This window comes from Pseudoxanthomonas yeongjuensis (assembly GCF_010093345.1).
Classification (GTDB): Bacteria; Pseudomonadota; Gammaproteobacteria; order Xanthomonadales; family Xanthomonadaceae; genus Pseudoxanthomonas_A; species Pseudoxanthomonas_A yeongjuensis.
In genome coordinates, this window is sequence record NZ_PDWT01000002.1 from 1 (window position 1) to 114,486 (window position 114,486).

The 114,486-nt window shown below is 66.0% G+C and carries 101 protein-coding genes and 3 pseudogenes (1 of these 104 only partly in view); 58 read left to right on the forward strand and 46 right to left on the reverse strand.

Annotation, left to right across the window (positions count from 1 at the left end):
- The first annotated feature begins 287 nt into the window (after positions 1-287).
- Complete coding sequence (locus CSC74_RS07120; protein WP_162313761.1) at positions 288-1,454, forward strand: class I SAM-dependent rRNA methyltransferase; 1,167 nt, start codon at positions 288-290, stop codon at positions 1,452-1,454.
- Between the two features lie 186 nt (positions 1,455-1,640).
- On the opposite strand, the gene CSC74_RS07125 is transcribed toward CSC74_RS07120, so the two are convergent.
- The 10 genes from CSC74_RS07125 to CSC74_RS07170 form a co-directional block, all read right to left on the reverse strand.
- A complete protein-coding gene (locus tag CSC74_RS07125) occupies positions 1,641-2,114 on the reverse strand; it encodes an REP-associated tyrosine transposase (protein ID WP_162313762.1) in 474 nt (157 codons plus the stop codon).
- A gap of 212 nt (positions 2,115-2,326) precedes the next feature.
- The gene (locus tag CSC74_RS07130; protein ID WP_162313763.1) at positions 2,327-2,680 is read right to left on the reverse strand and encodes a DUF488 domain-containing protein; all 354 of its coding nucleotides are present in this window, start codon (positions 2,678-2,680) and stop codon (positions 2,327-2,329) included.
- A gap of 108 nt (positions 2,681-2,788) precedes the next feature.
- Positions 2,789-4,210 (reverse strand): amino acid permease, encoded by a 1,422-nt coding sequence (locus tag CSC74_RS07135; protein ID WP_162313764.1) that lies wholly within the window; start codon positions 4,208-4,210, stop codon positions 2,789-2,791.
- 116 nt (positions 4,211-4,326) lie between these two features.
- Positions 4,327-4,770, reverse strand: coding sequence for a hypothetical protein (locus CSC74_RS07140; RefSeq protein ID WP_162313765.1), 444 nt, complete (start codon positions 4,768-4,770; stop codon positions 4,327-4,329).
- A gap of 63 nt (positions 4,771-4,833) precedes the next feature.
- Complete coding sequence (locus CSC74_RS07145) at positions 4,834-5,229, reverse strand: YciI family protein (protein ID WP_162313766.1); 396 nt, start codon at positions 5,227-5,229, stop codon at positions 4,834-4,836.
- Positions 5,230-5,342: 113 nt separating this feature from the next.
- A complete protein-coding gene (locus tag CSC74_RS07150) occupies positions 5,343-6,308 on the reverse strand; it encodes a DUF2268 domain-containing putative Zn-dependent protease (protein WP_162313767.1) in 966 nt (321 codons plus the stop codon).
- 120 nt (positions 6,309-6,428) lie between these two features.
- Entirely contained in the window at positions 6,429-6,575 is a 147-nt protein-coding gene (locus CSC74_RS07155) for a hypothetical protein (protein ID WP_162313768.1), read from the reverse strand.
- Between the two features lie 109 nt (positions 6,576-6,684).
- Entirely contained in the window at positions 6,685-7,122 is a 438-nt protein-coding gene (locus tag CSC74_RS07160; protein WP_162313769.1) for a hypothetical protein, read from the reverse strand.
- A gap of 191 nt (positions 7,123-7,313) precedes the next feature.
- A complete protein-coding gene (locus tag CSC74_RS07165) occupies positions 7,314-7,694 on the reverse strand; it encodes a VOC family protein (RefSeq protein WP_162313770.1) in 381 nt (126 codons plus the stop codon).
- Between the two features lie 159 nt (positions 7,695-7,853).
- Positions 7,854-8,828, reverse strand: coding sequence for a S41 family peptidase (locus CSC74_RS07170; RefSeq protein ID WP_162313771.1), 975 nt, complete (start codon positions 8,826-8,828; stop codon positions 7,854-7,856).
- Positions 8,829-9,071: 243 nt separating this feature from the next.
- On the opposite strand from CSC74_RS07170, the gene CSC74_RS07175 reads away from it, so the two are divergent.
- Positions 9,072-10,418, forward strand: coding sequence for a DNA recombination protein RmuC (locus CSC74_RS07175; protein ID WP_162313772.1), 1,347 nt, complete (start codon positions 9,072-9,074; stop codon positions 10,416-10,418).
- A gap of 205 nt (positions 10,419-10,623) precedes the next feature.
- Here the strand turns inward: CSC74_RS07175 and CSC74_RS07180 are convergent, their stop codons facing one another.
- From CSC74_RS07180 to CSC74_RS07200, 6 genes and pseudogenes are all read right to left on the reverse strand, one after another.
- Positions 10,624-11,649, reverse strand: a complete 1,026-nt coding sequence (locus CSC74_RS07180; RefSeq protein ID WP_162313773.1) for an MlaA family lipoprotein — start codon at positions 11,647-11,649, stop codon at positions 10,624-10,626.
- A 16-nt stretch (positions 11,650-11,665) separates the two neighbouring features.
- Positions 11,666-11,980: an STAS domain-containing protein gene (locus CSC74_RS07185; protein WP_162313774.1), complete on the reverse strand. Its 315-nt coding sequence runs from the start codon at positions 11,978-11,980 to the stop codon at positions 11,666-11,668.
- Positions 11,967-12,590: an MlaC/ttg2D family ABC transporter substrate-binding protein gene (locus tag CSC74_RS17435; protein WP_211369607.1), complete on the reverse strand. Its 624-nt coding sequence runs from the start codon at positions 12,588-12,590 to the stop codon at positions 11,967-11,969. Before CSC74_RS17435 ends, CSC74_RS07185 begins: the two co-directional genes overlap by 14 nt.
- 3 nt (positions 12,591-12,593) lie before the next feature.
- Positions 12,594-13,031 (reverse strand): annotated as a pseudogene (gene mlaD, locus CSC74_RS17525) (outer membrane lipid asymmetry maintenance protein MlaD); the annotation flags it as partial.
- A gap of 3 nt (positions 13,032-13,034) precedes the next feature.
- A complete protein-coding gene (locus tag CSC74_RS07195; RefSeq protein ID WP_162313776.1) occupies positions 13,035-13,787 on the reverse strand; it encodes an MlaE family lipid ABC transporter permease subunit in 753 nt (250 codons plus the stop codon).
- Positions 13,787-14,575 (reverse strand): ABC transporter ATP-binding protein, encoded by a 789-nt coding sequence (locus CSC74_RS07200; protein WP_162313777.1) that lies wholly within the window; start codon positions 14,573-14,575, stop codon positions 13,787-13,789. The genes CSC74_RS07195 and CSC74_RS07200 overlap by 1 nt, the downstream gene beginning before the upstream one ends.
- A gap of 176 nt (positions 14,576-14,751) precedes the next feature.
- On the opposite strand from CSC74_RS07200, the gene recC reads away from it, so the two are divergent.
- The 7 genes from recC to CSC74_RS07235 all read left to right on the forward strand — a co-directional run bounded on the left by recC (position 14,752) and on the right by CSC74_RS07235 (position 27,276).
- A complete protein-coding gene (recC, locus tag CSC74_RS07205) occupies positions 14,752-18,144 on the forward strand; it encodes an exodeoxyribonuclease V subunit gamma (RefSeq protein WP_162313778.1) in 3,393 nt (1,130 codons plus the stop codon).
- Positions 18,141-21,761: an exodeoxyribonuclease V subunit beta gene (recB, locus tag CSC74_RS07210; RefSeq protein ID WP_162313779.1), complete on the forward strand. Its 3,621-nt coding sequence runs from the start codon at positions 18,141-18,143 to the stop codon at positions 21,759-21,761. Before recC ends, recB begins: the two co-directional genes overlap by 4 nt.
- A complete protein-coding gene (gene recD, locus CSC74_RS07215) occupies positions 21,758-23,575 on the forward strand; it encodes an exodeoxyribonuclease V subunit alpha (RefSeq protein WP_162313780.1) in 1,818 nt (605 codons plus the stop codon). The genes recB and recD overlap by 4 nt, the downstream gene beginning before the upstream one ends.
- Positions 23,576-23,630: 55 nt before the next feature.
- A complete protein-coding gene (gene folE, locus CSC74_RS07220; RefSeq protein WP_162313781.1) occupies positions 23,631-24,224 on the forward strand; it encodes a GTP cyclohydrolase I FolE in 594 nt (197 codons plus the stop codon).
- A 70-nt stretch (positions 24,225-24,294) separates the two neighbouring features.
- A complete protein-coding gene (locus CSC74_RS07225; protein ID WP_162313782.1) occupies positions 24,295-24,651 on the forward strand; it encodes an endonuclease domain-containing protein in 357 nt (118 codons plus the stop codon).
- A gap of 521 nt (positions 24,652-25,172) precedes the next feature.
- A complete protein-coding gene (locus CSC74_RS07230) occupies positions 25,173-26,447 on the forward strand; it encodes a TCR/Tet family MFS transporter (RefSeq protein WP_425501439.1) in 1,275 nt (424 codons plus the stop codon).
- Complete coding sequence (locus CSC74_RS07235) at positions 26,440-27,276, forward strand: D-hexose-6-phosphate mutarotase (protein WP_246193037.1); 837 nt, start codon at positions 26,440-26,442, stop codon at positions 27,274-27,276. The genes CSC74_RS07230 and CSC74_RS07235 overlap by 8 nt, the downstream gene beginning before the upstream one ends.
- A gap of 125 nt (positions 27,277-27,401) precedes the next feature.
- On the opposite strand, the gene CSC74_RS07240 is transcribed toward CSC74_RS07235, so the two are convergent.
- The 8 genes from CSC74_RS07240 to CSC74_RS07275 all read right to left on the reverse strand — a co-directional run bounded on the left by CSC74_RS07240 (position 27,402) and on the right by CSC74_RS07275 (position 39,168).
- Positions 27,402-27,851 carry a PepSY domain-containing protein gene (locus tag CSC74_RS07240; protein WP_162313784.1) on the reverse strand — a complete coding sequence of 150 codons (450 nt, stop codon included), beginning with the start codon at positions 27,849-27,851 and terminating at the stop codon, positions 27,402-27,404.
- A gap of 229 nt (positions 27,852-28,080) precedes the next feature.
- Positions 28,081-29,262 carry a benzoate/H(+) symporter BenE family transporter gene (locus CSC74_RS07245; protein ID WP_162313785.1) on the reverse strand — a complete coding sequence of 394 codons (1,182 nt, stop codon included), beginning with the start codon at positions 29,260-29,262 and terminating at the stop codon, positions 28,081-28,083.
- 146 nt (positions 29,263-29,408) lie between these two features.
- A complete protein-coding gene (locus tag CSC74_RS07250; RefSeq protein ID WP_162313786.1) occupies positions 29,409-30,761 on the reverse strand; it encodes an Hsp70 family protein in 1,353 nt (450 codons plus the stop codon).
- 135 nt (positions 30,762-30,896) lie between these two features.
- Entirely contained in the window at positions 30,897-32,342 is a 1,446-nt protein-coding gene (locus CSC74_RS07255; RefSeq protein WP_162313787.1) for an FAD-dependent oxidoreductase, read from the reverse strand.
- A gap of 124 nt (positions 32,343-32,466) precedes the next feature.
- Positions 32,467-36,939, reverse strand: coding sequence for a glutamate synthase large subunit (gltB, locus tag CSC74_RS07260; RefSeq protein WP_162313788.1), 4,473 nt, complete (start codon positions 36,937-36,939; stop codon positions 32,467-32,469).
- Between the two features lie 249 nt (positions 36,940-37,188).
- Positions 37,189-37,887 carry a DUF4386 domain-containing protein gene (locus CSC74_RS07265; protein WP_162313789.1) on the reverse strand — a complete coding sequence of 233 codons (699 nt, stop codon included), beginning with the start codon at positions 37,885-37,887 and terminating at the stop codon, positions 37,189-37,191.
- Positions 37,888-38,332: 445 nt separating this feature from the next.
- On the reverse strand, positions 38,333-38,800 hold the full coding sequence (locus CSC74_RS07270) for a LuxR family transcriptional regulator (protein ID WP_162314248.1): 468 nt from the start codon (positions 38,798-38,800) through the stop codon (positions 38,333-38,335).
- 152 nt (positions 38,801-38,952) lie between these two features.
- Complete coding sequence (locus CSC74_RS07275) at positions 38,953-39,168, reverse strand: DUF4287 domain-containing protein (protein ID WP_162313790.1); 216 nt, start codon at positions 39,166-39,168, stop codon at positions 38,953-38,955.
- Between the two features lie 80 nt (positions 39,169-39,248).
- Here CSC74_RS07275 and CSC74_RS07280 point away from each other — a divergent pair, with 80 nt between their 5' ends.
- Positions 39,249-39,563, forward strand: coding sequence for a hypothetical protein (locus CSC74_RS07280; protein WP_162313791.1), 315 nt, complete (start codon positions 39,249-39,251; stop codon positions 39,561-39,563).
- 13 nt (positions 39,564-39,576) lie between these two features.
- Here the strand turns inward: CSC74_RS07280 and CSC74_RS07285 are convergent, their stop codons facing one another.
- From CSC74_RS07285 to CSC74_RS07295, 3 genes are read right to left on the reverse strand one after another with little or no spacing between them, the layout of a single operon-like run.
- Entirely contained in the window at positions 39,577-39,969 is a 393-nt protein-coding gene (locus tag CSC74_RS07285) for an MmcQ/YjbR family DNA-binding protein (RefSeq protein WP_162313792.1), read from the reverse strand.
- Between the two features lie 19 nt (positions 39,970-39,988).
- On the reverse strand, positions 39,989-40,315 hold the full coding sequence (locus tag CSC74_RS07290; RefSeq protein ID WP_162313793.1) for an I78 family peptidase inhibitor: 327 nt from the start codon (positions 40,313-40,315) through the stop codon (positions 39,989-39,991).
- Between the two features lie 54 nt (positions 40,316-40,369).
- A complete protein-coding gene (locus CSC74_RS07295; RefSeq protein ID WP_162313794.1) occupies positions 40,370-40,729 on the reverse strand; it encodes an I78 family peptidase inhibitor in 360 nt (119 codons plus the stop codon).
- 89 nt (positions 40,730-40,818) lie between these two features.
- Here CSC74_RS07295 and CSC74_RS07300 point away from each other — a divergent pair, with 89 nt between their 5' ends.
- From CSC74_RS07300 to CSC74_RS07315, 4 genes are all read left to right on the forward strand, one after another.
- Positions 40,819-41,940, forward strand: a complete 1,122-nt coding sequence (locus CSC74_RS07300; protein WP_162313795.1) for a DNA topoisomerase IB — start codon at positions 40,819-40,821, stop codon at positions 41,938-41,940.
- 75 nt (positions 41,941-42,015) lie between these two features.
- Positions 42,016-42,249, forward strand: coding sequence for a hypothetical protein (locus CSC74_RS07305; RefSeq protein ID WP_162313796.1), 234 nt, complete (start codon positions 42,016-42,018; stop codon positions 42,247-42,249).
- Positions 42,250-42,588: 339 nt separating this feature from the next.
- Positions 42,589-43,248 carry a hypothetical protein gene (locus tag CSC74_RS07310; RefSeq protein ID WP_162313797.1) on the forward strand — a complete coding sequence of 220 codons (660 nt, stop codon included), beginning with the start codon at positions 42,589-42,591 and terminating at the stop codon, positions 43,246-43,248.
- A complete protein-coding gene (locus tag CSC74_RS07315) occupies positions 43,245-44,597 on the forward strand; it encodes an XVIPCD domain-containing protein (RefSeq protein WP_162313798.1) in 1,353 nt (450 codons plus the stop codon). Before CSC74_RS07310 ends, CSC74_RS07315 begins: the two co-directional genes overlap by 4 nt.
- A gap of 51 nt (positions 44,598-44,648) precedes the next feature.
- On the opposite strand, the gene CSC74_RS07320 is transcribed toward CSC74_RS07315, so the two are convergent.
- The 3 genes and pseudogenes from CSC74_RS07320 to CSC74_RS07330 form a co-directional block, all read right to left on the reverse strand.
- On the reverse strand, positions 44,649-45,701 hold the full coding sequence (locus CSC74_RS07320; RefSeq protein ID WP_246193114.1) for a ribonuclease H-like domain-containing protein: 1,053 nt from the start codon (positions 45,699-45,701) through the stop codon (positions 44,649-44,651).
- A 144-nt stretch (positions 45,702-45,845) separates the two neighbouring features.
- Positions 45,846-48,266, reverse strand: a pseudogene (locus CSC74_RS07325) (DEAD/DEAH box helicase); the annotation flags it as partial.
- 392 nt (positions 48,267-48,658) lie between these two features.
- Positions 48,659-49,732, reverse strand: a complete 1,074-nt coding sequence (locus CSC74_RS07330) for an NAD(P)-dependent alcohol dehydrogenase (protein ID WP_162313800.1) — start codon at positions 49,730-49,732, stop codon at positions 48,659-48,661.
- A gap of 449 nt (positions 49,733-50,181) precedes the next feature.
- On the opposite strand from CSC74_RS07330, the gene CSC74_RS07335 reads away from it, so the two are divergent.
- From CSC74_RS07335 to CSC74_RS07360, 6 genes are all read left to right on the forward strand, one after another.
- A complete protein-coding gene (locus tag CSC74_RS07335) occupies positions 50,182-51,846 on the forward strand; it encodes an NAD(P)/FAD-dependent oxidoreductase (protein WP_162313801.1) in 1,665 nt (554 codons plus the stop codon).
- Between the two features lie 297 nt (positions 51,847-52,143).
- The gene (locus CSC74_RS07340; protein ID WP_162313802.1) at positions 52,144-52,992 is read left to right on the forward strand and encodes an NYN domain-containing protein; all 849 of its coding nucleotides are present in this window, start codon (positions 52,144-52,146) and stop codon (positions 52,990-52,992) included.
- An 11-nt stretch (positions 52,993-53,003) separates the two neighbouring features.
- Entirely contained in the window at positions 53,004-53,642 is a 639-nt protein-coding gene (locus tag CSC74_RS07345; protein WP_162313803.1) for a DUF938 domain-containing protein, read from the forward strand.
- A gap of 190 nt (positions 53,643-53,832) precedes the next feature.
- Complete coding sequence (locus CSC74_RS07350; RefSeq protein ID WP_162313804.1) at positions 53,833-55,737, forward strand: M61 family metallopeptidase; 1,905 nt, start codon at positions 53,833-53,835, stop codon at positions 55,735-55,737.
- 173 nt (positions 55,738-55,910) lie between these two features.
- On the forward strand, positions 55,911-57,131 hold the full coding sequence (locus CSC74_RS07355; protein WP_162313805.1) for a lytic murein transglycosylase: 1,221 nt from the start codon (positions 55,911-55,913) through the stop codon (positions 57,129-57,131).
- Between the two features lie 170 nt (positions 57,132-57,301).
- A complete protein-coding gene (locus CSC74_RS07360; protein WP_162313806.1) occupies positions 57,302-58,981 on the forward strand; it encodes a serine hydrolase in 1,680 nt (559 codons plus the stop codon).
- Positions 58,982-59,154: 173 nt separating this feature from the next.
- Here the strand turns inward: CSC74_RS07360 and CSC74_RS07365 are convergent, their stop codons facing one another.
- Positions 59,155-62,859 carry an indolepyruvate ferredoxin oxidoreductase family protein gene (locus CSC74_RS07365; RefSeq protein ID WP_162313807.1) on the reverse strand — a complete coding sequence of 1,235 codons (3,705 nt, stop codon included), beginning with the start codon at positions 62,857-62,859 and terminating at the stop codon, positions 59,155-59,157.
- Between the two features lie 165 nt (positions 62,860-63,024).
- On the opposite strand from CSC74_RS07365, the gene CSC74_RS07370 reads away from it, so the two are divergent.
- The 4 genes from CSC74_RS07370 to CSC74_RS07385 all read left to right on the forward strand — a co-directional run bounded on the left by CSC74_RS07370 (position 63,025) and on the right by CSC74_RS07385 (position 67,421).
- Positions 63,025-63,654, forward strand: coding sequence for a tetratricopeptide repeat protein (locus CSC74_RS07370; protein ID WP_211369579.1), 630 nt, complete (start codon positions 63,025-63,027; stop codon positions 63,652-63,654).
- A 75-nt stretch (positions 63,655-63,729) separates the two neighbouring features.
- Entirely contained in the window at positions 63,730-64,431 is a 702-nt protein-coding gene (locus CSC74_RS07375; protein WP_162313809.1) for a 2OG-Fe(II) oxygenase, read from the forward strand.
- A 59-nt stretch (positions 64,432-64,490) separates the two neighbouring features.
- Complete coding sequence (gene ggt, locus CSC74_RS07380) at positions 64,491-66,206, forward strand: gamma-glutamyltransferase (protein ID WP_162313810.1); 1,716 nt, start codon at positions 64,491-64,493, stop codon at positions 66,204-66,206.
- A gap of 30 nt (positions 66,207-66,236) precedes the next feature.
- Positions 66,237-67,421 (forward strand): hypothetical protein, encoded by a 1,185-nt coding sequence (locus CSC74_RS07385; RefSeq protein WP_162313811.1) that lies wholly within the window; start codon positions 66,237-66,239, stop codon positions 67,419-67,421.
- A 117-nt stretch (positions 67,422-67,538) separates the two neighbouring features.
- Here the strand turns inward: CSC74_RS07385 and CSC74_RS07390 are convergent, their stop codons facing one another.
- Positions 67,539-69,026: an AAA family ATPase gene (locus tag CSC74_RS07390; protein WP_162313812.1), complete on the reverse strand. Its 1,488-nt coding sequence runs from the start codon at positions 69,024-69,026 to the stop codon at positions 67,539-67,541.
- A 257-nt stretch (positions 69,027-69,283) separates the two neighbouring features.
- Between CSC74_RS07390 and CSC74_RS07395 the strand changes: the two genes are divergently transcribed.
- From CSC74_RS07395 to CSC74_RS07435, 9 genes are all read left to right on the forward strand, one after another.
- On the forward strand, positions 69,284-69,916 hold the full coding sequence (locus CSC74_RS07395) for a ParA family protein (RefSeq protein ID WP_162313813.1): 633 nt from the start codon (positions 69,284-69,286) through the stop codon (positions 69,914-69,916).
- Between the two features lie 34 nt (positions 69,917-69,950).
- Positions 69,951-70,427, forward strand: a complete 477-nt coding sequence (locus tag CSC74_RS07400) for a SixA phosphatase family protein (RefSeq protein WP_162313814.1) — start codon at positions 69,951-69,953, stop codon at positions 70,425-70,427.
- A gap of 8 nt (positions 70,428-70,435) precedes the next feature.
- Entirely contained in the window at positions 70,436-71,008 is a 573-nt protein-coding gene (locus CSC74_RS07405) for a YceI family protein (RefSeq protein ID WP_162313815.1), read from the forward strand.
- Positions 71,005-72,975, forward strand: coding sequence for a phospholipase D family protein (locus CSC74_RS07410; protein ID WP_162313816.1), 1,971 nt, complete (start codon positions 71,005-71,007; stop codon positions 72,973-72,975). The genes CSC74_RS07405 and CSC74_RS07410 overlap by 4 nt, the downstream gene beginning before the upstream one ends.
- Before the next feature lie 219 nt (positions 72,976-73,194).
- Positions 73,195-73,617 (forward strand): hotdog fold thioesterase, encoded by a 423-nt coding sequence (locus CSC74_RS07415; RefSeq protein WP_162313817.1) that lies wholly within the window; start codon positions 73,195-73,197, stop codon positions 73,615-73,617.
- Between the two features lie 107 nt (positions 73,618-73,724).
- Complete coding sequence (locus CSC74_RS07420) at positions 73,725-74,525, forward strand: lysophospholipid acyltransferase family protein (RefSeq protein ID WP_162313818.1); 801 nt, start codon at positions 73,725-73,727, stop codon at positions 74,523-74,525.
- Positions 74,526-74,571: 46 nt separating this feature from the next.
- Entirely contained in the window at positions 74,572-75,561 is a 990-nt protein-coding gene (locus CSC74_RS07425; protein WP_162313819.1) for a YheT family hydrolase, read from the forward strand.
- A gap of 67 nt (positions 75,562-75,628) precedes the next feature.
- The gene (locus CSC74_RS07430) at positions 75,629-77,689 is read left to right on the forward strand and encodes a tetratricopeptide repeat protein (RefSeq protein ID WP_162313820.1); all 2,061 of its coding nucleotides are present in this window, start codon (positions 75,629-75,631) and stop codon (positions 77,687-77,689) included.
- Between the two features lie 39 nt (positions 77,690-77,728).
- Positions 77,729-78,358 carry a YbhB/YbcL family Raf kinase inhibitor-like protein gene (locus CSC74_RS07435; protein ID WP_162313821.1) on the forward strand — a complete coding sequence of 210 codons (630 nt, stop codon included), beginning with the start codon at positions 77,729-77,731 and terminating at the stop codon, positions 78,356-78,358.
- A gap of 69 nt (positions 78,359-78,427) precedes the next feature.
- On the opposite strand, the gene CSC74_RS07440 is transcribed toward CSC74_RS07435, so the two are convergent.
- Both CSC74_RS07440 and CSC74_RS07445 read right to left on the reverse strand, forming a co-directional pair.
- Complete coding sequence (locus CSC74_RS07440; RefSeq protein WP_162313822.1) at positions 78,428-79,228, reverse strand: META and DUF4377 domain-containing protein; 801 nt, start codon at positions 79,226-79,228, stop codon at positions 78,428-78,430.
- Positions 79,229-79,336: 108 nt separating this feature from the next.
- Entirely contained in the window at positions 79,337-80,170 is an 834-nt protein-coding gene (locus CSC74_RS07445; protein WP_162313823.1) for an undecaprenyl-diphosphate phosphatase, read from the reverse strand.
- A 380-nt stretch (positions 80,171-80,550) separates the two neighbouring features.
- On the opposite strand from CSC74_RS07445, the gene glnA reads away from it, so the two are divergent.
- The 6 genes from glnA to CSC74_RS07475 all read left to right on the forward strand — a co-directional run bounded on the left by glnA (position 80,551) and on the right by CSC74_RS07475 (position 87,319).
- The gene (gene glnA, locus CSC74_RS07450; RefSeq protein ID WP_162313824.1) at positions 80,551-81,960 is read left to right on the forward strand and encodes a type I glutamate--ammonia ligase; all 1,410 of its coding nucleotides are present in this window, start codon (positions 80,551-80,553) and stop codon (positions 81,958-81,960) included.
- 188 nt (positions 81,961-82,148) lie between these two features.
- Positions 82,149-82,487: a P-II family nitrogen regulator gene (locus CSC74_RS07455; RefSeq protein WP_162313825.1), complete on the forward strand. Its 339-nt coding sequence runs from the start codon at positions 82,149-82,151 to the stop codon at positions 82,485-82,487.
- 19 nt (positions 82,488-82,506) lie between these two features.
- Complete coding sequence (locus CSC74_RS07460) at positions 82,507-83,982, forward strand: ammonium transporter (protein WP_162313826.1); 1,476 nt, start codon at positions 82,507-82,509, stop codon at positions 83,980-83,982.
- Between the two features lie 37 nt (positions 83,983-84,019).
- Positions 84,020-85,102 carry a two-component system sensor histidine kinase NtrB gene (locus tag CSC74_RS07465; protein ID WP_162313827.1) on the forward strand — a complete coding sequence of 361 codons (1,083 nt, stop codon included), beginning with the start codon at positions 84,020-84,022 and terminating at the stop codon, positions 85,100-85,102.
- Complete coding sequence (ntrC, locus tag CSC74_RS07470; RefSeq protein ID WP_162313828.1) at positions 85,092-86,543, forward strand: nitrogen regulation protein NR(I); 1,452 nt, start codon at positions 85,092-85,094, stop codon at positions 86,541-86,543. The genes CSC74_RS07465 and ntrC overlap by 11 nt, the downstream gene beginning before the upstream one ends.
- 221 nt (positions 86,544-86,764) lie before the next feature.
- Complete coding sequence (locus CSC74_RS07475; protein WP_162313829.1) at positions 86,765-87,319, forward strand: superoxide dismutase family protein; 555 nt, start codon at positions 86,765-86,767, stop codon at positions 87,317-87,319.
- A gap of 112 nt (positions 87,320-87,431) precedes the next feature.
- On the opposite strand, the gene CSC74_RS07480 is transcribed toward CSC74_RS07475, so the two are convergent.
- On the reverse strand, positions 87,432-88,364 hold the full coding sequence (locus CSC74_RS07480; RefSeq protein ID WP_425501440.1) for a hypothetical protein: 933 nt from the start codon (positions 88,362-88,364) through the stop codon (positions 87,432-87,434).
- Positions 88,365-88,472: 108 nt separating this feature from the next.
- Here CSC74_RS07480 and CSC74_RS07485 point away from each other — a divergent pair, with 108 nt between their 5' ends.
- Positions 88,473-89,753, forward strand: a complete 1,281-nt coding sequence (locus CSC74_RS07485; protein WP_162313830.1) for an acetyl-CoA C-acetyltransferase — start codon at positions 88,473-88,475, stop codon at positions 89,751-89,753.
- Between the two features lie 105 nt (positions 89,754-89,858).
- A complete protein-coding gene (locus CSC74_RS07490; RefSeq protein WP_162313831.1) occupies positions 89,859-90,557 on the forward strand; it encodes a hypothetical protein in 699 nt (232 codons plus the stop codon).
- Between the two features lie 57 nt (positions 90,558-90,614).
- Here the strand turns inward: CSC74_RS07490 and CSC74_RS07495 are convergent, their stop codons facing one another.
- Genes CSC74_RS07495 through CSC74_RS07510 form a run of 4 tightly spaced genes read right to left on the reverse strand, consistent with a single transcriptional unit; the run spans position 90,615 to position 94,285 of the window.
- A complete protein-coding gene (locus CSC74_RS07495; protein WP_162314251.1) occupies positions 90,615-91,109 on the reverse strand; it encodes a GNAT family N-acetyltransferase in 495 nt (164 codons plus the stop codon).
- Between the two features lie 43 nt (positions 91,110-91,152).
- Positions 91,153-92,415, reverse strand: coding sequence for a heme biosynthesis HemY N-terminal domain-containing protein (locus CSC74_RS07500; RefSeq protein ID WP_162313832.1), 1,263 nt, complete (start codon positions 92,413-92,415; stop codon positions 91,153-91,155).
- Between the two features lie 10 nt (positions 92,416-92,425).
- On the reverse strand, positions 92,426-93,484 hold the full coding sequence (locus CSC74_RS07505; protein WP_162313833.1) for a uroporphyrinogen-III C-methyltransferase: 1,059 nt from the start codon (positions 93,482-93,484) through the stop codon (positions 92,426-92,428).
- 42 nt (positions 93,485-93,526) lie between these two features.
- On the reverse strand, positions 93,527-94,285 hold the full coding sequence (locus CSC74_RS07510; RefSeq protein WP_162313834.1) for a uroporphyrinogen-III synthase: 759 nt from the start codon (positions 94,283-94,285) through the stop codon (positions 93,527-93,529).
- A gap of 73 nt (positions 94,286-94,358) precedes the next feature.
- Between CSC74_RS07510 and CSC74_RS07515 the strand changes: the two genes are divergently transcribed.
- The 5 genes from CSC74_RS07515 to CSC74_RS07535 all read left to right on the forward strand — a co-directional run bounded on the left by CSC74_RS07515 (position 94,359) and on the right by CSC74_RS07535 (position 97,666).
- Positions 94,359-94,799 (forward strand): YiiD C-terminal domain-containing protein, encoded by a 441-nt coding sequence (locus CSC74_RS07515; RefSeq protein WP_246193044.1) that lies wholly within the window; start codon positions 94,359-94,361, stop codon positions 94,797-94,799.
- 34 nt (positions 94,800-94,833) lie between these two features.
- Positions 94,834-95,265, forward strand: a complete 432-nt coding sequence (locus CSC74_RS07520; protein ID WP_162313836.1) for a hypothetical protein — start codon at positions 94,834-94,836, stop codon at positions 95,263-95,265.
- 197 nt (positions 95,266-95,462) lie between these two features.
- Positions 95,463-95,897, forward strand: a complete 435-nt coding sequence (locus CSC74_RS07525) for a rhodanese-like domain-containing protein (RefSeq protein WP_162313837.1) — start codon at positions 95,463-95,465, stop codon at positions 95,895-95,897.
- Between the two features lie 106 nt (positions 95,898-96,003).
- Positions 96,004-96,519 carry a protein-export chaperone SecB gene (gene secB, locus CSC74_RS07530; RefSeq protein WP_162313838.1) on the forward strand — a complete coding sequence of 172 codons (516 nt, stop codon included), beginning with the start codon at positions 96,004-96,006 and terminating at the stop codon, positions 96,517-96,519.
- Positions 96,520-96,640: 121 nt separating this feature from the next.
- Complete coding sequence (locus tag CSC74_RS07535; RefSeq protein ID WP_162313839.1) at positions 96,641-97,666, forward strand: NAD(P)H-dependent glycerol-3-phosphate dehydrogenase; 1,026 nt, start codon at positions 96,641-96,643, stop codon at positions 97,664-97,666.
- Positions 97,667-97,915: 249 nt separating this feature from the next.
- Here the strand turns inward: CSC74_RS07535 and CSC74_RS07540 are convergent, their stop codons facing one another.
- The 4 genes from CSC74_RS07540 to CSC74_RS07555 all read right to left on the reverse strand — a co-directional run bounded on the left by CSC74_RS07540 (position 97,916) and on the right by CSC74_RS07555 (position 100,791).
- The gene (locus CSC74_RS07540) at positions 97,916-98,512 is read right to left on the reverse strand and encodes an outer membrane beta-barrel protein (protein ID WP_162313840.1); all 597 of its coding nucleotides are present in this window, start codon (positions 98,510-98,512) and stop codon (positions 97,916-97,918) included.
- A gap of 204 nt (positions 98,513-98,716) precedes the next feature.
- Positions 98,717-99,214, reverse strand: a complete 498-nt coding sequence (locus CSC74_RS07545) for a tRNA (cytidine(34)-2'-O)-methyltransferase (RefSeq protein WP_162313841.1) — start codon at positions 99,212-99,214, stop codon at positions 98,717-98,719.
- Between the two features lie 108 nt (positions 99,215-99,322).
- Positions 99,323-99,700, reverse strand: coding sequence for a hypothetical protein (locus CSC74_RS07550; protein ID WP_162313842.1), 378 nt, complete (start codon positions 99,698-99,700; stop codon positions 99,323-99,325).
- 386 nt (positions 99,701-100,086) lie between these two features.
- The gene (locus tag CSC74_RS07555) at positions 100,087-100,791 is read right to left on the reverse strand and encodes an SDR family oxidoreductase (RefSeq protein ID WP_162313843.1); all 705 of its coding nucleotides are present in this window, start codon (positions 100,789-100,791) and stop codon (positions 100,087-100,089) included.
- Positions 100,792-100,931: 140 nt separating this feature from the next.
- Between CSC74_RS07555 and CSC74_RS07560 the strand changes: the two genes are divergently transcribed.
- The 4 genes from CSC74_RS07560 (at position 100,932) to CSC74_RS07575 (ending at position 106,498) form a co-directional block, all read left to right on the forward strand.
- Entirely contained in the window at positions 100,932-103,799 is a 2,868-nt protein-coding gene (locus CSC74_RS07560) for a M16 family metallopeptidase (RefSeq protein ID WP_162313844.1), read from the forward strand.
- A 168-nt stretch (positions 103,800-103,967) separates the two neighbouring features.
- On the forward strand, positions 103,968-104,288 hold the full coding sequence (locus CSC74_RS07565) for a DUF4156 domain-containing protein (protein WP_162313845.1): 321 nt from the start codon (positions 103,968-103,970) through the stop codon (positions 104,286-104,288).
- 237 nt (positions 104,289-104,525) lie between these two features.
- On the forward strand, positions 104,526-105,542 hold the full coding sequence (locus CSC74_RS07570) for a 3-oxoacyl-ACP synthase III (RefSeq protein ID WP_162313846.1): 1,017 nt from the start codon (positions 104,526-104,528) through the stop codon (positions 105,540-105,542).
- A 65-nt stretch (positions 105,543-105,607) separates the two neighbouring features.
- Positions 105,608-106,498, forward strand: coding sequence for an alpha/beta fold hydrolase (locus tag CSC74_RS07575; RefSeq protein WP_162313847.1), 891 nt, complete (start codon positions 105,608-105,610; stop codon positions 106,496-106,498).
- A 117-nt stretch (positions 106,499-106,615) separates the two neighbouring features.
- On the opposite strand, the gene CSC74_RS07580 is transcribed toward CSC74_RS07575, so the two are convergent.
- Positions 106,616-107,005, reverse strand: coding sequence for a YkgJ family cysteine cluster protein (locus CSC74_RS07580; RefSeq protein WP_162314252.1), 390 nt, complete (start codon positions 107,003-107,005; stop codon positions 106,616-106,618).
- 88 nt (positions 107,006-107,093) lie between these two features.
- On the opposite strand from CSC74_RS07580, the gene oleC reads away from it, so the two are divergent.
- From oleC to CSC74_RS07620, 8 genes and pseudogenes are all read left to right on the forward strand, one after another.
- Positions 107,094-108,734 (forward strand): olefin beta-lactone synthetase, encoded by a 1,641-nt coding sequence (gene oleC, locus CSC74_RS07585; RefSeq protein WP_162313848.1) that lies wholly within the window; start codon positions 107,094-107,096, stop codon positions 108,732-108,734.
- A 137-nt stretch (positions 108,735-108,871) separates the two neighbouring features.
- Positions 108,872-109,075, forward strand: a complete 204-nt coding sequence (locus CSC74_RS07590; RefSeq protein WP_162313849.1) for a hypothetical protein — start codon at positions 108,872-108,874, stop codon at positions 109,073-109,075.
- The gene (gene oleD, locus CSC74_RS07595) at positions 109,072-110,079 is read left to right on the forward strand and encodes a 2-alkyl-3-oxoalkanoate reductase (RefSeq protein ID WP_162313850.1); all 1,008 of its coding nucleotides are present in this window, start codon (positions 109,072-109,074) and stop codon (positions 110,077-110,079) included. The genes CSC74_RS07590 and oleD overlap by 4 nt, the downstream gene beginning before the upstream one ends.
- Positions 110,080-110,145: 66 nt before the next feature.
- A complete protein-coding gene (locus tag CSC74_RS07600; protein ID WP_162313851.1) occupies positions 110,146-110,301 on the forward strand; it encodes a DUF1328 domain-containing protein in 156 nt (51 codons plus the stop codon).
- A gap of 78 nt (positions 110,302-110,379) precedes the next feature.
- Entirely contained in the window at positions 110,380-111,057 is a 678-nt protein-coding gene (locus CSC74_RS07605) for a ubiquinone biosynthesis accessory factor UbiJ (RefSeq protein ID WP_162313852.1), read from the forward strand.
- Entirely contained in the window at positions 111,054-112,712 is a 1,659-nt protein-coding gene (gene ubiB / locus CSC74_RS07610; RefSeq protein WP_162313853.1) for a ubiquinone biosynthesis regulatory protein kinase UbiB, read from the forward strand. The genes CSC74_RS07605 and ubiB overlap by 4 nt, the downstream gene beginning before the upstream one ends.
- Positions 112,697-113,188 carry a hypothetical protein gene (locus CSC74_RS07615; RefSeq protein WP_162313854.1) on the forward strand — a complete coding sequence of 164 codons (492 nt, stop codon included), beginning with the start codon at positions 112,697-112,699 and terminating at the stop codon, positions 113,186-113,188. Before ubiB ends, CSC74_RS07615 begins: the two co-directional genes overlap by 16 nt.
- Before the next feature lie 51 nt (positions 113,189-113,239).
- Positions 113,240-113,923, forward strand: a pseudogene (locus CSC74_RS07620) (pseudouridine synthase); the annotation flags it as partial.
- Here the strand turns inward: CSC74_RS07620 and CSC74_RS07625 are convergent.
- Together CSC74_RS07625 and CSC74_RS07630 are read right to left on the reverse strand one after the other, a co-directional pair.
- Entirely contained in the window at positions 113,916-114,305 is a 390-nt protein-coding gene (locus CSC74_RS07625) for an MAPEG family protein (protein ID WP_162313856.1), read from the reverse strand. The pseudogene CSC74_RS07620 and the gene CSC74_RS07625 sit on opposite strands and share 8 nt — an antisense overlap.
- Before the next feature lie 162 nt (positions 114,306-114,467).
- Positions 114,468-114,486, reverse strand: partial view of a M28 family metallopeptidase gene (locus CSC74_RS07630; RefSeq protein ID WP_162313857.1) — the 3' portion only. It continues 1,676 nt past the right edge of the window; the window shows 19 of its 1,695 coding nt (coding positions 1,677-1,695); its start codon lies off the right edge, out of view; the stop codon is at positions 114,468-114,470.

Here is a 114,486-nt window from a genome sequence, read left to right on the forward strand (position 1 = left end):
GGGTGGGGCCGGGATGGTGAATCCCGGGGGCGTGCAGGGCCGCAGGCAGAACCACCTCTCCCCTTGTGGGAGAGGTCGACGCGCTTGCGCGGCGGGAGAGGGGAGGCGGAGCGAGATTTCTCCCGGTAGCGTCGTACGATCCAGGCTCGGGAAACTGATCGAGCGGCAAGCAAGATCAAAAGCCGCACCCTCTCCCGGTCTTCGACTGAAACATTCGAGGGCAGGCTCTTCGGCCACCCTCTCCCATAAAGGGGGAGGGTGAGCGGGGCGCCGCGTAGAATAGGCACATGAACAACGATCTCCCCGCCGTCCATCTCAAGAACGCCTGGCGCTCCAGCCATCCCTGGATCTTCCAGAAACTGGTCGCCAAGCCCGAGCAGAAACCCAAGCCCGGGACCATCGTCGAGGTCATCGGCGTGGACGGCGAGTGGATCGGCCGCGGCTTCTACAACGGCCACTCGCGGATCGCCGTGCGCATCCTGGAAACGGACCCGGACGTGCCGGTCGACGCGGGCTGGTTCTCGCGCAAGATCGCCGAAGCGGTGTCGCTGCGCCGCGACGTACTCAAGCTCGACGACGTCTCCAACGCCTGGCGCGTGGTCCATGCCGAAGGCGATGGCCTGTCCGGCCTGGTCGTGGACCGTTACGACGACCTGCTGGTGGTCGAATTCTTCAGCGCCGGCATGTTCCGCCATCGCGAGTGGATCTACGAGGCCTTGAAGGAACAGTTCCCGGGCGCGCGCTTCTACAGCTTCGCCGAGGAACACGTGCAGAAGCAGGAGAGTTTCGACTTCCGTGGCACCGAGCCGCCGGCGCCGGCGATCATCACCGAGAACGGCGTGCGCTTCCGCGCCGACCCGGCCGGCGCGCACAAGACAGGCTTCTTCGCCGACCAGCGCGAGAACCGCGAATGGCTGTCGCACCAGGCCGCCGGCAAGCGCGTGCTCGACCTGTGCTGCAACACCGGCGGCTTCGGCGTGTACGCCAAGGTTCGCGGCGCTGAGGAAGTGGTCGGCGTGGATATCGACGAAGACGTGATTTCGATTGCCAAAGGCAACGCCAAGCTCAACGACGTGAAGCTGAAATTCGTGCAGGCAGATATCTTCCCGTGGCTGCGCGATGCCGGCAATGCGAAAGACCTGTACGACGTGGTGATCCTGGATCCGGCCAAGATGACCCGCGACCGCGAGCAGGTGATCGCCGCGCTGAAGAAATACCTCGACATGAACAAACTGGCGCTGGGCGTGGTGAAACCGGGCGGCCTGTTCGCCACGTTCTCCTGCACCGGCCTGGTCAGCGAACAGGAATTCCTCGACATGCTGCGCCGCGCCGCCTACTTCTCCGGCCGCACCCTCCAGATCCTGAAAGTCTCCGGCGCCGGCGCCGACCATCCGTTCATGGCCCACGTGCAGGAGTCGCGTTACCTCAAGGCGGTGTTCTGCCGGGTGTTCTGACGTAGGAGCGGCCATGGCCGCGACCGGCCTTCAATGTCGCGTGGATCACATCGTAGGAGCGGCCATGGCCGCGACCAGACCCCCAACGTCGCATGGATCACGCCGAAAGAGCGACGCGCCACGGATTGGATCGATGGCGCACGGGTCCATCGGCCGCCTGTGTTCCGGTCGCGGCCATGGCCGCTCCTACAGCCAGACGGCATCCCAGTAGGGATAGTCGCCGATACGTTCCACTAATCCGCTACGCAGCGGGTTGGCGATGATGTATCGCGCCACAACCTGCATGTCTTCATCGCTGCGCAGTGCGCGATCATAGAATCCCCTTTGCCACACCGCGCCATGGCGACCGAGGGCCGCATTGACCTGGCAGGCGCTGGCGCCCTTCAGCCTGGACACCAGCGTTTCCAGCCCCTCGGCTTCTCCGAGTTGAAGCAACCAGTGCGCATGATCAGGCATGAGCACCCAGGCGAACAACGCCGCGTCGCCCAGTGTCGCCGGGTTGACGAAACAGGCACAGGCCGCTCGCGCGGCCGCCGGATTGGCGAAGACTGGGGCCCGAGCCACGGTCCTGGTGGTCAGGTGGTAAATCTGTTTCGGCAGGGAAACCCGGCCGCGACGTAGCGCGGCATGCCCCCTGCGAAGGGTCGCGTCCTTTTCCATGCGTGCATGTTGCGATCCCGATTTAGATCAAGCCATCGGCATGCCACGCCCCGTCGCGTAGGAAAACTCCGTAGGAGCGGCCATGGCCGCGACCCGAACCCCAACGTCGCGTGGACCGCACCGCAAGGGTGGCGCGCAATGAATGTTGGATATCTGACGCAGAGATCCGCCCCGCCGGGACGTCCGTGTTCCGGTCGCGGCCATGGCCGCTCCTACGACAGCAAATAGTCGCGCAACGCCACCGCCTGGTTCCGTTCCTCGTCGCGCGCGCCGTAGACCAGGGTGACGCGCCCCTGCTTCAGCCACTTGCGCAGTTCGGCGACCGCCTCGGGGTTGGCATCCAGCTCATGCGCGTAGCGCTTGCGGAATTCCTCCCAGCGTTCCGGCACATGGCCGAACCATTGACGCAATTCCGTGCTGGGCGCGATGTCCTTCAGCCACGCCTGTATCGCGATCTTCTGCTTGCTGACGCCGCGCGGCCATACCCGGTCCACCAGCAGGCGGATGCCGTCGTCGTCGGAAGCCGGCGCATAAGCGCGCTTGAGGCGGATATCGTGGCGACTCATCGACGCACTCCGTATGAACGAGTACGGTTACCAGTGTAGCGCCGAAGACGCTACGCGGCCGCCGACGTCCGGCGCGGCCGCGAACGATGGCACGGGATTACTGTGGAATCACGCGTCCTGCGCGCGCGCCAGCAGACTGCTGCGGCGTCCGTAGGCCAGGTAGGCGACGATGCCGATCGCGTTCCACAGCAGGAACCACAGCTGCGTCGTGCGCGGCAGGCTCCAGAACAGGTACAGGCAGCCGAAGATCGCGATCGGCGCGACCACCCACGCCAGCGGCGTGCGGAACACCCGCCTGCGCGACGGTTCGCGCTTGCGCAGCACCAGCAGGCACACCGACACGGCGATGAACGCGGCCAGGGTGCCGGCGTTGGCCAGCGCCGCGATCTCGTCCAGTCGCGCCACGCCGGCCAGCGCGGCGACCAGGATCGCGGTGAACAGCGTGGTCGCGATCGGCGTGCCGGTGCGCTTGCTCACCTTCGACAAACCGCGCGGCAGCAGCCCGTCGCGCGACATCACGAAGAAGATCCGGCTCTGTCCGTACAGGAACGCCAGCAGCACGGTCGGCAGGGCAACCACCGCGGCGATCGCGATGATCGTGGCCGCGTTGCCCTGGTTCAGTTCGCGCAGGATCAGCGCCAGCGGTTCGGGGCTGTTGCCGAACACGGTGTAGCTCAGCGCGCCCACCGCGGCCAACGCGACGATCATGTAGATCAGGGTGCAACCGACCATCGAGCCGACGATGCCGATGGAAAGATCCCGTTCCGGGTTCTTGGTTTCCTCGGCCGCGGTCGAGATCGCATCGAAGCCGTAGAAGGCGAAGAAGATGATCGCCGCCGCCGCCATCACCCCGCGTTCGACCCCATCGGTGCCCATCGATTTGACGAAGCCGAACGGCATGAACGGATCCAGCCGCGCGGCATCGAAATGCGGCAGCGCGATGGCCACGAAGATTCCCAGTGCGATCACCTTGACCACGACCAGCACCGCGTTCAAGGTGGCGCTTTCGCGCGTTCCCGCCATCAGCATGCCGGCGACCACGAACACGATGCCCACCGCCGGCAGGTTGATGAACCCGCCCGCATGCGGTCCCGCGGTCGCCCACAACGGCAGGTCCACGCCCAGGCCCTTGAGGAAGCCGACCGCGTAGCCGGACCAGCCGACCGCGACCGTGCTCACCACCAGCGAATATTCCAGGATCAGGCTCCAGCCCACCACCCAGGCCAGGATCTCGCCCAGCACGATATAGCTGTAGGTATAGGCGCTGCCGGCGGCCGGCATCATCGTGGCCATCTCCGCGTAGGCCAGCGCCGCGCAGGCGCAGACGATGCCCGCGACCGCGAACGACAGCAGCACCGCCGGCCCGGCCAGGTTGGCGCCGACCCCGATCAGGGTGTAGATGCCGGTGCCGACGATGGCGCCGATGCCCAGCGCGATCAGGTGCGGCCAGCTCAGGGTGGGCACCAGCCGCCGCCCCTCTTCGTGCACGGTGACCTGGTCGATCGATTTGCGCCTGAGCCAGGTTTGCATGCGTGCTCCCGAAGATGCGATTGGAAAGGTGGGACATAGTGGCGCATCGCCCGCGGCGACGCGATGTGCAGTGCGGCGATCAGGTCATGCGAGGCGGATATGGCCCGGGCGAGCGGTCAAACCGCGGTGGACCGCTCGAAGAGGGCGCCCACGCTCGGCTTGCCCAGGGTCAGGAACGTGGCCACGCCGAGCGCCGTGCCGAAGGGAATCGACAGGCAGGAAATGCCGGCGACCACCTGGCAGAAGGTCCGCGACCGGCGTTGCCTGAGGTACTTGCCGGTGAGGAACTTGGCGATCGCCAGTCCCGCCCCGAACAGGAAGAACAGTCCACCGAAGATGCCGAACAGCCAGCCCGCCACCTGCGGCGGCATGCCTTCCGCATGCTGGCCGGCCTTCACCGCCGAAGAGAACACCGCGCCCATCATCACGCCCATGAACAGGTACATCAGCCCGAACAGGGAAAAGAACGCGCTGACGCCGGCGGAAATGAAATAACCGATGGAAAGCAGGCGCAGGTGTTCCGCATCGAGGATCGATTGCTTCGGGTCGGAATCGGTCACGGCGGCCGCTCCTTGGGAATGGTCGGGAGGGTATAGGGATTCCGCACGCCGCACCCTGTGCGGTCAACGTTCGCCCGGGGTTTCGTTGGTCACCGCGTAGGCGCTGCCCTTCTGCGGATCTATCGGCCGGATTTCATAGAACAGGCCAAACCGCATGCAAGGATTCTGCGCGGCGAGTTGCGCCGCTTCTTCCAGGCTGTGCGCCAGGATGAACCAGTAGCCGCCCACGACTTCCTTGGATTCGCCGAAAGGCCCGTCGGTCAACACGCCTTTCCTGGAAACCGTCGCCCCCGGTGTGTCCAGCCGCTGCCCGGTCTTCATTTTCCCTTCCGTGATCAGTTGTTCCAGCCAGGCGTAGAACTCGTCGATCGCGACCTGGATGTCTTCGGGCGCGGCATCCCTGTCCCATTGGCCGCGGGAGAGGACGAGGAATTCGGAAGGGGGATTCTGTTCGGTCATGGGCAGCTTCCAGTGCATGGCATGGAGCGCATGGTAATGCGCATCACATGGGGCGGCCCACATCACCAGGAGATCGTCGGCCGGAGCGACGGCCCCCGGATGCGTTGTCCGCCTTATTCGAGCCCGATTCCCGGGTACCAGCCGCTTTTTGCCAGGAAGGTCCTGGCATCGTCCATCTCCAGTATCTCGCGCAGGGCCTGGCGCTTGTCCGGCGCATTGCGGTAGTAGGCCTTGGCGATCCGGTAGCCCACCCAGTAGCCGAGGTCGCCAGGGGTTTGCGGGGTGGCGTTGTAGGCCCAGTCGGACAGGTCGGTCCTGTCGAGGTCGGCGGCGAAGCGGGTCTCGATCTCCCGCTCGTGCCCGACCGCGGCGGCCGCATTGCGGGAATAGGCGGCCCGGCCGGCGGTGAGCTCGCCGACGAACTCGGCGATGCCTTCGAGCAGCGAGATCTCGAGCACCGTGGGCTTTTCCTTTTCGCTGAGCGCATGCGCCCGGACCTGCTGGACGTGGGCGTACTCGTGGGCGAGTACGCAGACGATGCGATCCTCGACGTCCGGATCGAGCCAGTCGATCGCGCACAGCGCCTCGAGCCCGACCTGGATGCCGGTGTCGGGCGCGCCTATCGCCACCGGCTTGCCGCGGCCGATGGCGATGGTGACGGGTGGGAAGCGCGCTAGCGGGTACAGGCGTCCCAGTGTGCGCAGCGCGGTCTCCAGGCGTTGCTGCGCTCGCGGGAGGACGGCAAGGCAACGCTTGGCGTCGGCGTACAGCGACGGATTCGCGGCCAAGGCGTCGGCGATCCGCTGGCCGGAGATGTTGCGCAGCCTGGCGAACAGGTGCAGTCCTTCCGAACCCTGGTCGAGGTATTCGTGCTGGAGCTGTTCCGCGCTGGGGTGTCCGTTCGCGTTGTCGTAGATGCGGTAGAAAAGATCGACATCGCCGGTCTGGACGACGGCCTCGGCCGTAGCGGCGCTGGCGCTATCCGCCGCAGGAGCGTGCTGCGCCGGCACAGAGGTTGCCGCAAACGCAAGCGCGCAGGCTACGGCGCCAATCCCCATCTTCCTGATGCTTGTCTTCATGACGGTTCCATTGGTTGATGCACGACATACCGCGGCCGGGCAGGGCGGGTTCGTAACCGCGGGGAATGCGGCCTGCCGATGGACATCGCCAGCGCCCCGCGCCCGAATGTGCCGCGGGATCTAGTCGTGGGCCGGATCCACGGCGGGGGCCTGCGCGGCTTCCGCCTTGTCCTCGTGCGCCAGACGCTTGCCGAATTCATAGCCGGAGCGCGCAAGGACGCAAAGAACCGCCACTGCCGCGAGTCCGATCAGGATTTTCTTGAGCATGGTCGCAGCGCCTCGCCGGTGCCGTGGGAAAGCACGGCTTCGTGCGGCCAATCTATTGGAGGAGCGGGGCGGATTGATGTGCTCAAAGTAACGCCGCGCGGATAAGGCATCAGGGGCCGGGGTCCGCGGCACTCCACTCCTGGACGGGCACGTCGGTGCGTTCCACGACGAGTTCTTCCATGATCTGCTGTTCCATCGCCAGTCGCTGCGTATTCCTGCCCGCTTGTTCCCTTGCCTTGGAAATCCGTTCCATGGCGCTGCCCGCATCGCGCCAGGCGATGGTGACCCGCAGGTCCCATTGCTCGTTGCCGGCGTTGAACTGCGGCCTGGACAGGCGCATCCAGAGCACATCGCCTTCCTTCATCCTGGCTTGCAGCAGTGGAACCCCGTTCTTCTCGAACAGGTCCACGAACTGCAGCTCCTTGCCGGGCTTGATCCAGTAAGTCCGCTCGATGATGAATGGAGCGCGCACCACCGGACCCTGTTGCGCGATCGCGCCCGGGGGCAGCAATGCAAGAGAAAGCACGAGGGCGGTAATGAAGCGCATGCGATGTCGTCTCCTGGGTATCCGACGCCGAGTTTAGCCGAGCCGGGAAGCGGCCCAGGCTTGAATGAAGGGTCGGGCGCCGTTCCGTGCCGGCACGGCAGTCTCATCCAACCTGGACGTTTCCATATCCATCGCCTCACCGCCTGCGCAGTAGACCGTAGGGGTTCGCAGGCTCACCCCAACCCGTTCATTCAGTCCCATTGCGTGGCGTTCTTCGGAAATCCAGGGCGCTGCACCCGCACCACGCAGAATCGCTGCCCGGTGGGGGCCTGCATCACCACCCAGCGTTCCAGGCGATCGACCACTTGCGCGCCGAGTGCTTCCAGGCGCGCCACCTCGGCGGGAATGTCGTCGGTTTCGATGTCGATGTGAACCCGGCTCTCATGCTCGACGCGCTGGATCTGGACGATGGGCTCGTCGGGAGGCGTGGCCAGCATCCGGTAATTGCCGCGGGTCCCAGGATGGTCGGGATCTATCCCGCGACCCAGCGCGTCGGCCCAGAACCGGGCGGCCTGGTCGACATCCGATACGCGGCAATCGATCAAAAGAGCGCAAAGACGGGAGGAATGCATGGCAGCCTCTTTGGGTCTGCAGGTGGGGAGAGTATGCGCTGTGGCGGATAACGCCTGAATCAAGTTCGTGGGTTGGAGGGAACGAAGCGAACCCCGACATCGTCACTTGAATTGATCCGAATGCTGGGGTTCGCAGGCTCACCCCAACCTATACGCTCGTCACTTCCGCGTAAGCGATGCTTCCGCCAACTCAAGCGCCTTGTCGAGCGCCTGCTCCGCAGGAACCTCCACATCCGGCTTGACGCCGGTCCCTTGCCAGTTGGTTCCGGTAATCGGGTTGACCGACCTGGACTCCGGAAGATCGACAGCGAAGTGGGAATGGATACGACGATATTCAAATGGATTCGCGCCACCGCCTGTAGTTTCGCCGACAATCACGGCGCGCTTGAGTGCCTGAAGGTCGTAGGCCACCGACTCCGCCGCCGAAAAGGTCTTGTGCGAGGTCAGAATGTAGACGGGTTTGGTTGGGCCGAAACGACGACCCGGCACCCATGCCGGCGAAGTCGCATAAGCGTGCGTATCGGTTGGTCGATTGTAGCTGCCGCTAAGAGGGCTTCCGCCTTCGAGTAGATAGCCGGTCAACAGGTTGGCTGTTTCCGCCCCTCCGCCATTCTGGCGCAGGTCGATGATGAGCGCATCGCCTTGCGCGACAACCGTCATCGCCGCTGCGAACACATCGCCAGCCATCGATGGAGGCGGAAAAACGCGCAAGTCGAGAAGCATCACGTTGCCCGGCAAGCGCTCGATCTTTTCCACTCCGTGGTTGATCTGCGGCCCATACCATCGTTCCATCTCCGCCGCTGAAAAAGCCGCATCGCCATCCTGCTGCGGGATCGTTTTTTCGCTGTAGCTGAGGCCCAGGTGTCCATCCTTGGATATCGAACGCAGGAATGCCGTCGCCTCCCTGGCAAAGGAATCTCCATTACGCGGTTCTTTCCAGCGATCTCCGGACAGGCGAAGCGCTTTGGCTATCTCATGCGCCTTATCTTCATCCACGTAGCGCGACTCGATGATGTCGGCCGCAGCGTTGATCACTTCGAGCTGCGCGGCTCGATCGAACACCTCTGCAGTTGCCGCGGTAGCTGGGAGCAATAGGAGAATCAACAGGATCGAGATGATTGGATGTTTGATCATGGTCAGCTCTCTTTTTTTCCGCCGAAGCAGCGGGCCAGCAATCCTTGCTTGCCGCCTCACGCCGGTCTGGTCAAGGCCCGACCGCGAAGCGGGGGTCGGGTCGGGTGATTGCCAGGTGGTCGGGTATCCCGACAACCTAGCAAGGAACAAGCTTCGAAAGCGAGGCGTGGCCCAGTATCCGGGGTTGTGCACGGTGGAATGCCCAGGATCAACCCCTGAGACCGAGCCCGTTACACTGTCCTCATGGATACGAATTCTCTCCTCATGATTCTGGCTGGCCTGGTCTTCGCGGCCATCGTTTTGTTGATCGCCCTGCTTTTGCGCCGCCCCGAACAGCGCATGGAGCTGGCCCTGCGCGAGGAGCAGCGCAATGGCCGTGGAGAACTGCGCGATCAGCTCGACAGCCTGTCCAGACAGCAGGAAACCCGCATCGAGGGCTTCGGCCGCAATCTCGCCGACCTGTCCACCCGCACCGACCAGCGCCTGGACCTGCTGCGCGAGGCGTTGGGCGAGGACGCGCGCAAGGGCCGGCTGGAAACCAGCGAGTCGCAGCAGCGCTTCGCCGAAATGCTCAGCCAGCGCCTGGGCGAACTCACCCAGCGCAACGAACAGCGCATCGGCGAGATGCGCGCCACCCTGGAATCGCGGCTCAAGGAACTGCAGGCCGACAACGCCGCCAAGCTCGAACTGATGCGCGCCACCGTCGACGAGAAACTCCACGCCACGCTGGAAACGCGTCTGACCGAAAGCTTCGGCAACGTCACCGCGATGCTGGCGCAGGTGCACCAGGGCCTGGGCGACATGAACAAGCTAGCCGCCGACGTCGGCGGCCTGCAGCGCGTGCTCAACAACGTCAAGTCGCGCGGCGTGTTCGGCGAAGTGCAGCTCGCTGGCTTGCTCGAACAGGTATTCGCGCCCGACCAGTATTCCGCCAACGTCGCCACCGTGCCGGGCAGCAATGAGCGCGTCGAATTCGCCGTGCGTTTTCCCGGCTCTTCCGCCGACTCGGTGGTGTGGCTGCCGATCGACGCCAAGTTCCCGCGCGAGGATTACGAACGCCTGCTCGACGCCCAGGAACGCGCCGACGTCGAAGCCGCGCGCGCCTCCGGCGAAGCGCTGGAGCGCCGCGTGCGCCTGGAGGCCACGCGCATCCGCGACAAGTACGTGTCGCCACCGCACACCACCGAATTCGCGATCCTGTTCCTGCCCACCGAAGGCCTCTACGCCGAAGTGCTGCGCCGCCCCGGCCTGGTCGATGCCCTGCAGCGCGACCAGCGCATCGCCGTGGCCGGTCCGACCACGCTGCTGGCGCTGATGACCAGTTTCCACATGGGCTTCCGCACCCTGGCCATCGAGAAGCGTTCCAGCGAAGTGTGGAAGACCCTGGGCGCGGTCAAGACAGAGTTCTCCAAGTTCGGCGACGTGCTCGATTCGGTGAAGAGCAAGCTCGATCAGGCCAGCACCCAGATCGAGAAGACCGGCGTGCGCACGCGGGCGATCGAGCGCAGGTTGCGTGACGTGGAGTCGTTGCCGAGCGAGGGCGAGCAGGGATTGCTGGGTGAGGCGGGTGGGGGCGACGAGGCGGAGTAATCACCTCTCCCCTTGTGGGAGAGGTCGACGCGCATAGCGCGGCGGGAGAGGGGAAAACGGAGCGGGAATGTTTCCGACCGCACCATACAATCCGGGCTCGGGAAACGGCTCGACCGACAGGCAAGGTCGAAACAAGCAAGATCAAAAGCCGAACCCTCTCCCGGCCTTCGGCCACCCTCTCCCGTAAAGGGAGAGGGAAAAGCGATCAACTGCCCGGCGTCGGCAAAATATCCGGCATCGCGTCCATCGGCACGGTCGGATTTTCTTCCTCTTCCAGCAGGTACTCGGGCAGGCTCTCGTCGCCCGACTTCTTGCGGTCTTCGCTGATCTGGTAGTTGCGGCGCTGCAGCCACGAATCGCGGAACAGGGCGTATTCGTCCACCGCGCCCTCGCGCAGGGCGTCGATCGACAACAGCTGCGCGCGCACGTTGACCAGTTGCAGGCCCTGCAGGCCGAGGCGGACCTTGTCGTTCTCGACCTGGCGGATCGGCGACAGCGGCGCGTCGCCGACCAGGCCGAACACATCGCGGATGGTGCGCGGACCGAACAACGGCAGTTCGACGTAGCGCGAACGTTTCCAGCCCCACACCCCCAGGGTCTGGCCGAAGTCCTCGTTTTTGCGCGGCAGCTTCGCATCGCTGGCCGGATCGAAGATGCCGCCGATGCCCAGGGTCGAATTCAGCAGGAAACGGCCCAGCGACTGGGCCGCCTGCTTGGGCTTGCCCTGCAGCAGGCTGTTGAGCGTGGTGATCGGCTCGCCCAGGTTGCTGAAGAAATTGCTTACGCCCAGGCGCACCGGACGCGGCACCACCTTGACGTAGCCCAGGGCCAATGGCCGGGCGATGGTCCGGTCCACCGCGTTGTTGAAGCGGTGGGTCTTGCGGTTGAGTTTTTCCCACGGGTCGTAGGACACCGGCATCTGCACACCGGGCGGCAGAGTCGGGTCGGCGACCGGGTTGTATTCGTTCTGGCCGTAGATCGCGGCGAAGTCATCTTCCGCGGAAGTCGCGTCGGCCTGCGCATTCGCGATCGGCGGCGCGACTGGCGATGCCTCGTCGGCGACCGGGACCGGGCCGGCTTCCGCCGGCGCGGCGGGCGTGGTTTCGCTGGTGCTTTCGCCGACCACCAGGGTTTCCGCCGGCGGCGCCTGCGCAGCGGTGTGCGGTGTGGACGCGCAGGCGGTGGCCAGCGCGGCGAGGACGGCAACAGTGGCGATGCGTAACAGATTCATCCCGATTCCCTGGGTACTACGTCGTGGGGGCCGCGCCGGGGAAGTCCAGCCCGGGCGTCAATCGATACGCGGCGCGCAGTTCGGACAGGCCGGCGGGCTCGCCTTCGATGCGGGGCGTGATTCCCGCCGCGCGCACGCGGGCGGCGAGTTCGGCCAACAATGCCAGCCCGGCACTGTCCACGGTAGTGACATTGGTCAGGACGATGCGTTGCACACCTGCCAGCGCTTTGCTGGCGATCGTCCATAACGCCGCCGCCGCATCGCGGCCGAGCGCCCCGGAAAACACCAGGGCGTCGCCATCGCGGTGGACCGTGGCCTCAGTTGCCGCCATTGACCTGCATCTTGCCGGCGCGAAGGTCGGCGGCGACCTGGGCGATGGACTTCTGCCGCAGCGGGGCGTCGAACTGGTTCTTGAAGGTCTGCACGTAGGAAATGCCTTCGATCATCACGTCGAACGCCTTCCATTGCCCGCCCACGTTGCGGATCAGGTAGTCGACCGGGATCGGATCGCCGCCGTCGCGCAGCATCTCGCTGGAGACTTTCACGCCGCGGTTGCCGGGCAACGGCGATTCGGACTTGATGCGCACGCGCAGCTTGGTGTTGAAGTCCAGCAGCGAGGTGCCGTAGCGCGAGGTCAGGTTGTCGGCCAGGGCGTCGGCGAACAGCTTCACGTCGGCGTCCGAAGCGCCGCGCCCATGCACGCCCAGGACCAGGCGCGCGGCGTAGCCGCGGTCGAACATGCGGTTGAATTCGCTGGTGATGAACTGCTTGAGCGCCGCCGGATCCTTGCGGAATTCGGCGCGGCGCTGCTCCAGCGTGCTCAGGATGCGGGTGCTGCTGTCCAGCACGACCTTGCTGGCGGAACCCTGCGCGGCGGGCGGGGCGCTGGCGTCGGCGCCGGCGTCGGCACCCTCGGCCGGCTTGCCGCCGCCGCTGAACATGTACTTGCCGACCAGTTGCAGCAGGTCGACCGCGGGCTGGGTAAAGGCGATTTCTTCGCCGGGCTTCAGGGTTTCCGGATCGCCGCCCGGTGAGAGGCCAATGTAGTTCTCGCCCAACAAACCGCTGGTGAAGATGCCGGCCGAGGTATCGGCGGGCAGGTCCTTGTATTCATTGTTGATGTCGAGGGTGACGATGGAATCGAACTTCACCGGGTCCAGCTTGATCCCGGCCACCTGGCCCACGACCACGCCGCCGATCTTCACCGGCGCCTGCGGGCGCAACTGGCCCAGGTTGCTGAAGCGCGCGGTCAGCTCGTAGCTGTCGCTGCCGAAGCCGAATTTCTTGTTGGTGGAAGCCAGCGCCAGCACCAGCAGCGAGGCCAGGGCCAGCAACAGGAAGGCACCGACGGCGAATTCAAGACGGGGTCCGCGGACGGCCATGGGTCAACTCCTGAACAACAAGGCGGAAAGGACGAAATTGAACATCAGCACCAGCAGCGAGGCGTTCACTACCGCGCGGGTGGTGGCGACCGAGGTGCCCTCGATGGTGGGCTCGGCATGGAAGCCGACATAGGCGGCGACCAGGGCGCTGGTGCCGCCGAAGATCGCGGCCTTGAAGAACGCCTGGAGGAAATCGTCGGAGAAATCGACGCTGTCCTTCAGGGTCTGCCAGAAGGTGCCGGCATCGACGCCGATGACATGCACGGCCTCGAAGTAGCCGGCGGTGATGGCCAGGCTGCAGAAGAAACCGGTCAGCAGCGGCACGCTGATCACCGCCGCCCAGAACCGCGGCGCCACCGCCTTGGCGATCGGGTCGATGGCCATCAGTTCCAGCGCCTTGATCTGGTCGGTGGCGCGCATCAGGCCCAGTTCGGCGGCGATGGAGCTGCCGGCGCGGCCGACGAACAGCAGCGCGGTCAGCACCGGCCCCAGTTCCCGGTACAGGCCCAGGCCGAGCAGGGCGCTGACCTGGCTGGTGGCGCCGTAGGTTTCCAGGGCGCGGTAGCCCAGCAGGGTCACCGAGAGGCCGACGAAGGCCCCGCCCGCGGCGACGATTGGTAGCGAACGTCCGCCGATCTTGTAGATTTCCCGCACAAGTTCGGCGAAAAAGTCCTTGGTCGGCTTCGAGGCGCGCAGCACCGACAAGGTGAACAGGCCGGCGCGGCCGAGCGAGCGGGTCGCGGTGACGAAGGGCATCAGGCGGCCTCGGTCCGTGGGGTGGCGTCGAAGGCGATCGGGCCATCGGGTTCGCCGCGCAGGAACTGCCGCACCAGCGGATCGGTGCTGGCTTCAAGCTCGGTCGGGGTACCCGAAAACACGATCCCGCCATTGGCGATGACCACGGCGTGGTCGGCGATCGGCAGGGTCTCGTGCACGTGGTGGGTGACGATGATGCTGGTCAGGCCCAGGCTGTCGTTGAGGCGCTGGATCAGGCTCATGATCACTCCGCTGGCGATCGGGTCCAGTCCGGTCAGTGGCTCGTCGTAGATCATCAGTGGCGGGTCCAGGGCCAGGGCCCGGGCCAGGGCCACGCGCCGGGCCATGCCGCCGGAAAGCTCGCGCGGCCAGGCCTCGCCCGCGGCCAGCAGGCCGACAGCGTTGAGTTTGAAGTCGACGATGCGGCGGACCAGCGCCGCCGGCAATTTCGTATGCGTGCGCAACGGCAGGGCCACGTTCTCGGCCACGCTCAGGTCGGTGAGCAGGCCATTGCCCTGCAACAGCACGCCGATGCCCTTGCGCATCTCCAGCAGGTGGCGGGTGCCACGCGGCACCGGCTTGCCGAACACTTCCACGCTGCCCGCCGCGGGCGGCAGTTCGCCGGTCAGCGCCGCCAGCAGGGTCGACTTGCCGCTGCCCGACGGGCCCAGCACCGCGGTGATGCTGCCGCGCGGTACCGACAGGTCGATGTCGCGCAGGATCGTGCGCCCGCCACGGTCGAGGCGGAGCTTTGCAAGGCGCACGGCGGGCGAGTCGGGGGAGGGCATCGGCAAGGCAAACTCCAAAACACCGTAAAGGATCACCGGCGGTAGCTGAACAATATTGCACTGTCGAGTTTTATTTTAGGGACAATGCGGGACCCGTGCCGGCGAATTCGCCTTGATCGCGAGACGCAGAGGGCGTGGTCGCGGCGAATGCGACGGGTCTGCGGCAAGATGGAGCAATGCCCGCCCCTTCCTCCGACTTCCGCCTGTACCACTCCAATTCGCTGGAAGTGCTGGCCGGCCTGCTGGCCACCGAGCTGCGCGCGCCCGCGCCCGGGCAGTCGCTGCTGGCCCCGGACATCGTGTTGATCCCGCAGGTGGCGATGCGGCGCTGGCTGCAGGCGACGCTGGCGGCCGAACACGGCATCGCCGCCAACCTGGAGTTCCTGACCCCGGGTGAATTCGTCCAGCGTGCGCTGCAGGCCAATGTCCCCGGCGACCACGACGACCTTGATGCGTCCGCCCTGCGCTGGCAGCTGTATGCGGCGCTCACCGTCCCGGCGATCCTGCGCGAACCTGCGATGCAGCCGCTCAAACGTTACCTGGACGGCGACAACGCGCTGAAGCCGTGGTCGCTGGCCGGCGAGTTGGCCTCGGTATTCGAGAAGTACCAGGCCTGGCGCCGCGACTGGCTGCTGGGTTGGGAGGCCGGGCAGGCGCCGCGCGACCCTCAGGCCGTGCTGTGGCGGCACATCGCCGGCGGCCGCGCGCATCGCGCTCGGCGCATCGACGACTACCTTGCCGACTACGCCCACGACGCCCACGACGCCCACGACGCCCACGACGGCGCCGCGCCGCTGCCCGTCGGCCTGCCCTCGCGGCTGTTCGCCTTCGCCACCCTCAACGTGTCGCCGGATGTGCTGCGGGTCATCGCCACCCAGGCGCGGGTCGGCACGCTGCATTTCTACATGCCGACGCCGACGCGTTCGTACTGGGGCGACCTGCAGACACTGGGCGAACGGTTGCGCGCGCAGGCCGACGATCCGTTCGCCATGGTCGATGCGGACAATCCGTTGCTGCAGGCCTGGGGTGCGGCCGGTCGCGACTTCGTCGTCGTGCTCGGCAGCTACGAAGTGGTGCATCCCTCGGGCGAGATCGCCGCCTACGCCGATCCCGAGACGCGTGTCGATGACAAGCCGGACAGCGACAGCCTGTTGCAGCGCCTGCAGCGCGACCTGCTGCATCGGCGTCCGCCACCGGCGATGGCCTGGCGTGAAAAAGTCGACGTGGACGATTCCAGCATCCAGATCCACGCCTGCCATACACGCCTGCGCGAAGTGCAGGTGCTGCACGACCAGTTGCGCGGCCTGCTTGAAGACCCGCGCTTCGATCCGCCGTTGCAGCCGCGCGAGATCGCGGTGCTGGCGCCCGATATCGATCCGTACGCGCCCTATATCGAAGCGGTATTCGGCGGCCTGGCCGGCACGGCCGATTTCATTCCCTATGCGCTGGCCGATACCAGTCCGCTGGCCAGCGAACCGTTGGCGGAAGTCTTCCTGCGCCTGCTTGCGCTGCCGATCTCGCGCTTCGGCCTCAACGAAATCCTCGACCTGCTGGCCTGCGCGCCCATCGCCAATGCCGCGGGACTCGACCCGCCTGCGCTGGAGCGACTGCATGGCTGGCTGTCGGCGGCAGGAGCGCGCTGGGGCATAGATGCGGGCCACCGCGAACGCCACCAGGCACCGCGCGACGACGCCTATACCTGGGCGTTCGCGCTCGACCGCCTGTTGCTGGGCCATGCCAGCGGCGGCGAAGGCGAGATCGCCGGCGTCGCCCCGTGGCCGGAGCTCGAAGGCAGTGGACTGGTGGCGTTGGATGCGCTGATCCGCTTGTTGCGCGTGCTGGCACGCAACGAGCGCGTGCTGGGTGAAGCGATGACGCCCGCGCAGTGGCGCGAACGCCTGCTCGGACTGCTCGAAGCGATTTTGCCGCAACCACCGCAGGCGCTCGCCGACCAGCGCGCGCCGGAACGCCTGCGCAACAGCATCGATGGATTCGCCGAGGCCGCACGCCGCGCCGGTTTCGATCAGCCGGTACCGCCCGAGGTGTTGCGCGCGCATTTCGCCGCCGAGCTGGCCGAAGCCGATACGCGCGCGCCGCTGCTGACCGGCGGGATAAGTTTCGGGCGCATGGTGCCGATGCGGCTGCTGCCGTTCCGCGTGCTCTGCGTGCTGGGCATGAACGACGGCGACTACCCGCGCCGCGATCCTGCCGCCGGCCTCAACCAGCTCACCGCCGAACTGGGAACCAGCAGGCGTCGCCATGGCGACCGTTCGTTGCGCGAAGACGACCGCTATCTTTTCCTGCAATTGTTCAGTGCCGCGTCCGAAGTGTTCTATCTCAGCTATCTTGGCGCCGATCCGCGCGACGGCAGCGCGCGCGAGCCGTCGGTGCTGGTCTCGGAACTGATCGATGTCGTCGCGCGTTATCACGCTGACGTCGCAGCAGCCGGCAGGCAGCTGGTCGTGCATCATCCGCTGCAGCCGTTCGCGGCGGCGGCGTTCGGCGCCGTCGACGGAAAAGAAGAAGGCAGGACCGAGCCGCGTCGCTTCAGCTACCGGCGCGAATGGCATCCCGCAGCCGGGGCATTGCAGGAACAACGCAAGCCACCCGCGCGCTGGTTGGTCGATCCGCTGCCGGCGGGCGAGGCGGTGGAATCGCTGTCGCTGGCCGAGTTGCGCGGCTTCCTGCGCGATCCCGCCGACGCCTTCCTGCGGCAAAGCCTTGCCCTGCGCCTGCCGCAAGTGGGCGACGCCGACGATGACCTCGATCCGCTCGCCGCGCCCGGCAGCGGCCTGGATCGCTGGAAACTGCAGCAGGCCGTGTTCGAGGCCTGCGTATCGGGTGCGGAAGACTATGCTTCGCTGCATCGCCAGCTGCGCGCGCGCGCGCTGTTGCCCTCGGGACCGCTGGGCGAGCGCCAACTCAAATTGCTGCGCGCGCAGGTGCAGCCGTATGCGGACGCGTTCGTGCAATGGCGCGGCGACCGTGCGCCGCAATCGCAGGCCTTCGATCTCGATCTGGGCGGCGTGCGCCTGCATGGCCGCATCGAAGACATTTATGCAACGGGACTGCCGCGGTTCCGCTACGACAAGTTGCATGGACCGTCGCAAATAGCCGATGGCCTGGACTGGCTGGTGATGTCGGCGCTGGGCAAGGAGTCGACCTTGTTCCAGTTCTACGACACCGGCGAAGGTGTCGGCCCGCTCGCACGCGGTCCTGCGGATCCCGAAGCCGCGCGCGCTGCCTTGCGTGCCCTGTTGCGGCTGCGTGCGCAGGGCCTGCGCGAACCATTGCCGTTCGGTCCGCGCGCCGGCTGGCTCTGGTACGACGGCCAGCGTCGCCTTGAAGCCGGCGAGATGCCGCGCGCGAACAGCAAGACGCCTTGGGAGCGTGCCCGCGACCAGTGGCACGCGGAGCGCGGCTGGAGCGAGGGCGACACTCCCAGCGCGCGGTTGGCGCTGCGCGGACGCGACCCGTTCGCGGACGAAGAGCTGGGCGAGGAATTCCGCGCCGTCGCCGGCATCGTGTTCGATGCGGTGGTGCATGGGCGCGAGGGCGAAGGCGCATGAACATCGAGCGCGACCCCACCGCCGATTCCTATCTCGATATCGACCTCGACGGCGTGCGGCTGATCGAGGCCAGTGCCGGTACCGGCAAGACCTTCACTTTGGCCACGCTGGTCACTCGACTGGTGGTCGAACGCGGCCTCGCGCTGGGCCAGATCCTCGCGGTGACCTTCACCGAAGCGGCCACCCAGGAATTGCGCGCGCGCTTGCGCAAGCGCCTGGCTTTGGCCGCCGAGCTCGCGCAGGCGTTGCTCGCCGGCTATGCGCCAGCAGCCAGTGACGATCCCGAAACCGTACTCACCCTGCGCATCCTGCAGCGACAACTGGCGCGGGAAGACGCCGCCAGCCTGCATGCGCGCCTGCGCCGCGCGGAAAACGAGATAGACCTCGCCGCCGTGTTCACCATCCACGGCTTCTGCGCGCGCGTGCTTTCCGAATACGCGCTGCAGACCGGGCAGGCGTTCGATCCACCGGAGATGATCGGCAGCGAGCGCGAACTGCACGAAGAACTCGCCGCAGACCTGTGGCGCGCCCACGGCGCCAACGCACGCGATGCGGAATTGTTGCAGGTGTTGTGGACATCTCCTGATGCGCTAACAAAGGATCTGGGTGTGCTGCTGCGCGCACGGGAGATAATTCCTGTCTTGCCAAAAGACAGTCCTGATCCGAGCGACCAACTCCAGCGCGCAGCCACGGAATTTAGAGCGGCATTCAGGGATCATGGACTTGCATTCTGGGAAAAATTGGAACGTGCGATTGCAAACAAGGTCCTGAATGGGAAGAGCTACCCATCTGATCTTCCAGCGAAACTTTGGTCGTCTGTAAATCATTGGTGCAGCATTGGCGCAGCTACTGATGGGATCGATAACCGACTGACACCAGCAACGCTGACACTAAGAACTAACAAAGGAAAGCAAGAGCAGACGCCTACATCTCCTTTTTGCGTTGCAGCGGAATCCTTACTCAATGTTCAGAAGGTCTACAAGCAATGGCTTGCTGAACAGGCACTGATCCTGCTGTACCGGATCCGCGACGACGCACGCCAGCGCCTAGCGCTACTGAAGCAGACGCGCCGCCTGCAGACCTACGACGACCTGATCGACGATGTCGCCAATGCACTGGAAGGTGCGCAGGGTGCGGCGCTCGCGCGCAACCTGCGCAGCCAGTACGCCATCGCCCTGGTCGACGAATTCCAGGATACCGACGCACGCCAGTGGTCGATCTTCCGTCGCGTGTTCGGCAACGCGGATGACGGAACGAGCGCCGCCGCCGCGCCGCCGGCGTTGTTCCTCATCGGCGATCCCAAGCAGGCCATCTACGGCTTCCGTGGTGGCGATGTGCACGCTTATCTGGCCGCCGGGCGCGAAGCGATCGCCGCGCCGCCCCTGGCGCACAACTTCCGCTCGCGGCCCGGCGTGCTGCGCGCGATCGAGGCGCTGTATGCGCAGGCGGGCGAGCGCGCCTTCGTCGACGAGCGCATTCGTTTCCATGAAGTCTTCGCCGGTGCCGGCAATGCCGATGTGGATTACCAGCGCAGGGGCATGACCGCGCCAGCGCTGACGGTCCGCGTGCTGGCATCGGGCGAACGCGGTGACAAGGGCCGGCCGGTCGCGTGGAGCGCACCGGAATCGCGACGCCACGCCACCGACGCTTGTGTGGCGGAGATCCACGCGGTGCTGTCCGACGCACGCAGCGACAACGCCATGATCCATGGCGAAGCGGTGCAGCCCGGCGATATCGCGGTGCTGGTGCGCAGCCATGCCGAAGCCACGCGCATGCAGTTGGCGCTGTCCGCCGCAGGTATTCCCGCGGTGGCCGCCGGCAAGCGGAGCCTGTTCGAAACCGGACAGGCCGAAGAGTTGCTGGCGGTGTTCGAAGCCCTGCTGCAACCGGCCGACGAAAGCCGGCTGCGTGCGGCGCTGGCGACGGTGCTGCTGGGCGCGGACGCCGCCGGCATCGCGCGCCTGGACCATGACGATGCCTGGCGCAGCGAAAAGCAGCTGCTGGCGCTGGCCTGGCGCGAACGCTGGCAACGCCATGGCCCGCTGGCGCTGGTGTCCGACCTGTGCGCGGGCAACGCCGAACGCCTGCTCGCGCTCGACGACGGCGAGCGCCGACTGACCAACACCCTGCAGCTCGGCGAACTGCTGCAGGAAGCCGACGCGCGCGCGCTGGGAATGCACGGCCTGGTCGACTGGCTGCGCACGCATATCGCCGATGCCGATCCGAACGACGAGCAGCAGCTATTGCGCCTGGAATCGGATGCGCGACGGGTGCAGATCCTGACCCTGCACAAGGCCAAGGGACTGGAATTCCCGCTGGTATTCCTGCCCTACATCGGCGTGGGCAGGAAGGACGACAAGCCTGCGCGCCACTGCCAGGTGCCGGCCGCAGAGGGCCGCGTGCTGCACTGGAAGCTGGGCAAGGACGATGATTCGCAACGCTGGCAGGACGCGGTCCTGGCTTGGCAACACGAACAGCGTGCTGAAGACGCGCGCCTGCTCTACGTCGGCCTGACCCGCGCCAAGCAGGCGCTATGGCTGGCGACGGGCGATCTGTACCAGGCCGATACGGCTGCGTTGGCGCCGATGCTGGCTGGACTGGATGCGTTGCGCGGACAGGCGGATATCGTTGTCGACGACAACCCGCCGGCGGGTTTGCCGTCGCCGCTGTCTCCGGAATCCAGCGCGGCCGTACCACCACCGCGCCAGTCGCAACGCAGCGTGCCGCGCGACTGGTGGGTGTACAGCTTCACCCAGCTCAGCAAGGCGGACGCAGGCGAACATGGGTCGAATGCGACCACGGCAGCGGCCATCGAACGCGGTGCCGAGGACGAGCCGGACTCCGTCGCCGCGGACGATTTCGAAATGCCCGTTGCCTTCGACACGCGTTTCAGCGGCAGCCGCTTCGGTAATGTGTTGCACGAAGCGCTGGAGCACATGGATTTCGGTGCATGGCGCGACTGGCGTGAAGCGCAGGCGCCCGATGGGCAGGAAACCGCGCTTCGCGAGGCCTTGCGTGGCGGCGGCTATGCCGATGACGACCTGGACGATGGCGTCGCCGAACTGACCACGCTGGTCGGCCGCACGCTGACCGTGTCATTGCCGGAGGGCGGGACGCTCTCCGACCTGCCGATGGAGGCGCGTCGCGCCGAGCTGGAATTCCATTTCTCGCTCAAGCCGACCTCAGTGGACGCCTTGCTGGCGACGCTGCATGCGCATGGCGTGCTGCCGGAGCGCCGCGCCTTCGGCCTGCGCCGCCAGCTGGAAGGCCTGATGACCGGCAAGATCGACCTGACCTACCTGCACGACGGGCGCTGGTACCTGCTCGACTACAAATCCAATCGCTTGCCCGCCTACGACGCCGCCAGCCTGCAGCAGGCGATGGCGCACAGCGAGTACGACCTGCAGGCGTTGATCTACACGCTCGCCCTGCATCGATGGCTGCGCTTCCGCCTGGACGGCCGCTACGACTACGCGCGCGATTTCGGCGGCACGCGATATCTGTTCTGTCGCGGATTGGACCCGCGGTCCGCGACTGCCGACGGCATCCACGCGTGGAAACCATCGGTGGCGCTGGTCGATGCGCTCGACGCGCTGTTCGCGGGCGGTAGCGCATGAGCCTGCTCGACGACCTGTTCCGCACCGGCACCCTGCGCGTGCTCGATCACGCGCTGGCGCAGAGCCTGCGTCGCCTCGATCCGGCCACGCCGGAAGCCGTGCTCGCCGCCGCGGCGCTGGCTTCGTTCGCGGTGGGCCAGGGCAACGCCGCCTTCGATCCGGCCCGGCCGCAGCTGCTGTTCGATGCCGACATCGACTGGCCTGCGCCGCAGGCGTGGCTCGAAGCCTTGTCGGAGTCGCGCTGGGTCGACGCGCCGGATGCGGATTCTTCCGCTTCCAGCGACACGCCGCTGGTGCTGGAAAACGGATTGTTGTACCTGCGGCGCTATCGGCAATACGAATACCGGTTGGCGTTGCGCCTGCGGCAGATCGCGGCACGGGTTCCCGACGCGGGCGATCTCGCCGCTTTGGCGTCGCTATTTGCCGCGCTGTTTCCCGAGGCGCGCAACGGTGACGACTGCCAGGCGCACGCGGCGGCTTCGGCCTTGCTGCGCTCATTGTTGCTGGTCACCGGCGGTCCGGGCACCGGCAAGACCACCACCATCGCGCGCCTGTTGCTGTTGTTGGTCGCACAGGCGCAGCGAGAGGGCGGACCACCACCCAGGATCGCGCTGGCCGCGCCCACCGGGCGTGCCGCCGAGCGCATGGCCGAAAGCCTGATTGCCGCGGTTTCGGTCTTGCGGCAGACGCCGGGGGTGGAGGTCGCGCTTTGCGATGCGTTGCCCACCCGGGCCAGTACCCTACATCGCCTGCTAGGGACCATTCCCGACAGTCCACGTTTCCGTTTCGATGCCGGACATCCGCTGCCGTTCGACATCGTCGTGGTCGACGAAGCCTCGATGGTCGACCTGCCGCTGATGTGCAAGCTGGTGGAAGCCGTGCCCGACGGGGCGCGACTGGTATTGCTGGGCGATCCCGACCAGCTGCCTTCGGTGGAAGCCGGCGATGTGCTCGCCGCGATCATGGGCGCGGCAAGCGACGACGACATCACCGGGGAAGCACTCGCACCCTTGCTGGGCGGCGGGCCGGCGAAAAGCCCGATCGATGCGCGTCCGCTAGCCGGACACCATGTGCGATTGCGGCGCGGCTACCGGCAGGCGGAATCCTTCAACCTGTCGCCGCTGGCGCTGGCCGTGCGCGAAGGCGATACCGACACCACGCTCGCGTTGTTGCGCGGCGGGCAACTGGCCGGGGTGCATTTCCACGAAAACCTGTTCGACCCGTTGCAGGCGCACCGCGAAGCCCTGCTCACGCATTGGCGCGCACTGGCCGATATCGACGATCCCGCAGCCGCGCTGGCACAAGCCGGCCGGCTGCGCCTGCTGACCGCCGTGCGCGAAGGAGCGCAAGGTGCGCGTGGGCTCAACGCGCGCATCGAGGAAGCGTTGGCGGCCCACCGTGGCCAGGCCCCCGCTTATTTCAATGGCCGCCTGCTGCTGGTGACCGAGAACAGCTACCGGCAGCGCCTGTTCAATGGCGACATCGGCATCTGCCTGCGTGGCGACAAGGGCGCGCCGGTGGCCTGGTTCCCAGGCGATGCCGAAACCGGGCCGCGTCCTTTCCATCCCGGCGCGTTGCCCGCGCACGAAAGCGCATTCGCCATGACCGTGCACAAGGCGCAGGGTTCGGAATTCGACAGCGTCTGGTTGCAGCTGCCGCGACAACCGACCCGCGTGCTTACCCGCGAACTGGTCTATACCGCGCTGACCCGCGCCCGCCGCGAGGTGCACGTCTGCGCCAGCGCCGAATCGCTGCGCCAGGCGCTGGCAAGGCGTGTAGAACGCATTTCCGGCCTTGCCGCGCGCTTGCGCTAACGGCGCCCGGCGGCCGCTGGGTTACGATGCGCGTCCCCACAGGGAAGCAGATCCGATGAGCGACACCCCCAAAAAACCCACCAAGGACCAGGCCGAAGCGGCGGTCCGCACGCTGCTGGCCTGGGCCGGCGAAGACCCGACCCGCGAAGGCCTGCTCGACACGCCGCGGCGCGTGGTCGATGCCTATGGCGACTGGTACAGCGGCTACAACGAGGATCCGCGCGAATTCCTCGAACGCACTTTCAAGGAAGTGGCCGGTTACGACGAGATGATCGTGCTGCGCGACATCGAGTTCGAGAGCCATTGCGAGCACCACATGGCGCCGATCATCGGCCGCGCCCATGTCGGCTACCTGCCCGACGGCAAGGTCGTCGGCATCAGCAAGCTGGCGCGCGTGGTCGAGACCTACGCCCGCCGTTTCCAGGTGCAGGAGAAGATGACCGCGCAGATCGCCAAGTGCATCCAGGACGTGCTGCAGCCGCTGGGCGTGGGCGTGGTGGTGGAAGGCGCGCACGAATGCATGACCACCCGCGGCATCCACAAGCGCGGTGTCAGCATGGTCACTTCGAAGATGCTGGGCAGCTTCCGCGACGACGCCCGCACCCGCGCCGAGTTCCTGCGCTTCATCGAGGTCAACAACAAGCGTTGAGTCCCATTGTGGGAGAGGGACAGGCCGCCGCAGGCGGCCAGGGAGAGGGGAGTAGAGACAGGGAGGTCTCATGCAAGACAAAACCAAGCTGCTCATCCATGCCAAGCGCATGCGCCATTTGCCCACCGAGGCGGAGTCCACGCTCTGGCGGCAACTACGCGCAGGCCGGCTAGCCGACTACAGGTTCAAGCGCCAGAAACCCATCGGCAATTTCATCGTCGATTTCGTGTGTTTCGCACAGAAGTTGATCATCGAGGTGGATGGTGGGCAACACGTGGATATGCAAGTACGCGATGAGGCTCGTACGGAGTGGCTGCAAGCGCAGGGGTTCCAGGTATTGCGCTTCTGGAATCACGATGTGCTGCAGCGCAAGGATCTGGTGCTTGAGGAAATACTTCGCCGGCTGGAAGCAAGGGAGACGCGATAGGACCCACCTCTCCCCTCGTGGCGCCCGCAGGGTGTGCAGAGCTGAGAGGTCGACGCGCTTGCGCGGCGGGAGAGGGCAAAACGGAGCGAGGATATCTCCGATTGCGTCGAGCGTTCCAGGTTCGGGAGGAAGAATGATGGCGAACAAGATCAAAAGCCGAACCCTCTCCCTCGGCGCTGTGCGCCTTTCCCTCTCCCATAAAGGGAGAGGGGAGAAGCTGCTGGCTTGACCCACCTCTCCCCTCGTGGCGCCCGCAGGGTGTGCAGAGCTGAGAGATCGACGCGCTTGCGCGGCGGGAGAGGGGAACGGAGCGAGGATGTTTTCGATTGCGCCGGGTGTTCCGGGTTCGGGAGGAAAGATGATGACGCCCAGGATCAAAAGCCGAACCCTCTCCCTCGGCGCTGCGCGCCTTTCCCTCTCCCGTAAAGGGAGAGGGGGGAGCCAAGCCTTTCCCTGTCTTTGACGAAGCGTCCGCGACCCGCACCCGCTAAACTGCGCAACCCCTGTCGACCCGTCCTACCGTGAACGCAGACTCCAAGCCCGCGAACAAGCGCACCGCCGCGCTGATCTTCATCTTCGTCACCGTGCTGATCGACGTGCTGTCGTTCGGCGTGATCATCCCGGTGCTGCCGGGGCTGGTGCGCCAGTTCACCGGCGGCGATTACGTGCAGGCCGCCTGGTGGATCGGTATCTTCGGCTTTCTGTTCGCCTTGATCCAGTTCTTCAGTTCGCCCATCCAGGGCACGCTATCCGACCGCTATGGCCGACGCCCGGTGATCCTGCTGTCCTGCCTGGGGCTGGGCATCGACTTCGTGCTGATGGCGCTGGCCCAGTCGCTGCCGTGGCTGCTGGTAGCGCGCATCTTCTCCGGCATTTTCTCGGCCAGTTTCACTACCGCCAACGCCTACATCGCCGACGTCACCGCGCCGGAGAAGCGGGCCAAGGCATTCGGCATGATCGGCGCGGCGTTCGGGCTCGGCTTCATCATCGGCCCGGCGCTTGGTGGCTTCCTCGGCAGCTGGCATCTGCGCGCGCCGTTCTGGTTCGCGGCGGGGCTCGCATTGCTGAATTTCATGTACGGGTGGTTCGTGCTGCCCGAATCGCTGCCGAAGGAAAGGCGCACCGCGCGCTTCGACTGGGCGCATGCCAACCCGGTCGGTTCATTGGTGCTGTTGAAGAAATATCCGCAGGTGTTCGGCCTGGCGGCGGTGGTGTTCCTGGCCAACTTCGCCCACTACGTGTATCCGAGCGTGTTCGTGCTGTTCGCCGAATACCAGTACCGCTGGACCGAGTTGCAGGTCGGCTGGGTGCTGGCGATCGTCGGCGTGTGCAGCGTCATCGTGCAGGCTGGCCTGATCGGTCCGCTGGTGAAGAAGCTGGGCGAACGCCGCGCCTTGCTGTTCGGGCTGGCCTGCGGCGTGGCCGGCTTCTGCATCTATGGCCTGGCCGAAGCGGGATGGATGTTCCTGATCGGATTGCCGATCAGCGCGTTGTGGGGCGTGGCCGGGCCGGCGACGCAATCGCTGATCACGCGCCAGGTCGATGCCGGCGCGCAAGGCCGGGTGCAGGGCGCGCTGATGAGCCTGGTCAGCTTGGCGGGAGTGTTCGCGCCGCTGGCGTTCGCGGGCACCTTCGGCTTGTTCATCAGCGAACGGGCGCCGGTGCACCTGCCGGGCGCGGCATGGTTCCTGGCTGCGCTGTTGTTGTTCGGCGCGTTCCTCGTCGGCTGGAGGTTCGCCCGCGAGACGCCCGCGCCAGTCGCATTGAAGGGCGTCGCGGATGGCATCGATGGATGAAGGCGAATTCCTGGGCCTGCCCGCGCTGCTGATCCGCACGCCGCAGGCCACCGCGGCCTTTTCGCTGCATGGAGGGCAGTTGTTGTCCTATGTGCCGGATGGATTCGTCGATCTGCTGTGGCTGTCGCCCGACAGCAAGCGCGCGCCTGATGCGATCCGTGGCGGGGTCCCGGTGTGCTGGCCGTACTTCGGTCGCCAGGGCCAGACGGACGATGTCCCGCAGCACGGCTTCGCACGCAATACGGCATGGACGCTGGTCGAGACAACGAATGGGTCGGACGGCGAAACCACGATCGAACTGTCCCTGCCGGAACACGCGGGCACGCCGCTGCGGCTGTCCCAGACCCTGCGCGTCGGCCGCGGCCTGACCCAGTCGTTGACCACGCGCAACACCGGGACCGCGCCGGTGGCGTTCACCCAGGCGCTGCACACTTATTTCCATGTCGGCGATGCGCAACGCGTGCAGGTCGGCGGTCTGGAGGGTTTGACCTACGCAGACAAATACGACGGTCGCGAATACCTGCAGGCCGGCGCATGGAGCCTGCGCGATCCGGGTCGCTGCGACCGCATCTACCGTCGCGCTGGTGGCCGTTACGTCCTGCACGACCCGGTGCTGCGTCGTCGCATCGAACTGCAGACCTCGGGCAGTCGTTCGCTGGTGGTCTGGAATCCGGGCGAACAGGGCATCGCTGCGATCGGCGATGCGCCGGCCGATGGCTGGCGCCATTTCGTCTGCCTGGAAGCGGCCAATGCGGGAGAGGATGTAATCGAGCTTGCGCCGGGCGAGACGCATACGCTGCGGCAAACCATCGAGGTCTCGCCTTTGTAGGAGCGACGCGAGTCGCGAGCTTTTTCTTTCAGTCGCGACTCACGTCGCTCCTACGCCATCGGTCGCAACACCCAAAAAGAAGGCCGCATCGCTGCGGCCTTCCTTTTTTCCATCTACTTCAACATTCAATCATTCTCGACGTGCAGGATCCTGCCGTCCTTCGGATCCAGGCGGATCTCCACGTTCTTGCCGTCCTCGCGTTCGGCCTCGGCCTTCCACACGCCGTCATCGAAATCGACGTCGTGCACCTTCGAGTAACCTTCGGCGCTCAGCTTTGCTTTTACGTCGTCCTCGCTGAGCGTCGAGACCAGGGCCTCGGCGAAGATCCTGCCGCTGGCAGGATCCACGCGCACGTCGACGCGGTTGCCGTCGGCGCTGGTGGCGTCGGTTTCCCAGGCGCCATCCTCGAAATCGAGGTCGTCGATGCGGGTATAGCCTTTCTCGGTCAACAGGGCGCGCACCTGCGGTTCGGTCATCGTGTCGACGGAAGCATGCTGCCGCGCCATGGCCGCGCCGGAGACGAGCATCAGTGAAACGGTGGTGGCGGCAATCAGATTGTGCTTGAAGTTGCGCATGGATTGCTCCTGCATTCGAGGGAGCGTGGAGTGTGCGTGCGCGCAATGCACTCGCGCATGAACTCACGGTCCGTCGACATTGCTGAAGCCAATGCCAACGCATCGATGCCGGCCAAGACCTCTGTAGGAGCGCCCATGGGCGCGAGTTTCTGATCCCCAAGGCCTCGCGCAACAAAAAAGGAAAACCTCGGAGCTCGCGACCGACGTCGCTCCCACAGGAAAGGTTGATTCATTTCTTCCAGCGCAACACCAGCAAGGTCAGCACGCCGGCGAGCAGGCCCCAGAACGCGGAACCGATGCCGAACAGAGTCAGCCCCGAGGCGGTGACCAGGAACGCGATCAACGCCGGTTCGCGATCGCCGTCCTCGCGCAATGCCGCGGCCAGGCTGTTGCCGAGGGTGGCGAACAGGGCGATGCCGGCGATGGCCATGACCAGTTCCTTCGGGAACGCCGCGAACAAGGCGGCTACCGTCGCCCCGAACAGGCCGACCAGCACATAGATGAAACCCGCCGACATCGCTGCCACATAACGGCGGTCGGGATCCTCGTGCGCTTCGCGGCCCATGCAGATCGCCGCGGTGATCGCGGCCAGGTTCAGGGCGTAGGCGCCGAACGGCGCCAGCAGCACGTTGGCCACGCCGGTCCAGCCGATCACCGGCGAGATCGGCACGTGGTAACCGGAGGCGCGGATCACCGCCACGCCCGGCACGTTCTGCGAGGTCATGGTGACGATGAACAACGGCAGGGCGATGCCGAACACCGCCGCCAGCGACAACGTCGGCATGATGAACACCGGCCGGGCCAGCTCCAGTTGCAGATCGCCGGTGCGCAGCAGTCCCTGGCCGATGGCGAAGGCGATGCCGACCAGCAAGGTGACGATGACCGCATAGCGCGGCATCAGCCGGCGTCCGAGCAGATAGACCACGAACATGGTCAGGGCCATGCCCGGCCGCGTGTCCATGGCAACGAACACATCCAGGCCGAAACGCAGCAACACCCCGGCCAGCATGCCCGAGGCCAACGACACCGGAATGCGCCCGAGCATGCGTTCGAACACGCCGGAGAAACCGGCCGCGGCCATCAGCAGCGCCGACAGCACGAACGCGCCGATCGCATCGGACAACGGCAAGCCGGCGCTGCTGGTCATCAGCATCGCCGCGCCCGGCGTCGACCAGGCGGTCACCACCGGCATGCGGTAGCGCAGCGACAAGGCGATGCAGGTGATGCCCATGCCCAGGCCGAGCGCCCACATCCATGAACTGATCTCCGCCTGCGACGCGCCCAGCGCCTGCGCGGCCTGGAACACGATCACCGCCGAACTGGTGAAGCCGACCAGCACGGTGACGAAGCCGGCGGCGATGGCGGAAAGGGAAAGGTCGCGGATGAAGTGGCGGGGTGGGTTCGAGGACATGGCGATATTGTCGCCCGTAGGAGCGCCCCTTGGGCGCGATGCTCTTGCGGGTGGCATGACGAAGAGCATCGCGCCCAAGGGGCGCTCCTGCGCGCCGCGCAAGAGCATCGCGGGCAAGGCCCGCTCCTACCCCGCCCGCAAGAGGGTTACAGGTGGCTTGCCAGCCCCGAAACCACGCCCAGCGACGGATCGCCGTGCACCAGGCGCGCATGCGGGAACGCATCGCGGACCACCGCCTGCACATACGGCGCGCGCGACATGCCGCCGGTCAGGAACACGCTGTCCGGCGGCATCGCCAGTTCCGCCGCGACTTCCTGCAGCAAGCGCGCCAGCCTGCCCAGGAAATCCACGCTGGCGGCGGTGAGGTCGGCGCGACTGGCCGCGACCGACAACGCCGCATCGATGTAATCCAGTTCGTGGCGGCTGGCCTGGTGTTCGCTGAGCCGCATCTTCATCGTTTCCACTCCGCGATACAGGCGCGTGGTGCCACCGTCCTGCTGCAGCGCCTGCAGGCGGCCGTTGTACGGCGCCGGGACTTCGCTGAAATCGCGCTTGTGGAACGCGCGCTGGCGCGGCATGTCCTGGACCATCGCCGCGTCGACGAAATGATGCGCGGGCACGCGGGTGTCGCCGCGGCCGAACAGCGGCATGAACTGGGCCATGCTCAGGGCCAGGTCCACGTCGGTGCCGCCATTGGGCAGGCCCCAGGCGCGATGGATCACCGGCATCTCGCTGCCGCCGACGTGGGCATGGGCGATGTCGGTGGTGCCGCCGCCGATGTCCACCACCAGCGTGGAATGACGGGTATCGCTGCCGGCGTGGTAGTGCAGCGCCGCGGCCACCGGTTCTTCCAGGAAATCCACGGCCTCGAAACCGGCGATCTGCGCCGCCTCGGCCAGGATGTCCAGCGCTTGCTCGCCGCCTTCCGGTCCCAGCGAACTGCGGAACTGCACCGGTCGCCCGATCGTGGCCAGGCGCACGTCGATGTCCAACTGCTCGCTGGCCGCCATCCGGATGTGTTCCAGGATCTGCGCGGCGATGCCGGTGATGGTCTGGCGCGCGCGCGGCAGCAGGTCGTAGCCGAGCATCGACTTCGGCGACTGGACCAGGTGGCCACTGCCTTCCAGCAGGTAACGGTCGATGGCTTCCTCGCCGAACACCGCGTCGTCGAGATCGGCTGCGGAATCCTCGGCTTCCTTCACCTGCGCTTCCAGCCACTGCCGGCGCACCACCTGCACCGCATCGCGATACAGCTGCGCCTCGCTGCGCGGCATCGCCCCGCTGCGGGTCTGTTCCGCCTTGGCCGCACGCACCAGTACCGCCACTTCGCCTTCCAACTCGCGGGTCAGGCGGAAATCGGCCGGGTCTGGCAGGGCGACGGGGAAGAACGCCGCGGTGCGGAACTGCGGCAGCCCGTTGAACTGGATGTGCTGCAGCCGGTCGCCCACGCGCGCGGCCGCCGCCGAATAGCTGGTGCCGAAGTCGATGCCGATTCTCATGGGGGGAGGAAGCCTGCGCGGGGCCGGCGATTCTACGCGGTACCGGCGGAAACCCGTAGGAGCGGGCCTTGCCCGCGATGCTTTCGCGGGAGGCATAACGAAAAGCATCGCGGGCAAGGCCCGCTCCTACATGGGTCAGGTGAGCAACAGCTGGGCGATGCTGTTGGCCGCGTCGCGGCCTTCGGCCACCGCCGTCACCACCAGGTCGGCGCCGCGCACGGCATCGCCGCCGGCGAACAGTTTCGGATTCGTGGTCTGGAAGGGAAGGCGTTCGTCGCCACCGGCGATGATGCGTCCGTTCGGGCTGCCTTCCACGCCCTGGGCGGCCAGCCATTCCGGCACCGTCGGCGAGAAACCGAAGGCGATGATGACCACGTCCGCTTCCAGCAGCGATTCGCTGCCTTCGATGGCAACCGCGGATTGGCGGCCGCGCGCATCGGGCTCGCCCAGCCTGGTTTCGACCACGCGCACCCCAACGAGTTGTTCGTCGTCGCCTTCGATCGCCAGCGGCGCGCGGTTGAACAGGAAGCGCACGCCTTCCTCGCGCGCGTTGGCAACTTCGCGCGCGGAGCCGGGCATGTTGGCTTCGTCGCGGCGATAGGCGCAGGTGACTTTCGCGGCGCCCAGGCGGATCGCGCTGCGCACGCAGTCCATGCCGGTGTCGCCGCCGCCAAGCACGACCACGCGCTTGCCGTTGAGGTCGGGCAGCGTCAACGTATCCTCCCAGCCCGCGATCGGCCGGCCCCAGGGATCGTTGCCGCCGACGATGCGTCCGTTCTGGACCAGGAACGGCAAGGCCGGCAGCACGTTCTTCAGGTCCTGTCCCGCGAGCCCGCCATCGGTGTAGCGGTACGCGCCGGTGCCGAGGAACACCGCGTCGTATTCGGACAGCAGTTCCTCGATGGACAGATCCTTGCCGATCTCCACGCCCAGGCGGAACTCCACGCCCATTCCTTCCAGCACCTCGCGGCGGCGCGCGATGATGCTCTTCTCCAGTTTGAAGCTGGGGATGCCGAACTGCATCAGCCCGCCGATCTGTTCGTAACGGTCGAATACGACCGCGGCGATGCCATTGCGCGCCAGCACGTCGGCGCAGGCAAGGCCGGCCGGACCGGCGCCGATCACCGCCACGCGCTTGCCGGTCGCGACCACATCGCTCAAATCCGGACGCCAGCCTTTTTCCAGCGCCGCATCGACGATGTATTTCTCCACCGCGCCGATGGTGACCGCGCCGAAGCCGTCCTCCAGCGTGCAGCTGCCTTCGCACAACCGGTCCTGCGGACACACGCGGCCGCACATCTCCGGCAGCGGATTGGTGGTGTGGCATAGCGCCGCGGCTTCGTCGATGCGGTTCTCCTGCACCAGCTGCAGCCATTGCGGGATCGCGTTGTGCACCGGGCACTTCCAGCTGCAGTAAGGGTTGCCGCAATCCAGGCAACGCCCGGCCTGGTGCTGGGCCTCGGGCAGCGCGAACTTGCCGTACATCTCGCCCCAGTCGCCGGACGTGCGCAGCTCCAGCGGGATGCGCTGGGGCATCTGCCGGGGGAGTTCGACGAACTGGAAGACTTGTTTGCGGCTCATAGGGGTGTGCAACTAGAAACGAGTGGAGAGGAACGAGAAACGAGTAGGAGCGGGCATCGCCATGATCTGCAGGAATTCGAGCGGCCCACACTCGTTCCTCGTTCCTCTCCACTCGTTCCTCGCATCACGCCGCTCTCCTCAACGATTCCGTCAACGACTCCAGACTCGCCGCCTTCGGCTTCACCAGCCAGAACTTGCCGACGTAGTCGCGGAATTCGTCGAGGATCTGCTGCGCCCAGATGCTGCCGGTCAGTTCGCGGTGGCGAGTGATCAATTTGTGCAGGTGCTGGCGGTGGCTCTCGAAGCCCTCCGGCGAGATCCGGTGGATGTCGATCAGTTCGTGGTTGTAGCGGTCGACGAAATCGCGATCCAGGTCGAGGACATACGCAAGCCCGCCGGTGAAGCCGGCGCCGAAGTTCAGGCCGGTGCGGCCCAGGACCATGACGATGCCGTCGGTCATGTATTCGCAGCAGTGGTCGCCGGCGCCCTCGATCACCGCCAGCGCGCCGGAATTGCGCACCGCGAAGCGTTCGCCGGCGCGGCCCGCGGCGAACAGCTCGCCGCCGGTGGCGCCATACAGACAGGTGTTGCCGAGGATCGCGGTGTTGCGCGCCTCGAAGCGCGCGCCGCGCGGCGGACGCACCACCAGGCGGCCGCCGGCCATGCCCTTGCCGACGTAGTCGTTGGCTTCGCCTTCCAGTTCCATCAGCAGGCCGCCGGCGTTGAACGCGCCGAAGCTCTGCCCGGCGGTGCCGCGGAAGCGCAGGTTCAACGGCGCCTCGTCCATGCCGTGGTTGCCGTGCGCGCGGGCGATGGCGCCGGACAGGCGCGCGCCGATCGAGCGATCGGTGTTGTGGATCAGGAAACGCTGCTCGCCGCCGGTTTTCTCCGCGATCGGCTTGGCCATCAGCCCGTCGAGTTGCGTGGCCAGGCTGTCCGGCGATTCGTACAGGCGTTGTCCCGCGCAGTGGCCGGTGTCCTGGTGTACGTGCTTGAGCAGGCGCGACAGGTCCACGTTCACTCCCGGTCGTGGCGACAGCTCGATCTGCCGCAGCAGGTCGGTGCGGCCGACGATCTCGTCGAGCGAACGCGCGCCCAGATACGACAGCCACTGCCGCACTTCCTCGGCCAGCAGGCGGAAGAAGTTCTCCACCCGTTCCGGCAGGCCGGTGAAGTGCTTGGCGCGCAGGAATTCGTCCTGCGTCGCCACGCCGGTGGCGCAGTTGTTCAAGTGGCAGATGCGCAGGTACTTGCAGCCGAGCACGATCATCGGCGCGGTGCCGAAACCGAAACTGTCCGCGCCCAGCAGCGCCGCCTTCACCACGTCCAGCCCGGTCTTGAAGCCGCCGTCGGTCTGCAGCACGGTGCGGTCGCGCAACTGGTTGGCGACCAGGGCCTGGTGCGATTCGGCCACGCCCAGTTCCCACGGCACGCCGGCATAACGGATCGAGCTCAACGGACTCGCACCGGTGCCGCCGTCGTGGCCGGAAATGGTGATCAGGTCCGCGCCCGCTTTCACCACGCCCGCGGCGATGGTGCCGACGCCGGCATGCGAAACCAGCTTCACCGAGATCAGCGCGGACGGATTGACCTGGCGCAGGTCGAAGATCAGCTGCGCAAGATCCTCGATCGAATAGATGTCGTGGTGCGGCGGCGGCGAGATCAGGCCGATACCCGGCTTGGCGTAACGCAGCCGCGCGATCATCTCGTTGACCTTGTGTCCCGGCAACTGGCCGCCTTCGCCGGGCTTGGCGCCTTGGGCGACCTTGATCTGCAGCACCTCGGCATTGACCAGGTATTCCGGGGTCACGCCGAAACGTCCCGACGCGACCTGCTTGATCTTGCTGCGCTTGTCGCTGCCGTAGCGCGCGGGGTCTTCGCCGCCTTCGCCGGAGTTGCTGCGTCCGCCGAGGCGGTTCATGGCGACGGCCAGCGCCTCGTGCGCTTCCGGCGACAGCGCGCCCAGGCTGATCGCGGCCGTGTCGAAGCGGCGGAACAGATCGCTGGCGTCGGCGACCTGGTCCAATGGCATCGGTGCGGCGGCGGGCTGCAACTGCAACAGGTCGCGGAGCGCCGAAGGCGGCCGCGAGTTCACCGCGTCGGCGTACTTTTGCCAGTCGCCAGCATCGCCGCTGCGGGTGGCGCGCTGCAGGCCCATGACCACGTCCGGGTTGTACATGTGGTATTCGCCGCCATGCACGTACTTGAGCAGGCCGCCGACTTCCGGCGCCTGCAGCTCGTTCCAGGCGCGCCCGGTCAGTTGCTGCGCCTCGGTGTCGAGGCGGGCGAAGCCGACGCCGCCGATGCGCGATGGCGTGTCCGGGAAGCAAAGTCCAACCACCTCCGGTTCCAGGCCGACGATCTCGAACAGCTGCGCGCCGCGATAGCTGCTGATCGTGCAGATGCCCATCTTGGAAATGATCTTGGACAGGCCCTTGTAGATGCCCTTGCGGTAGCTGCGGCCGATCTGCGCCTGCTCGCCGCCCTTCTTCAACTGCAGGATGCCGCGACGGCCCAGGTCGAACAGGGTCTGGTAGGCGAGGTAGGGATACACCGCGGTCGCGCCGAAGCCGAGTAGACAGGCGATGTGGTGCGGGTCGCGCGCGGTGCCGGTTTCGATGATCAGGTTGACGTCGCAGCGCAGGCCGACGCGGGCCAGGTGATGATGCACCGCGCCGGTGGCGAGCAGCGCATGCGCCATAGGCCGATCCGCGACCGGATAGCGGTCGCTCAGCAGCAGCATGACGATGCCGTCGCGCGCGGCCTGCTCGGCTTCGGCGCAGATGCGCTCGATGCCGGCCCTCAGCCCCTCCTCGTGCGAATAAGACAGGTCGAGCAGCCGGTTTTTCCGGTCGTACGGCTGCATCTTGAACAACTGCCGCAACTTGCGCTGCGAAAGCACCGGCGAGTTGAGGATCACGTGGTTCACCGTCTCCGGGCCCGCGTGGAAGATGTTGGTTTCCCTGCCCAACTGGGTCGTAAGAGACATCACGCAGTCTTCGCGCAGCGGATCGATCGGCGGATTGGTGACCTGGGCGAACGCCTGGCGGAAATAGTCGTACAGCGGGCGCGTCTGCCGGCTCAGCACCGCCATCGGCGTGTCGTCGCCCATCGAACCGGTGGCTTCCTGCTCGGTTTCCGCCAAGGGGCGCAGCACGAACTCCACTTCCTCGTTGGTGAGCTGGAACAGCTTGTGGTAGCTGCGCAGGGTCTTCTCGTCGAACGGCTCCTCGACCAGCGACGGATCGATCAGCTCGGTCTGCAGGTAGGTCACGCCCTGCTGCAGCCATTGCTTGTACGGCGCGCGGCCGCGGTTGATGCGGTCGATGGCCTCGCTGTCGAGCAGGTCGCCGCGCTTGAGGTCGATGGCCATCATCTCGCCGGGGCCGAGCTTGCCCTTGCGGGTGATGCGTTCGGCCGGCAGTTCCCACACGCCCGCTTCGGAAGCGACCAGGAAATGGCGGTCGGAAGTCAGCAGCCAGCGCGCCGGGCGCAGGCCGTTGCGGTCGAGCATGCATGCGGCATAGCGCCCATCGCAGGCGACGATGCCGGCCGGACCGTCCCACGGTTCGGTGTTGAGGCCGTAGAACTCGTAGAACGCGGCCAGGTCGGGATCCTTGAATTCCAGCGACTGCGTCGCCGGGGGAACCAGGATGCGCAGCGCCTGCAGCAGGTCCATGCCGCCGGCGACCAGCAACTCCAGCATGTTGTCGAGACTTTGCGAATCCGAACCGTGCATGGAGATGACCGGATCGAATTCGGCGATGTCGAAGCGCGGCGTCTTCCACACCTTGCTGCGCGCCTGCGCCCAGCGCCGGTTGCCTTCGATGGTGTTGATCTCGCCGTTGTGGGCGAGCAGGCGGAACGGATGCGCCAGCGGCCAGCGCGGCAGGGTGTTGGTGGAGAAGCGCTGGTGGAACACCACCGCGCTCGCGGCCAGGTCGTTGCGCTGCAGGTCGGGGAAGAACGTGGACAGCTTGTCCGGCAGGACCATGCCCTTGTAGCCGATCGCGTGCGGGGTGAGGGTGACCACGTAGAAATCGGCGGCGCTCTTTTCCGGCAGCGACTCGCGCAGGCGTTGTTCCGCACGGCGGCGCGCCAGGAACAGCGCCAGCGAGAAGGCATCGTCGTCCTGGCCTTCGCCGGCATCGACGAAAAGCTGTTCGATGCGCGGCAAGGTGTCTTTCGCCAGTTGTCCGCAGACCGAGTCGTCGGTGGGCAACACGCGCCAGCCTCGCAACATCGTTCCCGCGCGCTGCAATTCCTCCTCGAGATATCCGCGGCATTGCGCGGCCTGTTCCGCATCGTGCGGCAGGAACACCAGGCCGGCGGCATAGCGCGCGCCGATGGAAATACCGGCTTCCTTCGCCAGCGCACGCAGGAACACGTCGGGCTTGCGCAGCAGCAGGCCGCAACCGTCGCCGGTCAGGCCGTCGGCGGCGACGCCGCCGCGATGGGTCATGCGCGACAGCGCGGCGATGGCGGTATCGACCAGCGAACGCGAAGGCTGGTCGTCCAGCTGCGCGACCATGCCGAAACCGCAGGCATCGCGTTCGTCGTTGGGATCGTAGAGTCCCTGGCTGTTGCTGGGGTCCATCTTGTTGCCACCGGATAAGGCCGGCCGGCTCACGCCGGTCGGCGAAGTGACGGCGACACCGCACCCTGCGCAAGCGGCGCTACTGGAATGTCTCCGGAGACCCGACTAAAGCATAGATGTTGCGGTGCCGCAACACGGTTCGACACACGGTCCGGTAGTTACATCGGCAACTGTTTTGCTTCCTGGGATTCGGTCAAGGCGGACAATCGATCCAGGGTCTAAATCAAGCCGGCAGGCTTGAACGAGTCGTCAGGCAGCGCCGGTCTTGGGTCGCCGTGCTCCCACCAGCAGCAGCCAGAGGCAGGTGCCGATCTCACCGACCGCGGCAGGCAAGCCCGCATAGTTCGAGACCAGCGTGTCGGAGTAATGCGGAACCAACAGCTCCCCGAACACGTTGACCATGTAACCAAGGCAACCCAGCATCAGCAGGAGGCCCAGGAGTTTCGGCAGGAAGCCGGATTTCAGCACCAGATAGCCGAAGGGAAGCAGCCACAGTCCCCAGAACAGGCGGGTGACCAGAAGTCCGTTGCCGTACGCCTCGAGCGACAGCTTGGCCATGGCCTGCAGCTGATCGGGAGCGAATGCCTGGCCGAAACGGGCGTCGGTCAACAATGCGAGCGCGTCCAGCCGATGGCCCACGCTGACCAGCGCGATCGGCACGCCCGCGACCGCAAGCGCCACCATCAGCGCGGCGGCGGTCGGGCTGGTGGAACGGAACAACCGGAAAAGAACCAGAGGCAACAGCAGGAACGCGACCTGCTCGATCATGAAGCTGGCGATGCCGGACCGGAACAACGATTCGTGCATGACGATGTTGCCGGCCGTCGCGGTCGGGTCGTTCGTCACGTTGATCTGCGAAGGCACGTAGGCCAGGCTGAAGATGCCTGTCGCCACGACGATGAGGTACAACAGCCCCGCCAGCCTGCTGACCTTGTTTTCATTGGTCATGAGATCGTCTCGCGAATAGCCGGAGCCTTCAGCGAAGTCATGGCGTTCCCTGTTCCCGGGCCGGAGGTCCAACCCACCTTAAACCCTGCGGCCACGAAAGCCGGGTGCTGGAAGTAATGGCGGATGGGCCATGGCGATTCCGTTTCGGTCTGCGCCCGGATCGGGCCGGCTGGTGGAGTGGGTCGGCTCGAATCAATCGTCGGATCCAGGCAGGCGCGCCTGCGACCCGGTCGGGCCCGGATAGGTGGATCACGTGCTTGCGGAAACCGATGGCCGTGCCCGTCATTGCGTCGCCTGCCACGAATGCAATCGGAAGCCCGGGCTCCGCGCCGGGGACGACAGTCGCCTTTAACGCGCGCGTACGCGGGAATTCAGCCGCAAGAACCGGATGTCGATACAGAACAGCTGCGAGAGTTGACGATGCGGCCCCGGCTCGAACGAATTGTCAGGGCTCGTCCGCCACGCGGGAAAAGAACGCGGTCCGCTGCATGGGAGTTCCATCCTCTTTGAAATACGTTTCGGTCTCGGTCAAGACCCCGCGGTCCGCGCCCACCGAAAAGACCCGCGTGGATCTTGGAACTCCCTGATAAACGATCTGCATTACGAGGACGTTCGGGGCGGGCATTTTTGCAGCGAGAACATCGACCCAGTAGGTGCCGGAAGCCCGCCCGGGCGTGCCGTCCAGAGACAGCGTGGACTGGGTGAGCATCTTGTTGTTGTTCTGGTCGATTATCTCGACGTGGGTCGTCCACTTCCCGCCAGGCGCATCGCGGAAATCGAGATGGACGCTCTTTGGCCGCGCTTCGGGCGGCATCGGCAAGGTATCCACGTCCAGAGTCCATTGACCCACCAATGGTGATTCGGCCGGCGACGCGGCGAATGCCGGCGTGACTTGCAGCATGGCGACAGCCAGCGCCGCGATGAATGTCGTTTTCATGCTGTCTCCCTTGTGGGTTGGTCATTCTTGCTTTGATCATTTTTGGGCTGGCGGCGCGACCAATGCTGCGACAGAGCCCTGGCATCCGACACAGCCGACCGCGAAGCAGCTTCGGCTTGAATGGATTGTCAGGCCTCTTGTTGCGCACGGTGGTGGGCGACAAGCGCGTTGGCGCGGCCGCGTCCGATCCGATGTCCGGACTTGAGAAAGGCGACCTGCTCCATGTGCTTCCTGTCCCGTACCGGATCGAGGAGTCCGAGCCAGTGCTTCACGGGCTTTCCATAAGTCTTTTCGATCGAAGGAAAGTAAGAAGCTGGTCCTTTGGATTTTTCGTCTGCTTCCATGCGGTTAATCCAATCTGCGATGGTCTATGGATGAGGCCTAACGCCTGAATTAAGCCGCCCTGGAGGTGGGTTCGGCTTGAATGAATGATCGGGCATCAAGTTTGCTGCTGAATACCTTGATTGCTATGAAAGAGCATAGCCAAGCTAAACCCGTGGAAAAGAATAAAGCAACAAATAAGATGAGCAGAGCCAGTTCGGGCAGGCCATGTGTTGGGAGATCATGGTCTGTGTGGGATGCGGCCAATCCGCACAACGCGAAGAAGGCAATACTGAAGCTTATCCAGAATGCCTTCCAAGAGCGATGCGCGGCGCAGGTCGCGATACAGAAGTACACGGTAAAGGCCAAGGAGATTATGAAGATAGAAAATTCCGCGCTCATTGATGTCTACGCCTGAATTAAGCCGAACCTCAAAGCGGGTTCGGCTCGAATGAATCGTTAGGTCGCTCGCCCGCAATAGCGACTTGCCGCCGCTTTGGAAGGCTCGTGAGCGCCTTGGTATAGGACCATGCAATAAGCTCCTTAAGGTAATCGGCTGGAATTGTGCCGACATCCACGATTGTGACCCAACGGAACCTGGCCATATAACGGGCTGGCTTGATGCCAGGGACGTCCGTCAACTCCAGGAAGCGTTCTGGGGTGGCGCAGATACTGAAGCGCCACTTCTCCGGCTCACTGGTCTTGAAATAGGCGAACTGTTTGCCGCCGACAGAGTAGGCGAGAACGTTGCCAGGCGGCCCGAACAACTTCGAAGAGGCGCCGGGGTAGCGGCTGCAATGTTCTTTGACGGCGGCAACATCCATTGGGCGCTTCCTGAGCGGCCTAACTGCAATTCGCGCTAGCGATCCTGCCTTCCGCATCCAGCACCAGGTTCAGCCGGCCGACGCGGAATTCCTTGGTGATGGGCTGTCCCTGGCGCAGCGTGCGTACCACTTCGGCGCCCGCCGCCTTGCGTGCGGCTTCCACGACCACGGCCGACGGCAACTGGCCGATGGCGTCGGAAGCCTTGCCAGCGTCGCAATGGGAAGGCGACGCGGGATCGGTCGCCGGTTGCGGCGGAACGGCCGCGGCTTCGGAGGTCGGAGCTTGGGCGCAGGCGGAAAGGGCGAGCGACAGGACTATGGCCGAAAGCATCAATGATCTGGACATTGGGGTCGCCTCTTCAGGGAAGGAAAAGCGCGCGTGTCCGGCGGCGGGTGTTGCTCAGCCGCAGCGGATCGCGGTGACCAGGCCGGCGTCGTCCAGGTCCAGGTTCAGACGATTGGCGTTGAACTCCAGGGTCACCGGTTGGTTGGGCTTGAGCGTGCGCGCGGTTTCCGCGCCGGCATCCTTGCGTGCCTGTTCGACATCGGCATCGGTCACTTTCTTGCCGATCGCCCATTGCGCCTGCGAATCGTCGCAGGCCGCCGCCGTCGCCGCCGGTTCGGAGGGGGCGGGTTGCGCGGCTTCCTCGGCGCGTTGTTCGGATTGCGCGGCTGCCTGTTCCTGCTCGTCCGGTTGCGGAGCGCAGGCGGCGAGGGCCAGGGTGAGCAAGGCGGCAACGGGCATCAGGAATCGGGACATGCGGGGCTCCGTGGAATCGGTGGGATGGATTCAAGCATCCCGCATCCCGCATTCGCAAGGCGTTAACCGGCGGGATCCAGAATCCGGCGATGCCGTCCTCCGCCCGCCGTTCCGCCACTGCATCCGCGCAAGAAGCGGCGTCCGGTGCCGCTGCGGCGCAGGCGGTGGAAGCCGGGCTGAGCTATGTCAGCGACGACGATCCCGGGATAAGCCGCCGCCGCGCGGGCAAGGGCTTCGCCTACCGCCAGCCGAACGGCGATGCGGTGCGCGATGCCGCTACCCTGCAACGTATCCGCGCGCTGGCCATTCCGCCGGCCTATACCGAGGTGTGGATCTGCCGCAGCGCGCGTGGCCACCTGCAGGCGACCGGGCGCGATGCGCGCAGGCGCAAGCAGTATCGCTACCACGCGCAATGGAGCGCGATCCGCGGCGACGGCAAGTTCGATCGCATCGTCGCCTTCGGCAAGGCGTTGCCGAAGCTGCGCCGCGCCTTGCGCCGCGATCTCGCCTTGCCGGGCTGGCCGCGCGAAAAGGTGCTCGCCCTGGTCGTCGCGGTGATGGCCGACACCCTGGTCCGCGTGGGCAACGAAGGTTATGCGCGCGACAACAAGTCCTTCGGTCTGACCACGCTGCGCAACCGCCATGCCGAATTCGTCAGTGGCGGACGCGCGCGCCTGCGTTTCAAGGGCAAGGGCGGCCAGGACAACGACATCGCTCTGGACGACAGGCGCCTGGTCAAGCTGGTGCGTGGGGTGCAGCAACTGCCGGGACAGTCGTTGTTCCAGTACCGCGACGACGAGGGCGCGGTGCAGCCCGTGGATTCCGGCGAGGTCAATGACTACCTGCGCGCCGCCATGGGCGAAAGCTTCACCGCCAAGGATTTCCGCACCTGGGGCGGGACGCTGGCGGCGTTCCAGCGGCTGGCGGCGACGCAACTGCCGAAGAAGGCGAGCGAACGCGCCTTGAAGGAGCTGCAGAACGGAGTCGTCCGGTCGGTGGCCGCTGCGCTGGGCAACACGCCCGCGGTCTGCCGCAAGGCCTACATCGATCCCTGCACCTTCGCGGGTTGGCGCGAGGGCAGCCTGCAACGCGCGGCCAACGGTTCGCGCGGCGAGCGGCAATGGGAACAGGCCGCGCTCAGGTTCCTGGCGCGGTCGCACCGTACGCAGCAGGCATCCGCCCGCGGGAAAGCCAGGAAAAAGTCCACGTGATGGCGTCGCGCTTTCACCCGGCGTGAAGCGCCGGCACTGGAGACTGCGATTCCCCCCGCTGTGCTGGAGATCGACATGGCGCTGTGCGATGTCTGCGGCAACGACTACGACAAGGCCTTCACCCTTACCCAGGGCGACCGCAAGGGCACTTTCGATTCCTTCGAATGCGCCATCCACGCCTTCGCCCCGAAATGCGAGCACTGCGGCTGCATGATCATCGGCCACGGAGCAGAGAGCGGCGGCAGATTCTATTGCTGCGCGCATTGCGCGAAGAAGGCTGGAGTCACCGGCATCGACGACCGCAGCTGAGTCGACGGAGAACAGCATGGCGACCTGTAAGCCCGCAGCTCCAAAAGCAGCAGTGCCTTCAGCGCGTGGTGCTGCCGGTGATGGGCGGGCCGCGGGGGTGATCCGACTTGCGGCGACGGCACCACACGGGTGCCGTGGGCCGGGAAGGCACGGTAATCACGGGCCCGGGGCCGAATGATTGCAGGCAAGCGACACCGTTGTTCAACACGCGATCAGTATCGGCCCTGCAACCATGCTCACGTCTTGCCCCGCTGCCGATTGATTCTGCGCGCAGTTTGGGTTCTGATCGGGTACCCGATGGAATCGGGTTTCTCTTTCCGGACCGCCAGGGACGCCGCCATGAAACAAACTCCGGTTATCGCACTTGGCCTGTTCCTGGTCCTTCTCACCACTTCCTGTGGATCCGCCGCCATGCACAACCCAAGCCCCGTCCGCTCTGTGGACGTCAAGGACAACCAGCCGCCGCGCCCGCAGATCAGGCGCAACCCCAACCCCACCGCGTACGAAATCACGATGACGATCGAGAACGCGCCGGGACCGTTCGGCATCGTCAAGGCTGCGATGCAGTACGAGGTGCTCGATGAAAGCTGCTTACCCGACCTGGGCGGCATGGCCGGCACGAAGGCCAGCCTGCTGGAATGGGTTCCGGTCGAACTCAGCCATGTTTCCGGCAACACCTACCGCGGTGTCGTGTACGACAACCTGCTGGTCGACGAGGACTACTACGGCCTGGGCGTGTGCCACTGGTCGCTGGTGACCACCCAATTCAAGTTGCAGGCGGGAGTGGTGCAAGGGGAATCCCGCTTTTCCCACCACATCTTCCATGATGATCTAGTCAGAAAGGACAAGATTCGAAGCTATTTCTGGAATGGGCGGTATCCGAAGGGAAAGCTTGAGGACATTCCTGTCTCCGGGGAAGAAGACATCCTGAAGTTCAAGCCAGAGGTACGTGACGAACTCTTCGTCCTGGCCTTCGATATCAGGAAGGTGACGCCATGAGCATATCAACGCAAGCGCATGCCGCTCTTGCGGCCGATGCCTACAAGACCTATCCCCGCGACCAATGGGACAAGGGTGTCGAGGTCGATGGTGTCCACTACAAGATCCTGGAGCAGGTCAGCGCATCCTCCGGTTACCAAGGCACGTTGTACCAACGAACCGATACGGGCGAGATGGTCGTGGCCCATCGCGGCACCGAATTCGATCGCGAACTGGTGAAAGATGGCCTTCTCGCGGATGCAGGAATGGTGCTGGTTGGAGTGAACCGGCAGTCCGATGACGCGCTCGCCTTCGCTCGACGAGCGGCCGATCTCGCCAACGACATGAACACGGACAGGTGCCAAGTTCCCAATATCACCATCACCGGCCACTCCCTCGGCGGCACGCTGACGCAGATCACCGCTTATCGGCTGGGATTGCATGGCGAAACCTTCGACGCCTATGGCGCCGCGGGTCTGGTTGCCGACCTTCCTGAAGGTGGCACCCAAGTCGTCAACCATGTCCGCGCCACCGACTTCGTCAGTGCCGCCAGCCCGCATTTCGGCGAACTGCGGGTCTACGCCGCGGCGCCGGACATCGATGCGCTGCGCGACAAGGGCTACGCCAACGACAGTCGCGTGCTCACCGACCTGCGCAATCCGCTCGGCGTCGCCTTCGGCATCGGCGTGGAAGCGCACTACAGCCGCAATTTCCTGGCGGGCAACGACCTGCTAGGCGAATCGGTGATCGGCGAGGCCAACCGCGCCCGCTACGAGCAGTACCAGCTCATGGTCGACAAGTACCGCAACGACATCGGCCTGATCCACGGCACCCTGTCCCTGCCACGCAACGTGGTGGACGGAGTGATCGACACCGCGCGCGACATCGTGCATGGGCGGCAATCACAGGACGCACCGGCGCCGGCGTTCGTCGCCGGCCAATGCGCACTGCCGGTGCCCGATCCCCGCCAGCCGGGACATCCGGACCATGCGATGTACGGCCAGATCCGCCAGGGCGTGCATGCACTCGACATCAACCAGGGCAAGGCGCCGGATGCGGCCAGTGAGCGCGTCGCCGCCAGCCTGCTGGTCCAGGCCAAGCGGGACGGACTGCAACAAGTGGACCACGTCCTGCGCAGCGTGCAGACCTCGCGTGCGCCCGAAGGCGAGAACATCTTCGCCGTGCAAGGGTCGCCCAGCGATCCGGGCCACCTGCGCACGCACGTGAACAGCCGCTCGGCCCAGGACATGCCGGTGGAAGAGTCGTTCCGCCAGGTCGAGGCGCTCAACCAGCGACAGACGGAACCGCTGCAGGCACGGCAGCCTTCGTTCGATCAGCCGCAGCAGGTAGCATCCGGCTTGTCACGCTGATCCTCGACATCGATGCCGCGACCCTTCTCCACGCGGGAGAAGGATCGGGATTCACGGCGCTTCGACGAACGGCGCGGTTTCCTCGCCCGCCGCCTCTACTTCCACCAGCCGCGTCATCAACAGCGACAACGTGACCACGTCCTGGTGGTTGTGCGCGGCGACGCGGCGCAGGTTGCGCGTGGATCCGCCGCGCAGGTAATTCAGCCAGGCGGCGGGGGCCTCCGACCCGGGCAGGTCGTCCTCGCGCACGATGCGCAGCAGCTCGCGTTCGATCGTCGCCAGCCGGCAGTTTTCCCAGATGCCGCGATAGCGGCGGCGGGTGGGAAATAAGAGGTCGACGTGGTCCAGCGGCGTGATCGGATCTTGCTTGCGCGCCAGCCGGTAGCGGGTCTTCAGCAGTGGCGAGTCGTAGCAGCGGCCGTTGTAGCTGGACAGCACGGTGTCGGCGCGCAACCAACCGGTGAATGCGTCGAGCATCGCCGCTTCCGCACCGAGCGTGGAGATCAGCAGCTGGCGCACGCGCAAACCATCCCCATGCCAGTCCGCCGCACCGATCATGAAGGCGCGGGTGCCGGTGCCGCCGGCGAGGCCGGTGGTTTCGGTGTCGAAGAACAGCAGGTTGCGCGGGTCGACCGATTCGCCGTGACGTTTGGCGAAGGCGAGCGACAGGTCGAAATCGGGCGCGGGCATCGGCAGATGGGTTTCGATCAGGCGCAGGCCGGGGGAAATTTCTTCGCCCGGGAGGTCGCGGTCGAGGGGTTTGCGTGGCGCAGCCGGAGAGGAAGTCTTCTCGCGAAGGCCTAGAAGTCGCCGCAATGTGTCGATCGATTGCGAAGCTGGCGCTTCTGCCCCCTCCCTTTCGCGTAGCGAAGGGGGGCTCGAAGCCGCCTCAAGCGGCTGAGGGGGAGGGGTGCCTTTGATCTTTCTGCTGCTGTTGTTGGTCAATAAAAGCGCGTCTTCGGAAGATTCAAAATCCAGATCAAGAGCATCCCTCCCCCTCAGCCGCTCGTCGCGGCTTCGAGCTCCCCTTGCTTCGCAAAGGGAGGGGGCAACAGCACCCGCCTCGCGCTTCAACGCCCGCAATTTCTCAAGAGAAATGCTCACGGCGCGGCCACCGGTGCATGGCGTAGGAGCGACGTAAGTCGCGAAGAACATCTTCCGTTCGGGCAAGGGGCGCTCCGAATGTGGGTCATTGTTTCGCGACTTACGTCGCTCCTACGACGGAAATCAAGCACGTTCGTTCTTTCCCAGCAGGCCCAGTACCTCCAGGGCCAGCGACTTCGGCGTCGCCAGCTGCTTGTCCTCATGCGCCGCCAGCACCGGCCCCACGCAGGCCGGACAACCGGCCACGCAATCACAACGCCCGACCAATTCGCGCGCGCGCTGCACCAGCTCCGCCTGTCGCTCCCACAGCGGTTCGCTCAAGCCCACGCCGCCGGGAAAGTTGTCGTACAGATACACGGTCGGCACGAACTGCTGCACTTCCACCATCGCAACCGCCTTGCCCGCATCGTCCTGCGCACGCCCATTGCCCTTGCCATCCTGCGTCGCGAACCACGCCCCATCGCCGTTGCCCACCGATTTCTGCAGATCGCGCGCATCGGCCATCACCGCCACCGTCGCCACCACATGCAATGCGTAGGCCGCGCCGAGGAAGCCATCCAGCGCGTCCTGCTTCGACGCGAATGACTTCAGCAACACCGCCTGCGGCAACTGCCACCACACCGCGGTGGTGTGCAGTTCCTGGTCGGGCAGGTTGACCGGTCCGTAGCCTATGTTCTCGTGCGTGTAGTAGCGGATCTTCTTGTAGCCGGCCACGCGCCGGACCACGTGCACTTCGCCGTGGTGGGAATCGCCATCGCCCGCGCCGCAACCGTCGAAGCGTTCCAGCACCTTGAGTTTGGTGAAATCGATACTGTCGGTGTAGTAATCGACATGGGTGCGGGTGACATAGGCCTTGCGCCCCTCCCAGTCCAGCCGTTCGACCTGATACGGCGTGCTCTGCACCATGTGGATCGCGCCTTCGTACAGGGTCAGCGCGGCGGCGGAGTAATCCACTTCGCACAGGATCACCTGGCGGCCGTCGGTCTTGTCCACGACCACGAAGTTGCCGTCGGCCACCGAGCGCAAGCTCACCGCCTGCGCCGGATAGCTGTCGGCGATCCATTCCCAGCGCTCGCCTTCGCGATGCACCACTTCGGTTTCGGCCAGCGCTTCCAGATACACCGACGGATCGATGGGGCCGAAGGCTTCACCGACCAGGAACGGCAGTTCGAAGGAACCGCAACGGATGTGGTCGAACAGGATCAATGGTTGGTCCGGGGCGATGCGCGCGTGTTCCGGCGGCGCGTCGGCGAAGAAATCCGGGTGCCGCACCACGTATTGGTCCAGCGGTTGCGAACTGGCGACCAGTACACCGAGCGAAGGTTGCTGGCGGCGGCCCGCGCGGCCGAAGCGCTGCCAGGTCGCGGCCACCGTGCCGGGATAGCCGTTCAACACCACCACGTCCAGGCTGCCGATATCCACGCCCAGCTCCAGCGCGGAGGTGGCGATGATGCCGTCGATGCGTCCGGCGCGCATGGCGCGTTCGGCTTCGCGGCGCTCGGTCGGCAGGTAGCCGCCGCGATACGCGCGGATCCGTGGCGGTTTGCGCGGGTCGTGGTCGAACACATCCTTCAGATACTTGGTCAGCACCTCCACCATCAACCGGCTCTGCGCGAACACCAATGTCTTCAGCCCCGACTTGATCGCGATGCGGGCGATGCGGTTGCTCTGCGAACGCGCCGAGGCGCGCAGGCCAAGATCGGCGTTGACCACCGGCGGGTTCCATAGCAGCACGTGCTTGTCGCCGGTGGGCGCGCCGGATCCGGTGATCGCGTGCACACGGTCCTCGATCAGCGCTTCGCAATGCGCCTGCGGGTTGCCGATCGTGGCCGAGCACAGGATGAATTGCGGTTTGACGCCGTAGAACGCGCAGATGCGCTTGAGCCGGCGCAGCACGTTGGTGACGTGGCTGCCGAACACACCGCGGTAGGTATGCACCTCGTCGATCACCACGTAGCGCAGGTTCTCGAAGAACTGCGCCCACTTGGTGTGGTGCGGCAGGATGGCCTGGTGCAGCATGTCCGGATTGCTGACCACGATGTCGCCATGCAGGCGGATCGCCTGACGCGCATCGCCGGGGGTGTCGCCGTCGAAGGTGAACGCCTTCACCCCCAGCTCGCCGGCGCGGTTCAGCTCCAGCAGTTCGGCGACTTGATCCTGCGCCAGCGCCTTGGTCGGGAACAGATACAAGGCCTTGGCATTGCCGGTCATCGCCGCGGCCACCACCGGCAGGGTGTAGCAAAGCGACTTGCCCGACGCGGTCGGGGTGACGATGGCCACGTGCTCGCCGGCCTGCGCCGCGCTCCACGCCTCGGCCTGGTGGCTGTAGAGCTGGTCGATGCCACGCGCCCGCAGCGCCGCGTTCAGTTGCACCGGCACGTCATCGGGAATCGGCGCGTAGCTCCCCTCGCGCCCGGGGATCATGAAATTGCCGGTGATGCGGTCGGCGTAGCGCTTCGACAGCCGGGCAGTCAGCAGGCCGCCGTCGCGGCTCATTCGCCCATCTTCGAGCGTTGAGAGCGCCCGCTCCTGGTCTTCGGTGCGTTTGGCGAGGGCGAAGGCCATGGTGTGGATCCATGCGACAGGGGCTGAGGATTGGACGCTGGGGGCTTCTCACCTGGTGAGATTGGGGCTGGTCTTCCACAGTCGAACAGCAGGCTTGATCCCTTCTCCCCTTGCGGGAAGAGGTGCCCGAAGGGCGGAAGGGGGGTGGCAGGCGAAGCCTGCTGCCTCTTGTCTCGACAGATCAAGCCTGTGGATGGGTCTCCTGCGTGGTTGAGTTCATCCCTCCGCTTGCCCCTCTCCCGACGCGCAGGCGCGTCGACCTCTCCCGCAAGGGGAGAGGTGTATTTCATGCGTCCGCCTGAAAGCTGGCCTCCCTACTTCCCGAAATTCCCGAGCAAACTGCCAACTGGAGATCTCCGGCAGGCGGAGCGGGGACGTCGCATCTACGCCTGCTACGGCGTTATCGCCACCTTCAACACCCCATCGCGCTGGTGGCTGAAGAGTTCGTACGCGGCCTCGATGTCGTCCAGCCTGTAGCGATGGGTGACCATGGCGCCCAGGTCGACTCGGCCGGACGCGATCACCGACATCAGCCGGCGCATGCGCTCCTTGCCGCCCGGGCACAGTCCGGTGACGATGCGGTGGTCGCCCAGGCCGGCGGCGAAGGCGTCCAGCGGAATGGTCAGGTCGCTGGAATACACGCCCAGGCTGGACAGGGTGCCGCCCGGGCGCAGCACGCGCAGGGCGGATTCGAAGGTCTTCTGGGTGCCAAGCGCCTCGATCGCCACGTCCACGCCGCGGCCCCGGGTCAGCTGCATGATCTGTTCGACCACGTCGCCCTGGCTGGCATCGACCACATGGTCGGCGCCCAGCTTGCGCGCCATCTCCAGCCGCGCCGGCACCCTGTCCACGCCGATCACCAGGCTGGCGCCACTGAGCCGGGCGCCGGCGGTGGCGCACAGGCCGATCGGACCCTGCGCGAACACGGCCACGGTGTCGCCGATGCGGACCTTGCCGTTCTCGGCGCCGCTGAAGCCGGTGGACATGATGTCCGGGCACATCAGTACCTGCTCGTCGCTGAGGCCATCGGGCACCGGCGCCAGGTTGGCCATGGCATCGGGCACCAGCACGTATTCGGCCTGGCAGCCGTCGATGGTATTGCCGAACTTCCAGCCGCCGATGGCCTTGAAGCCATGCTCGGTGCCGGCGCCGTCCTGCGAATGCTGCCCGCACAGGCAGGCATTGCTCCAGCCGCTGGGGGTGATGGCTCCTGCGATCACCCGCTGGCCCTCGCGGTAGCCGGTGACCGCCGAACCGAGCTTCTCGATCACCCCGACCGGCTCGTGGCCGATCGTGAGGCCGCGGGCGACGGGATATTCGCCCTTGAGGATGTGCACGTCGGTCCCGCAGATGGTGGTCGTGGTCACCCGCAGCAACGCATCCAGCGGCCCGACCTCGGGAATCGGCTTGTCGTCCAGCACGATGCGGTTGGGCTCGACGAAGATCGCGGCTTTCATCATGGCCATGGGAAGCGCTCCGGATCCGGGGGACCAACACCCTATGCCTGGCGCCGTGACGACTTGTTGAGCGAGATCAATTCGATGGCAATGCAACGAAGCCCGGCCAGCGGTTCGAACCGACGCCTTCCCGCGGCAACGGCCTGGACAGGCAATCGGGACAAAAGTCCATCGGGCAGTTCGATGCAGGAAGGATTCCGGTTTCCTGGGCGCGGGGCGACGCCAATTCGCCCGCGAATCCAGCGTCTCGAAGCAATGCGCACGCTCCTTCATGGGCATGGTCCGTGCATGGAGGCCTGGTCGAGGCCGCTTTGTCTATATCTCGAGCGATATGCAGCGGCCTGGTTCCACGGGAACGAAGGATCGTGGAACATTGCCATCCACCGGCTGGCGCAATACGGCATCGACGGCCGAAAAAGGGACGCTGGTTAAACTGGCGTACCTCCGCGGACCTGCCCATGCTCCGACTCAACAACCTGAAACTGCCGCTCGACCACGATGATTCGGCCCTGCAAGGCGCCATCCTTGCAGGGCTCGGCATCACCGCCGAAGAACTCACCGGTTACACCATCGCCAGGCGCAGCTACGACGCACGCAAGCGCGGCGCCATTTCATTGATCTATGCGCTGGACGTGGACACCACGCGCGAAGCCGACCTGCTGCAGCGCCTGCAGGCAGGCGATCCCGCGCTCGGGCGCACGCTCGCCCCGACGCCCGACACCACCTACCGGTTCGTCGCCCGGCCGGCGCCGGGCCCGGCACCGCGCCCGCTGGTCATCGGCATGGGTCCCTGCGGACTGTTCGCCGGGTTGATCCTGGCGCAGATGGGCCTGCGGCCGATCATTCTGGAGCGCGGCAAGAACGTGCGCGAGCGCACCGTGGATACGTTCGGGCTGTGGCGCAGGAAGATCCTCAATCCCGAATCCAACGTCCAGTTCGGCGAAGGCGGCGCCGGCACCTTCTCCGACGGCAAGCTGTACAGCCAGATCAGCGACAAGCGCCACTACGGGCGCAAGGTCCTGACCGAATTCGTCAAGGCCGGCGCGCCCGGGGAAATCCTCTACGTCAGCAAGCCGCACATCGGCACCTTCCGCCTGGTGTCGATGGTGGAGAACATGCGCGCCGACATCGAGGCGCTGGGCGGCGAGATCCGTTTCTCGCACCGGGTCGACGACGTCCTGGTCGAAATGGATTCCTCCGGCACCCGGCACCTGCGCGGCGTGATCCTGGCCAACGGCGAGGAAATCCGCGCCGACCACGTGGTCATGGCCCTGGGCCACAGCGCCCGCGATACCTTCTTCATGCTGCACGAACGCGGCGTGTTCCTGGAAGCCAAGCCGTTCTCCGTCGGCTTCCGCATCGAACACCCGCAATCGCTGATCGACCGCGCGCGTTTCGGCCCGCAGGCCGGGCATCCGCTGCTCGGTGCGGCCGACTACAAACTCGTCCACCACTGCCGCAGCGGACGTTCGGTCTACAGCTTCTGCATGTGCCCGGGCGGCACCGTGGTCGCGGCCGCCAGCGAAGCCGGGCGCGTGGTCACCAACGGCATGAGCCAGTACTCGCGCAACGAACGCAACGCCAACGCCGCCATCGTGGTCGGCATCACCCCCGAGGACTACGCCGAGTTCGATCCCAGCGGCAGCCCGCTGGCCGGCATCGCCCTGCAACGGCACTGGGAAGAACAGGCGTTCCGGCTCGGCGGCGAAAGCTACGACGCGCCGGGACAGTTGGTCGGCGATTTCCTGCGCAAGCGTGCGTCGACCGGATTCGGCACGGTGCAACCTTCGTATACGCCGGGCGTGATCCTGGGCGACCTCTCGACCGCGCTGCCGCGCTACGCCATCGACGCGATCCGCGAGGCGTTGCCGGCGTTCGACAAACAGATAAAAGGCTTCGCCATGGAGGATGCGATCCTCACGGGCGTGGAAACGCGCACGTCCTCGCCGGTGCGGATGACCCGCGGCGTCGATGGACAGAGCCTCAATACGCGCGGACTGTTTCCCGCGGGCGAAGGTGCGGGCTATGCGGGCGGGATCCTCTCGGCCGCGGTGGATGGGATCAGGGCGGCGGAGGCGGTGGCGATGGAGATGGTGGCGGCGGGTCAGGCACGCGCGATGTAGCCGGCAGTTTCCCCTCTCCCCTTGCGGGAGAGGGTGGCCGAAGGCCGGGAGAGGGCAGGCCGGAGCTAGTGGCAATCAATGGCTAGGCGATGTCGAGTGCGGGAAAGCCAAAGCCGAAAGCACGCCTCGCTGCGCTCGCCCCCCTCTCCTGCCCTTCGGGCATCCTCTCCCACAAGGGGAGGGAGAAATAACCTGGTTGAACCAACAACGCTTTCATATCCGCCATGCAAGCATGTGGCTTGCACTGCGCGCACAATCGCGCGCATACCTGTGACCGGACCGGACGGAGTTTCCACAATGAAATCCAGAAACAACGGCAAGCCCGACAACGACGACGACCAGCCACGATTGGCGGTGCTGATCGATGCGGACAATGCGCAACCTTCGGTGATCGAGGGCCTGCTGGCCGAAGTGGCCAAGTTCGGCGTGGCCAGCGTCAAGCGCATCTACGGCGACTTCACCAGCCCGCGCATGACCCAGTGGAAGGCGGCGTTGCTGCGGCATTCGATCAGCCCGGCGCAGCAGTTCGCCTACACCAGCGGCAAGAACGCCACCGACAGCTCGATGATCATAGATGCGATGGACCTGCTGTACACGCAGCGCTTCGACGGTTTCTGCCTGGTCTCCAGCGACAGCGATTTCACCCGCCTGGCCCAGCGCCTGCGCGAGGAAGGCCTGACCGTGTACGGGTTCGGGGAAAAGAAGACGCCGGATCCTTTCGTCCGCGCCTGCGACAAGTTCATCTACACCGAAGTGCTGCGCACCGCGCAGGTGGTGAACGAAGCAGTCAAGCCCGCTCCTGCGAAACCGGCGAAGAAGGCGGCCAGGACAGTCGCGCCGAAACCGGTGCCGCAAGCCGCGCCTGCCGCTCCACCAGCAGCCGAGAACAAGGACAAAAGCGTCGAGCGCCTGCCGCTGGAACTGATCCGCCAGGCCATCGAGGAAGCCTCCGACGACCAGGGCTGGGCCTTCCTCGGCAGCGTCGGCAGCTATCTCAACAAGATCCAGCCGGACTTCGATCCGCGCCTGTACGGACACAAGAAGCTGAGCGACCTGCTCAAGCACCAGTCCAGGCACTTCGCCATCGAGGAGCGTGCGGTCGCCGGCGGCAGCAACAAGATGATCTACATCCGATCGCTTGGCTGAGCGCGGCGACGATGGAGACAGGAAAACCGTTCTCGCCTTCGTGCGAACGCAACCGCGATCCGATCCTGGAGGTGCTGCGGGTGCATTTCGCCGGGGGGCGCCACGTGCTCGAGATCGGCAGCGGCACCGGCCAGCACGCGGTGCATTTCGCTGCGGCGATGCCATGGCTGCAGTGGCAGTGTTCGGATCGCGTGGAGCACCTGCCGGGCATCCGTGCGTGGCTGGACGAGGCCGCGTTGCCGAACATGCCGGTGCCGGTCGAACTCGACGTCGCCCATGGTTCATGGCCGCCCACGGACTTCGACGCGGTGTTCACCGCCAACACCTTGCACATCATGGGCTGGGAGGAAGTGGAGGCGTTGTTTGTCGGCTTGGGGGAGAAGTTGGCGTTCGCAGCCGCAGCGGCCACCTCTTTCACCCTGGCGATATATGGCCCCTTCAACTACGGCGGGGATTTCACCAGCGACAGCAACCGTGCATTCGACGCCTCGTTGCGTGCCCGCGATCCGCGCATGGGCATCCGCGATTTCGAGGCGGTGAATGGACTGGCGCGCGGGATCGGGCTCGAACTGATCGCCGATATCGCCATGCCGGCCAACAACCGCTGCCTGGTCTGGCGTCGCGGCACCGGGCCGCACGACCCAACATAGGATTTCCTTGATCCGCGGTTTCGTGCGAGCCTTGTAGGAGCGGGCCTTGCCCGCGATGCTCTTTCCGCGATCGGATCGAAAGGCATCGCTTCCGCGATCGGATCGAAAGGCATCGCGCCCAAGGGGCGCTCCTACAGGGATGGGCTGAGACGTTACGATGCGAGCCTCGTCGGGAAACCATGTGGTGTCCATGTCCAAGCTGCCTGCCTTGCTGTTGTCGTCGCTGTTGCTGGTCATCGGCGTGGCGCATGCCGACGAGCTTCGTCCGCAGGCGGTGGTTGCCGACGTCGACTATCCGGGGACCCTGCAACTCAGCGTCGATGCCACCGACATCGCGCGCCGCATCTACCAGGTGCGCGAGCGCATTCCGGTGCGGGCCGGTCCGTTGAAGCTGTGGTATCCGCAGTGGATCCCGGGCAACCATGCGGCCACGGGGCCGATCAACCAGTTCGCCGGTTTGGTGATCAGCGGCAACGGCCAACGCATTCCGTGGCGGCGCGATCCGCTGGATGTATATGCCTTCGAACTGGAAGTGCCGGCGGGCGTGGATACGCTGGAAATCGAATTCCAATCGCTGTCGCCGACCGCCGCCGACCAGGGCCGGGTGGCGATGACCACCGAACTGATGTCGGTGCAATGGTCGCGGCTGCTGTTGTATCCGGCCGGCTACGACGCGCGCCGGATCCGTTTCCAGCCCAACTTGCGGCTGCCGACGGATTGGCAGTTCGGCAGCGCGCTGGAGAGGACAGGAAGCGACGGCGACACGATCCGCTTCCAGCCGCTGGCCCTGGTCGACCTGGTCGATTCGCCGGTCTATGCCGGCCGCTACTTCAAGCGCTTCGACCTGGATCCGGGGGCGAAGGTCCCGGTGCATCTCGACGTGGTCGCCGATGCGCCGGAACTGCTTGAGGCAAAGCCCGAAATCCTCCAAGCGCATCGCGCACTGGTGAAGCAGGCCGATCGCGTATTCGGGACGCGCCCGTTCGCGCATTACGACTTCCTGCTGGCGCTGTCGGACCAGTTCAGCGGCATCGGCCTGGAGCATCACCAGTCCAGCGAGAACGGCACCTTCCCCGGCTACCTGACCGGCGATGCGCCGTTCACCGACAACTATCTCTTGCCGCACGAATACACCCACAGCTGGAACGGCAAGTCCGTGCGCCCGGCGACGTTGTGGACGCCGCACTACAACACGCCGATGCAGAACGACCTGCTCTGGGTGTACGAAGGCCAGACCGAATTCTGGGCCTGGGTACTGGCCGCGCGCGCCGGCCTGTACACGCCGCAACAGGCGCGGGAAGTGCTGGCCGCGACCGCGGCGACATTCGAACATCGCGCCGGCCGCGGCTGGCGCGACCTGCAGGACACCGTGTACCAGGGCATCGTCGATTTCAACGACGCGCCGCAGGCGTGGGAAAGCTGGCAGCGCGGCTACGACTTCTACGACGAAGGCATCCTGGTCTGGCTGGATGTGGATACCAGGCTGGACGAACTGTCGAAGGGGAAGCGTTCGCTGGACGATTTCGCCCGTGGCTTCTTCGGAGGCTACGAAGGCAAGCTGGAAGCACGACGGTATGGTTTCGGCGATGTGATCGGCGCGCTGGAAAAAGTGCAGGCGCACGACTGGGCCGGTTACCTGCGCGAGCGCATCGACAGCCATGGACCGGGTGCGCCGCTGGACGGGCTGGCGCGCGCCGGCTGGAAGCTGGTCTATACCGACACCCCGAACCTGGCGATCGCCGATGCCGCGAGCGACGGCGAATACGACGACTTCCGTTTTTCGCTGGGCCTGAGCATCGCCAGCGACGAGGGCAAGGTCAACGAAGTCCTGTGGGGCGGTCCGGCGTATCGGGCCGGAATCGCCAAGGACATGCAGGTGGTCGCGGTGAACGGAATCGCCTACAAGGCCGAGCGGCTGGGGCGTGCGATCGGCGCCGCGAAGTCGGGCAAGCAGGCGATCGAATTGCTGCTGCGGCAGGGCGAGTCGTATCGCAGCGTCCGCATCGATTACCACGAAGGATTGCGGTATCCGCATCTCGAGCGCATCAATGGCACGGCCGATGGACTGCAGCGATTGCTGGCACCGCGCCGGTGAGGTGGAGGGAGCGCCGTCCCGGCGCGAGCTCTTCGTATCGCATCAAGACAACAGCAGGAGCTCGCGGCGGGGACGCCGCTCCCACGGTCTTGCCTTTCCAGGAAGAAGCGCTTCATCTGCCACTCAAGTTGGATTCTCCTACAATCGGGCGAGGCAACAAGGAGATCCGCATCATGAAGACCCGGCTGGTGCTTGGTGTCGCATTGCTTGCGGTTGTGGGCGCGCCTTCAGCCCATGCCGATGAATTGGTTTTCAACGACTGCCTCGCCGGTCTGCGTGGTCAGGCGGCAGCGGCGGGGATTTCCGGCGGTTCCTTCGATACCTACACCCGTGACCTCGTGCCCGACATGGGCGTGCTGGAACTGCTCGACGCGCAACCTGAATTCACCACCCCGATCTGGGACTACCTCGCCGCCCTGGTCGACGAGCAGCGCATCAGCGATGGCCAGGCGATGCTCGCGGCCCATGCGGCGACGCTGGCGCAGGTCTCGCAGCAATACGGCGTGGATCCGGCCACGGTGGTCGCGGTGTGGGGCGTGGAAAGCGATTACGGAAAGACCTTCGGCAAGCGGCCGCTGCTGGTGTCGCTGTCCACGCTGTCGTGCTTCGGCCGTCGCCAGGAATTCTTCCGCGGCGAATTCTTCGCCACGCTGAAGCTGCTGCAATCCGGCGATCTCAAGCCCGAGGGACTGACCGGTTCGTGGGCGGGCGCATTCGGCCATACGCAATTCATGCCGTCGACCTACCAGCGCATCGCCGTGGACGGTGATGGCGATGGCCGGCGCGACCTGGTCGCCAGCATTCCCGATGCGCTGGCCTCGACCGCGAACTACCTGAAACAGGCTGGATGGCGCACAGGCGAACCTTGGGGATACGAAGTGAGATTGCCCGCGGGTTTCGACGCCAGGCTCGCGGGCAGGAAGAACAAGCGCCCGTTGTCCGACTGGATCGCGCGTGGCGTGACCCGTATCGATGGCGCTTCTATCCCGGCGGCCAACATGCAAGCCGGCGTGCTGCTGCCGGCCGGAGCGAACGGGCCGGCGTTCCTGGTGTTCCGCAACTTCGACGCGATCTATTCCTACAACGCCGCCGAAAGCTATGCGCTGGCCATCGCCACGCTGTCCGATCGCCTGCGTGGCGGCGGAGCGCTGGTCACGCCCTGGCCGACCGACGATCCGGGCCTGGGCCGTGGCGAACGCAGGCAGTTGCAGACCCTGTTGCTCGCGCGTGGCCATGCCATCGGCGAAGCCGACGGCATGATCGGTACGCTGACCCGACGCGCGATCGTGGTCGAACAGCAACGGCTCGGGATGCAACCGCAGGATGGGCGCGCGGGACGCAAGATCCTCGATGCGCTGCGCGAGCAGGGGCCACCCGTATTACCGCCACTTTGATGTTCGTGGTCTAGCGCATGCTCTTGTGGGAGCGGCGTAAGCCGCGAAAGGGAGCCTGCTAGCGCCGGGGTCAAGCGATGATTCGGTATCACCGCCTTCGCGGCTTACGCCGCTCCCACAAGAGCCGGCGCTGGCATACTCCGCTTATCCGATAATCTCAGGAAAAGCGCATGCGTCTGCCCATCCTTTCGCTCCTGCTCGCATTCGGCGCGTCGTCGTCGGCCTTGGCCGCGACCCCGGCCCCGGCCCCCAAGGCCGATGTCGCCCGCTATGCCGAAGCATTGCTGGAACAGGCTTACCCCGATGCCCACGCGCCAGGCGTGGCGGTGCTGGTCGCGCGCGGCGACGAAGTGCTCTACCGCGGCGCGCGTGGCGCGGCCAGCATCGAACTCGACGTGCCGATGTCGCCCGACCAGGTGTTCCGCCTGGGCTCGATCACCAAGCAGTTCGCCGCCGCCGGCGTGTTGAAACTGGCCGAGGACGGCAAGCTCTCGTTGGACGATCCGCTGATGAAATTCGTACCGGGTTACCCGGGCGGTGAAAAAATCACGGTGCGTATGCTGCTCAACCACACCTCGGGGATCAAGAGCTATACCGACATTGTCGGGGTGATGGACGGCCCGATCCAGAAGACCGTCGGCACCGCGCAACTGATCGACACCTTCAAGAACGAGAAACCGGACTTCGCCCCCGGCGAAGGCTGGAAATACAACAACTCCGGCTACGTGCTGGTCGGCGCGGTGATCGAGGCGGCCAGCGGCATGCCGTGGCACGCCTGGTTGAAGAAATCCTTCTTCGATCCTCTGGGCATGCAGCACACCGGTTACGGCGACGAAGCCGTGGCGGTGATCCCCGGCCACGTCATGGGCTACACCCTGAAAAATGACCAATGGGCGGTGGCCATGTACCTGAGCATGACCCAGCCGCACGCGGCCGGTGCGCTGGTGTCCACCGTCGACGACCTGTTGCGCTGGAACCGTGCGTTGCACGAGGGCAAGGTGTTGAAGGCCGACAGCTACCGGCAGATGATCACCCCGGTCGGCAAGGCGGCCGATGAGCATTACGGCTTCGGCATTTCCCATGAGGCCTTCCGCGGGACCGACATGCTGCAACATGGCGGCGGCATCTTCGGCTTCAGTACGTTCCTGCTCTACCTGCCCGTGGAAGACCTGACCGTCGCCGTCCTCTACAACGCCGACAGTGGCCGGCCGCCGGGCATCGGCACCGGGACGTTGGCGCGCATGCTCGCGGCACAGGCCATCGGCAAGCCGTATCCACAGAAGAAGGCGATCGCGATCGATGCCGCCACGCTGAGGGAATACGAAGGCGTCTACCGCATCGACAAGGAGGCCGCGCGCGTGTTGCGCGTGGTCGACGGGAAGCTGACCTCGCAGCGCACCGGCGGGCCCGCCTATGCCTTGATCCCGATTGCGAAGGATGTGTTCCTGTTCGATGAGGGCCTGTCGCGCATGACGTTCGAGCGTGATGCCGCCGGCAGGATCTCGGCCATGCGCTTCTTCGCCGATGACGAGGGCGAGGGGGACGTAGTGAGGCGCTCGGACGAACCGTTGCCGAGCGAGCGCGATCCGGTCGCGTTGCCGAAGCCGGCGCTGGAGCGGTTGGTCGGCAAGTACGCGCACCAGGGCATGCTGATGACGGTGGCGCTGGACGGCGAAAAGCTCACCGCGCAGCTCGCCGGTCAGCCGGCTTTCGGGATTTTCGCCGAATCGCCGACGAAGTTCTTCTTCAAGGTCGTGGAGGCGTCGCTGGAATTCGCGCCGGGCGATGCGCCTGCTTCATCGGTGACGTTGCACCAGGGCGGGCAGGCGATCGAGTTCAAGCGCGAGTAACCCGTGGGAGCGCCGTCCCGGCGCGAGCTCTTGCCTGCCTTGTCCCCCAAGGGGATTTCCTTCGGAGCGTAGGTCCGAGCTTGCTCGGACGCTTTTAACGTTGACGCCAGAGCATCCGAGCGAGCTCGGATCTACAAAAGTTCGCGGCGGGGACGCCGCTCCCGCATTTGCGGTCAGGCCGCCTGCACCAGCGGGATCTCGTGCGGGTTGTTCCACTTGGCCAGCAACGCCGCCTCGCGCGCCTTGGCGGTGTGCAGGTGCGCTTCCTTGACGTGGCCGTAGCCGCGGATGTGCTCGGGGATGCTGGCGATCTCCACCGCCAGGGCCAGGTTGTCGCCATTCAGCGCGGTCACCAGTTCGCCGATGGTCTTCTCGTAGTCGCCGATCAACCGGCGCTCGCCCTTGCGTTCCCCGGTGTAGCCGAAGATATCGAGCATGCCGCCGCGCAGGAACCGGAACTTCGCCATCAGCTTGAATGCGGTGAACACCCACGGGCCGAATTCCTGCTTGACCAGCCGGCCCTGCGCATCCTTCTTCGCCAGCAACGGCGGCGCCAGGTGGAAGTGCAGCTTGTAGTCGCCGTCGAACTGCTGCTCCAGCTTGCGCTTGAAATCGCCGCTGGTGTACAGGCGCGCGACTTCGTACTCGTCCTTGTAGGCCATCAGCTTGAAGAAATAGCGCGCCACCGCCTCGCTCAACGCGGTCGAACCGGGCGCGCGCATGTGCTCGGCATCGCGCACGCGGTCTACCAGCGCGTTGTAACGCTGCGCGTAGGCGGCGTTCTGGTATTCGGTGAGGAAGGCGATGCGGCGCTGGATCAGTTCGTCCAGCGAGCGCGACAGGCGCAGGTCGTCCAGCGGCAGGAAGGCGACATTGCCCTCGCCGTTCGCGTCCTGCAGGCCGCGCACTTCGTGTTCGTTGTCCGGCGTGCGCGGCGCGCTGGGGCTGGCCCATTCGCTGGTTTCCCATTCGCCGGGCGGCAGGATCTGCAGACCGTGCGGGGTGCGCTCGGATTCGGTCTGGGTGTTGCGGATCACCCCGGCCGCTTCGGCGACCGCGACCGGATTGACCACGGCCAGCCGGCCCCAGGCGAAGGCCTGGCGGTTCATCTCGATCGCCGCGCCGTTCAACTCCACCGCGCGCATGATCGCCTCGTAGGAAATCGGCACCAGTCCCTGTTGCCAGGCATAGCCGAGCATGAACAGGTTGGCGGCGATGGCATCGCCGAGCAGCGCCGTCGCCAGCACGGTGGCGTCCACCTGCAACGGTGCACGGCCACCGAGTGCCTGGGTGACCGCCGATACGATGCCGGCGGCGGGGAATTCCATGTCCGGGCGCGTGGTGAAGGTGCCGGGCATCGCCTGATAGGTGTTCAACACTACCTGCGAGCGTTCGCCACGCACCTTCGACAGCACCCAGTAGTCGTTGACCACGACCATGTCGCAACCCAGGACCACGTCGGCCTCGCCGGCGGCGATGCGCACCGCGTGGATATCTTCGGGCGTCCTGGCGATGCGGATGTGGGTGGTGACCGCGCCGCCCTTCTGGGCCAGGCCGGTCTGGTCGAGCACGCTGGCGCCCTTGCCTTCCAGATGGCCGGCCATGCCCAGCAGCGCGCCGATGGTGACCACGCCGGTGCCGCCGACGCCGGTGATGAGGATGTTCCAGGGCTGTTCGAAATCGGCCTTGAACACGGGAGCCGGAATGCTCGCCAGCAGCTCGGCCGGATCCTTCTTCTTGCCCTTGCGCGGTGCGCCGCCGTGCACGGTGACGAAGCTCGGGCAGAAGCCATTGACGCAGCTGAAGTCCTTGTTGCAATTGGACTGGTCGATCTCGCGCTTGCGCCCGAACTCGGTTTCCTTCGGCAGCACCGACACGCAGAAGCTCTTCACGCCGCAATCGCCGCAGCCTTCGCAGACCAGGGTATTCACCATGACGCGTTTTTGCGGATCGACCAGCTTGCCGCGCTTGCGGCGACGGCGTTTTTCCGTCGCGCAGGTCTGGTCGTAGATCAGGATGCTGGTGCCCTTCACTTCACGCAATTGCTTCTGCACCTCGTCCAGGCGCTTGCGGTCGAAGAATTCGACGCCGGACGGGAAGATCTCCGGCTTGGACCACTTCTCGATCTCGTCGCTGACCACGACGATGGTTTGTACGCCCTCGGAGCGCATCATGTGCGCGATCTGCGGCACGCTCAGCGTTCCATCGACAGGCTGGCCACCGGTCATCGCCACCGCGTCGTTGTAGAGGATCTTGTAGGTGATATTGACGCCGGTGGCGACCGACTGGCGGATCGCCAGCGAACCGGAATGGAAGAAGGTGCCGTCGCCGAGGTTCTGGAACACATGCCCGGTTTCGGTGAACGGCGCCTGCCCCGACCAGGTCACGCCTTCGCCGCCCATGTGGGTGAAGGTGTCGGTGTCGCGGTCCATCCAGGTGACCATGTAGTGGCAACCGATGCCGCCGAGCGCGCGCGAACCTTCCGGCACCACCGTGGAGGTGTTGTGCGGGCAACCGCTGCAGTAGTGCGGCACGCGCGGGAAATTGGCGCGCGGCAGCGCCATCTCGGCTTCCTTCTCCTCCATCCAGCGCAGGCGCTGCTCGATGGATTCAGTCGTGAAGAAACGCTGGATGCGCTTGCCGATGACACCTGCAATCGTCGCGGGCGTGAGCTCGCCGGTGGAAGGCAGGATCCATTCGCCGGCTTCGTCGTACTTGCCGACGATGGACGGCCGCGGCCCCGCACTCGCCGGCCAGTTGTAGAACTGCTCCTTCATCTGCCGCTCGATGAAAGCGCGCTTCTCCTCGACCACGACGATGTCTTCCAGCCCGTGGGCGAAGTCGGCGATGCCGACCGGCTCCAGCGGCCAGGTCATGCCGACCTTGTACACGCGGATGCCGATGTCGGCGCAGGCGGCCTCGTCCAGGCCCAGGTATTCCAGCGCCTGCAGCACGTCCAGGTAGCTCTTGCCGGTGGTGACGATGCCCAGCCGCGCGCGCGGCGAATCCAGCACGATGCGGTCCACGCCATTGGCGCGGGCGAAGGCCTGCGCCGCCTTGACCGCATAACGGTGCAGGCGCATTTCCTGGTCCAACGGCGGATCGGGCCAGCGGATGTTCAAGCCGCCGTTCGGCATTTCGAAATCTTCCGGCAGCACGATCCGGCGCGCGAACGGATTCACTTCCACCGACGCCGACGACTCCACCGTCTCGGCGATCGTCTTGAAGCCGACCCAGCGCCCCGTGTAGCGGCTCATCGCCCAGCCGACCAGACCCAGGTCGAGGATGTCCTGCACGCCGGCCGGATTGAGCACCGGCATCATGGCGCTGACGAATTCATCCTCGGAGCCATGCGGAAGCGTGGACGAGCGGCAGTTGTGGTCGTCGGCGGCCATCGCCAGCACGCCGCCATGCTTCGAGGTACCGGCGGCGTTGCCGTGCTTGAACACGTCGCCGCAGCGGTCCACGCCCGGACCCTTGCCGTACCACATCGAGTACACGCCCTCGACCTTGGCGCCGGGGAACAGGTTGGTCTGCTGGGTGCCCCAGACCATGGTCGCGCCCAGATCCTCGTTCAGTCCAGGAATGAATTTCACCTGCGCCTCGGCCAGGTGCTTCTTGGCCCGCCACAGCTCCAGGTCGAAACCACCCAGCGGCGAACCGCGGTAGCCGCTGATGAAGCCGGCGGTCTCCAGCCCCGCCGCCTGGTCGCGCAAACGCTGCATCAGCGGCAGCCGGACCAGGGCCTGGACCCCGCTCAGGTAGATGCGGCCGTCGGTGCGGGTGTACTTGTGTTCCAGCGAATAGTCGTTGTCCAGCACCCCAATCTGCGGGGTGTTGGCGGACGAGGGGGAAGTGAGTTCGGCGGTGCTGGTCATGGCTGGCCCGGGGGTTGCGACGGCTGGCGGCGTCCGGGGGAAGGCCCGGCGCAAAGGTGCGAAATTGTAGCAGCGGGACATTTTGTGACCCTTATCACTCGATATTTGTGCGCTGCAGCGGTTACGATGACTTTGGGAAGGTAATTGCTGTTGAAGGGGAACCGCATGACTTTGCAAAGATTGGTCTTGGCTGCTGCCTTGGCCCTGGCTGCATTTGCCGCACAAGCGCAGACGCTGACGAAGCCGAAAGAATTCTATTTCGACGAAGATCGCAACACCGCACGGTTGATCGTGGCCGTTGCAGGCGAGGGCGAGCCCTTGGCCGAGCAGTTGGTGAAACAGATCGAGCGCAATCGCAACCGGGTCGAGTCCACCGCGCAGCTCGCCCACGTGGCGATAGGCCAGGGCCGGATCGAACTGGGCGAGAAGCTTTACCAGGAAGCGCTGACCAGCACCGAAGGGCGCGGCACCCTGGGACGGGCGGTGCGCTGGAACTATGGCTGGGACCTTTACCGGCTGGACAAGAAACCGGCTGCCCTGGCGCAATGGACCGAACTGGCCAATGGCTTCGGTTCGCCGTCGTGGGTGCCGCCGACCCTGGCCCTGGTCCTGTGGGACCTGGATCGCAAGGCCGAGGCGGTGCAGTGGTATGCGGCCTCGGTGCGGACCGAACCCAGCCAGTGGAGCGATCCGGCCAATTTCCCCGCCCTGCTGCCGGGCTGGAGCGATCCGGAGCGCAAGCGCCTGGCCGAAGTGTTCGCCGCCTGGCAGGCCGATCCGCCCGCTTGGCCTTAACGTCGTCGCGCATGACAGAATCGGGGACGTGGCGAACCTGGTCCACGCCACGACCGCGATAGCGCACCCAGCACGATGATCAGCAACGACCTGGATGTAACTCCGTACCGCGCGCGACTGCTCGGCCACGGCCGGGTGCAGATACCGCGATTCCTGCAGGAGCCTTCCGCCCAGCGACTGCACGACTGCCTGCGCAACGAAGTTCCGTGGAGCACCGCCGTCCGCAGCGACCGGCCCTCGCCGCCGGGTGCCGCCGGGCCCATGGCGCCCGACGGGCCGCTGCACCAGGACATGCTGCAATGCCTGTACGAGCGCGCGCGCGACGATTTCGAATTCGTCTTCGACCGCTACCGGATGATCGAAGCCCGGCGCGATGGACTGGATCCGGGATTGGCGCTGCATGTGGTCGTGGATTTCCTCAACAGCCCGCCGTTCCTGCAATTCGCCCGCGAATTGACCGGCGATCGCGACATCCGCATGGTCAGCGCCATTGCCGCGCGCTACCGCCCCGGCCATTTTCTGAAGCTGCATGACGACAAGTCCGGCGAGGAAGACCGGGCCTTCGCCTACGTGATCAACCTGAGCCACGGCTGGCAGGCCGACTGGGGCGGATTACTGGAATTCCTCGATGGAAACCAGGACGTGGTGGAGACCTTCACCCCGCACTGGAATTCGTTGAGCCTGTTCCGCGTGCCACAGAGGCACCAGGTCAGCCTGCTGGCGCCGTGGGCGAAGGAAAACCGCTACAGCATCACCGGCTGGTTCAGGCGCAGCTGAGCGGGTCACAGAGACGACATGCCCGGGCACGCCGGGAAAACATTCCGAGGAGAACGACGATGCGCCGATTGATGCTGCTATCCGCCCTGCTGCTTGCGTTGCCGGCCGTGGCCGCCGACCGCATCACCGGCCGCGAGTTCGCCACCCGTTCGGAAGTGATCGCGCCGCGTGCGATGGCGGCGACCTCGCATCCGCTGGTCACCCAGATCGCCTTGGAGGTGATGAAGAACGGCGGCAGCGCGGTCGATGCGGCGATCGCCGCCGATGCGGCGCTGGGTTTGATGGAGCCGACCGGCAGCGGTGTCGGCGGCGACTTGTTCGCCATCGTCTGGGATCCGAAGACGAAAAAACTTTACGGTTACAACGGCTCCGGACGTTCGCCGAAGGCACTCACCCTCGACTATTTCCAGAAGCAGGGCCTCACCGACATCCCGCCGTTGGGTCCGTTGCCGGTCAGCGTGCCGGGCGCGGTCGATGGCTGGTTCGCCCTGCACGAGCGCTTCGGCAAGGCGTCGATGCAGGATGTGCTGACGCCGGCCATCCGCTACGCGCGCGAAGGCCATCCGTTGGCCGAGACCATCGCCTATTACTGGGCCCGTTCGGTGCCGAAGCTGTCGAAGTACCCCGGCTTCAAGGAGCAATTCACGATCGACGGTCGCGCGCCGCGCACCGGCGAGATGTGGAAGAACCCGAACCTCGCCGACACCCTGCAGAAGATCGCCGACGGCGGCCGCGATGCGTTCTACAAGGGCGAGATCGCCCACGTCATCGATGCCTACTTCAAGGCCAATGGCGGTTTTCTAAGCTATGAAGACCTGGCCGCGCATCATGGCGAATGGGTCGAGCCAGTCAGCACCGACTATCGCGGTTACGACGTATGGGAACTGCCGCCGAACGGCCAGGGCATCGCCGCGTTGCAGATGCTCAACGTGCTGGAAGGCTACGACTTCTCGAAGATCCCGTACGGCAGTGCCGAACACGTGCACCTATTCGTCGAAGCCAAGAAGCTGGCCTTCGCCGACCGCGCGCGCTGGTATGCCGATCCCGCGTTCCAGCCGGCGCCGGTGGCCAGGCTGATTTCCAAGGCGTATGCGGATACTCGCCGCAAGCTGATCTCCGCCGACAAGCCCTTGCGCGAAGTGCGGCCGGGCACGCCGGCCGAACTCGATGAAGGCGACACCATCTACCTGACCACCGCCGACGCCAGCGGCATGATGGTGTCGCTGATCCAGTCCAACTACCGCGGCATGGGCAGCGGCATGGCGCCGCCGGGACTGGGCTTCATCCTGCAGGACCGCGGCGAGATGTTCGTGCTTAAGGATTGCGAAGGAGCCGCTCCGCATCCCAATTGCTACGCGCCCGGCAAGCGTCCGTTCCAGACCATCATCCCCGCGTTCATCACCAGGGACGGAAAACCTTTCGTCAGTTTCGGGTTGATGGGCGGGGCGATGCAGCCGCAAGGCCACGTGCAGATCGTGATGAACCTGGTCGACTTCCACATGAACCTGCAGGAAGCCGGCGACGCGCCACGCATCCAGCACGAGGGCGACACCGAGCCGACCGGGCAGAACACGGCGATGAGCGATGGCGGCGTGGTCCAGCTGGAAAGCGGATTTCCCTACGAAACCATTCGTGCGCTGATGGACAAGGGCCACCACGTGGAATGGGCGCTGGGCCCGTACGGCGGTTACCAGGCGATCCGCCGCGACCCGGAGACCGGGGTGTACTTCGGCGCTTCGGAAAGCCGCAAGGACGGCCAGGCCGCAGGCTATTGAATGATTTTTTTGCGCAAGGAATGGACACAAATGGATCGTAGTCGTCGTGCGGCAACCGCATTGATCGTATCGCTGGCGTTGTACCTGGCTTTGCCGCTTGCCGCAGCCAGGGAAGCACCGGCTTCGTCGCAACAGCGGCTGGCCGAGTTGCAGCGGCTGGAAAACGATCCGCAGGTCAAGCGCGCGGGCGAGGCCTGGAACAAGGCCAGTCGGGAGGCAATCCGCCAGCACCTGCGCGCGGTGGCGGCACAAGGCGATCCGCGCAGCCTGCTGGCGGCGTCGATGCTGTGGTCCGGATTCGGTCATCTTGAAGACAATGCGCAGCCGTTGCGGGCGAAACCCGCACAGGAAACCCGTGCCTGGTTCGACGCCGCCCGCCGGGCCCGTCCGCGCGATGTGCTGGTGGCCTGGATCGAAGCCAGCGATTGCAAGGGATTGAGCGACAGCTGCAATGCGCGCGAAGCGTTGCAGTTCCTGCTGCAGGCGGAACCGCAGAATGCGGCCGTGCAAATGCTGGCCGTGGCCGCTGCCGGCAAGCGCGGCGACGGCAAGGCCATCGATGGCTTCTGGCAGGCGATTGCCGCCGCCTCGATCCACGATGCGCACACCCTTGAGATCGGCCAACTGCTGCACGCGACCATGGCCGACATCGATCTGCCGCCACTGGATCCGCGCCTGGCCCAGGCCATGGGCCTCCAGTTCGGCTTGAACCGGCCGGCCACCGCGCAGGATTTCGCCGAAGTGGGCGTGATAGGAATTTGGATGGCCCAGGCCATGCCGGGATTTTCGCCCGTCACCCACGAATGCGAGGGGGAGAAACTGGCATCGGCCAGCCTCAACCGGCAGGCCGAATGCGAACGCGTGCTGGAGCTGCTGTCCGCCGACGAATCCACGCTGTTCGGACCGATGATCGGCTTGTCGAAACTGGTCGAATTGTCCGGCGACAGTGCGGAAGGGAAAGCCTGGCGTGAGCAACTGCGGCAGTTCTACTGGATCTACGAGAATGCGCAGCAACACATGATGGGAATGGCGCCCAGCGATACGCTTCCCGCCGAGTACGGCGCCTGGTTCATGACGGAAGGCGAGTTGCCGGCCATGCGCAAATTGCTGGCGCATTACGGTTTGCCGATACGGGCCCCGGCGGGGTGGCTGCCGCGCGAGCCGCGCTATCGCGCTCTGGTCAGCACCGGTCGGGAAGCCGCCAGCGCCGAGTAAACAGCCACTCCTCGCGATGTGTCCGTAGGAGCGACGCAAGTCGCGATGCCTTCGCGGACAAGCAAGAGCATCGCGACTTGCGTCGCTCCTACAAAAGCCTCGGATCTCCTGGCGCGTTCAGTCGGCCGGCACCGTGCGCTCGCTGGCCCAGGCGCGCAGCGCCGCCACCTGTTCGGCCATCATCACCGACAGCGGGCGGGTGTTGCGGATCTCCTGCATCAGCAGGTCGGTATCCAGCGCTTTCCTTTCCGCATGCGCGGTGTACAGCGCGGCGACGATGGCCTGTTCGATCTCGGCGCCGGAGAAGCCGTTCGCTGCTGCGGCCAGGGCCGGCAGTGCGAAATCGTCCGCGGCCAGCTTGCGTCGTGACAGGTGCAGGCGCAGCACGTCCACCCGCGCATCGGGGCCGGGCAGGTCGACGAAGAAGATCTCGTCGAAGCGGCCCTTGCGCAGCAATTCGGGCGGCAACTCATTCACCTGGTTGGCGGTGGCAACAATGAATACCGCGCCCTTGCGTTCGGCCATCCAGGTGAGCAGGTAGCCGAGCACGCGCCGCGACACGCCGCCATCGCCTTCACCGCTGCCGCCGGCCAGGCCTTTTTCGATCTCGTCGATCCACAGCACGCACGGCGCCAGTTGCTCGGCAGAAGCTAGCGCGCTGCGCAGGTTTTTCTCGGTTTCGCCGTGGTACTTGTCGTACAGGGTGCCGAAATCCAGGCGCAGCAACGGCACCCCGAAACCGCCGGCGGTGGCCTTGGCCAGCATCGACTTGCCGCAGCCCTGCACCCCCAGCAGCAGCATGCCCTTGGGCGGGTCCAGTCCCGGCGGCGCGTTGCCGGAAACGAAGACGTCGCGGCGCTGCTCGATCCAGCGCTTCAGCCGGCCCGCGCCGGCGACGTCGGTGAAGCGCGCGGTGTCGTATTCGTAATGCAGGTGGCCGCTGCGGTTGAGCAGTTCGAACTTCAATTTGGAAAGCTGCGGCAGGTCGGCGGCGCTGAGCGCGCCGTCGTCGTAGATCAGCTGGCGGGCGATGCGCCGCGCGTCGGTCAGGCTCAGGCCCTGCAGGTTGCGCACAATCTGCTGCACAGCCTCGCCATCGGCTTCGACCCGGCGGCCACCATTTTCGCGGGCGTAGTCGGTGGCTTCCTCGCGGACCATCTTCAACAGCGCGTTGGCATCGGGCAGGCGCGGGTTGAAGCGCACCGCCACCGCCTCCAGTTCCGCCGGAAGTTCGACCTTGGCCCCGACCAGGACCACCACGTGCGGCTGGCAATGCCGGCGTTGGACGATGTCGCGTAGTTGGCGCTGGCTGCTGGCGTAGCCCAGGTAGGGGTGGAAATCGAGCAGCAGATAGATGCCGCGCTGGCTGGCCTGCTTCATCGCCTGCAGGGCGGCGCTGGCGTCGGGCGGGCCCTCGGCCTCGTCCTCGCGATCCATGTCGATTCGGCGCAGGCCCTCGGTGATCGACCAGCGGTACAGCGCGCGCCAGACCTGCGACAAGGCCTGGCGGAACATTTCGACGATGCGCGTCTCGTCCTGGGTCTCGATCACTATCAACGGCGTGTTGGCGCGGATCAGCGCGGTCAGGTCCTGCAGTTCGGTCACGATCGGTCCGGGTCCATGGCAGCGCGCACGATAGCAAAGGGCGAGGGGTGAGGAACGAGGAACGAGGAGTGAGGAACGAGGAGTGGGGAGTGGGGAGTGGGGACGAGAATGGGTTCCGGGCTGGTCGCTGGCTGGGGCTGAGGAAATTTGCCGTCCTCTTCACTCGTTCCTCGTTCCTAACCCCTCGTTCCTCGCTCCTTGCCTCTCCCCCCGCTCCCCGGTGTACCCTGCCGGTTCCCCGGTAACGAGGCGTGCGCATGAAGACGATTCTGGTCGCCAGCTCCAAGGGCGGTGCGGGCAAGAGCACATTGGCTACCAATCTGGCCGCGCATTTCGCGCTGGAAGGCAAGCGCACCGTGCTGGTGGATGCCGATCCCCAGCATTCCTCCAGCCGCTGGGCCGAGCGCCGCGCCGAACTGGAAAGCGCGGTGCTGCCGATCGACGCCAGCCGGAAACGGGCCTGGCGCACCTCGCTGCCGGAAGACGCCGAACGCGTGGTGATCGATGCGCCGGCCGGCTCGATGGCCGAGGATCTCGAGCATTTCATCGAACATGCCGACGCGATCGTGGTTCCGGTGCTGCCCTCGGCAATGGACATCGAAGCCACCGTTGGTTTCCTCAACTCCCTGTCCAAGGTGCCGCGCGTGCATAAGCGCAAGCTGCCGGTGGGCCTGGTGGTCAACCGCAGCAAGCCGTGGACCAACACTTCCCAGCAGGCCGTGGAAATGCTCAAGACCTGGCCGTATCCGGTGGTCGCGCAATTGCGCGATACCCAGGCCTATGTAGTCCTGGCCGGCCTCGGCCGCAGCCTGTTCGATTACCGCTCGGCGCAGGTCCGCGATCACCAGGCCGACTGGGATCCCCTGCTGAAATGGGTCAAGAAAGCCTGAGCCCGGCATTGGGCCTGCGAACTGAAGGGACGCCATGCGTGAATTGATCCTGCTGCGCCATGCGCATGCCGAACCTGCAGCCGCAGGCGAGCCGGACCTGGACCGGCCGTTGTCGGCCGAAGGCCTGGCCGAAGCCGAAGCCGCCGGCCGCTGGCTCGCCGCCCAGGGCCTGGTCCCGGACCGGGTGCTGTGTTCGCCGGCACGGCGTGCGCGCGAAACCCTGGAGGCGGTGCTGGGCACGATCGGCTATGTCGAGCAGCGCCTGGAGGATTCCATCTACGAAGCCACCCCCGGGATCCTCGCGGAACTGGTCGACGCCAGCCGCGAGACCGAGCGGCTGTTGCTGGTCGGCCACAATCCGGGGCTGGAACGGCTCGCCGCGCTGATGCACAGCGGCCAGTCCGGCGACTACCGCGGCATGCCGACTTCCTCGGTGGTGGTCTTGAAGTTGCCGATGGAGGCGACCATCGAGCCGGGTATCGCCACCCTTTCCGCCTTCTGGTGGCCGTGACTCCCGCAATGTCCGCTGGCAAGCGTTGGGGATTGTGCGGTCTGTTGCTGCTGTATCTGTGGCCCGCGTTCGCGGACACGGCCGAAACCTTCGATCCGGCGGCGTCGCGCTTCGGGTTCGAGTTGCGCACGCGCTGGGGCATGAAACTGGAAGGCGTGTTCCCGCGTTACGAAGGCGAAGTGAGGCATCTGGCCGATGGCCGCCACCAGGTGGTCCTGCGCATGTTCACCCAATCGGTCGAGATCGTCGACCATCCCCGCTATACCGAGTGGACCCGCAGCTCCCGGTTCTTCGAGGCCGAGCGCTATCCGGTGGTGGCGTTCGTGTCCCGGCCCTACGACCCGGAAATGCTCAGGCGGGGCGGGCCGTTGGCCGGCGAGCTCAGCATCCGCGGCATCACCCGGCCGAAGACGCTGACGGTGGCGCCGTCCACCTGCGCGCGCCCGGCGCTCGATTGCGACGTGGTCGCGACCGGGGCGGTGCGACGCAGCGACTACGACATGGATGACTGGATGATGGCGATCAGCGACCGGGTGGTGTTCGTGCTGCGCGCGCGGCTGAAGCCCGAGGACGCGCCTTGAATCCGCTGTCGCGCCTGCTGGTGCTGTCGCTGGCCCTGCTCTGCGGCGCCTGCGTCAGCCTGTCCGGCACCCAGCGCAACCGGGCCGCGTCCATCGCCCACGCCGCGCGCTCGCAGGTCATCGACTGCAATGCGGCCGATGCCTGCGCGCAGGCATCGGCCTTGCGCGCGTTGGGCGATCGCGCGCAGGCCGAATCGACCGCGCAGGCGCCACGCCACTATGCGCTGATCCTGGACCGCGGCCAGGATGCGCTGCTGGCGCGCCTCAACCTGATCCGCAGCGCGCGCAGCCGCATCGACCTGCAGACCTATATCTTCGACACCGACGACAGCGCGCGCCTGGTGCTGGACGAACTGCTGGCCGCGGCCCGGCGCGGAGTGCAGGTGCGGTTGCTGATCGACCAGCTCTCGGCGATCCCCGACCTGCGCATCCTCGCCGCGCTGTCCGGGGCGCACAAGGATTTGCAGATCCGCATCTACAACCCCAGCTTCGGCAAGGCCAAGCTCAATTATTTCGACTATGCCGGCAGCGTGCTGTGCTGCTTCCGCCGCTTCAACCAGCGCATGCACACCAAGCTGATCCTGATCGACGATGCGGTCGGCATCACCGGTGGACGCAATTATCAGGACGACTATTACGACTGGGATGCGGAATACAATTTCCGCGATCGCGATGTGCTGGTGGCGGGGCCGGCCGCGCGGGAAATGGCGGCCAACTTCGAAGCGTTCTGGAGCGCGCGCCGCAGCGTGCCGGTGGAACGCCTGAACGACGTCGGTCGCAAGCTGCTCAAGGAGGGCGTGCCGAGCATGCCGCCGGCGGATTTCCTGCGCCCCGACCGGGTGGCGGCGATATCGGCCGAGGCCAGCGATGACGAGCGGGTGCGCGAACGCCTGGTCCAGCCGGCGATGGCGGTGGGCATGGTGAAATACGTCGCCGATCTGCCGCAGAAACATCGACGGGAACGCCCGGATGGGGCGGCCCCGGCGGTGCCGGAACTGAAAGCGCTGATCGATGGCGCGCAAGCGGAAGTGCTGATCCAGACTCCTTACCTGGTGATGTCCGATGCGGCCCAGGATCTGTTCAGGGCGTTGCACCAGCGCAAGCCGCCGCCGCAGGTGATCGTCTCCACCAACAGCCTGGCCGCGACCGACAACGCGGTCGTGTACTCGATGTCGTTCAAGTACAAGCGCCGCTACCTGCGCGAGTTCGGCTTCCGCATCTACGAGTACAAACCTTTCCCGGAGGATGCGCCGGTCGACTATGCCGCGCTGATGCCCGATGGCCCGCCGCTGGCGGTGAAGGATGAAGACGGTTTTCGCGGCCCATCCGGTTCGCTCGGCCCGTCTTCGGGATCGACGGATGCGAAGAACAGGAGGGATATGAGGGAGAGGAGAGGTGCGAGGGGCACCACCCGCCGCTTGCAGCGCACCGAATCGCGACCCTCGTTCCTCAGCAGCGGCGCCGCCACCAGGCTGCTGCCGCTCAAGCGCGCCGGCGTTCGCCTGGGCCTGCATGCCAAGTCGATGGTGATCGATAACCGGATCGGCGTGATCGGCACGCACAACTTCGATCCGCGCTCGGAGAACTACAACACCGAGAGCGCGGTGATCATCGACGATCCGGCCTTCGCCCAGGCCCTGGCCGCCAGCATCCGCCACGACATCGCGCCGGAGAATTCCTGGGTGATCGCGCCGCGGGCCAAGCCGCCGGTGCTGTCGGGGCTCGATTACAGCCTGGGCAAGGTCTCCGAGGCGTTGCCGCTGTTCGACCTGTGGCCATGGCGCTACGCCACCAGCTACGAATTCAAGCCCGGACCCGACTGCCCGGTACCGGTCGCGGCCAACGACCCCGCCTTCCATCGCTGTTACCAGGCGGTCGGTGACTTCCCTGAAGTCAATGTCGGCCCGAAGTGGCTGTACACGCGGTTGTTGACCGCATTCGGGGCTGGGCTGGTTCCGATTCTGTAGCCTCTCTGGAAGTTGGTGGTTGGAGGCAAAAGCGTGCGGCTTCGTTTCTTGCTTTTGCCTCCTTTGGGAGAGTGAGGAAGCAAAACCAGACTCTCGCCGCTCTCGTTCCTCGTTCCTCGTTCCTCGTTCCTCACTCCTCACTCCTCGTTCCTCACTCCTCGTTCCTCACTCCTCACTCCTCGTTCCTCACTCCTCACTCCTCACTCCAAAGGCTCCCCCATGGCTTTCCGCACTCCAGTCGATATCGACGCCATCAACACCCGCGCCCGCGGTTCGCTGGTCGAAAACCTGGGCATCCGCATCACCGAAGCCGGCGACGACTGGTTGCGCGGGACCATGCCGGTGGATGCGCGGACCAGGCAGCCTTATGGATTGCTGCATGGCGGCGCCTCGGTCGCGCTGGCCGAAACCCTGGGCAGCATGGCCGGCAACCTGTGCGTGGACAATGCGAAGGAAATGGTCGTCGGTCTGGAGATCAACGCCAATCACCTGCGTGCCGCACGCGAGGGCGTCGTCACCGGCACCGCCCGCGCGATCCATGTCGGCCGCAGCACCCAGGTGTGGGAAATCCGCATCGAGAACGAAGCCGGCAAGCCGGTGTGCATCTCGCGGATCACCCTGGCGGTGGTGCCGGTGGGGTGAGAGGTTCGGCTTCCCGCTCACGGCCACCGGCTTTCACAGTGAAGACGGCAGTTATTCAGGCCATCCTTTAGTGGCGCAACTCCAGACCCATCCGGTATCGTGCGCGGATGACTTTCCCCCTGCCTCACGCCAGCTCCGGCGGCGGACTGGGGCGCGCGTTCCGCTACCTGTATCGCGTTCCCCTGCTGCTCCTCCACATCGTCGTGCTGCTGCCGCTGGTGCTGCTGAGCATGGTGCCGCTGTGGTCGGGCCTGCGCGTGGGCGGGCTGCGCATCGAGCACCTGGCCGTCAAGCTGTGGTCGGCGGGGTTGATGCGGATCTTCGGTTTCCGCCTGCGCCGGATCGGTACGCCGTTGCCGGATCCGGTGATGTTCGTGGCCAACCATGTCAGCTGGGTGGACATCGAGATGCTGCATAGCCAGCGCATGATGGGTTTCGTGGCCAAGCAGGAAATCCGCGGCTGGCCGCTGGTGGGCTGGCTGGCGGCGCGCGGCGAGACCATCTTCCACCAGCGCGGCAGCCAGGAATCGATGGGCGGGGTGATGCACGCGATGCTGGCGCGCCTGCAGGACGGGCGCCCGGTCGGCGTGTTCCCCGAAGGACGCACGCGCGATGGCGTTGAAGTGGGCCCGTTCCATGCGCGGATCTTCCAGCCGGCGGTGGAAGCGGGCGTGCCGGTGCAACCGGTCGCGCTGCGCTACGGCCCGCGCGGCAATGCGCAGACGGTGGTGGCGTTCGGGCCCCGCGAAAGTTTCTTCGCCAATTTCATGCGCTTGCTCGGCGAACCCGCGCGCATTGCCGATGTGTGTTTCCTGGCCCCGATCGCGGCCGGCGAGCTGGAAGGCCGCAGCAAGATCGCCGAACTGTCGCGCGAGCGGATCCTTGCCGCGATGGGCGCCGACGCCTGATGGCGATCGGCGCGACATTCCATTCCCCGGGAGCACGTGGCGCCCCATGCTGACTGCCGCCGACTACCAGCCGCCGAAATGGCTGCACAACCCGCACCTGCAGTCGGTGCTGAGTTCCAGCGGCCTGCGCCGCCGCCGCGGCCTGCGCGCGCTCAACGCCACCGGCGCGGTGACCACCGAACATATCTTCGATGGCGGCGACGGCGTGCGCCTGCAGGGCTGGCACAGCGCGGTGCCCGGCAGGACCGGCAGCGGCCTGGCCCTGCTGCTGCACGGCTGGGAAGGCAGCACCGAATCCAGCTACATGCGCATGACCGCCGCGCGCCTGCTTGAGGGCGGTTTCGAAGTGGTGCGGCTGAACTTCCGCGACCACGGCAACACCCATCATCTCAACCAGGAAATCTTCCACTCCAACCGGCTGGACGAAGTGGTGAATGCGGCCGGCGACGTCGCCCGCCGTTTTCCCAACCGACCGTTCGTGGCGGCCGGCTATTCGCTGGGCGGCAACTTCGTCCTGCGCCTGGCCCTGCGCGCGCCGCAGGCCGGGCTGCCGTTGCTGCGGGTGGCCGCGGTGTGCCCGGTGCTGGATCCTTCGGCCTCGCTGATGGGCATGGAGGAAGGCCTGCCGCTGTATCACTGGTATTTCCAGCGCAAGTGGCGGCATTCGCTGGAGCGCAAGCGCGAGCTGTTCCCCGAACGCCACAACTACGACGACGAGACGCTGGCCAAGAGCGTGCGCGAATTGACCCGCTGGATGGTCGAGCGGCATACCGACTTCGGCACCATCGATGCGTACTTCGAAGGCTATTCCATCGCCGGCAACCGGCTGGCGGGGCTGGCCGTGCCGGCCGACATCCTCATGGCCGAGGACGACCCGGTCATTCCCTTCGCCGATTTCCAGGCCTGGCAGTTGCCGGCATCGGCCCATCTGGAGACCGCGCGCTGGGGCGGACATTGCGGTTTCATCGAGAACGCGGCCTGCGACGGCTTCGGCGAGCGCTGGGTGACCGGGCGCCTGCTGATGGCGGGCGCCTGAGCCCGGCAAGGCGCGGGTCCATAAAGACGCGAGGCTACAATGGGAGTTTGATCCGGCACTCCTTCCCATGTACGACAACCTCATCGAGGCCCTGCGCCGCAACGCGACCGACGAAGCCCTGAGCACCGCGCGCGCGCTGGTGGCCACGCATCCGCAAGACCCGCAGGCGCATCGCTGGCTGGCCGTGGCCCTGCAGCAGAATGGCGAGGCCGAAGCGGCCCTGGCCAGCATCAATCAGGCGATCGCATTGGCGCCCGAAGACGCCGGCCTGCATGTCGCCCATGCCGGCCTGCTGGTGGGCACGCGCCAGAATGAGGCGGCCCGGTCGGCGCTGGCCCAGGCCAGCGGACTGGATCCCAACCAGTTCGACGCCTACGCCATGCAGGCGCAACTGGCCCTTGGCCGCGGCGATCTGGACGAGGCCGAGCGGCTCAGCCGATTGGCGGCCCGGGTCGCGCCCGAACATCCGCAACTGGCCGCGATCGACGGCATGCTGGCCCTGCGCCGCGGCAAGGGCGACGATGCGCTGAAGCTCGTGTCCGCTGCCTTGCAGCGCGAGCCCGAAGACATCCAGCTGCGTTACGCGCTCGGCTTCATTTACATGGAAAAGGGTCTTTGGGCCTTCGCCGAACAGGCGTTCCGTGGTGTCCTGGAGAAAACCCCGGCAGCGGCGACCCTGCGGCCCCTGATCGCCGAACTGATGCGCCGGCAGGGACGTCCTGCCGAGGCAGCCGAGGAACTGGCGCCGTTGTTGGGCGAGGACGCAAACCCGGCGTTGCGCCGCTTCGCCGGGCAACTGCGTCTGGCCGCCGGCCAGCCGGGACAGGCCCTGCCCTTGCTGCTGCAGGTATTGGCGCAGCTGCCGGACGACCGCGGCACGCTGGCGGCGCTGGTCGAGGCCGGCCGGGTCCCCGCACTGCATGCACAGGTCCGCGATGCTCTGGAAGCGGCGCTGGCCACCCACCCGCAAGCCGTCGAACTATGGCAGGCGAGGCTGGCGATAGAGCCGCTGGGCGAAGCCGGGCGCGAGCTGCTCGAGCGCTGGGTGGCGCAGATGCCCGGTTCCACCGTGCCCCTGGCGGCGCAGATGGGCCTGCATGCGAGGCTGGGCGAAAGCGTCGCCGCCGAAACGCTGGCCCATCGCATCCTGGGACTGGACCCGGACCAGGGTGAGGCCCAGGTCTATGTGCTAGACAAACTGCTGGTCAAGGATCCGCGGGCAGCGATCGAGCGGATCGAAGAATGGAGCGCACGCGCCACGCAGCCGGCGCGACAACAGGCCCTGCTCGGTTGGCTCGGGCAGGCCCAGGATCGCGCCGGCCTGCGCGGGGAAGCTCTGGCGACCTGGACCCGGTTCCACGCCAATGCCGCACCTTCGCGCACGCCCCTGCCCCCGACCAGCGCGCCGCCCAGGCAGTGGCCCGCGCTAGGCGAGATGCCGCCGCAGCCGGCGATGACCATGTTCCTGTGGGGCGCGCCGGGCTCGGGGGTCGAGCGTCTGGCCGCGGTGATGGCAACGGCCGCGGAACCTTTCCGTGGCGATCGTTTCGGGGCGACGCCTCCGCGCGACGGCCTGCAGGATTATGCGGTGGTCGATGCCCTGGTTTCGGGACGTGTTTCCGGTGAAGCCGTGATCAGGCAGTGGCGCGAAACCTTGCCGGTGCGCGGTGTCGCCAATGGCCACGTGTTCGACTGGCTGCCGTGGTGGGACAACTCCTTGCTAATGGCGCTGCGTCCGCATGTGCGCGAAGGCATGTTGATGATCGCGCTGCGCGATCCGCGCGACATGCTGCTGGAATGGCTGGCCTTCGGTACGGCGATGCCGTTCGCGATGCCAGCGCCGCAACGCGCGGCCGGCTGGCTGGCCATCGCGTTGAACCAGGTCGCCAGCTTGGTCGAGGAACAGTGGTATCCCAATCGCGTGGTGCGGACTGACCTGATCGAAAACGACCCGCAAGCCGCCGCCGATGCGCTTTCCGAAGCGATGAAACTCAAATGGCCGGCGCCGGCTTCGACCGGCCCGTTGCGATTCCCGGCCGGGCATTGGCGCGAATATGCGCAGGTGCTCGCGGAGCCGTTCGCCTTGCTCACCCCGGTTGCGGTGCGCCTGGGTTATCCCGAAAACTGATACGACCGCAATATCGCTCTCCACCACGAGGAACCCGGCATGCGTCTCTGGAGCGACAGTTTCGACAACGCAACCCCGATTCCGGCCGAATTCGCCATGGGCCAGGCCGATGGCTTCGCCGGCAACCGCAATCCGCACCTGGCCTGGGACGAGGTGCCGGAAGGCACCAGATCCTTCGCGCTGCTGTGCATCGATCCGGATGCGCCGACGGTGGCGGAAACGGTCGGTCGCGATGATCTGGAGATTCCGGTCGAGCAGCCGCGTGGCGATTTCATCCACTGGACGATGGTCGATATCGCCGCGGACGCGCGCGCCATCGCGGCGGGAAGTTGCAGCGATGGCATCACCGTGAAGGGGAAGCGGAGCCCGCCGGGCCCACCGGGCTCACGCCAGGGTTTGAACGACTACACCGGCTGGTTCGCCGGCGACGCGGACATGGGCGGCGATTACTTCGGTTACGACGGCCCGTACCCGCCGTTCAACGACCTGCGCATGCATCGTTATTTCTTCCGCCTGTTCGCGCTGGACGTGCAGAAGCTCGATTTACCGCAGCGCTTCACCGCATCCGATGTGTTCCGGGCCATGCACCAGCATGTGTTGGCGGAAGCCTCGGTATACGGAGCGTATTCGTTGAACGCCAAGGCCTGGGCTGGACAACGGTTGGCGTAGGAGCGACGTGAATCGCGAAGCCATCGATCAGTCGCGACTCACGTCGCTCCTGCGCACGCAACAACCGGATTACCGCTTCACGATTTCGGATTCCACCACCATGTCCAGTTCGTAGGCCAGCGAGCTGCCATCGGCCGGCGGGTTCTTGATCGTGTAGCGCTTCACCCGCAACACATTGCGGATGCCGGGCTCGTGCGCGTAGCCCTCGATGTCCTGGTAGAAATTACCGAACGCGCTATCGGTACCGGTCTTGACGCCCTTGTCGTCGTATTCGAGCTCGCGTACCTGCAGGCACTGCTTGTCGGGGACCATGGGATGGCTGCAGGCCCTGGTCTGCGCGGCCACTTCCAGGAACACGGTTTCGCCGGGGCCGCCATAGCGGGTTTCGGCGGTGGGTTCGCCAGTGAAGGTGAGCACGTCGCCGCTGGCGGTGGTCAGGGTCAGCGTGTCGGCCGACTGCGCGAATTTCAAGCTGCCCTCCAGGCGCTTGCCGACTTCCTGGTCCAGGGCCATCAGTCCGGCATCGGTGCAGGCCATCATGGTCGAGGCCATGCGATCGAAGGTCAGTTCATCGCCGGCGACCGAGTACGACCCGCCCATGCGGTTGCAGGTGTTGCCCACCCCCACGCGCCCGTCGACGAAATCCAGTTGCACCGGCTTGTCCGCATCGACGAACAGCGCATCGATGCGCTGGCCTTGCGCGTTCTTCGCATCGGTCAGGCGCCAGTGGTTCGCGGACAGCGCAGGCGCATCGGTTGGAGCGGTGGCCGCTGGCGTTTCTGCGGCAGGCGTCGTCGCCGGTTCGCCTTGCGGCGGCTTGGCGCAGGCGGCCAGTGCGAATGGCAGTGCGAGAATCAGGTAGCGTTTCATTTCATTCTCCTTTGGCGGATTCGAACAAGCGCATCGACGTAGGAGCGACGTGAGTCGCGAATTCATGGCTCTTCGCGACTCACGCCGCTCCTACGTGCCGCAGAGGGATCAACTGCCGGCCGGCACCAGCAACAACAATGCCGCACCCAGCACGAAGCGATACACGGCGAACGCGGTGAAGCGGTGGCTCTGGATATAGGTCAACAACCATTTCACCGCGATGAAGGCGGTGATGGCCGAGGCGATGAAGGCGACCGAAAACGCCGCCCAGTCCTCGTTGGCCGCTTCGCCCGATTGCAGCACGTCGATCAGTTCGTAGCCGGTGGCCGCGAACATGGTGGGAATGCCGACCAGGAACGCGAATTCGGTGGCCGCCGCGCGGTTGGTGGTGCCGAACAGCAACGCCACGAAGATCGTCGCCGCCGAGCGCGAAGTGCCGGGGAACACGCCGGCCAGCACCTGGGCGACGCCGACCAGGATCGCCACCGTCCAGGTGATGGTGCTGCGTTCGCCCAGTGCCAGCGCGCGCCGGCCGGCGAAATATTCCGCCGCGATCATCCACACGCCGCCCAGGACCAGCGCCCAGGCGACCGGCGCCACCTGTTCCGGCAATTCGAAACCGAGCTTCTTGACCGCGATGCCGAGCACCGCGGTGACGCCGAAGGCGACCACCAGCTTGTAGGCGTAATCGCGCGGCTCCTGGCCATGCACCGATGTCTTCTGGTCCGGGCGCAGGAAGCACGTGGCCAGTTGCCACAACCGCTCCCGGTAGATCAGCACCACCGCCAGGATCGCGCCGGCCTGGATGCCGATGTTGAACAGGTCGCTGCGATGGCCCAGCCAGCGTTCGGCGATCAGCAGATGGCCGGTGCTGGAGATCGGCAGGAATTCGGTGATGCCTTCGATGATGCCGAGGAGCAGGGCGTTGAGCAGGTCGGTCATGGGGGTGAGTGCGGATTCTTGGATGAAGGTGGGGAAAGGCCGGGGCGGGCATTTTGCCCGTCATCCCGGCGAACGCTGGGATCCATCTTGACCCTGCCTTCGAGTCTCAGCTCGGCATCGAGCCAAAGCCAAGGGCAAAGTCAAAGTGGATCCCAGCGTTCGCTGGGATGACGAATCGAACGCCTTTGTACACAGAAGAATAGTGAATTAGTAACGCACTAAGTCAGTGCGTAAATAAAACAAAATCCCCGAATTGGTGCAATCGTGATAAAAATACAGTGCTGTATTCCTTCAGAATCAATCAGTTGCGCGAACTGAAACCTTGGCATGCAGCTTGCGATAGTCAGACCACTCACTTCCACACACCCCGGGGTTCCAACATGTCTGCGGACAAAGTCGCAAAGCTGATCCAGGACCACAAGGTCGAGTTCGTCGACCTGCGTTTCACCGACCCGCGTGGCGTGCAGCATCACGTCACCTTTCCGGCCCACATCGTCGACGAGTCGCTGTTCGAGGACGGGCGCATGTTCGATGGCAGCTCGATCGCCGGCTGGAAGGGCATCAACGAATCGGACATGGTCCTGCTGCCCGACGCCAGCACCGCCGTACTCGATCCGTTCACCGCCGATCCCACCCTCAACCTGATCTGCGACATCCTCGAGCCGGCCACCATGCAGGGCTACTCGCGCTGCCCGCGCGGCATCGCCAAGCGCGCCGAGGCCTTCCTCAAGTCCAGCGGCATCGCCGAACAGGCGTTCTTCGGTCCGGAGCCGGAATTCTTCATCTTCGATTCGGTGCGCTACGCCAACGACATGGGCAACACCTTCTTCAAGATCGAGTCCGAGGAAGCGGCCTGGAACAGCGGCACCAAGTACGAAGGCGGCAACACCGGCTACCGGCCGGGGGTGAAGGGCGGCTACTTCCCGGTCGCCCCGTCCGACACCCTGCACGACATCCGCTCGGAGATGTGCAAGACCCTGGAGCAGGCCGGCATCGAAGTCGAAGTGCACCACCACGAAGTGGCCAACGCCGGCCAGTGCGAAATCGGCACCAAGTTCAACTCGCTGGTGAAGAAGGCCGACGAGCTGATGACCATGAAATACATCATCAAGAACGTCGCCCACCGCAACGGCAAGACCGCGACCTTCATGCCCAAGCCCATCGTCGGCGACAACGGCAGCGGCATGCATGTGCACCAGTCGCTGGCCAAGGGCGGGGTCAACCTGTTCACCGGCGACGGCTACGGCGGCCTGTCGCAGGTGGCGTTGTGGTACATCGGCGGCATCTTCAAGCACGCCCGCGCCATCAACGCCTTCGCCAATGCCGGCACCAACAGCTACAAGCGCCTGGTCCCGGGCTTCGAGGCGCCGGTGATGCTGGCCTACTCGGCCAGCAACCGCTCGGCTTCTTGCCGCATCCCCTGGGTGTCCAACCCGAAGGCGCGGCGCATCGAAATGCGCTTCCCCGACCCGACCCAGTCCGGCTATCTGACCTTCACCGCGCTGATGATGGCCGGCCTGGACGGGATCAAGAACCAGATCGACCCGGGCGCGCCCAGCGACAAGGACCTGTACGACCTGCCGCCCGAAGAGGAAAAGAACATCCCGCAGGTCTGCTCCAGCCTGGACCAGGCCCTGGACGCGCTGGATGCCGACCGCGAATTCCTCAAGGCCGGCGGAGTGATGAGCGACGACTTCATCGACAGCTACATCGCGTTGAAGATGCAGGAGGTCACCAAGTTCCGCGCGGCGACCCATCCGCTGGAATACCAGCTGTACTACGGCATCTGATCCCACCCGCGACGGCAGCCCGCAAGGCTGCCGTCGCGCTTTCCGCTCCACTGTTCCCAGGCAAAGGCAGCACGCAAGAACGCAGAAACCGCAGCTCCCTCTCCCACGTCGTAGTGCGGTTTCTGTTTTGTGTCACGAAACCCGCCGGTCGTTTCCAGGCCGGTTCCATCCACACACGGGGAATGCGCATGAAACTGATCACCGCCATCATCCGGCCGTTCAAGCTCGACGAGGTCCGAGAATCCTTGTCGCAAGCGGGCGTGTCCGGCATCACCGTCACCGAAGTCAAAGGCTTCGGCCGGCAGAAGGGCCATACCGAGTTGTACCGGGGCGCCGAGTACGTCGTCGATTTCCTGCCCAAGATCAAGGTCGAGACGGTCGTCACCGACGAGCGCCTCGAGACCGTGATCGAGGCCATCCAGCAGGCCGCCGGCACCGGCAAGATCGGCGACGGCAAGATCTTCGTCACCGCCATCGACCAGGTCATCCGCATCCGCACCGGCGAAGTCGGCGCGGACGCAATCTAACCCCACTCGGAGCCCCCACATGAAGACTCGTCTTTTCTCCGGGTGGAAAGCCCGGTTGCAAGTGATGTGCCTGGCAGCGCTCTGCTGCGTGGCGTTGGGAACGGGTTTCGGCGCGATGGCGCAGGAAACCTCGACACCTGCGGCAGAAATCGCGACGGCACCGGCCGATCCCGTTGCCATCGCTCCTGCCGAGGCAACACCTGCAGGTACGGAAGCAGCAGCCACCACGGCTGCCGAAACACCAGCCGCCACCGAACCCGAACCCATCGTCGAAAAAGGCGACGTGGCCTGGATGCTGACCTCCACGCTGCTGGTGCTGTTGATGACGGTCCCGGGCCTGGCCTTGTTCTACGGCGGCATGGTGCGTTCGAAGAACGTGCTCTCCGTGCTGATCCAGGTCATCACCGTGTTCTCGCTGATTTCCATCCTCTGGGTGATCTACGGCTACAGCCTGGCGTTCTCGGGCGAAGGCCCCTGGGTCGGCAACCTGGACAAGCTGTTGCTGAAAGGCGTGACCGTGGAATCGCTGGCGGCCACGTTCACCGCCGGGGTCAGCCTGCCGGAATACGTGTTCGTGGTATTCCAGCTGACCTTCGCCGGCATCACCGGCGCGCTGATCGTCGGCGCTTTCGCCGAACGCGCCAGGTTCGCCGGGGTGCTGCTGTTCTCGGTGATCTGGTTCACTTTCGGCTACCTGCCGTTGGCGCACATGGTGTGGGCAGCGGGTGGCTACCTGTTCGAGAAGGGCGCACTCGACTTCGCCGGCGGCACCGTGGTCCACATCAACGCCGGCGTCGCCGGCCTGGTGGGTTCCTACTTCGTCGGCAAGCGCGTCGGCTTCGGGCGCGAGGCGATCAAGCCGCACAACGTCACCCTGACCTTCGTCGGTGCGGCGCTGTTGTGGGTGGGCTGGTTCGGCTTCAATGCCGGCTCCAACCTGGAAGCCAATGCGGGCGCGGCGCTGGCGTTCCTCAACACCATGCTCGCTACCGCCGCGGCGATCCTGGCCTGGGCGCTCACCGAGAAGTTCACCAAGGGCAAGGTCTCGGCGCTGGGCGTCGCTTCCGGTGCGGTGGCGGGCCTGGTCGGGATCACTCCGGCCTGCGGCACCGTGGGTCCGTTCGGCGCGATCGCCATCGGCCTGGCGGTCGGGGTCATCTGCGTCTGGGGCGTCACCGGCCTGAAGCGGTTGCTGGGCGCGGACGACAGCCTGGACGTGTTCGGCGTGCACGGCATCGGCGGTATCGTCGGCGCCCTGCTCACCGGCGTGTTCAGTGCGGCCTCGCTGGGCGGCGCCAAGGGCGACGACTACAACATCGCCCATCAGGTCGGCATCCAGGCATTGGGCGTCGGCGTGACCATCGTCTGGATCGGCGCGGTCTCGATCGTGGCCTTCCTGGTCGCAAGGCTGGTCTTCGGTCTGCGGGTCGCGGAAGAAGCCGAGCGCGAAGGTCTGGACATCACCTCGCACGGCGAATCGGCCTACGAGGCCTGATGGCATGGCCGGGGCGGCCTTGCACTAAACTGGTGCAATGTCGCCCCAGGCCCTCAACGAACCCACCACCGACGTGCTCAGCACGGCGGTGGCGTGGACGGATGCCGACGGCAACCTGCTCGGCGTCAACCCCGCCTTCGCCCGCTGGCTGGGAGTCAGCGCACGACGCCTGCTGGGGCAGCCGTTGGCGGCATTGGAAATGGACGGCGATGCCATGACGCGACTGTTCCAGAAAAAGCCGGCGCACGACCGCGATCGCGACGTGCTGCGCCTGCAGCGCATGGTCCTGGGCCTGCCCGGCGAATCGCAGCGTTTCGCCGAGGGCTGGCTGTCGCCGCTGGATGACGGTGGCTGGCTGCTGGAGGCGCACCCGGTCGACGAATTCCCGGCGCTGGATCCGGCCCAGGTATTGCCCAGCGCACTGGGCGCGGCGCTGAAAGGCCTGGCCCACGAACTGCGCAATCCACTGGCCGGGCTCAAGGGCGCGGCGCAACTGTTGGCGCGGCGCGCCTTGCACCGCGACGACAACGAGGACGAACGCGAACTGATCGGCTTGATCGAATCGGAGATCGAGCGCCTCAACGGCCTGCTCGACCAACTGCTCTCGCCTGCGCCGCAGCGACCGCATACCGCGCTCAACATCCACGTCGTGCTGGAACGCGTGTTGCGCCTGGCCGAAACCGAAGGCGGCTGGTCGGTGCGGGTGCAGCGCGACTACGATCCCAGCATTCCCGAATTCCCCGGCGACGCCGATCGCATGACCCAGGCGGTGTGGAACCTGGTCCGCAATGCGATCCAGGCCGGCGCCGCCAGCATCACCCTGCGTACCCGCGTCGAGCACAGCGTGCGCGTCCACGACCATCTGCATGCGATGGCCTTGCGCGTGGAGATCGTCGACGACGGCCGCGGCGTGCCCGAGGAGCTGGCCGAACACCTGTTCCTGCCGCTGGTCAGCGGCCGCGCCGAAGGCAGCGGGCTGGGCCTGGCCCTGGCGCAGCAGGTGGTTCGCGAACACCGCGGTTCGCTGACTTACCGTTCACGCCCGGGGCATACCGTGTTCACCCTGCTGTTGCCGCAACCGGAAGAGCAGCGTCTGGAGGAGCCGCGCCATGTCAATTGACCCAGCCTCCTTCGCCCCCGCGGCGCCGAACACGCAACGCATCTGGGTGGTGGACGACGACCGCTCGGTGCGTTTCGTGCTGGCCACCGCATTGCGCGATGCCGGTTATGCGGTCGATGGCTTCGACAGCGCGGCTTCGGCCCTGGACGCACTCGATACGCGCGATGCGCCCGATCTGCTGTTCACCGACGTGCGCATGCCGGGCGATGATGGGCTGGTGTTGCTGGACAAGCTGAAGCTGGCGCATCCGCAGTTGCCGGTGATAGTGATGTCGGCCTACACCGATGTGGCCAGCACCGCAGGAGCGTTCCGCGGCGGCGCGCACGAATTCCTGTCCAAACCCTTCGATCTGGACGATGCCGTTGCCCTGGCCGCGCGCACGCTGCCCGATGCCGGCGCCAATCTCGTGCAGGAACAATCCTCCGGACTGCCGGAATCCAGCGCGGGAAGCGCCGGACTGATCGGCGACACCCCGGCGATGCGCGCGTTGTTCCGCGCCATCGGCCGCCTCGCCCAGGCGCCGCTGTCGGTATTGATCACCGGCGAAACCGGCACCGGCAAGGAGCTGGTCGCGCATGCGCTGCATCGGGAATCGCCGCGCGCGCGCAAGCCGTTCATCGCCCTCAACACCGCCGCGATCCCGTCCGAACTATTGGAAAGCGAACTGTTCGGACATGAAGCAGGCGCCTTCACCGGCGCCCAGCGCCGCCATGTCGGACGTTTCGAGCAGGCAGATGGCGGCACCCTGTTCCTCGATGAAATCGGCGACATGCCGCTGCCGTTGCAGACGCGGTTGCTGCGGGTGCTGGCCGAAGGCGAATTCTTCCGGGTCGGCGGCCGCGAACTGATCCGGGTGGACGTGCGCGTGATCGCCGCCACCCACCAGGACCTGGAAGCATTGGTCGCCGAAGGCCGCTTCCGCGCCGACCTGCTGCATCGCCTCGATGTGGTCCGCCTGCAGTTGCCGCCCTTGCGCGAACGCCGTGGCGATGTCGCCCGATTGGCGGAAAATTTCCTCGCCATCGCTTCGCGCAAGCTCGACGCGACGGCCAAGCGTTTCGCCGCGCCCGCACTGGAAGCATTGCGCCTGCACGACTGGCCCGGCAACGTGCGCGAACTGGAAAACGTGTGCTGGCGCCTGGCGGCGATGGCGCCGGGCGAAACCATCACCGTTTTCGACCTGCAGGGCGCGCTGTCGACCATGGCGACGCCGGCTGCGCGCGGCATGGAATGGGACCAGGCCCTGGCCGCGTGGGCGAAAGCCCGGCTGGAAGAAGGCGCCGAAGGCCTGCACGCCGAGGCGCGCGAACGCCTCGATCGCGCCTTGCTGGAAGTCGCATTGCAGTTCACCCAAGGCAGACGCGCGGAAGCGGCGAGCAGGCTCGGTGTCGGTCGCAATACGGTGACGCGCAAGCTGGGGCCGGGCCGCAAGCGCAGCTAGTGGAAGCGGCTTCAATGTGGGAGCGGCGTAAGCCGCGAGCTCCTGAGTTTGCTCTGTGGCCAGACTTCTTTATGCCGAGCGGCAGGAGCAAAGCAAAGAAAGTCAAAAGCTCGCGGCTGAAGCCGCTCCCACAGGAAAGCCGCCCCACGTGCCGGTCCGTTTCATCGCATCTGAACCGGAATGCAGGTACGGTTCACCTGAATCATCATTGGAGCAAGCCCATGCGCATCGCCTTGATGGCCATCGCCACCACTATTTTCCTCAGTGCCTGCGGCACCACGCCCGAGCCCAAGAGCGCCGCCGCTCCCGCACAAAGCACCGCCAGGCAAGCCGTCGTCAACCTGGCGTCCGCTTCCGGCAGCCTGGTCAGCGGCAAGGTCACGGTGATGCCGATGGCCGATGGCGTGCATCTCACCGGCACCGTCGGCGGCCTGCCGGCCAACAGCACGCACGGCTTCCACATCCACGAGAAGGGCGATTGCAGCGCAGCCGATGCCAGCAGCGCGGGCCCGCACTTCAATCCGGCCGCCGCCCCGCATGGCAAGGCCGAATCGGGCGCCCATCATGCCGGCGACATGGACAACGTGGTCGCCAATGCCGAAGGCGTGGTCAACCTCGACGTCCACGTCAGTGGTGTGACCTTGGGCGGCGGCGCGGCCAACGACATCGCCGGCCGCGCCCTGGTCGTGCATGCGGCGCCGGACGATTACACCAGCCAGCCCGCGGGCAACGCCGGCGCACGCATAGCCTGCGGCGTGATCACCGTCACCCAATAGCAATCCTGCAGGAGCGCGTAGGAGCGAGTAGGAGCGACGTAAGTCGCGAAAGCCTTCATGTTGGGCTTTCATTCGCGACTTGCGTCGCTCCTGCTCGCATCCAGTCGCGGCTTCAGCCTTCCAGCGACTCGCGCGCGTCGGCGGTGGCCGGGCAGTGGGCGAAGGTCACCGCGATGCCATGCGCCTCCAGCACCGCGGCGAACTGGCGTTGCCGTGCCTGGAAGTATTCGTAGGCGCGTTCGAGTTCCTGCACGTCGCTGGTCGCCGCCGGGTTGGTAGCCGCCTGTCCATTGCGTTGCTGCCAGGCGCCCGGATCCAGCAGCGCGATCTGTACTTCGCCGCTCGCGTAACGCAGCAGCGGCTCGGGCGGGGCGTCCAGCCATTCCTCTTCGTCCGGCGCCAGCAGCGCGGTCTCGATCACCGGCCATAGCGGTTGCAGACCCTGGTGCTGGTACTGCATGGCCATGATCGCGGTCAGGTCGTGCACGGTCAGGTAGCGTGCGTGTTCGATCCGCGCGCCGAAGCTTTCCTGCGCCAGCAAGGCGGTGTCGGCAGCGGCCATGCCGCGGTCCAGCAGCACTTCTTCGAAGTTTTCCTGCAGCGCCCGCACCGTTTCCGCTGGTCCGCTGAGCAGGAACGGCAGTACCCGCATCTGTCCGCCATGCAATCCGGGATCGGCGGCCAGGGGCAATGGCACCACGCCTTCGCGGTCCGCACCGAATGCGATCACCCTTGGTCCCTGTTCACGGCCCGGCGCGCGTTGGCGCAATTCGTCCAGCCGCCGGTGCAATGGCCAACCCGGGCGCAGGACCTCGGCGGGGTCGAAATGGGCGGCGGCGAAGACCAGGTCCAGCGCGCTGGCGCCGGGCACCAGCTTGTCCAGGTCGCGGGCCAGCAGTTCCACCAGTCGGCCCGCCTGTTCCTGGGGCAGCGCGGCGCAGGTGGGCACGCTGCCGCCGGACAGCTCCAGCGCGAACACTCCCATCACATGCATGCTCATCACATGCGCATCCGTCACATGAACACCGGATTCTGATTGGCTCATGGTCTTCCGTTTCTAGGTTGGCCCGGTGCCGGGTCGGCATTACACTTCAGTATTATGCCCGCCGTACGTTGCGGGCCGAGCATCCCGCCTTCACTCGCGAGGTTCCCCATGTCAGCACCCCGTCCCGTCGCCATCCTCGGTGGCGTCCGCATTCCTTTCTGTCGCCAGAACACGGCCTATGCGGATGTCGGCAACCTGGGCATGTCGGTGCGGACTCTCGGCGCGCTGGTGGAACGCTTCGGACTGCATGGCCAGCAACTGGGCGAAGTGGCGATGGGCGCGGTGATCAAGCATTCCAGCGACTGGAACCTGGGCCGCGAAGCCGCGCTCTCGTCCGGCCTGTCGCCGCTGACCCCGGGCATCACCCTGCAGCGCGCCTGCGGCACCAGCCTGGATTCGATCATCCACATCGGCAACAAGATCGCGCTGGGCCAGATCGACTCCGGCATCGGCGGCGGTTCCGACACCACGTCCGAAGTGCCGATCGTGTACGGCAGGAAATTGCGCGCGCGCCTGCTCGCGGCCAACCGCGCCAAGAGCACAGGCGACAAGTTGAAGACGCTGGTCAAGGGTTTCAAGTTCAGCGAATTGAAGCCCGAGTTTCCCGGCGTGGCCGAGCCGCGCACCGGCAAGAGCATGGGCGACCACTGCGAGGACATGGCCAAGGAGTGGAGCATCTCGCGCGATTCGCAGGACGAACTCGCGGTCGCCTCGCACCACAAGCTGGCCGCGGCCTACGAGCGCGGCTTCTTCGACGGCCTGATCGCTCCGTTCCGCGGGGTCGAGCGCGACAACATCCTGCGCCCGGACACTTCGCTGGAAAAACTGGCGACGCTGAAGCCGGCGTTCGACAAGACTTCCGGCCGCGGCACCCTGACCGCGGCCAATTCCACTCCGCTGACCGATGGCGCCGCCGCGGTGCTGCTGGCCAGCGACGAGTGGGCGCAGGCGCATGGCCACGAACCGCTGGCCTACCTGCGCGATGCGCAATCGGCGGCGGTGGACTTCGTGCATGGCGAAGGCCTGCTGATGGCGCCGACCATCGCCGTGCCGCAAATGCTCAAGCGCCATGGTTTGAGTCTGCAGGATTTCGACCTCTACGAGATCCATGAAGCCTTCGCCGCGCAGGTGCTGTGCACGCTGCGCGCGTGGGAGAGCGAGGACTACTGCAGGAATCGCCTCGGCCTGGACGCGCCGCTGGGCAAGATCGATCCGGCGAAGATGAATCCGAACGGTTCTTCGCTGGCCACCGGCCATCCGTTCGCCGCCACCGGCGCACGCATCGTCGCCACCGTGGCCAAGGAACTGAAGCAGCGCGGCGGCGGCCGCGCACTGGTGTCCATCTGCACCGCCGGCGGCATGGGCGTGGTGGCGATCATCGAACGCTGAGGAATAATTCCACGGGCCCTCCCGCGAATGTGGTGACTACGAAGCGCTTGCGCAGGAAGCGGTTTTAAGCAACGGTCGCACGTCGATATGGCCGGGCGATTCCTGATGAGCGAGCAGAACCAGTTCTTCCGTTGGTTGTACCGGCTACTCGCCCTCGGGGGGCTGGGCCTGCTGCTGGTCATCGCCTACGCGATCATCGCGGGCGAACTCTCCAGCCGTCGATGGCAGCACCGCAACACCGTCGCCGTGCAGCAGCCCACGGCGGATGGCCAGAAGAAGGTGGAGGAACTGCGTTTCGGCGACCTGGAGCTGATCCGTGGTTCCGCGATCCGCATGATCAAGGTGGAATCGGAAGTCGATCGCGGCAAGCGCCTAGGATTGTCGTCCGGAGGGTATGGGTGGAATTTCCGCACCCGCAACCTCGTCTTCGTGCAGCCGGGCAGCAGCAGCCCGGCGCGCTGGTTGTTCAAGGGCGACGGCCAATACCTCAGCGACATCGATCAACTTTGCATTTGCAGGGACGGAGTGAAGAGTCCGGCCCTGGCACTCTATTTCGAGATCGCCCAAGGCGACGGATCCGGGCGTCCCGAAGGCGTAAGCCCGGCGGTGACGCATGCAGACGGCAGCGGTTACGCGACCTTGGGCAAGCCGGTGGCGCGCGTGCTGGACAAGGACGTGAGCGAGGACGGCAAGACGCTCGGGTTGCTGGTCGAAGACCAGGGGAAGCTGGTGTATCGGCAGTTCTCGCTAGAAACCTTCGCGCCGTTGCAGGAGCAATTGGTGACGCAATTGCAGCGCGAATGACGGCGTACGTCGCCTGACACAACCGTGCCGTGCAGCGGGTTCGGCTTGAATGAACTGTCAGGTGTCTTGCGGTTGCAGGAACCTGTACATGACATACGCATCGACAAGACCAAGTTGCCCGTGCCTGAAGGCTTTTGGCAGCGTGCCGGCAATAGTGAATCCCAGCTTCTTGTACAACTCGACAGCCGGGGCATTGGAGCTCACGACATAGTTGAACTGCATTGCCAGGAAACCATCGCTCTGAGCCTGGGCAAGGCTGTGCTGGACAAGGGCGCGGCCAATGCCTCTGCCTTGGGCGGCAGGGCGCACTAGGTAGGTAGCGCTTGCAACGTGAGCCCCGAGGCCGGGGTAATTGGCGCCGAACTTGTACATGCCAAGCACGTCGGATCCAGCGGCAGCAACGTACGAGGTTTGAGCGCCGAACCAGTGCGATTGAAATGTCCCGCGATCGAAGTCATCGGGGAACGGTAGAGCATCGCCAGCGGCAATGACGGACTGGAAGATGTCCCACATTGCATCAAGATCGGCGGCCGTTGCTTGTCGGATTTCCATGATGGTTGGAAGAGAACTGACCATGGGCCGAGCCTGCCTGAACTCAGCCACGCAGTCGCGGCACACCGTGTTCGTCGCGTTCCTCGATCACGGCCTCATCGAAGATCTTCTGCTTGAGGTCGCGGCCGGGCAATTCGACCGTCGCTTCGCCGCGCCTGGCATTCAATGCATTGGCGTAGCTGCGGCGCGCGAGTTCTTCCTGGCCGGCGGCGGCGAAGCCGTGGCCGAGTTCTTCCCAGGCCTCGGCGCTGGCGCCCTGGGCCAGTGCGCGATGCAGGAATTCCTGCGCCTGCGGCCACTGGCCTTGTTGGCGCGCCAGCTGCGCCAGCGTGACCAGCAATGCCGGACTGGCGGGATGCGTCTGCAGCCAGCGCTGCGCGCTGGCGCGACGCGAATCGAGCTTGCCGATCGGCAGGCGACCGTACAACGCGACCAACGATTCGTCCCAGCGGACGTCGATCGCCTGTTCCAGGCTGTGCGCGGCGGCATCGTCCCAACGCAGCGCGGCGGCGCGTTCGGCGTAGGCGGAGACGATGGTCGCATCGGTACGCAGCGGCTTGGGCATGGTTTCCCAGCGCTCGGCCAGCACGTTGGCGTCGCCGGCTTCGTGCAGGGCCTGCGCGGCCAGTTGCGATTCGAGTGCGGCTTGATCGGAGGGCGACAGCGCCTGCTGCTGCTTCAGCGAGCCGAGCAGGCCATAGGCCTCGCCAGCGCGACCGCTCGCGGCCATGGCCTGCGCGCGCAAGGCGACTCCGCGCGGCGGCAACGGTTGCGCGGCGGGCGAATCGAGCGCGAGCAAGGCCTCGACCGGGTTCTGCCGGGCCATGGCGCGCTCGGCCATGGCCAGTGCGTGCGCGGAAGGGTTGAGCGACGCGAGTGCGGAAAGGTGGCTCTGCACGGCCGTCTCATCGCCGCGCGCATCGGCGGCGCGCACGGCCGCGGTGCGGGCGATGGTACCCACCTCATCGTCTTCCGCCGCGCGTTGCAGCAGTTTTTCGGCGCGCAGCCAGTGGCCGCCATGCAGCGCTTCCAGTCCCTCGGTCAGGCGTGCGCGCGATTGCTTGCGGCGATAGCGATCCCAGGCATGGAACGGCAGGGTCAGCAATTTCCATGCCAGCCACAGCAACAGGAAGCAGGCGGCGACGGCGAGCAGGGCGCCGGGCAGGCTTGCGCTGAGGTCATAGCCGCCAGCGCGCACGAACACTTCGCCCAGGTCGCGCGCGCTGTCCCGTGCCAGCCATTGCGCGCCGAACACGCCGGCGGCGAGCAACAACAGCAACGCGATGGTGGTGCGGAAAACCTTCATGGTTTCACCTTCATCGTTCCACCTTCAGGCCGGGCGCGGGCAGGCTGGACGCGGGCAATCGTGGACCGACCGTGATGACCGGGTGCGGAAGGGAGACGCCGGCGTTGCGCAGCAAGCGCAGTTGTTCCAGCGTGCTGCCGAGGATCGGCTGCGCCGGCCGCAACGACGCGCTGCGCAAGCTCTTCAGTTCGGCACGTTGCAGGCGCAATGCGGGCGAATCCGGCCACAGCCGCATCAGCCAGGTTTCGATACGGGCGATCGAAGCGCGGAACGCTGCGGCGTCGTCGCGCTCCAGCGCGGCCCGGGCCAGGCCCAGTTCGATCTGCAGCGCCGCTTCGCCCGCGGCACGCTCGGTCGGTGCGATGACGGTATCGCCCTGGGTCCGCCTGACTTCCACCAGTGGCGAAAGCGCACGCTGCCAGGCCGGGCGATCGGCGACGTGCGTCTCCGGCGTTCGTTGCGGAAGTTTGCCGAGGGCCACGGCGAAGCCGTCCAGCCGTGCGCGAATGGCGGCATGCGGGCCGTTGCCCAGTGCGTCGAGCAGTGCGCGCTCCTGGGCCAGCGCCTGACGCAGGTTGAGCAGGCGCGGATCGTCCACGCCCTGGAGCACGCCGTCGGCCAGCGTGTAGGCGCGGCGCGCGCCTTCCACGTCGTTGGCGACGGTCAGGCGCTGTTGCGCCTGGCTCAGCAACAGCTCCACTTCGTCCAGGCGCAGGGCCTGGGCACCGTGGCGGGTGGGGTCGGCGAGTTTGGAAACGCTGTCTTCCAGCAACGCGCCGCGCTGGCTCAGGCCCAGCACTTCATCGCGCAGCACGCGATTGGTGGCCGCCGCGTCCTGGATCCGCTGGGTCTGCGCGCGCTGGTCGCGGCGCAGGGCCTCGATCCGCTGTTCCATCGCAGCCATGCGCTGCTCGACACCGGTGGCGGCCGCCTGGATGCGGTTTTCCCGTGCCTGCCATGCCGCCCAGCCGCGCCACGCCACGAACCCCAGAAACAGCACCACAAGTAGCAGCGCGATCGATCCGGTGCGGCCGCGTTTGCGGGTGGAAGGAGTTGTTTCTTCGGTCACGCCAGCGTCCTTGTCCAGAATCAGCCACTTGCATTGCGAATGCTAACGGAAGCGGCGCGCCATGGCGGCAAGTAATTGGTGTGGGCGCGGCCCTTCGGCCAGTTCCACTTCAGCAAAGCCCGCTTCGCGCGCGATCCGCTGCAATCGCTCGCTTGCCGCCACCGCCGGCGCGGCGCGCAACCGCGCCAGCAGGTCCGTCGGCATCTGCGCCAGCACGTGCCGCAACGCGCCTTCGCTGGACAAGGCAAGCAGCGCCGGCGCCTGCAATGCGCGCAGCTTGCGCAGTGCCGGGGCCGACAATGCGATCGGTTCGCGCGCATACACGTCCGCGCGCAGGAGTCGCGCGCCGCGCTCGCGCAAGCTGGCCGCCAGCAAATCACGGCCTTCCGGCGCGGTCACCAGCCCGACGTCGAGGCCGGCGAGCTCCTGCAGCGCCGGCAGCTCCAGCAGGCCCTCGCTGTCCATGCGCGCCGGCGATTGGACGCAATCCACGCCCGCGCGCCGCAGCGCCCGTGCGGTGCCGCTGCCGACCGCGATCCAGGCCTGGCCGGGCCGGGGGCGGAATTCCAGCAAGGCCGCGGCAGCGCGTACCGCCGCGGGACTGGTGAACAACACCCGATGCGCGTCCAGCGCGATGCGCAACGCAGCACACGCGGCATCGTCGGTGCGCAGCCGCAGTTTCCACGGCGACAACGCGATCAGGCGCGCTCCATGCGCCGCGGCGGCACGCCGCAACGAGGCATGCTCGCCCTGGGGGCGCAAGGAGATGACGTACCATCCGGGCGGTTCGGTGAAAGCCATGGGGAGATGATCGCAGATGGAAGTTGTTTCAAAGGAGCCTGGTTCAAAGGAGGCCGCAGCAAGGGAGAGCGCGTTGGAAACCCTGCGCGACTACACCCGCAGCCTGCCGCCGCTCGCTGCGATCCAGGCCCGGATCACGGCCTACGACGGGCATCGCCTGGGCCTGGCCGCGCCGTTGGCGGCGAATGTGAACGACAAGGGCAGCGCCTTCGGCGGCAGCATGACTTCGCTGATGACCTATGCCGGCTGGGGCCTGGTCACCCTGCAATTGCAACAGGCGGGGGTGCGGGCCGACGTGTTCGTCGCCGACAGCAAGGTGCGCTACCTCAAGCCGCTGTATGCGGACTTGCGGGCCGAAGCGATGCTGGCGCCGGAGCAATCCTGGGAACTGTTCCTGGCCACGCTGGCCCAGCGAGGACGCGCCCGCATCCACCTGCAGGCCCGCATGATCGGGACCGAAGGTGAAATCATGGCCGACCTGGCGGGCCGCTACGTGGCTATTGCGAAAGGGTAGGATGCAGCGCTTGCAATAAGAAGAGGGCGGACGGATGCGCAGAGGACTGAACCTGTTGGCGGTGTTGATGCTGGCGCTGTTGCTGGTGGCGGCGCCGGCCAATGCCTTCGGCAAGCGCAAGAAGAGCAGCCAGCTGGACACGGTGCAGACGGCCTATGCCACGGCCATCCGCTGGGGCGAATTCGAGCAGGCCTGGCAACTAGTGGACCCGGCCTATCGCGAGGCGCACCCGATGACCGAACTGGCTTTCGAGCGCTACAAGCAGATCGAGATTTCCGGTTATACCGAGCGGGGCAGCGTCGCCGGCGAGGACGGCAGCGTGGTCCGCAATATCGAATTGCGGGTGATCAACCGGCACACCATGGCCGAGCGCAGCCTGCGCTATCGCGAACAATGGCGCTGGGACCCGGAAGCCAGGCGCTGGTGGATGGTGCTGGGATTGCCCGATCTGTGGAACGGGGAATAGGGCGGGAGGACAGGATCGCCCCTTTGGCGAGGGCTAATTGGGGTTTGCTCCTGATTCCCCCTCAGCTCCGTTACAGAGAGAGACAAAGCGCAAGACACCTCCCTCACTGCTTGTTCCTCGTTCCTCCCTTCTAGTTCCTCCTCCCCTCTCCCGCCTATGCGACAATCGCGGCCCGTTTTACAGCCGCCCCCCATCCCGTGAATTTCGAACAACTGCAGGCGTTCGCCAGCTCCTCGCCCATGCTGTCGCTGGCCCTGGCCGGATTGACCATCGCCCTTGTCGTCACCGAAGTCGCGCACCTGTTCCGCGGCTACAAGGCCTTGCGTCCGGCCGACCTGACCACGCTGATCAATCGCGACAACGCCCTGGTGGTGGACCTGTCGGCCAGCGGCGACTTCGAGAAAGGCCATATCGCCGGCAGCCGCAATGTCGCCCCCAGCCAGTTCGACCCGGAAAACAAATTGCTGGCTGCCGCCAAACAGCTGCCGGTGGTCGTGGTCTGCCGCAACGGCCAGGCTTCGGCCGCCGCCGCCAAGCGCCTGAAGAAGGCCGGCTTCGAACAGGTGTCGTGGCTCGACGGCGGCATCGCCGCCTGGCAGCAGGCCGATCTGCCGCTGGTCAAGGGTCGCTGAGAACGAAGCTGCTGCACCGGCGCCGCGCCCTTGAACCCGGGCCGGCGCGTCGCCATCCCGTGAGATAATCCCTTTCTTTTTCCATTCAGATTTACGGAGTACGTCCATGTCCGACGAAACCACCAACGGCGCCGCCGCGCCCGCCGAAGCCACCGGCCCCGCCTTCACCGTCGAGAAGATCTACGTCAAGGACGTGTCCTTCGAAGTGCCTGGCGCGCCCGCGATCTACAGCGAGAATGTGCAGCCCGAATTGCAGCTCAACCTCAACCAGAGCGTGCAGCGCCTGAACGAGAATGCGTTCGAAGTGGTGCTGGCCGTGACCCTGACCTGCAAAGCCGGCGACAAGACCGCCTACGTGGCCGAAGTGAAGCAGGCCGGCGTGTTCGGCATCGCCGGCCTCGACCCGCAGACGGTCGACGGCCTGCTCGGCACCCAGTGCCCGAACATCCTGTTCCCGTACATCCGCCAGCTGCTCAGCGACCTGATCCAGGCCGGCGGCTTTCCGCCGTTCTTCCTGCAGCCGATCAATTTCGACGGTTTGTATGCCGAAACCCTGCGCCAGCGCGCGGCCCAGGCCGACGGCGGCGAGCTGGCCAACGCGGAAACGGCGGGCAACGCCTGATATCTTTTCACCTCTCTCCTTGCGGCGCCCGCAGGGTGTGCAAGGTTGAGAGGGTGGTCGAAGGCCGGGAGAGGGTTCCGTTTCTGACTTCCCTTGGCCCGGGTGCGCGCAGGGGAACCCGATGACGCAAATCCTGAAAGTCGCAGTACTCGGCGCGGGCTCCTGGGGCACCGCGCTGGCCGCCTTGATGGCCCGCCACGGGCACTCGGTGGTGCTGTGGGGCCGCGATGCGCAGGCTGCCGACGCCATCGACCGGCAACACGAAAACCCGCGTTACCTGCCCGGCATCGCATTGCCGGACACATTGCGCGCCACCTCCGATTTCGCCGCTTCGTTGCACGATGCCGATCTGGTGCTCGTGGTCGTGCCCTCGCACGCCTTCACCGAGACTCTTCGTCTGCTGGCGCCGCTGCGTCCTGCCGCGGCCGGCGTGGCCTGGGCGACCAAGGGTTTCGAGCCGGGCTCCGGGCGTTTCCTGCATGAAGTGGCCGAGGACATCCTCGGCCCGCAGGTGCCGCTGGCCGTGGTCACCGGCCCCTCGTTCGCCAAGGAAGTCGCGCTGGGCCTGCCCACCGCGGTGACCGTGCATGGCCAGGATCCGGATTTCGCCCAGCGCGTGGCCGATGTGCTGCACGGCCCCGCGTTCCGCGCCTACACCGGCGACGACATGGTCGGTGCCGAACTCGGCGGGGCGATGAAGAACGTGCTGGCGGTCGCCACCGGCGTCGCCGATGGCATGCAGCTGGGCCTCAACGCGCGCGCTGGCCTGATCACCCGTGGCCTCAACGAGATGCTGCGCCTGTCCGCGGCGATCGGGGCCAAGCCGGAAACGGTGATGGGCCTGGCCGGGCTGGGCGACCTGGTGCTGACCTGCACCGGCGACCTGTCCCGCAACCGCCGCCTCGGCCTGGCCCTGGGTCGTGGCCAGTCGCTGGCCGATGCGGTGCGCGAGATCGGCCAGGTGGTCGAATCGGTACAGACCGCCGACGAGGTTCTGCGCCAGGCCGATCGCCATGGCATCGACCTGCCGATTTCCAGCGCGGTGCGCGATGTACTGCACGGCGACCTGACCCCCGCCGCCGGCCTGCAGCAACTGCTGGCCCGTGAGCAGAAACCCGAGTACCCGGAAACCCTGTTCAAGGATTGAACCGGAAAGAGGCGGTCATCCCCGTAGGAGCGCCCATGGGCGCGAGCTCTTGTCCGGTGTGATCGGGAAACGAAAAACCCACGCCCATGGGGCGTTGGGAAGCCGCATAAAAAAGCCCGGCGCTAGGCCGGGCTCAGGGTGCGACGCGGAGAGAGAGGGACGCGTCGCCTTGCGGGGTTGCCTAGGTCATAACAGACAAGGCGTATGACCAGGTGAACCAGATGTTCGGGCTCCGTTACCGGGTGTCCGTTACCAGGTGAAGCGCGGACCCACGAACCACTGGGTATCGTTGTCGGCGAACTTGACGTCGCCGGTGATGCCCCAGTTCGGGTTGAACTTCACCTGTGCGCCCAGGCGGCCGTAGAAGTCGCCGTCGTAATCCTTGCCGTCTTCGTAGCCGGCCATCGCATAGCCTTCCACGAACGGGGTCAGTCCGGCGCGCACGCCGACTTCGGCGCTGTAGCCGTCCAGGTCATCGCCCGGGAAGCGCACCCCACCCACGGTGTAATCGTCGCCCTTGAACTTCTCATAGGCCACGCGGCTGACCAGATCGACCTTCTGCGAGATCTCGTGGTTGTAGCCCAGGCCCACGCGCCACTGGTCGTAACCGTAGTTCACGTCCTTGAAGTCCTGCTGGTTGTAGCTGCCGAAAACGTGGAAATTCGGGGCGATGGCGACCGAGCCGTTCAAGCCCCAGCCATCGGAATCGGGTGCCTTGTCCAGATTGGTGGCGGTATAGCCGCCCTCGACATAGTTGTAGGAAACGCCTTCGGCGGCCGAAGCGGCGGTGCTGACGGCCAGGGCCGGCAAGGCGAGCAGGGTCAGGGCAAGCAAGGACTTCTTCATTTCAATGGACCTCGTTGATTTATGGTTATTAGCCAGCGCTGGGGCATGAAGCCGTTCGCAGCCGGTTTGTGAAGTATCCGTTAAACCGGTTCAATGCCCACTGAATATCAAACTTACCAGTACATAAATTAGCGCGAGGATCGCGGAACTTTTCCGTGGCTGGTTGTGCATTGAATTCCATGCGCCGGCAGGCGCGATCCAGACTCAGGCGCCGCCGGCGAATCCGCACTGGCGCCACGCTTCGAACACGACCACGGCGATGCTGTTGGAAAGATTGAGGCTGCGGTTGTGCGGGCGCATCGGCAGGCGCAGGCATTGTTCCGGCGGCAGGCCTTGCAACACCTCGGCAGGCAGGCCGCGGGTTTCGGGGCCGAACAGCAGCGCATCGCCGGCCATATAGCGTGGCTGGTCGTAGCGCTGGCTGCCGCGGGTGCTGAGGGCGAACAGGCGTCGCGGCGCGATCGCGGCCAGGGCCGCTTCCAGCGAAGCGTGGACCTGCAACGCGGCGTACTCGTGGTAATCCAGGCCGGCGCGTCGTAGCTGCTTGTCCTGCAGGTCGAAGCCCAGGGGCTCGATCAGGTGCAGCCGCGCGCCGGTGTTGGCGCAGAGGCGGATCGCATTGCCGGTGTTCGGTGGAATCTCCGGCTGGTACAGCAGCACGTCGAGATCCAGTGCGCCGGGTGTCGCGGTGTCGATATCCATTGCACGGATTCTACGGGGCCGCTTTCAGTGTGCGTGCGGTCCGGCAATGGTTGCGGCGATGCTTGAAGCGTTTATTGCATTGAACGAAACGGTGCTTGCTTCAAGCGATCAACGCGCAGCCAGCTGCTGGGCCAGGGTGGCTGCACCCACGGCGACGATCTGGATGTCTTCGAACGAGGGACGCACGGTGACGACCGGCATGTCGACGACGCGGGCGGTGTTGTCGGCCAGGAAGAAGGCCAGGTCCGCGGCGGCCGGACGCACGGTCACGGTGGCCAGGTCGACGATCTTGTGGGCCTGGAAGTAAGCGGCATCTTCAAGGGAAGGACGCACGGTCACGGCCGGCAGGTCGACGATGCTGTTCTGGGTCGGGGCGCTGGCGGCGGGTGCGAACGCGGTGTTGGAAGAGTGGGCAGCGACCAGCGAGCCGGCAACGATGGCGAACAGGGCGGCGGCGGACAGCGGGATCAGGGTCTTGGCGTTCATGGTGTAGGGCCTCTTTAGTGACGTTGTTGGGTGGTGTGGTAGTAAAGTAGTACACCTAATCAGATCGGTCAAGTGGAACTTGCACATCTAGTTCCAAAATTCAGTTTCCAGTCAGCTTTGCTTGCGGTTGGTTGGTTCTTGTTGGCTATGAAGCATGTGCCGTGCCAACTTCAACTATTTGATTTTTAAGAAAATAAAAGAATATTTCGGTGTCCGCAGTGTCCGTTCTGGGTGTCCGTCCGGCGGTTGATACGTACCAAGACGTCTGCACCTTCCGGTTGTGACTCCCTCTCACGAGCGAAGCGGAACCTCCCGGCCAGCCTTGTGGAGACAGGTTTGGGATGCGGTTCAGGCGGCGAGGGTTGAAACGCGGGCGCTTGCTGCGCTTACCAGGGCAAGGGTTGCCCTTGCCAGTCGAGAAAGCTCCCGGAGTCATCGGCCCGCAAGCCATCGATGACCTGCAGCAACCCGGCGACCGATTCGCGCGGCGTGAGCTGCGCACTTGTTCCACCCATATCGGTGCGCACCCAGCCCGGATGCAGGGCTACGACCTTGATGCCGCGAACCTTCAGCGCTTGCGCCAGCAGCGAAGTCGCCATGTTCTGCGCGGCCTTGCCGATGGCGTAGCTCGGCGTGCGGAATTCCTGGCGCAAGCCGATCGAACCGATCTCGGAAGAAATGTTGACCACTGTGGCGCCATCGGCAAGCTGCGGGAACAGCGCCTGCACCAGCAGGAACGGCCCCAGCGCATGGGTGCGGAAACTGGTTTCCAGGTCGCTGGCCTGCACCGTGCCGAAACGCTCCCCGCCGCGCAGGACGCCGGCGTTGTTGATCAGCAGGTCGAGCGGATGGCCGTCGGTCAGCAATGGGAGTTCGTGGACCAGGGCAGCGTGGCGTCCGGTTTCGGCCACGTCCAGCGGAGCTACCCGCAGGCAGCCGGGATACTCGCCTGCCAGGAGATTCAATGCGCTGGCCTTGCCGGGATGGCGGCAGGCGGCGATGACCCGGTCGCCGCGCGCCAGCAGTTGCCTTGCGAACTCCAGGCCCAGGCCCCGGTTGGCCCCGGTCACCAGACAATAGCGTGTGGACATGCCCGCCTTCCTCCTGCACCCATGCCTTGTGGCCTAGTGTAAAGACCGGCGCTGGCCGCTAGCATCGGCGGTCAGCTGCCAGTTTCTATTGCAACTATCCGCTGCAACCATTTCCCGCTGCAATTACAAAGGAGTGTCCGATGATCTTTTCCACCAGCCCGCTGCGCCGTCCCCGCGCCGCCCTGCTCGCCGTCGCCCTGTCCACCGCCCTGGGCGGGCTGTACTTCGCGCCGGAATCGGTCCAGGCCAAGCCTGCCGTGGCGGGGGAAGTCGACATCGCCTACCAGGAATTCACCCTGCCCAATGGCCTGCGGGTGATCGTGCATACCGACCGCAAGGCGCCGATCGTGGCGGTCAACATCTGGTACCACGTCGGCAGCAAGGACGAGCCGGCCGGTCGCACCGGCTTCGCCCACCTGTTCGAACACCTGATGTTCAACGGGTCGGAAAACGCTCCGGGTGAATTCTTCAATCCGTTCAAGCAGGTCGGCGCCACCGGCCAGAACGGCACCACCAATTCCGACCGCACCAACTATTTCGAGAACGTGCCGACCACGGCGCTGGACATGGCCCTGTGGATGGAATCGGACCGCATGGGCCACCTGCTCGGCGCGATCGACCAGAAGACCCTGGACGAACAGCGCGGCGTGGTCCAGAACGAGAAGCGCCAGGGCGAGAACGAGCCCTACGGCCAGGTCTTCGACGTGCTGGGCGAGAAGATGTACCCGGTCAGCCATCCCTACCACCACAGCACCATCGGCTCGATGGCCGACCTCAACGCGGCCTCGCTGGAGGACGTGAAGAACTGGTTCCGCACCTGGTACGGCCCCAACAACGCGGTGCTGGTGCTGGCCGGCGACATCGACCTGGCCACGGCCAAGGAAAAGGTCGCCAAGTACTTCGGCGACATCCCGGCCACGCCGACCATGGCCCAGCCCAGGGTCGACGTCGCCGCGCATGACAAGGATTCGCGCTCGACCATGACCGACCAGGTGCCGCAGACGCGCATCTACCGGGTCTGGAACGTGGCCGAATACGGCCAGCCGGACCTGGACGAACTGCAGCTGTTCTCGCAGGTGCTCGGCGGCAGCAAGAGTTCGCGCCTGGATACGCGCCTGCTGCACCAGGACAAGCTGGTGGACAGCGTCAGCACCGGTGCGTTCGGCGCGCAGCTGGGCTCGATCTTCTTCCTGATGGCCGACGTCAAGCAGGGTGTGGACCCGGCCAAGGTCGAGGCGGTGATCGATGAGGAGCTGAAGCGGCTGTTGAAGGACGGTCCGACCGCGACCGAAGTCGCCCAGGCGCGGACCGTGTTCAAGGCCGGCTTCGTGCGCGGCGTCGAACGCATCGGCGGTTTCGGCGGCAAGGCCGACGTGCTGGCCGAGTGCGCGGTGTTCACCGGCGACGCCGGCTGCTTCCGCGACAGCCTCGAGACCTTGAACAACGCCACCGCGCAGAGCATCCGCGCCGCCGGCGATCGCTGGCTGAGCAGGGGCAGCCACACCCTGGTGGTGACCCCGGGCCCGCGCGTGGCGCTGGCCGAAGACCCGGCGGTGACCCCGGCCCCGTTGACCCTGCCGGCCGTGGACCCGAAGTACACCACCACGCCCGGCGTCGACCGCAAGACCGGCATCCCCAGCACCGACAGCTATCCGCAGCTGGTCTTCCCGGAACTGCAGCGGGCCAAATTGAAGAATGGCTCGACCGTGGTCCTGGCCGAGCGCCACGACATCCCGGTGGTCCAGGTGAGCTACGAGTTCAACGGCGGCTACAGCGCCGATGCCGGCCACAAGCTGGGCACCTCGAGTTTCGCCATGGGCATGCTGGACGAAGGCGCGGGCGACCTGGATTCGCTGGCGTTCGGCAACCGCGCCGAATCGCTGGGCGCCAACCTCTCTGCCGGCGCTTCGCTGGACGGCAGCAACGCCTACCTGTCGGCGCTGAAGGAAAACCTGGATCCCTCGCTGGCGCTGTATGCGCAGATGCTGCGCCATCCACGGTTCGAGCAGAAGGAAATCGACCGGATCAAGGCCAGCTGGATCGCCGGCATCGGCCAGGAAAAGGCCCAGCCCAACGGCGCCGCGCTGCGCGTTCTGCCGCCGCTGCTGTACGGCGTCGGCCACCCGTACGCGATGCCCTTCAGCGGCAGCGGCACCGAGGCCTCGATCGGTTCGCTGGACCGCGAAGACCTGGTCGCCTTCCAGAAGGCCTGGGTGCGTCCCGAGAACGCCACCGTGATCGTCGTCGGCGACACTACCCTGAAGGAAATCGTGCCGCTGCTGGACAAGCACTTCGGCGACTGGAAGGGCGAAGGCCAGGCACCGGCGGTGCCGGCGGTCAGCGACGTCGCGCGTCCGGCCGGGACCCGCGTGTACCTGATCGACCAGCCGGGCGCGGTGCAGGCGAACATCTTCGCCGGCGAAGTGGTGCCTTCCAGCAAGGATCCGGGCGCGGTCCGCTTCGACATCGCCAATGCGGTGATCGGCGGCGACTTCACCTCGCGCCTCAACATGAACCTGCGCGAAGACAAGCACTGGTCGTACGGCGCGCGCAGCAGCACGCCCAGCGCCCTGGGCCAGCGTCCGTGGATCGCGTCGGCGCCGGTGCAGATCGACAAGACCGCCGAATCGATCGCCGAGATGCGGCGCGAGATCAACGAGTACTTCACCGGCAAGGTGCCGCCCACCCAGGCCGAGGTCGCACGCATGCAGGCGATCCAGATCCGTGGGCTGCCGGGTTCGTTCGAGACCGCAGCCTCGGTACTCGGCACCATCGGCGGCATCGTCCGTTACGACCGTCCGGACGACTACGTGTTCAAGCGCAAGGCCGAGATCGAAAGCCTGACCCCCGAACAGGTCAAGGCCGCGGCCGCGACCGTCGATCCGAAGGCGTTGACCTGGGTGGTGGTCGGCGACCTCAAGCAGATCGAGGCGCCGATCCGCGCCCTGGACCTGGGCGAAGTCAGCATCGTCGATGCCGACGGCAAGCCGGTGGCGGGCGCGAAGTAAGCCCGCCGCCCGTTCGATTGCACGCGAAGCCTGCCAGGATCCCGACAAGCTTCGCATTTCATGACGAGGCGTATGACTCATAGCTTCGCCCGGCGTGCTTTCCGCCAAGTTCAGACGCGGCGGGACATAATCCGCTGCGTTTCGTCCCCGCCTACAAGGATCCAGTCCATGCGCTTGCCCCTGATGACCGCCGCCGCCGTCCTCGCCGTTTCCGGTTGCACCTGGGTGCACATGGCGCCGGGTGCCAGCGCGGTGCGGGTGATCGCCGCGGGTGCGGCCCCCGCCGACTGCGAGAAGCGCGGCGAGGTCTCGGTGGCGGTCAAGAACAACGTGGCTTTCTACGAGCGCAATGAGCTGCGTGTGCGCGATGAGCTGGAAACCCTGGCCCGCAACGAGGCCCCGGGCATCCAGGCCAATACCGTGCAGCCGCTGGGCGATCCGAGCGGCGGCGAGCAGCGTTTCGCGGCGTATCGCTGCCCTGGGCGCTGAGTTTTGCCCCCCCTTGCATAGCAGGGGAGCTCGAAGCCGCCTCAAGCGGCTGAGGGGGCGGGGTCGCTCTTGATCTTCATTTGCTTCCTTCCCGGCTCTCGGAATCCCCCCAAAACCACCCCTTCCAGCCTCACCGACCCGCTGCGCGGGCAACGGCGGGACCCAACGTAAAGATGCGGTGAAGGCCCGAAGCCGGTAATCTTGTCGCCCCTCCGGCCAGCCTTGGCGCTCACCTAGATGCTCTTCCAGAACGTCTCCATCGCGGGACTGGCGCATATCGATGCGCCGCATACCCTGACCTCCAAAGCCATCAACGAACAGTTGAAGCCCACCCTGGACCGTCTCGGCATCCGTACCGACGTTCTCGGCGACATCGCCGGCATCCACGCGCGCCGCCTGTGGGACGACGAGCAGCAAGCCTCCGACGTGGCCACCTTGGCCGCGCGCCTGGCCATGGAGGACGCCGGCATCACCGCCGACCAGGTCGGGCTGCTGGTCAACACCTCGGTCAGCCGCGATTACCTGGAGCCGTCCACCGCCAGCATCGTGTCCGGCAACCTGGGCATGGGCGAGGACTGCCAGAACTTCGACGTCGCCAACGCCTGCCTGGCCTTCATCAACGGCATGGACATCGCCGCGCGCATGCTCGAGCGTGGCGAGATCGACTACGCCCTGGTCGTGGATGGCGAGACCGCCAACCTCGCCTACAAGATGACCCTGGAGCGCATGCTGTCGCCGGACGTCACCGAGGCGCAGTTCCGCAACGAGCTGGCCACCCTGACCCTGGGTTGCGGCGCTGCGGCCATGGTCATGTCGCGCAGCGACCTGACTCCCGACGCGCCGCGCTACAAGGGCGGCGTGACCAAGGCGGCGACGCAGTGGAACCATCTGTGCCGCGGCAACCTGGACCGCATGGTCACCGATACCCGCATGCTGCTGATCGAAGGCCTGAAGCTGGCGCAGAAGACCTTCGTCGCGGCCAAGATCGCACTGGGCTGGGCGGTGGACGAACTGGACCAGTTCGTCATCCACCAGGTCAGTCAGCCGCACACCGCGGCCTTCATCAAGGCCTTCGGCATCGACCCGAAGAAAGTGCTGACCATCTTCGGCGAACACGGCAACATCGGCCCGGCCAGCGTGCCGATCGTGTTGAGCAAGCTCAAGCAGCTGGGTCGCCTGAAGAAGGGCGACCGCATCGCCCTGCTCGGCATCGGCTCCGGCCTGAACTGCTCGATGGCCGAAGTCGTCTGGTAAGCAGGCGGGCGAAAGTTTCCAGGGGCCGGTTCGCCGGCCCTTTTCATTACAGGTGGCGGTACCCGATGAATCTTCCCGGCTATCCCTTCACGCCCAAGCAGTTCGAAGTTCGTCCCGGCCTGTCGCTGAGCTACCTGGACGAAGGCCCGCAGGATGGCGAAGTGGTGGTGATGCTGCACGGCAATCCGTCGTGGAGCTATTACTGGCGCAATCTGGTCTCCGGGCTTTCCGATAAATACCGCTGCATCGTGCCCGACCACATCGGCATGGGCTTCTCGGCCAAGCCCGGCGACCGCGACTACGACTACACCCTGCAATCGCGCGTCGACGACTTGGCCGCGCTGCTCGGGCACCTCGGCATCGACGGCCCGGTGACCCTGGCGGTGCATGATTGGGGCGGCATGATCGGCTTCGGCTGGGCGCTGTCGCATGCGGCGCAGGTGAAGCGCCTGGTCATCACCAACACCGCCGCCTTCCCGTTGCCGTCGGCGAAGAAGATGCCGTGGCAGTTGTCGCTGGGCCGCGACTCGAAGCTCGGTGCCTTTCTCATCCGCGCATTCAACGCCTTCTCCGGCGGGGCTTCGTACCTCGGCGTGGAGAAGAAGATGCCCGCCGACGTGCGCCGCGCCTACGTGTCGCCGTACGACGGCTGGGCCAACCGCATCAGCACCTTGCGCTTCATGCAGGACATCCCGTTGCATCCGGGCGACAAGGCCTGGGCGCTGGTCGAATCGGCCGGGCAGAAGTTGCCGCAGTTCGCCGACCGCCCGACCTTCATCGGCTGGGGACTGAAGGATTTCGTGTTCGACCAGCACTTCCTCGCCGGCTTCACCCGTGCATTGCCGCAAGCCGAAGTCACCGCATTCGAAGACGCCGGCCATTACGTGCTGGAAGACAAGGCCGCCGAACTGGTGCCGGCGATCCGCGCGTTCCTCGACCGCAATCCGCTTGCCTGATCCTGCTTTGTCCCCCAAAGGGGCTTCACTTCGGGGCGTAGAGCGTAGAGCCGAGCTTGCTCGGCTGCTCCTGGTTTTTTCTGGCATTCAATCAAAAGCAGCCGAGCAAGCTCGGCTCTACGCCCCGGGGGAAGTCCCTTCGGGGGACAAGATCGCGGGCATCGTCACTGGCCAATCCAGCGGCGATAGCGGCGCCAAACCATGGGCTTGCCGCGCGCGGTCGCACTGCGGGCTGGGAGAACCGTTTTCCCATGCCGCCTTCAGTTCCCGGCAAGGCGAAGGCCGTTGCGCGTAGATCGAGCATCCGCCGGCCTGGCCGACTTCGCCGATCAGGGCGATGCAATGCGGACGCGCCTGCCAGGTGCCGCGCATGGCCAGCAGGTGCGGTCCGCAGGGTTCGGTGAGCTCGACCGGCGTGATTCCACCCAGCGCAGGATCGGCTTCCGACCAGTGCAGGCTGACACGGTAGTGCGCGCAACAGGCGCCGCAGGCAAGGCAGGGATGCATCGGAGGCAACACGCGGGAATCGGATCGGTGCGGCATTCTGCGGCTTGTATCGGCTGACGCAAGCATCGCTTGCGGCGACAATGCGGAGATGGATGAACCCTGCAACATCGCCGCCAGCCTGCCGCGCCTGGCCCGCGAACGCCCCGACCAGGTCGCGATCCGCTGCCCCAGCGGCGGCGGCCGCTACGATACCGCCCTGACCTATGCGCAACTCGATGCGCGCAGCGATGCCATCGCCGCTGGATTGGCGGGACACGGCATTATCCGCGGCACGCGTACGGTGATCATGGTGCGGCCCTCGCCGGAATTCTTCCTGCTGATGTTCGCCCTGTTCAAGGCCGGCGCGGTGCCGGTGCTGGTGGATCCGGGCATCGACCGGCGCGCGCTGAAGCAGTGCCTGGACGAAGCGCAACCCGAGGCCTTCATCGGCATTCCGCTCGCGCATGTCGCGCGTTTGTTGCTGGGCTGGTCGCGCAGCGCGAAGAAGCTGGTGACGGTAGGTCGTCGCTTCGGTTGGGGCGGCGCGACCTTGGCCAGGATCGAGCGCGACGGATCCGGTGCAGGTCCGCAACTCGCCGACACCCGGCCCGACGACACCGCCGGCATCCTTTTCACCAGCGGCTCGACCGGCGTACCCAAGGGCGTGGTCTACCGGCATCGCCATTTCGTCGCCCAGGTCGAACTGCTGCGTAGTGCTTTCGGCATGCAGCCCGGCGGCGTCGACCTGCCGACCTTTCCGCCGTTCGCGTTGTTCGATCCGGCGCTGGGGCTGACTTCCATCATTCCCGACATGGATCCGACCCGGCCCGCCAGCGCCGATCCGCGCAAGCTGCATGCGGCGATCCGGCAGTTCGGCGTGACCCAGCTGTTCGGTTCGCCGGCGCTGATGCGCGTGCTCGCCGACCATGGCGAACCCTTGCACGGCGTACAACGCGTCACCTCCGCCGGCGCGCCGGTACCGCCGGAGGTGGTGGAGAAGATCCGCGCGCTGCTGCCGGAGGACGCGCAGTTCTGGACCCCGTACGGCGCCACCGAATGCCTGCCGGTGGCGGTGATCGAAGGCCGCGAGCTGCAAGGCACGCGCGCCGAAACCGAGAGCGGTGCCGGCACCTGCGTCGGCCGCACGGTGACGCCGAACGAGGTCCGCATCATCGCCATCCGCGACGAAGCGATCGACGAATGGTCGGACGACCTGGTCCTGTCCGAAGGCGTGGTCGGCGAGATCACCGTCGCCGGCCCCACCGCCACCGACAGCTATTTCAACCGCGATGCCGCGACCCGCGCGGCCAAGATCCGTGAAACGCTGGGCGATGGCAGCGAGCGGGTGGTGCACCGGATGGGCGACGTGGGCTATTTCGATGCGCAGGGACGGTTGTGGTTCTGTGGGCGCAAGACGCAGCGCGTGGAAACCGTAACCGGTCCGATGTACACCGAACAGGTCGAGCCCATCTTCAATACTGTTGCCGAGGTGAAGCGCACGGCGCTGGTCGGGATCGGTGCGCATGGCCGGCAGGAACCGGTGCTCTGCTACGAACTACAGCCGCATGTTGCAAAGGATCGCCACGCCGATATCGTCGAATCACTACGGGCGATGGCTGCGTCCCATGCGCATACCGCAGGCATAAAGCGATTCCTCCGCCATCCCACCTTCCCGGTCGACATCCGCCACAATGCCAAGATCGGCCGCGAGAAATTGTCAGTTTGGGCGGCGAAGCAACTCGAGGAATAGGGGTGGGCATGAACCCGCCCCCTCCCTTGCGAACAGGGGAGGGTTGGGAAGGGGTGCTCTTGATTTTGATCTCGCGGTTGCCTTGCCTACCTGATCGCCACATTCTGTGAGGAATGTTGAACGGGTGGAATGATGATGTGCTGGTGCGTACGACAGAAGTTCTGGAAGATATCTTGAGGGCTTTGGAGTTGGCGAGGGGCAACAACAAGATCAACGGCAAGATCAAAAGCAAGATCAAAAGTACCCCTCCTCAATCCTCCCCTGCGCTGCGCGCAAGGGAGGAGGCTGAAAGCAACAGCAACAGCAACAGCAACAGCAACAGCAAGGGCGACGAAGCATGAAAATCCTGGTCACCGGCGGCGGTGGATTCCTCGGGCAGGCCCTGTGTCGCGGCCTGGTCGAGCGCGGCCACCAGGTCGTCAGCTTCAACCGCGGACACTATCCGGTACTGGCGGAACTCGGCGTGGGCCAGGTGCAGGGCGACCTGGCCGATGCGCATGCGCTGGTCCATGCCGCCGATGGCGTGGAAGCGATCTTCCATAACGCGGCCAAGGCCGGCGCCTGGGGCAGTTACGAAAGCTACCGCTTGGCCAATGTCGTGGGCACGCAGAACGTGCTCGATGCCTGCCGCCTCCATGGCATCGGCAAGCTGGTCTATACCTCCACACCCAGCGTGACCCATCGCGCCACCCATCCGGTCGAAGGCGGCACCGCCGACGAGGTTCCGTACGGCGAGGATTTCCAGGCGCCCTATGCCGAAACCAAGGCCATCGCCGAGAAGGCGGTGCTCGCCGCCAATGGACCGGAGCTGGCCACGATCGCCTTGCGTCCGCGCCTGATCTGGGGTCCGGGCGATCAGCAGATCCTGCCGCGCCTGGTGGAGCGTGCGAAAGCCGGGCGTTTGCGCATCGTTGGCGATGGCGGCAACCGGGTCGATACCACCTACATCGACAACGCGGCGCAGGCGCACTTCGATGCCTTCGAGCATCTCGCCGTCGGCGCGGCCTGCGCCGGACGCGCCTATTTCATTTCCAACGGAGAACCCAGGCCGATGGGCGAGTTGCTCAATGCGCTGCTCGACGCCGCCGGCGCGCCGCGCGTGGACAAGCATCTTTCCTTCAAGTCCGCCTACCGCATCGGCGCCGCGTGCGAGGTCCTGTGGAAGGTGTTGCCGTTGAAAGGCGAGCCGCCGATGACCCGGTTCCTCGCGGAACAGCTCAGCACCGCGCACTGGTACGACATGGCGCCGGCCACGCGCGACTTCGGCTATCGGCCGCGGGTAGGTTTTGACGAAGGTCTCACAAGACTGAAGCAATCCCTGCACCAGGGCGCCATCGTCACCTGAAAGAAACTTGCGCTTGCCGAGGATGGACGCATCGCCGATCCGGCGTGTCCCTTACCGGAGCAATCCATGCTGCATTACGCCATCATCTTCCTGGTCATCGCGCTGATCGCCGGCGTGCTCGGTTTCAGCGGCATCGCCGGAACCGCCAGCAACATCGCCTGGATCCTGTTCGTGGTGTTCCTGATCCTGGCCGCGGTTTCGTTCTTCCGCAAGCGCGCCTGAGGCGACGCTCGCCGGCGGTCCACGCGCACCAGGCGTGGCGGGCCGCGGGCGGGCACGCCGGCCGGTTAGAATGCCGGCATGGCGACTTCCCCTTTCGACTCCCTCAAGCCGCTCGCCGGCAAAGCGCTGGAAGCGGCGCTGAATCGTGCGCTGGCGCTCGACCCCGATACCCAGGATGCGCTGAAGTCGCTCGACGGCCGCCGCATCGCCCTGACGCTGCAGGCGCCCGCGCTGGCGTTGCAGGTCACGGTCAGCGGCCAACGCCTGCAAGTCGGCCCGGTGGAGGATGCGACCGAACCCGATCTCGCCGTGCGCACGACGCTCGGCGGCCTGCTCGGGCAGCTTCCGGCCTTGATGGGCAGCGCGTTGCGCAGGGACAATGCCGCGCCGGTCGGTCGAGTGCATGTTTCCGGCGACGCGGAACTGGCGCGCCGGCTGCAGACGCTGGCCGAGCGTTTCGATCCCGACTGGCAGCAACCATTCGTCGCGGCCTTCGGCGAAGTCATCGGCGTGCAGGTCGCCAATGCGGCGCGCGGCGCGGTGCGGCAGTTGCGCGATGCCGGCGGCAACCTGGCCCGGAACGCGGCCGAATTCGTCACCGAGGAATCGCGCGACGTGGTCGGACGCGCGGAATTGAACGCCTTCCATGACGACGTCGATGCCTTGCGCGACGACGTCGAACGCCTGCAGGCCAGGATCGAGCGCCTGCGTGGAAACGAACCGGCCGAGCCACGACCGTCCGGGAACGGCGCATGAAGGGCGTGTTGCGCGCCAGCAGGATCGGCCGGGTCCTGCTGCGCTACCGCCTCGACGACCTGCTCGACGACACGCCCGCCGAGCGCTGGCTGAAGCTGGCGCGTCCGTTCGTGCCGCGCGCGTCGGCCGCGATCGCCGCGCAATCGCGCGGTGCGCGGCTGCGGCTCGCGCTGCAGGAACTCGGGCCGATCTTTGTCAAGTTCGGCCAGATCCTGTCCACCCGCCGCGACCTGGTGCCGCCCGACGTGGCCGACGAGTTGTCGCAGTTGCAGGACCGGGTCAAACCCTTCGACGGTGAAGCCGCGCGCGCCATCGTCGAGCAGGCGCTGGGCCTGCCGATCGGCGAGGCCTTCGAAGCCTTCGACACCACGCCGCTGGCTTCGGCCTCGATCGCGCAGGTGCATGCCGCGACCCTCGCCGGCGGACGCGAAGTGGTGGTCAAGGTGCTGCGGCCGGACATCGAGAAGCAGATCGCCGGCGACATCTCCCTGCTCAATTCGGTCGCCGCGCTGGTTGACCGCACCCACCCCAGCGCCGACAAGATCCGCCCGCGCGCGATCGTGGCCGAGATCGAAACCACTCTGGCCGCCGAACTCGACCTGCAACGCGAAGGCGCCAACGCCAGCGTGATCCGGCGCATGTGGAAGGATTCCGACGATCTCTACGTGCCGGAAATCATCTGGAGCCATACCGCCGAGCGCGCGCTGACCATGGAACGGGTGCGCGGCATCCCTTCCGACGACGTCGCCGCGCTGGATGCCGCCGGCATCGACCGCAAGGCGCTGGCGGCCAAGGGCGTGCGCGTGTTCTACCAGCAGGTGTTCCGCGACAACTTCTTCCATGCCGATGCGCACGCCGGCAACATCTGGGTCGACAGCGATCCCGCGCGCAAGTCCAACCCGCGCTTCATCGCCCTGGACTTCGGCATCATGGGCCAGCTGTCGCAGGAAGATCAGTACTACCTGGCCGAGAACTTCATGGCCATCTTCAACAAGGACTACCGGCGCATCGCCGAACTGCACGTGGAAGCCGGCTGGATGCCCGCGACCATCCGCATTGACGAGCTGGAAGCGGCGGCGCGTTCGGTGTGCGAGCCGTACTTCACCCGGCCGCTGTCGGAAATCTCGCTGGCCGAGGTGCTGATCAAGCTGTTCCGTACCGCGCAGCGCTACGAACTGACCCTGCAGCCGCAGTTGATCCTGTTGCAGAAGACGCTGCTCAACATCGAGGGCGTCGGCCGCCAGCTGGACCCGCAACTCGATATCTGGGCGGTGGCCAAGCCGGTGCTGGAGCGGATCCTGTTGGAACGCTACAGCCCGCAGCGCGCCGCCCAGGAGTTGCGCAAGCGCCTGCCGGAGATCATGACCCACCTGCCGGACATGCCGCGACTGGTGCATGCCTGGCTGAAGCAGCAAGTGGAGGGCAAGCACGAGCTCGCGCTGCGTTCGCGCGACCTCAACGAGCTGGCGCAGACCATGAAGGGCATGCAGCGGCGCATCGTCGCCGCGATCCTGGGCGCCGGGCTGCTGATCGTCGCGGCGGTGCTGTACGGTTTCGAGGCAGGCGGCCCGCGCATCCTGGCGATCCCCGCTTCGTCGTGGATCGCCGGCCTCGGCGGTTTGTGGGCCTTGCTGGCGGCGTGGCCGCGGCGCTGAAGCATGCCCCACGCCGTGGCCGCGGCATGGAAAATCGATTCACACCGCTCGGCGGGATGGGTTTACCATCGGCCGCCCGGTCCAGGGAGATCATCGCGATGACCCAGGCATCCTTCGAAATCGCCTTTTCCGCGCATCCGGTCGGGCTGAAGGCGCGGGTGGAGGGGCAAGGTTCGCTGGAGAACACGCTGGCTTACTGGCAGGCCATCGTCGTGGAACTGGAAGCGCGGCCGGCGCCGGCGTTGCTGCTGATCGACGAGACGCGCGGCGATCCGCTGCCCGAACAGGATTGGCAGCAACTGGTCGAAGCGATGAAGGGCAAGGGCCTGGACGGGCTACGGATCGCCCACGTCAAGCCGTTGGGCTTGCAAAGCGTCGAATACTGCGAGCTCTTCGCGCTCGAAGCCGGGATGCGCGCGCGCGTGTTCTCCAGCGAGGACGAAGCCATTACGTGGCTGCGATATGGTTTGAGCTAGATGGACGGATGCACTGGCGTCGTCTCGATGCAGTTGCCGGTTCTGCATGCCGACGAATACCTCGCCGTCATCGACAAGCCCGCCGGACTGATGGTCCACGACAGCAAGCTGGCGCGCGGGGAGACCGATTTCGCCGCCGACCGGCTGCGCGAACAGTTCGGCAAGCCGATCTTCCTGATCCATCGCCTGGATCGCGCCACCAGCGGCTGCCTATTGCTCGCCTTCGACCGCGAGTCCGCGAGCGCGTTGGGGAAAACGTTGATGTCGGGGGATGTGGAAAAGGACTACCTGGCGGTGTGCCGGGGTTGGCCGGAAGAAAGGTTCACAGTCGACCATCCGCTCGATGGCGGGCCGGGCAAGCCGGTGAAAAAACCGGCGATCACCCGCTTTGTCCGCCTGGCGACCGGCGAGCTGCAGGTGCCCTCGAACGGATTCGAAACCTCGCGTTATGCGCTGCTGCGCTGCCAGCTGGAAACCGGGCGCTTCCGCCAGATTCGGCGCCACCTGAAGCATTCCTTCCATCACCTGATCGGCGACACCAGCCATGGCGATGGCCGCCACAATCTGCAGTTCCGCATGCGCGGCGTGCACCGCATGCTGCTGCACGCGTCGCGGCTGGCGTTCGTCCATCCGTTGACCGGCCAGCGCATCGAAACGGTCGCGCCGCTGGATGCGGAATTCAGCAAGGCGTTCGCCTTGTTCGACTGGGGCGCTCCTACGGGAATTTTCAGGTGACCTTCAACGCCGCCATCACGATCAACGCCAGGGCGCTGGCGAAGCCGACCAGCCAGACCAGGCTGCGCAGCGCATGCACGTTGGCGATATAGAAAACGCCATGCAGCACACGGGCGATGACGAAGACGATGGCCAGCAGGGCGATGGTGCCGTGCGGCACGCCCGCCAGCTGCGCCATCAGCACGCCGGCGACGAAAGCGGGGAAGGATTCGAAGCCATTGAGATGGGCGGCATGGGCGCGCATGGATCGCGGGTTGGTCTGCCTGGCCTGCCAGCTGCGCGGATCGCGGTTGTTGTAGCGCTCGCCGGATTGCTTGGCGACGAATACCCAGACGTAAGGCAGCAGCGCGGCGATCAGGATGCACCAGTAAGCGATGATCATGTTTCTCTCCCGGAAGTTGCCATAGCGTAGCGCAAGCCGAAACGAAAAAAGGCGGCGCCCGAAGGCGCCGCCTGATCACCGTAGGAGCGCCCCTTGGGCGCGATGCCCTTCGGCGACCGGACCGAAAGGCATCGCGCCCAAGGGGCGCTCCTACGGGGGCGATTACTTGGCTTGCATCATT

Excerpts from the sequence above, each read along its gene's own strand:
- CSC74_RS07465 (WP_162313827.1), top strand. The coding sequence starts at position 84,020 with ATGTCGCCCCAGGCCCTCAACGAACCCACCACCGACGTGCTCAGCACG.
- oleD (WP_162313850.1), top strand. The coding sequence starts at position 109,072 with ATGAAAATCCTGGTCACCGGCGGCGGTGGATTCCTCGGGCAGGCCCTG.
- CSC74_RS07490 (WP_162313831.1), top strand. The coding sequence starts at position 89,859 with ATGAGCGAGCAGAACCAGTTCTTCCGTTGGTTGTACCGGCTACTCGCC.
- CSC74_RS07565 (WP_162313845.1), top strand. The coding sequence starts at position 103,968 with ATGCGCTTGCCCCTGATGACCGCCGCCGCCGTCCTCGCCGTTTCCGGT.
- CSC74_RS07200 (WP_162313777.1), bottom strand. The coding sequence starts at position 14,575 with ATGCCCTCCCCCGACTCGCCCGCCGTGCGCCTTGCAAAGCTCCGCCTC.
- CSC74_RS07625 (WP_162313856.1), bottom strand. The coding sequence starts at position 114,305 with ATGATCATCGCTTACTGGTGCATCCTGATCGCCGCGCTGCTGCCTTAC.
- CSC74_RS07480 (WP_425501440.1), bottom strand. The coding sequence starts at position 88,364 with ATGAGCCAATCAGAATCCGGTGTTCATGTGACGGATGCGCATGTGATG.
- CSC74_RS07375 (WP_162313809.1), top strand. The coding sequence starts at position 63,730 with ATGATCAGCAACGACCTGGATGTAACTCCGTACCGCGCGCGACTGCTC.
- recB (WP_162313779.1), top strand. The coding sequence starts at position 18,141 with ATGAACATCGAGCGCGACCCCACCGCCGATTCCTATCTCGATATCGAC.
- CSC74_RS07295 (WP_162313794.1), bottom strand. The coding sequence starts at position 40,729 with ATGTCCCGATTCCTGATGCCCGTTGCCGCCTTGCTCACCCTGGCCCTC.
- CSC74_RS07360 (WP_162313806.1), top strand. The coding sequence starts at position 57,302 with ATGCGTCTGCCCATCCTTTCGCTCCTGCTCGCATTCGGCGCGTCGTCG.
- CSC74_RS07170 (WP_162313771.1), bottom strand. The coding sequence starts at position 8,828 with ATGATCAAACATCCAATCATCTCGATCCTGTTGATTCTCCTATTGCTC.
- CSC74_RS07455 (WP_162313825.1), top strand. The coding sequence starts at position 82,149 with ATGAAACTGATCACCGCCATCATCCGGCCGTTCAAGCTCGACGAGGTC.
- folE (WP_162313781.1), top strand. The coding sequence starts at position 23,631 with ATGAGCGACACCCCCAAAAAACCCACCAAGGACCAGGCCGAAGCGGCG.
- CSC74_RS17435 (WP_211369607.1), bottom strand. The coding sequence starts at position 12,590 with ATGTTCAGCGGCGGCGGCAAGCCGGCCGAGGGTGCCGACGCCGGCGCC.
- CSC74_RS07335 (WP_162313801.1), top strand. The coding sequence starts at position 50,182 with ATGCTCCGACTCAACAACCTGAAACTGCCGCTCGACCACGATGATTCG.
- CSC74_RS07315 (WP_162313798.1), top strand. The coding sequence starts at position 43,245 with ATGAGCATATCAACGCAAGCGCATGCCGCTCTTGCGGCCGATGCCTAC.
- CSC74_RS07420 (WP_162313818.1), top strand. The coding sequence starts at position 73,725 with ATGACTTTCCCCCTGCCTCACGCCAGCTCCGGCGGCGGACTGGGGCGC.
- CSC74_RS07385 (WP_162313811.1), top strand. The coding sequence starts at position 66,237 with ATGGATCGTAGTCGTCGTGCGGCAACCGCATTGATCGTATCGCTGGCG.
- CSC74_RS07475 (WP_162313829.1), top strand. The coding sequence starts at position 86,765 with ATGCGCATCGCCTTGATGGCCATCGCCACCACTATTTTCCTCAGTGCC.
- ntrC (WP_162313828.1), top strand. The coding sequence starts at position 85,092 with ATGTCAATTGACCCAGCCTCCTTCGCCCCCGCGGCGCCGAACACGCAA.
- CSC74_RS07330 (WP_162313800.1), bottom strand. The coding sequence starts at position 49,732 with ATGGCCATGATGAAAGCCGCGATCTTCGTCGAGCCCAACCGCATCGTG.
- CSC74_RS07445 (WP_162313823.1), bottom strand. The coding sequence starts at position 80,170 with ATGACCGACCTGCTCAACGCCCTGCTCCTCGGCATCATCGAAGGCATC.
- glnA (WP_162313824.1), top strand. The coding sequence starts at position 80,551 with ATGTCTGCGGACAAAGTCGCAAAGCTGATCCAGGACCACAAGGTCGAG.
- CSC74_RS07365 (WP_162313807.1), bottom strand. The coding sequence starts at position 62,859 with ATGACCAGCACCGCCGAACTCACTTCCCCCTCGTCCGCCAACACCCCG.
- CSC74_RS07195 (WP_162313776.1), bottom strand. The coding sequence starts at position 13,787 with ATGCCCTTCGTCACCGCGACCCGCTCGCTCGGCCGCGCCGGCCTGTTC.
- CSC74_RS07250 (WP_162313786.1), bottom strand. The coding sequence starts at position 30,761 with ATGAGAATCGGCATCGACTTCGGCACCAGCTATTCGGCGGCGGCCGCG.
- CSC74_RS07245 (WP_162313785.1), bottom strand. The coding sequence starts at position 29,262 with ATGTCCTCGAACCCACCCCGCCACTTCATCCGCGACCTTTCCCTTTCC.
- CSC74_RS07520 (WP_162313836.1), top strand. The coding sequence starts at position 94,834 with ATGCGCAGAGGACTGAACCTGTTGGCGGTGTTGATGCTGGCGCTGTTG.
- CSC74_RS07555 (WP_162313843.1), bottom strand. The coding sequence starts at position 100,791 with ATGTCCACACGCTATTGTCTGGTGACCGGGGCCAACCGGGGCCTGGGC.
- CSC74_RS07440 (WP_162313822.1), bottom strand. The coding sequence starts at position 79,228 with ATGAAACGCTACCTGATTCTCGCACTGCCATTCGCACTGGCCGCCTGC.
- CSC74_RS07340 (WP_162313802.1), top strand. The coding sequence starts at position 52,144 with ATGAAATCCAGAAACAACGGCAAGCCCGACAACGACGACGACCAGCCA.
- CSC74_RS07550 (WP_162313842.1), bottom strand. The coding sequence starts at position 99,700 with ATGAACGCCAAGACCCTGATCCCGCTGTCCGCCGCCGCCCTGTTCGCC.
- CSC74_RS07370 (WP_211369579.1), top strand. The coding sequence starts at position 63,025 with ATGACTTTGCAAAGATTGGTCTTGGCTGCTGCCTTGGCCCTGGCTGCA.
- CSC74_RS07435 (WP_162313821.1), top strand. The coding sequence starts at position 77,729 with ATGCGTCTCTGGAGCGACAGTTTCGACAACGCAACCCCGATTCCGGCC.
- recC (WP_162313778.1), top strand. The coding sequence starts at position 14,752 with ATGCCCGCCCCTTCCTCCGACTTCCGCCTGTACCACTCCAATTCGCTG.
- gltB (WP_162313788.1), bottom strand. The coding sequence starts at position 36,939 with ATGGACCCCAGCAACAGCCAGGGACTCTACGATCCCAACGACGAACGC.
- CSC74_RS07430 (WP_162313820.1), top strand. The coding sequence starts at position 75,629 with ATGTACGACAACCTCATCGAGGCCCTGCGCCGCAACGCGACCGACGAA.
- CSC74_RS07265 (WP_162313789.1), bottom strand. The coding sequence starts at position 37,887 with ATGACCAATGAAAACAAGGTCAGCAGGCTGGCGGGGCTGTTGTACCTC.
- CSC74_RS07135 (WP_162313764.1), bottom strand. The coding sequence starts at position 4,210 with ATGCAAACCTGGCTCAGGCGCAAATCGATCGACCAGGTCACCGTGCAC.
- CSC74_RS07120 (WP_162313761.1), top strand. The coding sequence starts at position 288 with ATGAACAACGATCTCCCCGCCGTCCATCTCAAGAACGCCTGGCGCTCC.
- CSC74_RS07355 (WP_162313805.1), top strand. The coding sequence starts at position 55,911 with ATGAAGACCCGGCTGGTGCTTGGTGTCGCATTGCTTGCGGTTGTGGGC.
- CSC74_RS07580 (WP_162314252.1), bottom strand. The coding sequence starts at position 107,005 with ATGCATCCCTGCCTTGCCTGCGGCGCCTGTTGCGCGCACTACCGTGTC.
- CSC74_RS07180 (WP_162313773.1), bottom strand. The coding sequence starts at position 11,649 with ATGAATCTGTTACGCATCGCCACTGTTGCCGTCCTCGCCGCGCTGGCC.
- CSC74_RS07575 (WP_162313847.1), top strand. The coding sequence starts at position 105,608 with ATGAATCTTCCCGGCTATCCCTTCACGCCCAAGCAGTTCGAAGTTCGT.
- CSC74_RS07400 (WP_162313814.1), top strand. The coding sequence starts at position 69,951 with ATGCGTGAATTGATCCTGCTGCGCCATGCGCATGCCGAACCTGCAGCC.
- CSC74_RS07415 (WP_162313817.1), top strand. The coding sequence starts at position 73,195 with ATGGCTTTCCGCACTCCAGTCGATATCGACGCCATCAACACCCGCGCC.
- CSC74_RS07425 (WP_162313819.1), top strand. The coding sequence starts at position 74,572 with ATGCTGACTGCCGCCGACTACCAGCCGCCGAAATGGCTGCACAACCCG.
- CSC74_RS07510 (WP_162313834.1), bottom strand. The coding sequence starts at position 94,285 with ATGGCTTTCACCGAACCGCCCGGATGGTACGTCATCTCCTTGCGCCCC.
- CSC74_RS07275 (WP_162313790.1), bottom strand. The coding sequence starts at position 39,168 with ATGGAAGCAGACGAAAAATCCAAAGGACCAGCTTCTTACTTTCCTTCG.
- CSC74_RS07290 (WP_162313793.1), bottom strand. The coding sequence starts at position 40,315 with ATGTCCAGATCATTGATGCTTTCGGCCATAGTCCTGTCGCTCGCCCTT.
- secB (WP_162313838.1), top strand. The coding sequence starts at position 96,004 with ATGTCCGACGAAACCACCAACGGCGCCGCCGCGCCCGCCGAAGCCACC.
- CSC74_RS07350 (WP_162313804.1), top strand. The coding sequence starts at position 53,833 with ATGTCCAAGCTGCCTGCCTTGCTGTTGTCGTCGCTGTTGCTGGTCATC.
- CSC74_RS07160 (WP_162313769.1), bottom strand. The coding sequence starts at position 7,122 with ATGCGCTTCATTACCGCCCTCGTGCTTTCTCTTGCATTGCTGCCCCCG.
- CSC74_RS07240 (WP_162313784.1), bottom strand. The coding sequence starts at position 27,851 with ATGCGCAACTTCAAGCACAATCTGATTGCCGCCACCACCGTTTCACTG.
- ggt (WP_162313810.1), top strand. The coding sequence starts at position 64,491 with ATGCGCCGATTGATGCTGCTATCCGCCCTGCTGCTTGCGTTGCCGGCC.
- CSC74_RS07305 (WP_162313796.1), top strand. The coding sequence starts at position 42,016 with ATGGCGCTGTGCGATGTCTGCGGCAACGACTACGACAAGGCCTTCACC.
- CSC74_RS07185 (WP_162313774.1), bottom strand. The coding sequence starts at position 11,980 with ATGGCGGCAACTGAGGCCACGGTCCACCGCGATGGCGACGCCCTGGTG.
- CSC74_RS07145 (WP_162313766.1), bottom strand. The coding sequence starts at position 5,229 with ATGACCGAACAGAATCCCCCTTCCGAATTCCTCGTCCTCTCCCGCGGC.
- recD (WP_162313780.1), top strand. The coding sequence starts at position 21,758 with ATGAGCCTGCTCGACGACCTGTTCCGCACCGGCACCCTGCGCGTGCTC.
- CSC74_RS07255 (WP_162313787.1), bottom strand. The coding sequence starts at position 32,342 with ATGAGCCGCAAACAAGTCTTCCAGTTCGTCGAACTCCCCCGGCAGATG.
- CSC74_RS07460 (WP_162313826.1), top strand. The coding sequence starts at position 82,507 with ATGAAGACTCGTCTTTTCTCCGGGTGGAAAGCCCGGTTGCAAGTGATG.
- CSC74_RS07235 (WP_246193037.1), top strand. The coding sequence starts at position 26,440 with ATGGATGAAGGCGAATTCCTGGGCCTGCCCGCGCTGCTGATCCGCACG.
- CSC74_RS07150 (WP_162313767.1), bottom strand. The coding sequence starts at position 6,308 with ATGAAGACAAGCATCAGGAAGATGGGGATTGGCGCCGTAGCCTGCGCG.
- CSC74_RS07500 (WP_162313832.1), bottom strand. The coding sequence starts at position 92,415 with ATGAAGGTTTTCCGCACCACCATCGCGTTGCTGTTGTTGCTCGCCGCC.
- CSC74_RS07125 (WP_162313762.1), bottom strand. The coding sequence starts at position 2,114 with ATGGAAAAGGACGCGACCCTTCGCAGGGGGCATGCCGCGCTACGTCGC.
- CSC74_RS07280 (WP_162313791.1), top strand. The coding sequence starts at position 39,249 with ATGAATGATCGGGCATCAAGTTTGCTGCTGAATACCTTGATTGCTATG.
- CSC74_RS07345 (WP_162313803.1), top strand. The coding sequence starts at position 53,004 with ATGGAGACAGGAAAACCGTTCTCGCCTTCGTGCGAACGCAACCGCGAT.
- CSC74_RS07560 (WP_162313844.1), top strand. The coding sequence starts at position 100,932 with ATGATCTTTTCCACCAGCCCGCTGCGCCGTCCCCGCGCCGCCCTGCTC.
- CSC74_RS07310 (WP_162313797.1), top strand. The coding sequence starts at position 42,589 with ATGAAACAAACTCCGGTTATCGCACTTGGCCTGTTCCTGGTCCTTCTC.
- CSC74_RS07155 (WP_162313768.1), bottom strand. The coding sequence starts at position 6,575 with ATGCTCAAGAAAATCCTGATCGGACTCGCGGCAGTGGCGGTTCTTTGC.
- CSC74_RS07165 (WP_162313770.1), bottom strand. The coding sequence starts at position 7,694 with ATGCATTCCTCCCGTCTTTGCGCTCTTTTGATCGATTGCCGCGTATCG.
- CSC74_RS07570 (WP_162313846.1), top strand. The coding sequence starts at position 104,526 with ATGCTCTTCCAGAACGTCTCCATCGCGGGACTGGCGCATATCGATGCG.
- CSC74_RS07495 (WP_162314251.1), bottom strand. The coding sequence starts at position 91,109 with ATGGAAATCCGACAAGCAACGGCCGCCGATCTTGATGCAATGTGGGAC.
- CSC74_RS07540 (WP_162313840.1), bottom strand. The coding sequence starts at position 98,512 with ATGAAGAAGTCCTTGCTTGCCCTGACCCTGCTCGCCTTGCCGGCCCTG.
- CSC74_RS07605 (WP_162313852.1), top strand. The coding sequence starts at position 110,380 with ATGGCGACTTCCCCTTTCGACTCCCTCAAGCCGCTCGCCGGCAAAGCG.
- CSC74_RS07405 (WP_162313815.1), top strand. The coding sequence starts at position 70,436 with ATGTCCGCTGGCAAGCGTTGGGGATTGTGCGGTCTGTTGCTGCTGTAT.
- CSC74_RS07225 (WP_162313782.1), top strand. The coding sequence starts at position 24,295 with ATGCAAGACAAAACCAAGCTGCTCATCCATGCCAAGCGCATGCGCCAT.
- CSC74_RS07300 (WP_162313795.1), top strand. The coding sequence starts at position 40,819 with ATGCCGTCCTCCGCCCGCCGTTCCGCCACTGCATCCGCGCAAGAAGCG.
- CSC74_RS07130 (WP_162313763.1), bottom strand. The coding sequence starts at position 2,680 with ATGAGTCGCCACGATATCCGCCTCAAGCGCGCTTATGCGCCGGCTTCC.
- CSC74_RS07545 (WP_162313841.1), bottom strand. The coding sequence starts at position 99,214 with ATGGATATCGACACCGCGACACCCGGCGCACTGGATCTCGACGTGCTG.
- CSC74_RS07175 (WP_162313772.1), top strand. The coding sequence starts at position 9,072 with ATGGATACGAATTCTCTCCTCATGATTCTGGCTGGCCTGGTCTTCGCG.
- CSC74_RS07285 (WP_162313792.1), bottom strand. The coding sequence starts at position 39,969 with ATGGATGTTGCCGCCGTCAAAGAACATTGCAGCCGCTACCCCGGCGCC.
- CSC74_RS07395 (WP_162313813.1), top strand. The coding sequence starts at position 69,284 with ATGAAGACGATTCTGGTCGCCAGCTCCAAGGGCGGTGCGGGCAAGAGC.
- CSC74_RS07485 (WP_162313830.1), top strand. The coding sequence starts at position 88,473 with ATGTCAGCACCCCGTCCCGTCGCCATCCTCGGTGGCGTCCGCATTCCT.
- oleC (WP_162313848.1), top strand. The coding sequence starts at position 107,094 with ATGGATGAACCCTGCAACATCGCCGCCAGCCTGCCGCGCCTGGCCCGC.
- CSC74_RS07600 (WP_162313851.1), top strand. The coding sequence starts at position 110,146 with ATGCTGCATTACGCCATCATCTTCCTGGTCATCGCGCTGATCGCCGGC.
- CSC74_RS07535 (WP_162313839.1), top strand. The coding sequence starts at position 96,641 with ATGACGCAAATCCTGAAAGTCGCAGTACTCGGCGCGGGCTCCTGGGGC.
- ubiB (WP_162313853.1), top strand. The coding sequence starts at position 111,054 with ATGAAGGGCGTGTTGCGCGCCAGCAGGATCGGCCGGGTCCTGCTGCGC.